This is a genomic window from Haladaptatus marinus (genome assembly GCF_051194195.1).
Genome location: NZ_JBLZNK010000006.1, coordinates 1 through 115,343, shown reverse-complemented (window position 1 = coordinate 115,343; position 115,343 = coordinate 1). Strand labels below are relative to the sequence as shown.

Genomic DNA, 115,343 nt, shown 5'->3' with positions numbered 1-115,343 from the left:
ACAACCGGTGGCCTCACAGTCGGCTTGACGATGATTGGAACGGCAACCGCAAATCCCGATCGAGAGAAATACCGTCCCGGTGGGCCAAAACTTGGTAGCCCGAAATCGATCAACCTCAATGCGTTCCATACCAACGCTGAGCTTACAAAAGAGCTCACAAAGATCGAGCAAAAAAGCGACCGCGTCTCACTGCGCGAGATCGGCCGCTCCGCGGGACGAAACGACCCAATTTGGGAAGTGAAAGTCGGTGATGGCGATACAAATGTTCACTTAATAACGCAAATCCATGGCGACGAAGCAACTGGAACGGAAGTCGCGCTCAAAGTGATCAAATCGCTTGGGAAGAGTAACTCCCAGCAGGTCGATCACATTCTCGAGAATCTGTCGTTCACCATTATACCCCGAGTCAACCCAGACGGTGCGATGTACCACTACGACTATGATGGCGACGGTGATGCTGAATGGGTTGGCCGACGGCAAAACACGCAAGCGTGGAATGGGGAGTCGCGGTATAAGCCATATTACCATTCCACCTATCCAGCCGGTGATCCGGGCTATGACATGAACCGTGACTTCAACATCCGACCGCCATCAGAATTCAATCCCCGGACAGACGACCAGGAGGAGTGGTGGTACGACCAACGGTACCTCGATATGCCCTATCAGGACTACACGCTGTTTGCAAGCGGGCTTCGGCTTACACCCGAAGTCCGAGCGGTGACTAAGTCGTTCAACGAGGCGAACCCCGACTATGCGATCACACATCATCATAAAGGCGGGAACCTCTATCCGGACTCCGGTACCGGAAACAAGTCACAGAAACAGACATTGATGAGCGTGATGGCGCCATACGGTGAGGACTACCTCGATCGCTCACCGTTCTATCCGGACGACCACACACCGATTACGGAGGCCGTCAACCCCTTCCTCGATTACGAAACGAGCACGCGCTCTATCAAGCTGAACTCGCTCGTGATCGAGGCATTGGCCGAACGTGGCAACAGCATCTTCGACAGCATCACTCGCTATGGGTACTACCCACTATGGGGTTCGTACCTTGACGCGCTGTGTCCGAACATTGCGAACGGAGGTGACAGTGCTGCAGGAATGCTGTATGAAGTTTCCTACCAGACAGACGACCTAGGTCAGAAAGGCTTTGGTCGAATGCTGGAACTCACAAAAGTCGGATTCCTCGAATCGTTCACCGCACTCGCTGACAACCCCGAACTCGGTGAGTACGACGTTGAAACTTACTTCGATACTCCGCTCTACGGCGGGAATATTCAACAACGATGACACATTACAACCGTCGACAATTCCTCGAAACAACTGGAACCACCCTCGGTGCGCTCGCGCTCACATCATCACTCGTCGGAGCCGACTCGACCCAGCGGTTCATCGTCGACCGACAGAGCTTGGGCAGCGAACGAAACATCGAAGTAATCCACGACCTTGCCCCGGTGGATCTCCTTGTCGTGAACGCAACCGAAGACGCACTCGGCGGCGCACAATACGCCCGCGACAAACAGTACTCACCGAGACTACCTGACGCGGTTTCCAGACAGTCAGCACGTGTCGTGTATCCGCCAGAAGGAGAAGACCTCTACAAGTATCAGTGGGACAAGCAAGATCAACAAATTCCGGCGACCCACAAAATCACTCGCGGAGAAGGCACTCGCGTCGCCGTTATCGATTCTGGCATTGGCGCAGGCCACCCGGACTTACAGGGCACTGTCAACGCAGATCTTTCGAAGAACTTCACGCCAGACTCCCTCGGCGCACCCGGCCCATATGGTGGCGCCCACGGCACACACGTCGCCGGGAGTATCGCAGCTAGCGATCAGAACGATACGGGCGTCATCGGCTCCGCGCCAGCGACTGAACTCGTTGACCTGCGTGTGTTCTCCGAAGTCAATTCAGCCAGCTTCTCCGCATGGATGGGTGACGTCTTAGCGGCCATCGTTTATAGTGCCGAAATTGGCGCTGACGCCGCGAATCTCAGCCTCGGGTGGACCTTCCGTTTCCGCGAGGACGGCTGGGGCAAATTCTGGGGCAAATCGATGCAGCGAACGACCACCTACGCGAATCGGCAGGGGACGGTCCTTACCCATGCGTGTGGTAACTGGGGTGGAACTCTCCAGTTCGACAAAGACCAGCGTGACTCCTCGGAGACCGCCGGTGGCCTAACTGTAAGCGCAACTGGCCCAATCGGATTCATGTGGGGTGACGAAGGGCTTGAAGAACCGCCATATGCGCCCGCATACTACACGAATTACGGAACGAACGCTGTGGATCTCGCGGCACCTGGTGGCAATGCAGATGAAGACGCAGTCGACACTGGGGTCAACTGGAAGTATGATCTCGTGTTAAACACCGTCGCCATACCGGAATACAATGAGGCTGGTGAATACCTTGGAGCCACCTACGGCTATGACTGGTATGCAGGTACCTCAATGGCTGCACCACAGGTTGCTGGCGCCGTCTCACTACTGAAGAGTGCAAACCCACAAATGAATGCGAACCAACTCAAAAATACCCTGAAACGAGTTGCCGAGGTGCCCGAGGAATATGACAAAAAATACTACGGATCGGGATATCTTGATACGTACGCAGCAGTATTACAGTGAGTTTCCTCGGGGCTTAACTGTGTAAATGTAGACGTAACTCCAATAAGGGTCTTGAGGTCATCATTCATATCTCCAATGACCAAACCCAGGTATATGATGACAATTGATTTATTTGAAGTTAGATATTGAACTGTTATCCACTAGCAGGAACTGTCGAACGAACCACCGCTTCAGCCCTTTTTTTTATCCATGTCACGCCAATTGACGTTCCCGGAGATTACCGACCAGCGAACGCTCATAGGACGCACAAATTAGGAATGAGATTATTAGAGTTTGGACTATAATAGCTTCACCACTATCTACCAACCACATACATACCCCGTGTATCTACAGTACGTATGGAAAGCTCGTCAATCGCAGCAAGGAACTCAAGCGGCCCAACACGCTGTACGATAACAAGCAAGCGGAACTCGCGATCATCTACGGGTGTCAATCCGTCATGTGAATACGCGTTATTCAGCCGGCCAGGATTCAAATCATCCGTAGAAGAAGCTACTGACGATCGTACTGATCTTCGCCTTTTCGACCTCAATGATGGTGTTGGCGCACTTGAGACAGACAAAATACCCTGAACACCACTATCTCATCTCCATTGATGACGTGACTGTCGGACTGATGGCCTGCACCTTTTCAACACTGTTGGACACAGAACAAATAAATACGCGGAATATAGACTGTATCTATGGATGAAAAAGACATTCGAATTTTAAAGACAATCGCGACACTCAAATCTGGAAGTCCTGACAAAATTAGTGAGGAAATCGACATCCCAAAATCGACCGTCCATTATCGGTTAGAAAAACTTCAGGAACAAGAAATTATCAACGATATATTTGAGATTGATCTTAAAAAAGCGGGGCTAAACCTAACCCTTATCACCGAAGTCTGGGCAGAGTACAAATCGGAATATCATAAACAAGTTGGCGAGAAACTAGCTAGTATCCAAGGTGTTAATCAGGTTTATTTCACGCTTGGCGACACCGACTTCGTGCTTATCTCTCACCTTCCTTCGCGTAAAATGGTTGAGGAATTGATTAGTAATTTCGAAGAGGTAAGAGAAGTTAATCGTACTAGTTCGAAGTTCGTAATAACGACTATCAAGAATGAGGCAAATCCAGTCAACGACTACGAATATACTGAACTTGCTGCAGCCCTTTCTCAGAATCTCTAGAACTCAATAATACAAGCTATTCAGAGGAATTATTCAACTTTAATTGAGCAGCACTAGTCAGAGGTGGACGTAGTTTTGTTACCAATGCTTTCCTGCTGAGGTGAATTGTTTCCTAAGATCTCACATGAAGAAGCCGAGAAACCAACCGCTACTTCGTCTCCTTCTTTGAATGGATTAGCGTTTTTATCTAATTGCCGTTCAATTTGGAGTTCTTCAGTACCGACGGTCACAACATATTTTTGAATCGAACCTTTATATACTGATTCTATAACGGTTCCTGTCCAGGTATTCTCCACATTGAGAGATTCCTCCGTAGAACTAATTTCAACATATTCTGGACGCACTGTTACGGCAACTGTTTCTCCGAGTCGACCACCGTGCTCGTCTACAATTACTTCGAATGAATCAGTCTCAACAGTCGGACGTGAATCCATCGATCGTAGCGTTCCTTCGAAAAGATTTGTCTCTCCTAAAAAGGTTGCTACAAATTTCGTTTCTGGGTGATTATATAGGTCAGCAGTTTCACCGACTTGTTCAATTTTCCCGTCATTCATGACTGCAATCCGATCGCTCATAGTTAGCGCCTCCTCTTGATCATGTGTGACATAGATGAAAGTGATACCAAGTTCTTCTTGAATTGTCTTCAACTCGACCTGCATATGTTGGCGAAGCTTTCGATCAAGACTTGCTAATGGTTCATCCAGAAGGAGGACATCTGGTTCTCGAACAATTGCACGAGCCATTGCGACGCGTTGTTTTTGTCCTCCCGATAGTTCTGTTGCGTTTCGATCGTGGTATCCAGGTAACTGAACTAACTCTAACGCTTCTGTCACACGTTTTTGCCGCTCGTCTTTTGAGACACCATCCATCTCGAGTCCAAACGAAATATTTTCTTCAACAGTCATATGTGGGAAAAGAGCCCACTCTTGAAAGACCATACTTGTATTTCGTTTGTTTGCTGCTTGGGCGGTCACTTTGTCTCCACTAATGTAGACTTGTCCCTGCGTCGGTGTTTCTAGTCCACTAATCATTCGCAAGGTGGTAGATTTTCCGCATCCAGACGGGCCAAGAAGTGTAAGAAATTCTCCAGAGTGTATCTCTAGGTCTATTGTATCAACGGCTATTACATCGTCATACTCTTTTCTAATCCCTTCGATCTGAACAGATCCACTATCTGTCATTTTGAGCTGCTGTGACGTCATTTTAGACTCCTGCTCGTGCTTTTGCTTCCGTCCACAGGTCCGTCCATTTATCCGTGATTGGTGAGAATTCGTATGGGGTTGTCTTTTCTGATATTTTATCGGCTGCTTTGAACCCTTCTTTATCGAACATCAATACCTCTTGTTGCTTTTCGTCGAATTTGCCGAATGATGCAGTATTTACTGGTGGACTTTTCGCTGACGGTTTCCACGCTACGTTGAATTGTCCTTCATTCGATATTATCTTGTTTTGGAATTCTACAGCAAGCTTTCGGTTATTCGGGTTTTTAACGATACAGAGACCTTCCGTCCACTGCATTCCGCCTTGCTTTGGAATCACTACGTCTACCCATTTGTTACCGTCTGCACGAAGTTGGCTCATCGCAAAGTTACCAACTGGTGCCATTACAATATCCTCTTGAAGAATTGCTTGTCGAATTGCACTTGTGCCAGAATATACCGCCTTCATATTCGAAAACATTTCAACAAGCTTTTTCTTTATATCTTTTAGTTGCTTTTCATTTTGTTTGAATGGGGGATAGCCAAGTGTGAGTGCAACTTTTGGGATATTCCATGTTGGCCAATCCATAATCCCAATCTTATTCTTGTACTTTCCATTTGGCCCTCCGGTCCAGAGTACTTCATATGACGAATAGTCTTCTTTTGGCACTTTCTTTGTATTTACTGTGAGTGTATCCCATCCCCAGCGCGTTGGTAACGCATACATTTCATTATCATGTTTGAATGAATTGAATGGCCATTGATATTGCTCAAGGAATTCACTCATATTTTTGTAGTCATCTGGTTTGAGGGGCTCAATTGTTCCTGCTTGGGCGTGTCGTTGAGCCCATGTGTTGTTTAGAGTCAAAAGATCAAACTTGTCCACACCTCCACTTTTCAAAATATTGAATGCTTCAGCATCGCTAGAAACGAGTTTGATATTTACCTTTGCATCATGTTCCTTTTCGAATTGGTTAACAATGTCTTTTGTTCCGTATCCTTCCCAGGTGAGAATATTGACGACGTTTTTTCCGCCCTGCATTTTATCGCCAGATTTACTGTCAGAATTTCCCCCCGAGTTTCCGACGCTCATTTTCCCAAGACAGCCAGCTGTTGCAGCGACCCCGGCTCCTACAGTAGCTGTCAAAAATGATCGTCGCGAGTTGTTTCTTTTGTTGACCTTGTTCTGTCCATTTCCACGGTTGCTATTCTCTCTCATGGGACTATATACTGATATTGGGTCAAGTCATCACTTATATTTACCCCTTTCGTTCATATTGGATTCATATAATTGGATCTAGTCCAATAAACTTCTCTATTACAAATTAACCAACCCCATAAATAGTGTCACTAACATCCAAATAATCATAAGCAAATTTACAAGAACCAAAAATATATTGAACCCAGTCTGGATATGGTACACCATGCCATCCGAAACGGCGAAGAACAGTGGTAGAATTCAAACCGTGTTCAATCGGGCAGGGATTAGTAAAAGTCTATTAATCTCGGCTGGTCCCGTCCTTTTGCTTGAATTGCTATTTTTAGTAGGCCCACTTGCCATAATGTTTATGATTGCTACTATGGATATGGAAAATCTCACTTTGATTCCAAACTACTCCGCGAATAATTTCATTGCTGTTTTTACTGACTTCGTGAATAGAACTGCGTTCCTCAATACTACAACGATCTCCCTATTGACCACATTTACTGCAGCAATTGTGGCGTATCCGATTGCCTATTATATCGGTCAATACGGCGGTCGGTATAAGAATCAACTAGCAATTCTTATTATGATTCCATTTTGGACAAATTTCATTGTCCGTATTTATGGTTGGAAGATAATTCTTGGCTCAAAGGGAGTACTCAACTCGACACTGATAACCATTGGCGTCATTAATCAACCTATTGGTTGGTTGCTTAATACAAAATTCTCGATCTGGTTAGGGCTAACCTATCTATGGCTTCCATTTATGATTTTACCATTGTATTCAAGTCTAGAAAAAATTGATCGATCTATTATCGAAGCAGCATATGATCTAGGCGCTTCTCGATTTGCTGTGTTCCGGCGGATCATTCTTCCCCTGTCAATCCCCGGTCTGGTTGGTGGGACTATTTTTGTATTTATTTTCAGTATGGGTGCATACATTGTCCCAGCAATGCTAGGCGGTGGTGAACTATTCGTCGGAACCCGAATCGCCTACGAGTTTGGAATTGGTGGTGATTGGCCTATCGGTGCAGCGATTGGGAGCATTTTGATGCTCATTGTTGGTGGTGTACTTTGGTCGCTGATCGGCTACGTCAACGTGGAGGAGATGTTCTAATGAGTCTAAAATCCGAACGACAGATCGAATCGGAGTGGTCATTAGCTTCGTTGTGGGCACCTGTTGAAAAGCATTGGATTCGGGCATGGACACTTCTTGTATTCCTATTTCTGTATGCACCAATCATTGTGTTATTCGCGTTCTCATTTGAGAAAGGGACGTTTTCCACGCTTCCCTGGAGTGGATTTACTCTCGAATGGTATAACCAACTCATAGGGAACCAAGTAATTCTACAATCTGCTATAAATAGCCTCTATGTTGGAAGTGTGGTAACAACTGTAGCAACCGTCCTAGGAACACTTGGAGCAATTGCACTTGTCCGGCACCAATTCCGATTGAAAAAAGCCTATCGAGTTTTAGTCATTGTTCCAATGACGATTCCAGGTCTCGTTCTTGGTATTGCTCTGTTAATGTGGTTCAAATTTATTGGCTTCAATACTTCTCTCATGACGGTAATGATTGGTCAGCTGGTATTCGTAACTCCCTTTGTGCTAATAACTGTCAGCTCACGCTTGCAAGGGTACGATCCAAAGTTAGAGGAAGCTGCTCGCGATCTAGGGGCTAGTAAATGGCAAACCTATCGCCGAGTGACTCTCCCGTTACTTCTTCCCGGAATCATTAGTGGAGCTCTATTTGCATTTACTCTCTCATTTGATGACTTCCTTATCGCCTTCTTTACGAGTGGAGTTGAGAATACGCTCCCAATATTCATTTGGTCAAAAATCCAACATGGGACCAGTCCTGTAATTAACGCAATAAGCACCGTCGTTCTAATTGTCAGTATCACGCTTGTAATATTGAGTGAAAAGCTGACACAATAATAGATTCTGTCCTATTCTATCTCCGCATCTTTATTTGAACCTTAGACAATCTATACTTGTTGGATTGTTCTATTACCTAATTGGAGAATAATATTTGAATTGAGTGCGAACATTTATTGTATATTATTCTGTAGGTGTTGTATGGAGATTTGGGAAGATCTTGAGTCTGATTATCGAGAACAGACTGGACAAAGTAAGAACGCGTACGATGAACTTTATCAACACATACCGGCAGGCGTCGCTAGTACGTTTAGAGCATGGTCGCCGTACCCTTTCATCGTTGACAAGGCCTCGGGAGTACATCTCCACGATCTAGATGGGAATTCATATCTAGATTTCGATATGAACAATGGAGCCGGCATGGTTGGTCATACTCACCCCGAAGTAACATCTGCCGTGTCAAACCAACTTGAGGAAGGAACGCTTTATACTCATCCACATGAACTGCTGGGTGAAGCAGCTAAGGAACTGAAAAAACGGTGGGATGCCGTTGACCTCGTTCGCTTTACCAATAGTGGTACTGAAAGCACGATGCACGCAATTCGTGTTGCGCGTGCGTACACAGGGAAAGATAAACTGCTCAAAATTGAAGGATCATACCATGGTGTCCATGATTACTGTTTAATTAGTAAATCAACTCCCAAGGGACAACTGGGCCATCCAAAGCAGCCATCAAAGGTAATCGAGAGTGATGGTGTCCCCGATGAAATAGCCGAAACAGTCGAAATTGCACCGTTTAACGATCTTGAAGCGATTGAAGCAATTCTTCAAGACAATGTGAACGAAATCGGGGGCATCATTGTGGAACCAATTGTGATGAACGTCGGCGTTACACAACCGTATCGGAAGTTCCTCACGGGACTTAGGGAAATCTGTGACGAGTACGGAATCGTCTACATCTTTGACGAAGTAAAGACCGGAGTAAAAGTTGCACCAGGTGGTGCTGCGGAGTACTATGATGTCGAACCGGATCTTGTGACCATGGCGAAAAGCATTGGTGGTAACTTCCCAGTTGGTGCCTTCGGTGGACGTGAAGAAATCATGCGCATCATAGAAGACAACACAGCCCACTATGGAACCTATAACGGTAATCCACTCGTCCTTCGTGCTGTGACGACAGTTCTTCGTGATGTTCTTACCTCTGATGCATATGATCATGTGAACGACCTTGGTGAGAGACTCGCCACTGGTTATGAAGATATCATGGAAGACACTGGAATTGTAGGACACGTGTCAAATGTGAACTCACAGGGGACAATCCACTTCACTGATAATGAAATCAGTGATTATCGTGACTTCTTGGAGCATATTGACACAGAGTTCCACGAAAACTACTGGTTCGCTATGCTCAATCAAGGTGTACTTCCACATCCACATGACGCCTCTCAGCAGTGGACAATCAGCGTTCAACACGAACAGGAAGATATTGATGAACATCTTGAAGCGTTCAAAAATATCGCACCACGTCTCGCTGATGAACAACAATCCGTCTAGAAGGACGTATTAAAGCGTCTCGACGTATTGATCACGTTCCCAGTGACTCACGTGGTTTCGAAATTGCCTCAGTTCTTCTTTTTTTGTTGCTGTATATCCCCGAATTAGGTCCGCTCCAAGAATTTCTTTGAGAGCGGTATCCGACTTTAAAGCATCCAATGCCAGTTCAGGAGAGCGTGGCAGCTCAGGACGGCAGCCAGTTGGATCGCCGACTACTGGGTCACTTGGTTCCAGCTGTCGCCTCATGCCGTCAATTCCCGCTGCTAGTGTACTTGCAATCACGAGGTAGGGGTTTGCGTCTGCACTCCCAATTCGGTTTTCGATTCGTGGTGTCCCATGCGGAATTCGCAGTGCAGTCATCCGATTGTCCCATCCCCACGAAGCTGTGTATGGTGCAAACCCTCCCGGTTTGTATCGTTTGAACGAATTTAAGGTGGGTGTTTGAAGTGCAGCTAATGCTCCTGCATGTTCTAACAGTCCCCCGATGAAATAGCGACCAAGATCTGATAGCTTCTCTTTTCCATCCGTAAAGACGTTTGTCGTATCATCAAATGCGCTGACGTGGAGATGGTATCCACTTCCTGCACGGTTCGAATATGGCTTCGCCATAAATGTTGCTTCTTGGCCACAGACACGAGCAGCCTGTTTCACCAATTGTTTGAAATCAAATGTAGTATCTGCTTGCTCCAATGACGAACCATATTTGAAAAGAATCTCCAATTGGCCTGCTCCGTGTTCGTGCTGTAGTGAATTAAGAGATACATTGTAGTTTCTTGCCCATTCAACAAGCGTATCATAGAATGTTGAAACTTCCTCTGTGGCTAAGGTCATACATTCGTGCTTTGACGAGGTTGCTGGTTGGTAGCCTTCTTGTGTTTCATCTAACAAATAGAACTCAAGCTCACTCCCGACAAAAAAGTCGAAGTCAAACGAACAGTCAGCAAGAACTCGTTTCAAGGCAGTTCGCGGTGCGGCAGTCACTGGTTCAGCGTTATGCTCAAAGTCACAGATCACACGTGCGGCGTTATCTCGCCATGGGATCAAGCTGAACGTTGATGGATCAGGTTTGACGGTTCCATCGCCGAAATCAATTTCTTTCCCGTAACCTGTATTTTCGGGGACGTCACTTTGCGGAGTCTGAAAAAGAAGTAAGAGATTCATGGGGAAACCATCTTCCCAGTTGTCAAGGAAATAGTCTGCTGTCAACTGCTTGGATCGAGAGATCCCATTTATATCTGAGAATTCAATATTCACATGTTCTATTCCTTTGTTACGAATGACTGTCTCCATCTCGGAGGCTGATTGTTCGGTCATAATTTGTGTGGATTGCTGGCGTGAGCCGAGGTAGCATCTATACACATGTAGACATTGTATTTGTATCCTGCTTTTGTTGGTAGAAGAGATGAAACTAGCTTGGTATAATTTTGCTCAAATTAGAACGTCAATCAAAAACACTATGATTTATTGTCTCTCATCCACAAAAAACGTGTATGATACTGGTTCTCGACGACGAAGTCCGACCGGATTATCGATATCTTGGCCCAGAAATTGATCACCATCTCCCAGATGCTGACTATCAGGTCTATGCAGACGAACCATTTGAACCATCACTCGAAAAATATACTGGCGTTGTTATTAGCGGAAGCACGGCGAGCGTATATGATCAGAAACATGTAGATTGGGTTGGTCAACAATCTGAATTGGTTAAGAAGTGTATCGACCAAAAAATTCCTTTACTCGGTATCTGCTTCGGGCATCAACTCATTAACGCGGCCCTCGGTGGAACCGTCGAAAAAGACCATCGACGCTCAACTTTTGTCGAAATGACCTGGCAAACAGACGACCCTATTCTCGAAGGTGTTTCCGATGTCGTTCCTGTTCTCCACGCTGATCTGGTAACCGAAGCGGGTTCACAAATGGAGTCTATCGCAGCAACTGAATACAGTGATTGTTTCTGCAGCCGGCATACTCAAGCACCTGTCTGGACTGTACAGTTTCATCCCGAGTTCACTAAGCGAGTTCGTGATCGACCAAGTGACTGGTCTGATGGTGAGCATTCATTTATAGATTCAAATGCGACACGGGTTCTCGATAACTTCGCTCGATATTGTCAAGAGAATTAAACTGGGTCAAAATTGTATCTCTGAACTCTTTCCTCAAACTCAACTATGTGTTGCGAATTGCGGTCACTCCATTAGGTACCGTCCCGTCCTTTTTCCATCCACGGCGCGAATAGTAATCATCAAGTGCTGAATCCAATCCTTCTATTTCGTACGGCAATGTATCGTCTGTCCTATCAAAACCTCGTTGATTGTTGAAATGGCGCTCGAGATCAACTATTTGACTTCCAATCTCTAAGAGATCTTCATAATCAGCGTCGAGAAGATTTTCATAGCGTTCACGATTCAAATAGCTCCCTGAAAATTTACAAATTATTCCGCTATCATTGATCGCATTTTCGTTTTCAGCATCGATAAGCAGGGAGGCTTTCCCAGCAACGCCAGTTGGATCGATTGCATCTTCTTTACTCACTAACGGATATTCATATGAATACATCTCTGCATACATATGATCTGCTCCGCGATTTGCTGTCGCAAAACTAAGTCCCTGGCCATTCAACCGGCGTCCATCGTGAGCAGGGAATTCCATTCCCTTCGAAGTCCAATCTTTCACCCCGAGCTCGTCGGCAAATCGATTGATTCCTTCTGCAAGAAGATCTCCTTCTTCTTCGCGATATGCGATCTTATGTAGTAGTTCATGGACGAGTTCGACATTACCAAATTCATCTTCTGCTTTTAGATATGCGGCGACCACATCACCAGCACTGATGGTGTCAAGTCCAAAATTGTCACAGAGATCATTCGATTTCATGATCGCTACGATATCATCTACCATGGCGTTTCCTCCAAACGCCATAACCGTCTCATATTCCGGCCCTTCTGTTTCCAATCCCGTTTTCTCATCCTTTGTAGGGAGCTTACAAGCAAAAGCGCAATTTGAACATGTTCCCCGCGTATGCTTTTTTTGCTCTACTGCTTCGCCTCCGATTTTGTCGGCGCCTTCAAACGATTGCTTTTCAAAATAACGAGTAGGGAAGGCATCCATTTCATTCGCAAGTGCGGTAACGCTGGTTGTTCCCTGCCGTTTCATAATATTGTCATCGGTTGCTGCCTCTCGATGGACGTCCATCTGAGTTGATGAGATATCTATCTCTGGTGGAGACTGCCCTGCAAAACTAACTGCTTTCACATTCTTTGAACCGAGTACAGCACCAAGCCCGCCTCGACCAAATGCTCGATGACTCGTCGTCATCACCGCAGCGAAACGGACACGGTTTTCACCTGCAGGGCCGATTGCGACTAATTGATCTTCACCAAGGTCACGCGTTTTTTCGAAATAGTCTCCTGTTTCATCAATTGTCGCCTCATGAAGTTCAGGAACTGTTTCGAATTCTACATTCTCATCCGTGATATGTATTGCAAGTAAATCATCAGCACTTCCTGTGATTTCTACTGCACTATAACCGGTGTCTGTAAAATTACGAGAAAGGTAACCACCAGCATTCGACGATAGCAACCCATCGGTTAATGGTGAAATGCTAGTGCAATTCATTCGGCCGGTAAAACTCATGTTGGATATTTGCATCGGGCCTGTGGTAAAGAACAAACTATTCTCTGATCCGAATGGGTCTGCATCAAATGGTATCCGCTTATGAGCTAATTTAGTGCCAACACCGCGACCTCCAATAAAGGACTGCAAAATATCATCAATTGGTTCTATGGTTGCCGTTTGCTCTCCAACGTCGATCGTTAATAGCGACCCTCTTGCGTGTAGCATTTGATAATCAATTAATTATTGGATGCTATAAAACCCCATGCTAAATAGGATCTAGTTTAAAATTAAATCGAAAAATTAAATCACGGTCAGACTATACCGACTATTCTGAACTGCTTCTTATAGATGTCGAATTCTGTGGCTGAATTTCCTCCTTGATAACCGTTCATTCAAATGCCGTGGAAATCGCGGCCTCGAGAGTATCTAAGGCTTGTTCAAGTTCAAATTGGTCTGCAATTAGTGGTGGCGAAATAATAATCTGAAAGCCTGGCCGACCACCGCCGAACAGAACTCCTCGCTCGCGAGCTTCTTCTAGGACATCAGTAACAGGATTTGAGCCATCATCGACACGTGGATCATTAAAGGCCTCTCCAGTTTCTGGATCTGCAAATTCAATACCCCATAGATAGCCACGACCGCGAATATCACTCACAACATCATAGGTCGCTTCGAGATCTTGTAGGCCTGTACGGAGCGTTGCTTCTTGAGTAGCAACGTTCTCGATAACGCCGTCAGCATAAACATTCAATGCAGCTGAACCAGCTGCACAGCCAACAGGATGACCACCAAAGGTTTGCCCGATATCGAAACCATTTGATTGTACAAATGATGCTAGCTCAGGAGTAACAATAACGCCGGCAAGTGGTGCATATGCACTTGTAATTCCTTTCGCGAAGGTAATCATGTCAGGTTGGACATCCTCGGTTTGTATTCCAAACCAATCCCCACAGCGACCGAAGCCGGTAATCACTTCATCAGAGATCAAGAGGATATCATACTCATCGCAGAGATCTCGAACATGTTCAAAATAGCCTGGCGGAGCGGGGAAGGCACCACTCGTCCCGGCAATTGGTTCTGTTAATATTGCGGCAATTGAATCAGGGCCTTCATTTCTGATAACGAACTCTAGATGCTCACCCGCCTGCCTTGCAAGCTCCTCGGGATCATTTGTATCAAACGCTTTTGGAATTGGCGGTAAGAATTTCGCCGCACCTGAAGTTGCCGCATGGCGTTCAATCGTCGCACGCGTCTCTGGATCACCTGTTAAGGCACCGGCACCATATGTCCCACCGTGATACGATCGCCAGCGTGTGAGGACAGTGGGGGCATCTTGATATTCTCGAGCAATTTGGACGGCAGTTTCATTAGCTTCACTTCCAGAGACTGAGAAGAATGTATTTGAGAGATTACCTGGTGCGACCTGAGCGAGTTTGTTAGCCAGCCTTTCGCGAGGGGGTGTGCGTTTTGCAGATGAAACATATGGAATTTGTCGAGCCTGCTCATCCATCGCATTAATTACTTCTTCATTGCTATGGCCTAAGTTCACACAATACAACTGAGAGCAAAAATCGAGATATTCGTTCTCCTTGTCATCCCAGACAGAGACTTCATTCCCTTCTACAATATTCAGTGGTTTGCTATTCGGATCATACCAATGGTGGATCGACTTCATATCGTCCTTGGTTGGTTCCTGTTGGAACATGGTGGCTAACTCTATTCCAGCATAATAAACCTTTATTCGAATATGATACGACAATAGAGTTAGAAAGTAGACCAAGTCCGAAGTTGCTGTTTTCTACTGGTCGTCTCTCCTGATCTGATGGTAATCAAAAATTTCAAATGCCCTATCCCGGTCTGATTCGTTAATCGGCGCTACTGGGAACCGAGATATTTAAGTAGCAATCTGAAACATACTATCGTATGTTTTCTCGCGTGAACGATTACGCGAAGCGTGTACGATAATGTTGCTTTCCATTGAGTTACCACTGCAATTAGAGACTGGTGCACAGCTTCTGAAACAACTACAACTTCTGATTTCTTCCATGGGGCCAGCGCTACTTATGCCGATAATTATCTTTTCACTCGGCGTAGTTGTTCGGTTACCGATATCCACCTCGATACGATCTGCCCTCCTCGTCGGCGTTGCATTCGTCGGTATTTTTGCAGTCTTAGAGTTCGTATTAGGCCCGATTGGGGAAACCGTCCAAGCGCTTGCAGCGGTTTGGGAGCTGAACCTTATCGGGCTGGATATCGGATGGGCTGCCGTTGCAGGATTCACGTGGACAATGGGGGTGACTGTCCTTGTAATCCCGCTTGCGTTCGGAGTAAACCTTCTTCTACTCGTATTCGGATGGACTCGTACCCTTGATGCTGATATCTGGAACTATTGGCAATGGGCGTTCAATGCAGCTGTTGTTTATTTGATTACTGGAAGCTGGGTACTAGGGCTTGCTGCTGCGATCATCACCGAGATTATCGTCCTGAGACTTGCTGATTGGACATCTGAACTCGCTCAGGAGTATTTCGACATCCCGGGGGCGAGTCTTCCACACGCACAGAGCGTTCTTCAAGCACCTTTTGCATTCGCCATAGACCGGTTCCTTCGGTCACTTCCGATCATTGGCACAATGAACGCGAGTCCTGATGCTCTCGAACAACGTATCGGCAGTCTCGGGAACCCGATTGTTTTGGGATTTCTCGTTGGACTGTTCATCGGCGTGCTTGCGCAACAGTCAGTGCTTGAAACGTTTCGAACAGCAATGTACGTCGCTGGACTGTTAACGTTACTTCCCCGAATGGTTGAACTCCTCGTTGAGGGACTTGATCCGCTAGTTGAACAAGCATCCGCTCGTGTGAACGGAAGCGAGCGGTTCAGAGGAGAAGAGATTGTAATTGGTATTGATGCAGGAGCGATTGTGTTCGCGGACACGACGGCTGTTGTTGCTGGACTCCTGCTTATCCCGTACGCACTCGGGCTCGCGTTTATCCCTGGTGTTGTCGTCATGCCATTAGCGGATCTCGTCACGCTACCAATGTTCTGTATGTGGGCCGCAGCAATTAGTCACGGGAATCTCGTTCGAACAGTCATCAGCGGTGGAATCATGACGACGATCGTCACTCTTGCAAGCACGCTCCTCGCACCCTACATCACTGAAATGGGCCACATAACTGGAGGACTCCAGTCTATCGATACGAACGGGTCTCAACTCGTCTCGGCACTGAGTGTGGGCGGAAACTGGTGGTCTCTCGGCCTCTTTGCCCCGTTAGGGATTCCGGATGACGTTAGCGGAATGGTGGCTATTGGAGGGATTATAGCCGCGTGTTTTACGTACATCTGTTACCGGTGGACAAGAGAGATGCCTGCTATCGTGGCTGCTAACAGCGATGGTAAGACAGGAGATGACTCCGAGAGCTCGACAGCGAACCAGCCAACGAAGACGAATATATGACCGACTACGCGACATCAATAGTGTATCTTTTGACATAAATGGTGTATTCAGCCTCCGAGTGAATATCTGTGGAATTCACTCCGTCTATAGTCGATTTAATCAATTCTGAGTATCAAATTCTCTCCCAACGATCGCAGTTGCGAAGTTCACGATTTAACTAAAGGCTGTTTATTCGCGTCAGTAGCAGGAGAAACGGGCTTTCTCCGCATCTAAACAATGCCCAGTGAATCTATTCAAATTGACTCACACGAAAGCCCGTCACTATCGGCATCAAGGCGGTGGGGATCGTTCGGATTTTGGTCGAGAACGGTCTGTGTTCTCGCGATGGAGGAGGAAATCGATTGCGAAACACCCATTCTACTATATTTATTGAATCACAGAGCGTAGTATCCGCATACACCTGACGGAGGTGTCCCGACATGGCTCACGGGGAACGATCGTCGACACCAGAACCCAAAGCACCAATTACAGACCAACCGACCTCCGACCGAACAGTCGGTGATTATATCCCACTTCTGTTCCCTGTAGGGGCTGTCCTTGCAGGAATTTCCCAAATTCTCCTCTGGAATACACCAGCCGTAGAAGCGTTCTTACTTGCATTCTTGGTAATTGTTGTTGGCCTCCAGGGGATTTGGGCCTTCCTAGGCCATTACTTCAGGCCCGATGAGATAGCAGCGTTCATCGGCTGGCCGTCAGGAAATCCATTCCAGAGAGAAGTCGCGTTTGCAAATCTCGCGTTTGGAACACTGGGTCTTCTCTGTGTCTGGTTCCGTGGTGGTTTCTGGATCGCAACGGCGCTCGGGATTTCAGTGTTCATGCTCGGGGCTGCCTTTGTCCATGTGAAAGAAATACGTGAAACAGGAAATCGAAGTCCTGGAAACGCAGGCCCGATTCTGTGGACGGATATTCTGACGTCGCTCGTCTTACTCGTATTGTTGACGCTCTATGTTCTATAACTTGGGCGGTTCCATCTTTTGATAAAAGCCCGTCAGTCCTCTCCTCAAGCCATTTGGGTAAACGCAGTTTTTCACGTGGAGACCAACTCAGAGATCTCATCGGACTACCGAGTGATCACCGCCAGAAACCCCGACTAAATGCCGATGTACTTTTGACGACCATCCAATTAGTGCACAACTCGACACTCCAAACACGAGGAGATCTGACTCGGTTCATCGAGACTTGCCTCCTTCTCGAGTACTTCTTTGGTCTTTTCATAAACCGGGTTGAAGCGTTCGGTTTGATCGATCATTAGGTGCGCCGCACTGGCGTCTGCCGCGTCGATCATCGCATCGGCTTCTGCCAATGATGTGCTGATCGGCTTCTCACAGAGAATCCACCAAGCACAATAATCGCGAATGCAATCAGCGTATATTGCTCACCGGCGGTGGCCGAGAACGCTGGGAAAATCAGCGTCAATAGATATCCAGTAATCCCGTCGATTGCAATCGCAATCCCGAAGGACAACGCCGATACCCGATGCGTATTGATGCTTAAGAACTTCGTTGCATCCCGATTCTGTATCATAGCTCGCATTGCCTTTCGGTGTCCATCTGATGCGCTCTCAACCCTACCCCAGTTCTCGTAGATGATCATCTCATATATACATAAATAAAAAATCATTGATCAACAATGTGGGCAGAAGTATAATTAATAATCGTGGTGCTAACTAGCTATGGTCAATGCGACCATCGATGTAATCGATCGTGGCGAATTGCAATGCGATCTGAACTACCTCATCGAGGGAAACACGCTTGGATCGCATTCGGATCCGAATCCAGACACTGACTATGTCGCAATTCCAGTGTTCAATCTCGTTATCGACCATCCAGAGGGGACTATTCTCTGGGACACCGGCAACCATGAGGACGCACTCGACGGCCATTGGCCCGACGGGTTGAAAGAGGCGTTCTATCCACACGACGTTGACGAACATACCCTTGAGGGTGACCTCGAAAACGCGGGATGGAGCCTCAACGACATCGACTACGTATTCCAGAGCCACCTTCACCTTGACCATGCGGGTGGTCTTCATCACTTCGACGGAACTGATACACCCGTATTCGTCCACGAAGAAGAAGTGAAATTTGCCTACTACTCGGCAAAAACTGAGGAGGGAAGTGCAGCATACGTCCTCGAAGATTTCGATCACGACCTGAACTGGCGAGTTCTCCATCAGGATCGTGAGACACATTTCGAGGACGTAGAGTTCGTTCGCCTACCGGGACATACACCCGGGTTGACTGGAACAGTCGTTCACCTCGACGACGAGGGCACCATCGCGTTCGCGGGCGACGAAATCTACCAAACAGAGAACTATGAAGACGAGACGCCGCTTGGGGCAGGTTTGCTGTGGAGTCATCGCCACTGGTTCCGAAGCCTTCAGACACTGAAGGAAATCGAGCGTGAACACGACGCGGAAATCGTCTATGGTCACGATCCTGATCAATACGAAGAAATTCAGTCGGGGTGGGGATAGATGGGATACGAACGTTCTGTGTCCGCACCGTCCCACGAACTCTCGCCGGAGACGGTCTGGCACATCCAAATGCCACAGATACGGTTTGGACGGGATGCGACCGAAGAGCTCGCATTCCAGCTCCGCGATCTCGGTGTCGATGAAGATGCCAACGGGCTCATCATTACAGACGAAGGACTCGTCGATGCCGGACACGTTGAGCGTGTTTCGTCCCACCTGATTGACGCGGGTCTAAAAGTCGATACCTACGATGACTCGGAGCGTGAACCCTCAGTCGAGGCCATTGAAGATTGTGTGTCGTTCGTTCGGGATCAAAAAGGCGATTCCGGTTACGATTATTACGTTGGACTTGGCGGTGGGAGTTGTATGGACACCGCGAAGGCCGTACGAACCGTCGTTGCCAACGGAGGGAGTCCACTCGACTATGTCGCCGAACCGACCGGCCAAGGAAATTCCATCACCGAATCCGGCCCGCCGCTTGTCCTCATGCCGACGACCGCAGGAACAGGTGCGGAGATCTCGCCGGTGGCTATCCTCTCCGTCGAAGAAAAAGACATTAAGGAGGGTATTTCAAGCAACCACATCCGGGCTGACGCAGCCGTTCTTGATCCAACGTTGACGACGACACTCCCGCCAGATTTGACAGCTAACACTGCGATGGATGCACTCGGACACGCGATCGAGGGATACACCACTCACGAATACGATTCCCTATTGCGACCATCCGACCCCGAAATGCGCCCGGTATATGCTGGCCGAACACCACTCACCGAGATGTTCTCAGAGAAGGCCATCGACCTGTTGTCGAGCAACGTCCGCACAGCTGTTCACAACGGTGATGATCTCGAAGCTCGTTCGAACATGCTTCAAGGGGCATTGTTTGGTGCCATTGCTGGGCTCACGGCCGGAGCGTCACTTTGTCACGCGATGGCCTATCCTGTAGGGAACCGTTATCACAGTTTCCACGGAGAAACAATTGCTGTCCTCACACCAGCGAGTAGCATCGATTACAACTCGGCAAGTAACCCCGAGCGGTTCGCACGCCTCGCGGAATTATTTGACGTGGAGACAACCGGGAAAACCAATCACGAAGCGGCAAAAGCACTGAAGACGCAGTATATTCAGCTCCAGCAAGATCTAAACGTCCTTCCGAGTGGGCTCACCGAACTAGCAGGTATAACGGAGGACGACGTGGACTGGCTGGCCGAGCAGACCGTCCAAACCCAAGAACGGCTTTTGCGGTGTAATCCGCGGCCGGTAACCGAGGAGAATGTCCATGACATTTTCATGGACGCACTTTATAACTGGAACGAATAGCGACTAGAATTGATACTCACGGATCTGATTCCATCACAGGAGAAACCAGAACCGCCATGCCAACTCCCATCTCCACTAAATCTATGACACAAACAGTCAACGAACTTCACAACGAAATTCGACAGGCTGTCGGGAGACACGAACGGATTGAATCGACAGCGTTCACGAAAGAAGTTCTTGCAGCACTCCGTACGAGATCGACACGAACAATCTACCATCTAAACCACAAATGCGGGCTGGAATCCTCTGGAAAATCGGCGAACTGGACGACGATAACCCAGAACACACGTCAAACCCGTTCCGAAAGGCAGAACTCAAAAAGATTGCAGCTGCACTGCAAGACAACGAGTAACCACGAACTTCCTCACCCACCAATAACAATGGTGTAGCCATTCAAACCCACCAGATCGGCTACATCTAACTCGTACTCACCGCTGGTAGTGTCTTATTGCATTCTCTTAGATGGATATTCCGACCCGAGAGGTCTACTCCGCCAGCATGACAGCGGGATCATGCCCTGTGTGGGCCGGAATTCGTGATGTTGTGGGTTGGATGGTAAGAGGGTAGCCGGTGTGACCTTGAGTTCATAGCTACCCTGTCGAGGGAGGTTTTGCTCCTGACTTCACTTCGACAGGTGGTGTGGTGGCCGAGGTTCCTCGAGCCAACTCAATCAATGGACGTACCGGAAAAAGATATTCTGACCAGTCTCTCAAAACCAAACTATAACCGTGATTCTCTACGGTGCCAATCGATTCTTCTGTCCCTTCAGCCTCTCCTCATAGTCCGCAAATGTGAGCGAACACCAGTCACTAGCTTCCCCAAGAACTTCCTCGGTCAGCTCTCGAATTCCCCATTGACTATTGGCTCCTGCCCACATATCGGTAACATTGATATCCGCCCATTCAACGTCAATTGTTTCTGACATCCGCGAAGGATTAGTTGACCGAAAACGGTTCCTAAACTGGCCTTTCGATTATTTTTGATTCGAGTTGGTCGATCGGTACGATTGGGAGCTTCACACGTGGTGGATATTCATCATTGTGATGGATCGTTTGCTCGGCAGTAACCATTTCACTCCCGCTAAGTCCTTCACCAGTGTTGAGATTCCGACTTTATTGTGGGAAATTACTACTCGACACTTCGAGTCGGTGACCTGCTTCGAAAACACGAGCTGTCGGCCACACTGCAATCTTCCAAGCATACACCTCTTCGGGGATAAGTGGCGAGATTTCAAATTGATATGCTCCTGCGCCTAAAGACGCGGGAATCCACGAAGTGGATATTACGCTTGCGCGTTTCCTCGGCTACCCACGAGGAGGGATAGGGTCTACAGAGAAAATGTTTGTGACCGGAAATCCAAATTATCTTGCTTAACGTCACTCTGTCTATTCTCTCGAAAGGGGAGTCGTCATACAATGAATACCGCCCCCACCGTTCGTCAACGCGTCTCGAGGAATTCCTGCCCCGTCTGGCAGGATCTCTACACCGAGTTCCTTCAGTTTCTCTATTGTCGGATTATTTTCGGGGTGATACTCACCGTCAGCGTCCGGTTCATAGAGCGGTAGAATCGTTTCGCTCTCAATGGTGAGGAAGTTTGTGGGCCATCGTTCGGACCACGAGACATCGACAATGTCGAAGCCTTTCTCTTCGGTCAGATAGTCGTAGAGGTTACTCGAATGGTCCTTTGCGTATTCGTCCCCATGTCTCTCATAGACATCCACGTTGGCTGTGCGTGCAAGATCTGCATCTAGAACTATCAAATCTTCAGAGACAATGTTCACCCACCCTAAGAGGTGCATTATCCGGGAGCCAGTATCATGTTCTTTTTGGAACTCTCGATCGGCTTGCAGGGGTGCACGGACAAGCACAAATTCATCGTACCCAACTGCACCACTATTCATTAGCTCTTGGCCGGCTGCGTAGCTTGTTCGGATTACGTGTTCTTTCCCGTCAAGATCTGCGGAAACTCCGAGGAGTGCAAACTCACCGGCTGGAAGGAATTCCCCGCCTTCTACGTGTTCATCCATTTCGTAGACGATATCGGCTTCAATTCCCTCCCACGCATCGCGGACGATCGGGACTTCCCGTTGCCGTACTGGCTCAAACATGTTACACAGAATGGGCCCTTTGTCCCCTAGAATCGTTGTATCCCGCTGAAAATACATATTCGAAAGAGGCTGATCGATTGCCACTGATGTTGAACCTACTTGCTCCTTCGGTTGTTGCATCGACACCTGCGCTAAGGCAAGGTTAAGTTTCTCTCTGGAGTTGAATGTCTCAATAATTGTCTCTACATCTGCTGACGAGTTGTCGTCCATTTCCGAGATAGATTCACGGATCAGATCATCAAGAGCACCCGCCGTTTCGAGATCGTCTGCCAGCTGGTGTACTTCCACACCTGCATCCTTGAGACATGTAGTAATTTTTTTATGTTCTGCACGGGCCCGCTCTGGAGGAATCATTTGTTCGAAGAGGTTAGTTTCATAGTCGAGCGTTCCAGCCCATACCTCGATCCCAGGAGTATGAACCCGAACAGCCGAGAGACGATCCCATTCTGCATATGCGGTATGTTCTCCCATACATCTCTATCGTCACACTATGCAAGTAAAAACCCATACTTCGTCGGTTTCTCTCGACAATGTGATTATCGAATTAATGGCCTGCACGTGCCCGAACCACGTCCACCGCAACGCCTACTGCAAGCACATGGCCGCTGTCGAGAACGGGATTTTGAGGCCTTCCCTTCAGACATAGACGAGAACGATGCTGAGCTTGATCGCGCGACTGTGACGACCTCTGTTGGTATACTCCCCAAAATATAATACAACAACACATCTACTATCAGACTAATACTGGCCGAAGCGGTTTTACGCGTGTTCTACCTGACATCGACACATGGCAGATTTAAATGCACACCATTTTGGTGTGACTGTGACGGAACTCGACCGGGCTGTGGAGTTCTATCGTGATATCCTCGATTTGACCGTTATAGACCAGTTTACCGTCTCCGGAACGTCGTTCTCGACAGCCGTTAGTGTCGAGGGCGCAACTGGAAGATTTGCGCATTTAAGCGCTGGGGGTGCGCGGGTCGAACTAATCGAATACGATCCAGCCGGAGAAAAACGGCCAGAAAATGCAATCAATGAGCCAGGAGCGAAGCATCTTGGACTTGAAGTCGATGACATCGACACATTTTTCGAGACTCTCCCGAAGAATGTCGAAACGCTAAGCAAACCACAGACAACAGAGAGCGGATCCCGGATCCTGTTCTTCCGGGATCCCGATGGAAACCTCATCGAACTCATCGAGAGATAACCATCCCCATCGGGTTTGCCACGGATTTTAGATTATCTGTATCGCAGGCGGGTAAGACCCCTTCCTCGACGAACGACCGAAGGGAGTGAGTAGGGAGGGGATACGCCCGCCGTCTTTGGTCACTTTCACAGTACGCCATAGCCTTACTCCCTTCGCGTTCGAAAGCGGGAGTACGATACTCACTACAATGCGTCTGGTGTTTGAATGCAAGAACACGCATGCGCCGAACGTGGTAGTCGAGTGTCCATCCGGTAGGAGCGGGACACTCCAAACCACTCGTAGAGGGAAGTCGCCTGCGGAGTCTGGAACCGCTGTGCCTTCGGGTGCACGTTCCGACACAGAAACAGGAAGCTCCGTCCTCAACAAGTGAGGGGCGGGTAGCCCCGAACGCGGTAGGGCGGAGTAGTTCACTGAGACGACTCATTCCTCTCAATTACTTAGTGATCATATCTACGACCTGTCCTGTATTCACTCCAAACTCTCTTGTTTCTTCGTTCCACCTAATTGTTATAAAAAGTAAACAGTAGGCCTCAATTCTTTTTAGAATTAGAGGCGTAGCCCTACGTGTATCGTGCGATAGACTACCGCGGTTACCATCAAAAGTGATCATGTCCACACAGCGCCATTCCCCGAATGGTGAAGCAAGTCCGTGTTTGGACGATAAACGCTATGCGATCGCTGTCACCACGAAAGCCGAAGGGATGGATATCGTCCTGCACGGGTTACAACGACAACGTGCAAAACGAATCGCAGCTCGGGAAAACCGAACCCGAGACGTAAACACGAACGTCCAACTCGTGCCAGAGAAAGATCTGGAACAACGTTAAGTTCAACTGAAACACCCCGCTAACGATTAATCGCAGCGATGCACCGTTTGACCGAGTGTTCGGCTGAGCACTCTCACGATATTTTAGTTGATTCACGCTTGGCAATGTCACGAATACGATGAGGCCGATCATAGCCCAACGTTCAACCGCTAAACGGACACTCTTGACACTTCGTAGCACTGTGAGCGATTCACTGCGCCAAAGTGGTGGCTTGTGTGCGAGGACTGCGGCGGTCGAATTGCCTGGTATCAGATGATGTCAATACTGCTCCCGGCACAACGCCATCTCTTAGCGTCTTCCCACAATTAGCAAACCACTTATCCATGTTCGACTGACACGCGAGGGTTGCCAAGCTAGGCCAACGGCGGTGGGCTTAAGACCCGCTCGCGTAGGCGTCCATGGGTTCGAATCCCATCCCTCGCACTTTTCTTCACATTGAACCCGAACGATATCGCGAGAGCAGTTTCAATTCGACAGACGTCTCTGCCATATGAATGGTGTCTTGACCTGCTAGACACATTTGGCGACCAATGCAACAACGTGCCCCAACGCCAGAAGATACAGCCGATCCACAGACAAACCCGCCGACTGACGTACTGTCCGAACTCCCACCAAGTGCAAAACTGGTCGTAAAGACTCTCGAATATAACGACAATGCGCTCACACCGGCTGAACTCGCCGATAGGACTCGACTCCCAGCCCGGACGGTTCGCTACGCGCTCACTCGACTCGAAGACCACGATCTCGTCAACTCACGCTTCTCGTTTGCTGATGCACGAAAACGCTGCTATTCTCTTGCCTTCGACTGATTACATACAACAGACATGTAGTGACACTACTGCTTTGTTGAGAATCTTGATCTTCTTTACATCGATGCCTCCAGACTCGTTGACATCGCCAGCGAGAGCCACGACAAGCCCGCAGATCACCACACTACGTGGTCTCCATCGACCCAGTCACCGGCGAACTGATGGCCTGCACCTGTCCGCATCACTCCTGTGACACCTCGGACAGAGGTGGTAGACTGCAAACCCTAATATTCCAACTCAGCGGTGCGATGTCGTGAGATTCCTCTGTCTTCAGGGTGAGGAGGATGTCAACCTCGCGAATGCAACGAGTAGGCGATTAGCAGAACTCCGAGGAACTGAAACAGCCGCGTGATGAGGGTAAGCGGTTGCTGATACTGTAAACTGAGGTAGCCCTGGCGAAGGAGCAATGAGCCGACAAAGGCGAAGCTGAACGCGACGGCCGTGAGAAAAAACAGGCCCATGGAGAGCGCTTGCATCGTTCGGCTGTCGTGGCGGCGATACCCACGGTAGGCTTGATATCCCACGTACCCTCCGATGAGCGTTGACCCGAAGGCGAGCGCGATGATAACCCAGTTAACAACAGCGGCCATAGGTGCCATTTCAGAGATCCTCCCACATCTTCTTGAAGCGGTCTGCGGTGTCGCTCTCCCCTTCTCCGGGGAATGATTCGTCAGTGCGCGTCACAGTTGCCTCGAAAGATCCGGTGTCCAACTCAATAGAGACCTCCGATAACGTGGCTGTATAGACGCTATAGTGGTTGTTGCTGGTTCGAATTTTGGTCTGTTCTTCGAGGAGCCCATGCGCTTGTAATCGGTCTACCCGGCGGTAGACTGTGGGTTTGGACATTTCACATTCGTCGGCAAGCTGTTGTGCGGACATTGGTTTGATACTCGTTGCTGCGAGGATTTCCCGGGCGTACTCGTCGCTGAGGACGTCGAGAAGCTCGCCCAGCGCAGGATCCTCACTCACGTTTCGGTCAAAAGACTGCCTGTCGGATTAATAGGTTCATGGGGTTTTGAACGGCGACAGTCGCGGCAACCGATTTCGCGAGTACGACAGGGCGGCACCGTGCTACTGTGGAGAGGCTGGTGCGTCAGCGGTGACTGCGATAGGAGGCATTGTGCTGTCAGAGGCCACATCACCATCCTACTGGTGTGGGTGCACATTGTTTGATTACCAGAGCCCATCGCATTTCGACGGACGAACCGTTGAATAATATAAAACCGGGGCGAGTTTCTGACCCAGAGAATCGCGCGGTTTTAGGCTGAACAGCCTACCGATCGCCCAACTTCGATCAAGCGGTCTATTTTGACTCCAGTTCCCCGGACAGTGTGGCCGTAGCCGTTGCAATTCCACGAGAGTGAGTTAGTTGGTCCGTAGTCGAGGGTCGCCGGCTGGCCGTCGAGCTTCAGATCCTGCTCGTCGGAATCGATGTCAAGGGTGTAGTTGAACTTCGCAACCGAGAGTTCGCGCCCGTCAGCGTTATAGCGGAGTCCAACCCCGTCGATGCGGCCGGTCGTTCGTGTAGCGTAGAGCAGTTCAAACGCGGGCGGCACAGTTGGATCCGGTACCGAGATCGAACTCTGGGCCTTTAAATCGGCTCTGCTTTGGTACCACTCCGTCTCAGGGGTGTCCGGCCGCCGTACTGTCGTATTGCTATCTATCTCGGGACGAAACGTGTCCGCCGCCGGCTGCACGTCGAACGTCATGTTCGTATACGTCGTTGATACCGACCGTCGGGTGCCGTTGGCGGTCCATGCCGTCTGCTTGTGCAGCGGGTAGAACCATTCTGTGTCGACCCATAGCCGTTGTCTATAGCGAGCCTCACTTTGGTTGGTCGCGGGGGTGATGTCGAGTACGTATGCATCTCGACCGCCTACAGTATCGGTCTTGACAAACTCGACGCTGTAACTACGGTTCGCGTCCACTTGGGCGGCGGCGCCAGTGTGCCGCGGCAAGACGGGTAACGGTGACACGCCTATGGATCGCGGTTTGCCTGCGTCGTCAGTCAGCCCAGCGGCCGTGACGAGCTGTTGGAGTTGGACAGCCTTTTGCGAATCGGTCGGTGGTCCCGTCAACTCGATCGCAGTGACGTTGTTTTTGTCGATATCGTGGAGCCAAAGCGTCGATCCGTTCGAAACCTGTAGATCGTATCGCCGGTTCGACGCGTTCTGGAAACGGATTCGTTTCCGGTCGGTTCCCGGGACGAGCGTGACGGTGGCGACGTTTCGAGATGTGATGGTGCCGTTCGTCCGCATCGTGACCGTCTGTGTTCCAGTAAATGCGTCGATGGAGCGGTAGCGCTCGGTTACATTGGCGTCGACCGAGGGGTTTGCGTTTCCTATTGTACCTCCTGTGGCCCAGAGGACTGCGGGAACTACGACGCTGAGGAGCAATAGTGCGACGAGTGTGTGCCGCTTGAATCGGGATAACGACCGGATCATACTAATAACACGCTGAATGAAGGTTTAATTGCGTATCGAATAATTGGCGGCGAAATAACTCTCTAGCGAGCAGGCTGCACGGGATAACTTTATTAAAAAGCACGGTTCATTGTATCCACTGGATAAGAACGTCTGAAAAACTGTCCGCAACCATTTAAACACTCATAGGTATGGGGCAAAACAAGTATAGATCAACTACATGTACTATCTATACCGAAATCGGAATTTGGACACAGTAACGGCCATGCATTCACGAAGAACACAGGAAATGAAACTACAACAATGACACACCGACTAACCGAATGGAACGTACCGAACAGGGTGTTGTTCGGTCGTGGAGCAGCCGAAGAAATTGGCTCGTACTTCGACCAGTTTGATGCCGAACGAGCGCTCATCGTGACCGACGAGGGTGTTCGCAATGCGGGCGTCCTCAAACCTATATTTGATTCGATCGAATCAGCTGGGAAGGATTACGCGATTTTCGACGGCGTTCAACCCGATCCGACAGATACAGTCGTTCACGAAGCAGCAGATGCCTACGACGACGCCGACGCGGATCTTGTCCTTGGAATCGGCGGCGGGTCGTCGCTTGATACTGCGAAGGCTGCATCGATCGTCGCGACGAATGGCGGTCATATCCTTGACTACAAGGGGAGCGGAACTGTTCCCCACGCAACCCCACCGAGTATCTACATTCCAACCACATCTGGAACAGGCAGTGAAGTCGGTCACTGGTGCATTGTGAAGGACTCCGAGACCAATGTCAAAGAAGAGATCGGGGACGTGAAACTCCTCGCTGATCTTGCGCTCATTGATCCAGATTTAACTGCGAGTGTCCCACCTGCGGTGAAATCGGCGACCGGAATGGACGTTCTGACACACGCAGTTGAGGCATACGTTTCAATTAAAGCACAAAGTCAAACCTCTGCAATTGCCCTTGACTCGATCGAGAAAGTCGGCAATAACCTTACCCGCGCTGTCGAGTATCGTAACGGTGATGTTACCGCGCTCACAGCGATGGCCAGAGCGAGCATGCAAGCTGGTATGGCATTCAACGGCGCCGGATTAGGTGCGGTACATGCGCTCTCTCACCAGATTGGTGGCCAGTTCGGCGTCCCACACGGATTGGCCAATGCAATCCTTCTCCCGTACGTAATGGAGTACAATTTGCCGCAAGTACCCCAGAAATTCTGCGAAATAGCCGAAGCTCTGGGCGAGCCTATCGACCGCAACAGCCGGGTTCAATTAGAGGCATTCAAGGCAATTCGTGCAGTCCGCGAACTCGGTGACTCGGTTCACATCCCTAATACGTTGGCTGCTACTGCTGCGGAACGCAATGCAATCCCGGAGTTGGCAGAGCAAGCACTCGAAGACGGAAGTCTCACCGGTAATCCACGGATTACGGATCAAGACGACATGGAGCAAATCTTAGAACGTGCATTCGATGGGGTGTTAGAGTACAAATCGAGATTGTAATACAAACGACAGTATACGAGTTTGGCGTCGTTTGGGTAAAGTTCGATCCAACTGCTGTGTTCTCTTTCTTTGTTGTCACTGTTGGCCGATAGGTTACTCACATGGAGGACTTTTGCTTTGCTTGGCTGTGCTCCCGGTCAGTCGCTACATAGACAATCCGTGGTTCGGGTGAGATTGACGACTTCCTCATGGAGTTTCGTCGCAAGTTGACAGATCGTTTGGACACGGTACTCACCAGCGATACCCACGAACGATGCTTCAATGATCACTGTATAGTGACCATTGCGATCGATGAGGAATTGTGCAGCATCAAGCAATCGACAGGCCTTCCGCAGTTGAAGGATGGTCGGGTCGGTCACGAATTCCAATCCCGTTTCTGGATTGTCGGGTGAGCGTTGAAATGCGTCTTCAGCATTAGCGAGTGCGTTCTCGATCTCTTTCGATGTCATTCATTCCCTCCGAAGATTTCTTGCTTGATGTCCTGGAGCATGTCTGTTGTGTAGAGTTCGACCCCTTCTTGGAAAACCGGTCGAAGATCTGCGCCTCGGCGGCGGGCACTGGCAGGTGATTCAACGAAGGTTTCAAACTCGTATCGCTGCCCGTCGATTACCTGTGCTTCGAGATCTGATTTGATTTTCGAGATTGTTCGTCGTGTGGCCACGAGTTCGTCGTCGTCAGCCAGCACGAACAGATCGATATCGCTGACGCGATCCGCCTCGCCTCGTGCGACGCTACCAAAGCAAACGATGCCAGCAATCGAGGAGAGTTCCTCGGTGACGCGGTCTCTGAATCGTTCGAGTGGTTGTCGGAAGGTCGACTGGGGAATTTCCAGTAGTGGGTCGTCGGCTTCATGCAGTTGATTGTCGTTGATTTGGTAGAGCGATTTCCGCCCGACGTCGCGACGCGTGATCAACCCAAGTGCGGAAAGCAGTGTGAGTGCCTTTGAGACGCTTGGGCCGCCGAATCCGGTGAGTGTCTGTAACTCACGATTTGAGAATTCTTGTGTCGGGTTTTGAGCTGTAATTTCGAGGATATCGTCCATCGCTTCATACCTGAAAATCTGTTCGTCTGGCAATGGGAGGCGTAACTCTACACGCATACTGTTATATGTGGCATAAACGTTTACATCTCATATATCGGTTGTGCCTGTGGTATCGAGTAGCTCTGTGGGCAAGTCAGAGAGCAACCAGTCAGCACGTGCCCCCTGCACCGCCAGCCGCTCCAGCACCAGCACAGCTTGCTGCACTCGCGCTTGCACTCGCCGCTGCCGTTGTCCCGGCAACGATGATGGCTGCATTGTTCGTCTGACTATAGTTTGTACACTCGCCCCACGCAACTGGGGCGATCTCATCGTCAATATCGTCTGCAGCAAATACAGCGTCACGCAGATTCGCGAGCGTAAAGCCGGCGTCAGTTGCGTACCGGTCAACGAGTTCGTCCGTCAGAAGAACGCGCCGACACTCCTCTGCCTCGAAGAGCTTGTCGCCATCAAACGTGAATTGGATATCATAGTGGCGGACGAAGACATCGTCGAAAGGGGCTTGCATCGCGAGTGCAGCCTCGCCGACGAGATTCCACACGAGATCTTGGTCAGGATTTTCGACATCCTCTCCGAGAGAAAATCGAGCGATTGGCACGACGATTGGTTCTCCATCAGGTCCTTCGTTCACAACCGCAACGCCCGTTATACCACAGTCGTCGACGGCGTAGCCACCACGCTCGACTGCCTCGTGGAGCGCTTCATCTGCATTGTTTTGTCGCGATTCTAAATCGACTTGTTCGTCTGGCGTGCCACTGCCGAGGAGTCGTTCGAGTAATGAAGGCATTGTATCGGAATTATTCGTGTGTAGTATCTTTGCTATTTGGGTGGTGGAACGGCTGTTGACGAAAGTGAGTATGTTCCTCGAATTCATCAGCTCGACGACGCGCTTTTGACTCACAAGAGTAAATTTTTCTATCATCAAGTCGAAGTAAAAATCGATTTTCACGGGAGGTCGTCAATGACCTCTCTGTACTCTTCTTCAGGAAATGCTTTGAGAGTCTCCGTCGTCACATTCCCTAAACTGCCGAGTCGAAGGAGCAGTTGTGCCGCTGTTTGATCGTCGGGAAGCTCAAGGACGGCCACCAAGTCGTGTCGTCCCATCGTGAGGTAAAATCCCCTAAGTTCGCCACCCTGTTCGTCGATGACCTCTTTAAACGAGTCGAGTCGTGCCGGACTCTGCTCAATGTTCTGGATTCCTTGCTGTGTATAGTTGAACAAGCAGATGTATGTTGCCATCGTTCCATCCCTTCCCCCTCAGTTGACTGAGGCACACGAGGTACGATTGGCAGATAGTTAATTATTGTTTTGAGGACACCGACAGTTCTTCTTGATTTACTATCATCTGGTGAACTTTCACTCAAACACACAACCAAGGTTGGCAGAGTGACTTGACTACTAATATGACTACATTAGCCTCGATTCGACTGCCGGTGGGCGAACTCTTTTGGCGTCTTCTGTGAATGGTAACACATGACAGAACAAGAATCCGAGTCCCTAAAACAGACACTGTTCGATACCATCGAGGCCGAACGTGATCGACTGAAGACGATCGCACGAGATATCTGGGAGAACCCCGAGGTGGCGCTACAAGAGTCCAAATCAAGCGAACGGCTCCAGTCTGTCCTACACGAGGAAGAATTCGAAATAACGACTGGTGTTGGCGGTATTGAAACCGCCTTTGTTGCCCGATACGGAGACGAAAGCCCCGTCGTCGGCACTATGGGCGAATTCGACGCTCTGCCAGGGATGAGCCAGCAAGCGAAAGCTGAACGCGAACCGGTGGAGGCTGGTGCACCTGGCCACGGATGTGGGCACAACCTTTTCGGCGTTGGCAGCCTCGCCGCAGCTATCGCCATCAAGCGTTCGATAGATCGCAATGACCTGTCTGGGTCGGTTGTCTTCTTCGGCACGCCAGCTGAGGAGGCCGGTGGCGGTAAGGTGTATATGGTTCGCGACGGCGCCTTCGATAATGTAGACGCGGTCGTCTCATGGCATCCCGGCTGGTATAACGCACCTGGAAAGGGGTCTTGTCTTGCTGTCGATGCGTTCGATTTCACTTTTCAAGGAGAGACTTCTCACGCCGCGGCCTCACCTGAATCTGGACGATCGGCGCTTGATGCGGTACAGCTTCTGAACATGGGCGTCGAATTCATGCGCGAACACATACCCGATGCCGCCCGCATCCACTACGTCATCCAAAATGGCGGCTCAGCAGCCAACGTCGTCCCGGGCGAGGCAAGTGTAGAGTACCTCGTGCGCGCCCCCGAGCGTGTGGAGGTTGAGCGCATCTCCGAATGGGTCTGCGACATCGCTGCGGCAGCCGCCCAGATGAGTCGAACTGACCTTGCCACGACGAAAACTTCCGGAATGTATGGTGTCTTGCCCAATCATATCCTCGCCGACGCAATCCGTAAAAATATGGAATATGCTGATTTTCCCCTCGACGACGAGCAGGCGAAATTCGCTGCAGAGCTCCGTGAAACCCTTGGTGATGTAGAGGATTCGCTTCAGTATATCCCTGAGTCTGAGCGCGAAGCCGCTCGTGAGGTAGCGATGTTCCCCCGGCCCATCAACGCGCCTGATGAGGGGCAGACTGGCTCCTATTCGACGGACTCAGGTGATGTCTCGTGGAATGTCCCGCTCGGCCGGTTCAGGGCTGCGACATGGCCTGTCGGGACGCCTGCTCACTCTTGGCAAGCCGTTGCGGCTGGAAGGGATTTGGGAACAGTAGGGATGGAGTTCGCTGCAAAAACAATCGCGGCAACACTCGCAGATCTGCTCGCAGATTCCCAACTCCGCCAGCAGGCACGCGCGGAATTCGAAGAACGATCAGCCACTCATGAATACGAGAGCCCGCTTCCCGAAGGGGCAGACCCGTACAAACTCGTGAACCGCTAACTTGGAGGTCTAATACTTCTTTGTGACAAACAGGATCGCAATTGCTGTTCAGATTGAGGTGACATTTGACTAATTCAAAATCCACAGTATAGCAGAAACAATTATTATGATTGATGATCTATTTTAGATTTGGGCAAAACCCATGCCCGTTCCACACTACCCATCCGACGAACCTGAGAAGGTGCCTACCCCCGATATCGATGGCATCATCCAGAGTATCCTTCATCCGAAGGATCGATCATCACCGCGATCGGTTTGAACTTGACGACGTTCGATCTACCTATTTTTTAGCAGTGGGATATTCGAGTATTCTCACAAACGCCCCTTAGTGGTAAGTGGTGGCTCGTCTGTGACGGATCTTTTCCGGCTGGACAATTCTGACTGAGACAGGTCAATTCTAGCACACCGACCACCATCGGTCACCAGATACGGCCTGGATAGTATCGTTACTTCGATGCTGATCTAATGTATTTCATCTATCATCTAACTCTATTTGTACTCAATATCCCTCAGACTATACTATACTACCGGTATGCAAAAATTAATCACTATCTAGTCTCCTTCTCCTGTTCATGGCAGAAATTGACAAACATGATCCGTTCTCTCGACGTACTTATTTAAAAACAATCGGGATCGGCGGTGTAGGTGTTGCACTCGCTGGATGTACTGACAGTAAATCTTCTAATGAGGACGGATCCGGCGGGAAAACCAAAAACAAAGACACGTTCGTTGTTGGGATGAGTAGTAAAGCCTCCACGTTGGACGTGCAAAAGGCTACTCGGCGTCCCGAATCGACGATTCTGTCCGCGATCCATGAAACACTTTTTAGACTCGATAAAAACAAGAAACCAGTGCCGCATCTGGCAAAAGAGTTTAGCAAAAACAAAGACGCGACAGAATTCACGTTCCAATTGGAAGACGGCGTTACATTCCATAACGGGGAGAAATTCACGGCAGACGTGGCGAAATGGAGTTACGAACGGTTTCTTGAAAATTCACCGAACTCATATCTTATTGGCCCAGTGGACTCGATTGAGGCACCGAAGAAAACCGAACTCACGATTAACTTCAAAGAGCCGTTTCCACTGCTTCCGAGAAACCTCACGAATTGGTCGACCGCTTTCACCTCAAAAAAAGCAGTGAATGAAGCCGGTGACAGTTATGGTCAGTCAACAGCGGTCGGAACTGGCCCATATGAATTCAATAAATGGGAGCGAGGGACGGCCGTCACGGTCTCTCAATTCGATGATTATAATTGGGGTCCCGATTTCGCGGAAAACACCGGCCCCGGGAAGGTAAACAAATTCCGGTTCGAACTATTGCCGGAATCTACGACACTACTCCAAGAACTCACGTCAGGAAAGGTAGATGGTTCGTCTTATGTCGCACTGAGTGACACGGGGAAAGTCGAAGATTCGTCAAACACCAACCTTGAGCGAAAGCGATACACTCGTCCCGGATTCCTCGCGCTCAATACACAGAAGGCACCGATGGACGACGTACGTATTCGGCGGGCAATCAATCATGCAGTAAAGAAAGAACCGGTCATTGAAGCTGCACTCGGCGGAGAGGGGTACCCGATCTGGAGCATCGTCCCACCGATTGCCGTCAATTCGCTAGAAGAATCCGAAGCGAAGAAAATGGGCGAACAGTACGACCCAAAGAAGGCACGCTCACTTCTCGAAGAAGCAGGCTGGACGAATTCGAAGGAGGGTGAAACGCGCACAAAAGATGGGAAAAAGCTCAAGCTCACCTTCTATGCGTTTACCATCCCTCGATATGCGAAAATCGGGAAGACAGTGGCACCAATGCTTGGACAAGTTGGTATCGATACCGATCTCAAAGTGCTCGAGGCCGGGACGCTGTACAACAATCTCGAAGCAGGAAAACACCACCTGACGACGATGGCATACGGTGGTAATTGGGCGGTCAACGCACTCGAACCAATTCTGAAAGGGGAGAACGCGGCAACAGAAGGCGGGACAAACTACTCTCTCTGGCAGAACAAGAAGTTCGATTCACTCCTCAACAAAGCGAAAGCCGACCCAGACAAAAATGCGCGAAAGAATGCGATCATGGAGGCACAAAAACTGGTAATCAAAGAGGCACCAGTCACGCCGATTTGTGCGTTCAATAAAATTTACGGGTATAAAAAATCCGTCACGGGGATGGATGCCTGGACGCAGCATGCATGGTGGCCAGACCAAGAGTGGTTAAACCGTCTTGAAATGGGATTCTAGCCGTGTTTCAGTATATCGTTCGACGATTACTGGTAATGATACCCGTTCTGTTGGGGGTGACGATAGTCATCTCGTCGATTATCTACCTTGCTCCAGGGAATCCTGCCCAAATTGCGCTTGGTCAAAACGCCAGGCCGGAAGCGGTTCATCAACTCGAACAAGATATGGGGTTGAACAATCCTCCCCATATTCGGTATGTCGATTGGTTGTCTGGAGCGGTGACCGGAGACCTCGGAACGTCGGTTCGCTCGGGCCGCCCAGTGACCACGCTCATCGCAGAGCGTCTCCCAGCAACACTGGAGTTAGCGTTGAGTTCGATGCTTCTCACGCTTATCATCGCCCTTCCACTTGGGGTTCTTAGTGCGGTACAACAGTACTCCTGGGTGGATACTCTGTCCATGCTGTTCGCGATATTTTGGATATCGATGCCGTCGTTTTGGTTGGCATTGATACTGATCCTCGTTTTCTCGGTTCATTTCGGGATGTTCCCGATTTCCGGCCGCGAAGGCGCTGTGCTTTCAGTCACATGGATCTCATCGCTTATCTTGCCCGCCGTTGCCACCGGAACGCGCCGCGCTGGACTCCTTACTCGCATGACACGGTCGTCCATGCTTGAGATATTGAACGAAGATTACATCCGGACAGCTCGAGGCAAGGGTATCGGAGAGCGAGCAGTCATCTACACCCATGCGATGAAAAACGCGATGATTCCGATCATCACCCTCATCGGACTCCAAATCCCGCTTATTTTTTCGGGTGCTGTGATCATCGAAACGGTATTTGCATGGCCAGGGATGGGACGACTACTGGTCAACGCTGTGTTAAACCGGGACTATCCCGTCGTCCAAGGAACCGTTCTCGTGTACGCGATTATTGTCATCATTGCAAACTTGTTTGTTGACCTTGCGTACACGTACTTCGATCCACGAATCCAATATGAGTGACACAACACCAAACACGACCGACAAATCAGCTCGGCAACGCCAGCCAGACGACCAACGGTTTGACACCGGCCGATATGCACGATGGACAACCGTGTTTCGACGAACCATTCGGAACCGATTTGCACTATTTGGGTTAGTCGTCGTGGTCGCCCTAGTCGTGGTTGCCATCGCTGCACCCATTATCGCTCCCTATGACCCTGCTGAACCGGATTATACCGCACTAAAACAACCCCCGAGTGTCGACCACCCCTTTGGAACCGATACATACGGACGTGATGTGTTCTCTCGTGTCGTCTTCGGCTCACGCTATGCGGTTTTCCTTGGAGTCGTTATCGTGGGTATCGAAATGCTGATTGGAGTTACCCTTGGACTCGTTGCAGGCTACTACGGTGGTCTTACCGAGAGCGCGATCATGCGGCTCGTCGATATCAGCCTATCAATCCCCGCGATTGTTCTTGCACTCGCCATTGCCGGCATGCTTGGCGGTGGTCTCTTTCCGCTTATTATCGCAGTCAGCCTCGTCGGTTGGCGTGGGTTCGCTCGCCTCGTTCGTGGCGACGTCAAGAGCGTCATGGAAGAGGAGTACATCGGGTCTGCACGCGCCGCGGGAGTGAGCGATCTGCGGATTATCGCGCGGTACGTCCTTCCGAATACGGCATCGAGTATCATCGTCTACACCACGCTAACGGTTCCAACGGTCATCCTCTGGAGCGCTGGACTGTCATTCCTCGGAATGGGCGTCCAACCGCCGAAACCAGAGTGGGGTGCTATTTTAGCCGCTGGACGTGGCGATATCGATTCAGCGTGGTGGATAGCGACGTTCCCCGGCCTCGCCATCATGCTCACCGTTATTGGGTTCAATGGACTGGGAGACGGATTGCGTGACGCACTCGACCCACGGCAGGTGCGATAAGATGAATGAGTATTTGCTCGAAATCGAGGACTTGCATGTACACTTTCACACCGAAGAAGGAACCGTCCAAGCGTTAGATGGCGTTTCATTAGAAGTCGGCTACGATGAGGTTCTGGGGATTATCGGAGAAAGTGGCTGTGGCAAGAGCGTGACGATACTGTCGGTGATGCGGCTGCTACAATCACCACCGGCTGAAATCGTGAGTGGATCGATTCGGTACGAAGGTCAAGAGCTATTGAACCTTTCCGAGCGAGAAATGAACGAGATCCGGGGTGATGATGTGACGATGGTATATCAAGACCCGATGTCGTCACTTAATCCAGTACTCACGATTGGTCGCCAATTGACCGAACCGCTGCGGGCACATACAGATTGTTCGAAAGCAGCAGCACGTCAAAAGGCGATTCATATGCTCGAAAAGTGTGGTCTCGCCGATGCCGAGCGACTCATGGGCCAATATCCGAATGCTCTTAGCGGCGGAATGCGCCAGCGTGTCGTTATTGCGATGGCGCTCGTCACAGAGCCAAAATTACTGATTGCAGACGAGCCAACAACGGCACTGGACGTGACGATCCAGGCTCAAATCCTCGATTTACTCCGTGATCTACAGAAGCAATATGAGATGAGTATTATTTTCATCAGTCACGATCTTGCGGTCATTAGTGAAATCGCTGACCGAGTTGGTGTCATGTACGCTGGAAACGTGGTCGAGACGTGTTCGATGCGAGAGCTGTTTGACACGCCACTTCATCCATACACTCGCCGACTCACCAAGAGTATCCCTCGATTAGATACCGCTGTCGACCGATTACCGACGATCGATGGCGTCGTTCCAGAACTCATCGATCCACCCGAAGGGTGCCGGTTTGCATCGCGTTGTCCAGAGTATATTGGCGATGTGTGTGATGCTAATAATCCACCACTCAACCCGCCTGAAGAGTATGTCGATCATTCGGTAGCATGCCATCTGTACGATGAGCAAACCGAGGCAGAGCCGCCATGGATGAACTCACCCACCAAGTAACAATGAGTCAATCACAACAATTCCGTGAGAGCGTATCGACCGAGAAACTTCTCGTTGCAGAAGCTGTGAAAAAACATTTCCCGGTTCGGAGCGGCTTACTTCGCCGACAAACGGGGGCTGTAAAGGCGGTCGATGGTGTGAGCTTCGCACTCGAACGTGGTGAGACGCTTGGACTCGTTGGTGAATCTGGCTGTGGGAAATCGACACTCGGGAAAACGTTAGTTCGATTACTCGACCCAACGGATGGGCGGATCTACTTCGACGGAACGGACATCTCCTCAGTCTCGCAGCGCCAAATGCGTGACCTTCGACGAGATATTCAAATCATCTTCCAAGATCCTGGCTCAAGCCTGAATCCTCGAATGACGGTGGCAGATTTGATTACTGAGCCAATGGAGGCACTCACTGATTGGAGCCGTAAGAAACGAGAAGAACGGTTGTACGAACTCATCGATGAAGTTGGATTGCAGGATCACCATGTCGGCCGTGCTCCTCATGAGTTTTCCGGAGGGCAACGCCAGCGTGTTGCTATTGCCCGTGCACTTAGTGTGAATCCCACCTTGGTCGTAGCCGATGAACCGACATCAGCACTCGATGTGAGTGTGCAAGCGAAAATTTTGAATTTGATGGACGATTTGCAGGACACGTATGATCTCACCTATTTGTTTATCAGTCATGATTTGAGTGTCGTTCGCCACATCTGTGACCGGATCGCTGTGATGTATTTGGGTGAGTTGGCCGAAGTCGCTCCCGTTGATAGTCTCTTTACCGAGCCAAAACACCCCTATACGAAAGCACTACTCTCTGGTGTTCCACGGCCATCACCTGAACCGATGACGGATCGAACCGTTCTCACAGGCGATGTCCCAAGCCCTGAAAATCCCCCGAGTGGATGCCGATTCCATACTCGTTGCCCAGCTTATATTGGAGAAATCTGTGAGCAAACGAACCCGGACATGCGTGATATCGAACTGGGGCACACCTGTGCGTGTCACCACTACGAGTGATAGATGTCCCGTTTGCTGATTGCCGTACGCTTATACCTTTTTCTTGCTATCTATTACCATGGCATTAACCCACGTACCGACTGAGGAATTCGAATCTCGAGTTGAAACCGTACGAAACGAAATCGCAAACGAAGAGTACGATGCGCTCTGTCTCTTTTCTGCAACGAGTATCGAATGGCTGACTGGGTTTCATCACCTCCAGACAGAACGTCCAGTTTGTCTTGCGGTAACATCCGATCATGTCGACGTCACTGTCCCTCGATTGGAAGCCGATCGAGCGATGAGTGAGGAATTCCCTGTTATTGAGGGCGTTCACGTGTATTATGACTATCCAGGTGACGGTGACGGAGAGTATTACGAGCATCAGAGTCGAACGCCAGAACAGACGATCATGTCGATGTTAGGAAATTTAGACGTCCAATCGATCGCAGCGGATTCAAACGGCGCGCCTGGCTATTGGGGATACGCAGGACCAACATTGGATACCTTTGCCGACATCACCGTTGAGACCGTTGACTGGATTACTGAGTTCCGAAAAATGAAATCCAGTGTTGAGTTTGAACTGATGCGACGGTCATCTGAATGGGGTAATCTCGCACACCAATATCTCGAAGACTACGCAGAACCAGGCAAGCACGAGCTATGGGTTGCGAAACGAGCGAGTCTCGATGCATCGATGGCTATGCTCGATACGCTTGGTTCCCGCTACGATTCGCATCTTCGAGGCGGATACCCAGCCAGTTGTGGCTTCCTCTCTGGTTCTAATACTTCACTCCCACACGGACTAACCGAAAACCGCCGTCTTCAGGAAGGAGATGTCCTTGTTACAGGCGCAAGCGCCAACGTAGGAGGGTACAAAAGCGAACTCGAACGGACAATGTTTATGGGAGAACCAACAGATGAGCAGCGAGATTACTTTGAGATGATGCTCGAAGCGCAAACGATCGGAATCGAGGAAAGCGGCCCTGGTGTCGCCTGTTCTCACGTTGACCAAGCCGTGCATGACTATCTGAAAGAACAGGGGGTACTCCAGTTCACCCAGCACCATACGGGTCACAATCTCGGTCTGGAAGGACACGAACGAGAGTTCATCGACCGTGGAAGCGATGAGATAATGCAACCCGGCCATGCATACTCGATCGAACCTGGAATCTATATCCCGGATAGTGCTGGCTATCGACACTCCGATACCATCCTGATTACCGAAGATGGTGTCGAACAGATCACCTACTACCCAAGAGATCTCGAAAGCAATATTATTCGATGGTAAGCATGGTCTCTCGGTACGAGTCACTGCAAATGGCGTTCGAGAAAGAGCTTTTCTATACTTGATCACCGTATCCTGATATCGATCCTTTCGAAGATTGAGTCACGACGAAATTCAGGAACCTGTCCAACGGATTCTTGATGGCGAAGCCAAGAAATCCCGTTTGCAGGTCTATCGGCGTGGCGACGACTGGTTCTGCTCGTTCACCGTCGAATACGACACTGTTCCCGAAGGGGAAACGCCGATAGGCGTTGACATCGGCGAGAGACATATTCTCGCCGTTCACGCCCTTGGGACGGACGAATCAATGCTGGTTTCGGGGAAAGAGGCACGATACGTGAGACGGAAATATCGTTCTCTTCGTGATTCGCTTACAGAAGCGGTAGCACTTCGTGCTCGCAACCACGTTGGTAACAAAGAACACCGCCGTATCTGCGACCTCAATCATACCCTCTCACGTCGGCTCATCGACTTTGCCGACCAATTCGAGAATCCAATGATTCGAATTGAAACGCTCGAAGGTATCCGCGACCGTACCGAGTGGTCGGGTATCCATTCGTGGCACTTCCACCAACTACAGACGTTCATCACCTACAAGGCTGAACAGGCAGGTATCCGTGTGGAAACTGTTGACCCGGCCTACACCAGTCAAAACTGTTCTTCGTGTGGTGAACGTGGCTCACGGAACCATGACCATTTCAGATGTTCGTCGTGTGGCTATGAACGCCATGCTGATTTGAACGCGGCGGCGAACATCGGCAAACGAGAGGGGGAACCATGCACGGCGTAACAGTTTGGCTGACGCGAACCGTGCTTCCTTGTTGGTTGAACAGCCAGCCGTCTTTGACGCCCATAGTTGATGGGGAGGAAGGCCGCTTTGACACGGCTCCACGCGCTGTAACGCACACCGTCGGTTATAATTCGGTGGCTACCGCTGACGTTCCACGCGAAAGCGTCCTTGAGAACCCGATGATCGTCCCAATCCCGATCGCGATACCTGCTTGAACAAGATTCAAATTCCCGTGGGGATAGACGGCGAAAAACGCGACAGCAAATGCTTGGACGATAATCAGCGATGACCACCAGACGGGAATATAATGAGAGAGGCCCATCGTCCGTTCTTCCCGCGGAATCGGACTCAACCCCTCGAGCTTCGTCGTATTGCTGATTTTGTTTTGTGAGTCTTTGGTCATGGATTTTCTACCTGATCTTGAGATACCTTACTCCATGTCATCACATACACTTATTTAAACATTTGGGGGTAAATAGGACGTTGTAAAGTATACTGAGCAAATGTTGGTATAATTGGCTCAATTACTGGGAAAAGACTTAATAGTGTTTACATCGCCATCGTTGATATGCTCATCGAGATAAATCGGAAACGATTTGTGGATACGATGAAAAAACAAGCCGAAATAGGTGCTACCAAAAACGGTGGACTGCACCGTTTGGCCCTTTCGGACGACGACCGAAAAATTCGAGACTGGTTTTACGAGCAAATGGACGATGAGGGACTAGACATCCGCATCGATGAGTTTGGAAACATGTTCGGTCGAAGGGAGGGTCGTAACCCCGAACAGGGAACGATTCTGCTCGGTTCACACCTCGACTCACAACCATACGGGGGAATATACGATGGTGCGCTTGGCGTCATTGCTGCACTCGAGTTCATTCGCACCCTCAACGACGAGGAAATAGAGACCGAACATCCAGTCGAGATCGTCAACTGGACGAACGAGGAAGGGTCACGATATCAACCTGCGATGCAAGGAAGTGGCGTGTGGGCCAGTAATCATGATCTCGAGGAGGAGTACGACAAAACGGACGAGGATGGAAATCGCTTCGAAGACGAATTGGAGCGAATCGGATACAAGGGAGATGTACCTGCAACTCCGACGGAAGACTACGACGGCTACTTCGAACTCCACATCGAACAGGGGCCGTATCTAGAAGAAAACGACGTAGACGTGGGAATCGTTACGGGAATCGTCGGATTTACCTGGGGTGCGATTACCTATTACGGTGAAGCCGATCACACCGGTCCTACGCCCATGCATTATCGCAGCGATGCACTCATCGGGGCGGCAGACGTAATCACACAAATTCGGCGAATAGCGAACTCGCTCGGGGAGCGAACCGTCGGTTCGACCGGTTTCATGGACGTTCAACCGAACTCAATCAACATCATCCCCGGTGAGGTAACGTTCACCTGGGGCTTTCGTGATCCAAGTGATGAGATCGTCGAAGACGCCTTCGACCGCGTTCTCGCTGAGGCGGAGATGGCAGCGGAACGGGAAGGACTCGATTGGGAGTGGGAAGAACGAATGCGTGCACCGTCCGTTGACTTTGCCGAGAGGAATATCGCGGCGGTCGAAAGCGCCACGGAGAACTTAGGATACGACGCGATGCGGATTTTCAGCGGAGCCGGTCACGATGCCACACACGTCGCCGATGTCATGGATACGTCGATGGTGTTTGCCGTCAGTGAGAATGGAAAAAGCCACTCCGAGGAGGAGTATACGAGCTGGGACGACTGTTACATGGCAGCAAACACGTTCGCGAACGCCGCACTCGAACTCGCAATGGAGGACTAATCATGGGAGATCCACAATTCGATCGCGTCGGCATCTGGAACTGGGAACGCAAAGATATCACCGATGAAGTACGATATGCTCAGTATGCAGAATCCAAAGGACTGGACTCCGTTTGGCAGGGTGAGTCGCGTCTCGTTCGAGATGCGATGACTGTCATGGGGGCATACACGCAGGTCACCGACGAGATCGATATCGCACCCGGTGTGACGAATTGCTATACGCGGAACGTGGCATTAATGGCCCAGACGTTTTCCACACTCGATGAGCTTTCCGGGGGGCGGATGAAGCTCGGCATCGGTGCTTGGTGGGATCCCCTCGCGACGAAGGTCGGCATCGACCGTCAGAAGCCGCTACGAAGGATGTGGGAATACTGTACTGTTGTCCGGAAATTGTTCGACCTCGATAACGTGACCTACGAGGGTCAAACGCTCGACGTTGAAGATATCGAACTTGATCTCGTCCGTTCGGACGCTTCACCACGAGATGTCCCGATATACATCGGTGCAACGGGTCCGACAATGCACAAGCTCACTGGCGAACTCGTGGGTAACGGAATCGCGGGCGGTGTGTTTATGAATTATCTCATTCCACCCGAACACAACGAACTCGGCATGCAGAAGCTCAAAGAGGGAGTCGAAAAACAGGGTGGATCAATCGAAGATGTCGATCGACCACAGCTGATCGCCGTCTCGATGGACAAGGATCGCCAACAAGCGATCGACCAAGCCCGTGGACTAGTAACACAATACATCGGACAACAGCCTCACATTAAGAAGGGATCGGGAATCGACCCCGACCTTGGTGAACAGGTCGAGGCGGAATTGGGAAGTTGGCCCGCGACGGCCGAGGACATCGAACGTGCAAGCGCCCTCGTGGATGACGAGATAGTGACGAACGTCGTGGCTGCAGGAACCCCAGAGGACGTCGTCAGTCGTGTACAGGATTATTGTGATACAGGGTGTACGGAGCCTGTTCTCTACTCGCTGGGCGATAACGTAGAGGAAGTTATCAACGTCTTCGCCGAGTTCAATTCCGAATAGCGACTGCAGCGATTTTCGGGTGCTTAGTTTGTATCCCAGTCGGGAACCTCACGCTCGATGAATTTCCCATATCCTGGTTCTCCGACAACTTCCCCATCTTCTGCGACAACTTCACCGCGGACGAGGGTCTTCTTCACACGACCAGTGACCGTTCGTCCTTCGTAAATCGAGAACTCCGCTTTGCTTACGTTGTCTTCGGCAGTGATGGTATACGTTTCATCCGGATCCATGAGAACGATATCCGCGTCCGTCCCCGTTTCCAACGTTCCCTTTTGGGAGAGTCCAAACGTGTCGGCGGGGTTCGTGGCCATCACGTGTACCACAAACGACGGTGTGAATTCCCTGCGATTCACCGCTTCATCGTAGAACACCGGCAAACTGACTTGGAGGGCGTTCGCTCCAAACGCACTGTCCCACCAGTTTTCGACTTGTTTTTGATCGAGTCGATATCCACAGTGGTCGGTCGAGACAACGCTCAGACAGCCGTTGTGAAGGTGTTCGAACATCGCCTCGATGTCATCTGGTTTTCGAATCGGCGGTGCAATCATCGGTAGATTACCCATCTCTTCGAAGATTGAATCGTCGAGTGTACAGTAATGGGTGCAGGTTTCGGCACGAATCATACTGCCGTCGTCTTGGAAGTACTCGAGAATATCGGCTGCTTTCCGGCACGTGGTGTGTATTCCATAATACTTCATTCCCGCTTCGAGAGCCATCCGAACGGCATCTTCTGCAGCCATGGCTTCCGCATAATCCGGCCGTGATTTCGGATACCACTCGGGGTCTCCTTTGCCTTCCTCTTTGAATTGCTCGGTCAGTGAATCACAAATTGACGGATCCTCCGTGTGAAACACACCGACGGCATCCTCTTCGGCGATGTGCTGTATGGCTCTATTCATGAATCCGTTCGAAAGGCCGTGCTCATATGCGGTGAACATCTTGAACGACGTCACACCAGCATCGATTACGTCGGGGATTTCATCGAAAACAGCAGGATCCTCTCGTGTGATTGCGCCGTGAAGGCTGTAATCGACCAATGCATTTTCGCCTTTCTCTTGCTTTCGCCTGACACCTTCCAATAGCGTCCCATCTTCGTCCCAAATACTCAGCTCACCGTCCCATGCCTGCCATGCAAAGTCGATATAGGACGTCGTCCCACCGACAGCAGCAGCACCGGTCGCGGATTCGTAGCTGTCGATGGAAAACATATCGTCGATGTGAACATGTGGGTCGATCACGCCGGGCATCACGAGCAAGCCGGATGCATCGATCGTTTCGGATGCATCCGGTAACGTTTCGGCCGTTCCGATACCCACGATTTTCCCATCGTCGATCGCGATACTAGCGTCGGTTTCCCCTGTAGCAGTCACCACGGTTCCACCGCTAATGATGGTTTCAACTACCATGATAGGAAATAACACTCATTACTAAAAAGTATTATGTTTAAAACAGTATAAATAAATTATATTTTCGCACATTGTAAACTAAATGAGGTAGATAATTGCCTGAATGTCAGAGACGCCATCGATTTCTACACCACAAAAAATTCTGATGGTGCCTATCAACCACTGAAGTGGGACTCACTCCTCCATCGCATTGTCCGATACCTCGAGGGCGCTGTCGAGTGCACCGATCGCATCATCGATCTCAGCGTCCGTAATCGTGAGCGGTGGGGCAATGATGAGAGTGTTGATCATGTTCGCGACGTAGACACCGTTTTCGTAGGCTTTGCTTGCCACCTCATCTACTACCGTACTTCCCATACTGACCTTGTCCTCGCGAGTTCCGAACGGGACGCGCTTATCCGGGTTCTTCGTCAGTTCGATTCCACGGAAGAGCCCAACACCTCGTGTGTCGCCCACACTGGGATGATCTTTTGCGAGGTCATCGAGACGAGTACCCAGATACTCTCCTGCCTCTCGAGCCTGATCGACGAGGTTTTCCGATTGGTAGGTTTCGACGGCCGCAAGTCCTGCAGCTACTGCGGCTGGATGACCGGAATAGGTGTGCCCGTGGCAAAACATGTTGTCTTCGAAATACTCGGCGATTTTACTGTTGACGATAGTGGCACCGAGTGGTTGATACGCCCCGGTCAGCCCCTTCGCCATCGTCATAATGTCGGGTTCGACGTCGAAAACGTCACAGCCAAACCACTCGCCGGTTCGCCCAAATCCAGACATCACTTCATCACAAATCAAGAGAGCGCCATGCTCGTGTGCGATTTCCTTGAGTCTGGGGAGATACTCATCAGGTGGCACGAGAATACCGTTCGAACCAACGATCGGTTCGACGAGTACTGCTGCGACTGTGTCACCCTCTAATTTCAGCATCTCTTCGATATATTCGAGACTCTGCATCGGATCCAATGTCGACCCGTAGGCGTACGGATCGGGAGCTTTGATCGTCCCCGGTATCCCGGGCTCTGCTGCAAGCCGACGGGGATCTCCTGTAACGCTAATGGATCCATAGGTTGCTCCGTGATAGGATCGGTATCGAGAGATGATTTTTTGTTTTCCGGTATAAAATCTCGCCATTTTAATTGCGGCTTCGACAGCCTCCGTACCGCTTGTCGAGAAAAACGTCTTTGAAAGGTCACCGGGTGTCACCTCTGCCAATTTCTTCCCGAGTTTTGCACGTGCCTCCGTGGTGAATCCTGGTGCGACATAGGCCGTTTCGTTGATCTGCTTGGTAACAGCGTCCGTAACTCGTTCGGCAGAATGACCGAGATTTGAACACATGAGCTGTCCTGAGAAGTCGATGTATTCGTCTCCGTTAGCATCAGTGAAGGTGACACCGTCGGTGTGTACTACCTGTGTTGGGCTCACTTCACTTTGAAACGACCATGTGCCAAAGACGTACTCTTTGTCGATCCGTTCGATTTCGTTTTGTGAGGTATCGGGTTCACTTTCTTGACCGGACATAGTTGTATTCACTCTACTCTGCAGGCGTTGATTAATCTTTGGTGAATTCACGCTATAGTAGGATAATGTTCTTTCGAGTACCTTGATTCAGAACAACGTCCGCATATTTATCTACACGCTGGATTTAGTGAGAAAGCGTTATGAGGCGGGGAGACAAATGCGCACATGACTCATGACGATGGAAGTTCCGATCGACATCGATTCCGTACAGAATTACATCGATGGAGAATGGCAAGCCCCGAGCGGTACCGACGGTCAAGATATAGTAAATCCTGCGACGGAAGAGACGATAGCGCACACGAACTTCAGTGCTACTTCCGATGTCGACGAGGCAGTGCAGGCGGGATATGAAGCGTTCGAGGAGTGGCGGGAGGTTCCGGTCGAAGAGCGTATCCAACCCCTGTTTCGATTGAAGCAATTGCTCGAAGATCATCAAGACGAAATCGCGGAGCTGCTAGTCACAGAGCACGGAAAAACGTTTCAGGAAGCGAAAGGAGAGCTTCGCCGAGGTATCGAAAACGTGGAGGTCGCCTGCGGAATTCCGTCGCTCATGCAAGCGGGTCACCTTCCAAACGCTGCCCCTGAGATCGACGAAACCGCCGTCCGGAAACCACTCGGGGTGTTTACTGCAATCACACCGTTCAATTTCCCGGGAATGATTCCGCTCTGGTTCCTTCCCTACGCGGTCGCCACCGGTAACGCGTTTATTCTCAAACCCAGCGAGCGCGACCCGCTGACCGCCCAGTACTTGTTCGCACTCGTCGAAAAAGCTGGATTCCCTGACGGGATTTTACAACTTGTGAACGGGGGCAAGGAGACAGTCAATACGCTGGTGAAACACGACGATATTGAAGGGGTATCTTTCGTCGGAAGTACTCCGGTAGCGAAGCACGTCTATGAAACGGCTGCCGCTAATGGAAAACGGGTTCAAGCGCAGGGTGGTGCCAAAAACCACATCGTTGTCGCCGAATCGGCAAATCTCGATTTCGCTGCCGAGCAGACCATCGGATCCGCTTTCGCGAACACCGGCCAACGGTGTCTTGCCAACCCTGTCGCTGTAGTCGTTGACGAGGTATACGACGACTTCGCGGATCGAGTGGTCGAAAACGCAGCGAACATGACTGTCGCAGACGGGTTAGCTGACGACTCTGAAATGGGGCCACTCATTACGCCGGAACAGCAAGAGCGGGTCGAGGGATACATTCGAGAAGGCATTGAGGACGGCGCAGATCTCCTCTTGGATGGCCGAGAACTCGAAACACCCGATACCGGGAATTTCCTTCGACCGACGATCTTTGGCGATGTCGATCCGGAGATGAGCATTGCCCGTGAGGAGATCTTTGGACCGGTCCTCGCGCTTATCCGCGCTGACGATTTCGAGGATGCCCTCGGTATCGTGAATCGAAGTCGGTTCGGTAATGCTGCTAGTCTCTTTACCGACCGAGGAAGTGATGCCCGAAAATTCCGCCATACGGTCGACGCTGGCAACCTCGGTGTGAACACCGGGACGGCCGCTCCGATGGCATTCTTCCACTTTGGCGGCTGGAAGGATTCCTTCTTCGGTGACCTCCATGCCCAAGGTGAAGATATGATTCATTTCTACACCGATAAAGCGATCTACATCGAGCGATGGCCTGACGCATAGCACCGCGTTCTTCGCTGTCCTCCTTCCATTCTCAGAAAAATCCCATCGACCGGAACGACACTTCAGTTGAAAACCGCTACGATAGATTCATCCAGTGCCTGGTCGATCTTGGATAGCGTTGCGACCAACGGCGGGGAGATGATAATCCGGAAGTCAGAACGACCACCACCTAGCAAAACACCTCGCTCACGACATTCGTGGAGGACCCACCCTGCAATTTTCAACTATTCACCAAGCCGATAGGTTCGATAATCTTCGTCACATGGTGGTCCGTACGTGGCATGCAGGGTGCGTTCGTCGAGATCAAGGATTACGCTCGTGTCCGTTTGACTGCGCTCTTCCGCGGGAGAATTCGGATCTTCATGCCGACAGATACTCGCAGGACGACCGAAGTGGTCGCAAAGTGCGGACTTTATTATTTGAGTATCTATCTCGTCATCCTGTTGTTCGAATATTCGATGAAGTCGATTTGCTCGATAGAGTGTGTCCGGGAGCTGTCGTTCCATTCGGCTCTCGAAACCCGGTGTCATGAAGTGATTGGCGTGTGTAATGATTCCATCCCGTGGATAGATGTAATCAGTCCGGTTGGGCGACGTTTCGATGTCTATCACCTCTCCGTCGCCATGACCGACGACATAATTGGCCGAACAGGCGTGTGGCGTCGCGATAATTGATTCGAGCGCACTATCGTAGCGTGTCGCATCGAGGATCTCCCGACAGCGAAGGTGGAAGGGTTTTCGGAACGGGTGTTCACCATCGTCCGGAGAAACGAGGCCGTTGATCACGAGCCCGATACCCTGTTCGTTGACACCCATTTTCCCGCCGACGATACCTGCCTCCGTAATCGCTATGTGATCGCTTCCGTCGCTCTGGTGAATCTCGGTCACGAGGAGCGTATCTGCGATGGGGGGTGCCCAGTCCCAATTCTGTCCAATATACGTTCTCCCGTCGGCTGTTGCCATCGGAAGAAGACCAAAACTAGTACAGCCGTCCGTTCCGGCCGTTTGGTCGGAATAGGACGCATAGAGTATCTCATATCGGACATTGAGAAGCATTACCTCCTCGATTGGGATACCACTTCCGTCGGCGATGCCACGCAGTTCTGAGGCATAGTCAGGGTTCCATTCCTCAACGAGGGGAACATACTCGCTTGCTTGGCGCCGAACGGCTTCCTCCGTGGCACCATGTTGTGCAAATCGTGTCAGGTACGTTCCGACATTCGCACGAATCTCTTCTGCGAAGCGTTCCCCGTGTGTAAGTCCGCGTTCATACGGAGACCCGGTCAAAACGAGATACGGTAATGACGTCATCGTTCTTTTTTCAGGGCGCTAATCATCCGAAGTGGCGTACTCCTGCCGTGGCCCACTCCCCTGATTTGGAAGGGCATAATAGCCGACCAGCAACACCAATGCGGCCGACCCTACGCCGATGAACGTCGCGGGGATTCCAACTCCTCCGCCGAAGAAATTTGCGGCGAGACCCAAGACGGTTCCAACAACGATCGAGGCAAGTACAGCCCCCCCGTTGATACCCGAAAGATAGAGGGCTGTATAAACCGGGATGAGGAAGGCACTCGTCAGAAGGATCGCACGAAGGTTGTAAAGGCCGATGATGGTGTCTGGAGGATTGACGGCCGCCGCCGTCGCGGTTAATCCGAAGATAATGGTTGCTATCCGTGAAATGCGGAGCTGTGATTCATCCGATGCGTTCGGTCGAAAGTAGCTGTAGATATCACGTGCTGTTGTGATTCCCGTCGAGTGAAGCCGTGTGTCGGTCGTCGACAGAATCGCACTCATTACGGCGAGGATGATAACGACGCCTATCGAGGTAGGAACGTAATTGGTTATCAGCGTCGGGAACGCGTTATCTACATTGTTGAGCGACAATCCGGCGTTCTCCAATGCGACGGTCGTCGCACCACCGAGGATCACGAGAGCACTGTAGAACACCGAAAGAATGACACCGGACGCTGCGAGATGGATTTTCGCTGTCCGGACGTCTTTCGTTGCAGCGATACGCACGATCATGTTTTGCTCCGTGAATATCGTGCCGAAAAACGCGACGACGGATGCGACGACTCCGATCACCGTGTAGGCACCCGCTCCGAGGGGGGCGACGTTTGCTGAATTCATCGCGGCGAATTCAGTATTGATGGTGGTGAACCCACCCAAATCAAGTACCATGTACCCGAGCGCGAACAGAACGGCCGCGACCATGATCGTTCCTTGAAGAAGGTCTGTCCACGCCACGCTCACAAGGCCTCCGAGGACGGTGTAGGTGATAAAAACGACGCCGATGACCCACACCATGTACTCGTACGGAACGCCGGTGATAGTCGTGACGAGGAGACTGGCACCGACGAGTTGCATAATGAGGTATAGCCAGCCATTTGCGAGCAACACTGCTCCTGCGATCGGTCGTGCCGCTTGTCGCCCGGTCAGATCCGCAATGATGTCCGGCAACGTCAGGTGATTCAACTGTCGAACACGGCCTACGACGAAGTAGAGACCACTCACACCAAGCATCAATCCCAAAATAGTACCAGTCATGAGCGAGTAGCCGCCGCCGTAAACGGCTCCAATAAACCCGATTACACTAACCGCGCTCACGAAGTTGGCAACAAGTGACCACGTCGCTAGAGTCGGTCCCATGCTCTGGCCCATCACCCAGAAATCCATGACATCGGTGGTCTTCCTGTATCCCCAGATACCGATCGCGAGAACGATGAGCAGATACACCACAAACGCACCGAGATAATACGGATTGACGTCAGCCATCGTTGTGGCCTCCATCAGTTGCACGTGGTTCTGTCGTTGTCTTTTCGACGTTTTCGTTAACTGGTCTTCCCAACAGCACGTGGACGACCGTGTAATGAATTGCTCCAAGGCTCCCGGCTAAAATTGTCGCAACGAAAACCAGGAACATTGTTGTTGGCATGCCATACATTGTCATGTCTGACTCTACCACATATGATACTATTTCCAGATGTAAATCTATCGGTTATCATTGTACAATATATTATAGAAATATATGATTATCGTATATTGTCCACAAACACGCCAAAATATAGATATAATCTTCCTGGAGAAGCCTCCTACATCTTCAAAAATTATTGTCCGTCAGGTTCGGTTTTTATTCCGATACGTGACTTTCCGAGAGGATTTCTTCAGTTGCGCCGAGAAGTGCAGCAAGCCCATCTGCTGCGGATGAAAGTTCTACATGTTCGTCGTACGTATGTGCCTGTGCCAAATCACCTGGACCCCAAGTGATCGCTTCAGTATCAGCATCATTGATAAAGTTACGAACGTCGGTAGACGCGTTTACCCCCCACGGTTCTGGAGACACGTCTGCAACCCGTGCGGAGTGTTTACGGAATACATCTGCAAGGACGCAATCTTCGTCTATTGCAGCTGATTCGTATGTCCGTGTCCGGTTCCAAGAGATTGTAATACCGTGTTCGTCTTCGACATTCTCCACCAGTGCATCAATTTCCGAATCGATTTGCTCGATGCTTTCATCTGGGAGAAAGCGACGATCGATGGTGATTGTTGCTTCTTCAGGAACGACGTTCTCTTTCGTTCCTGCCTCGAACATCGTTACTGTCGAATATGCTTGCCCAACCAGTCGATCACTTCGTTCTCTAATCTCAGTGTCGTACTCATCGAGTGCGTCCAACACGGGTCTTGCATACTGAATCGCGTTCGTTCCCTGATCGGGTCGACTTGCGTGTGATGGGTCGCCAGTAATGACGATTTCGTACCATGCCAGACCCTTTTCGCTCGTTGCAGTGTGCAACCCAGTTGGCTCGAGAACGACACCATAATCCCCGTCGTACCCGTTTTCGAGTAGAGTCTTCGTCCCCGGTTCGGCTGTTTCTTCACCGATCGCAGCGTGAAAAACGAGCGAGCCTGGAAGTTTTCCGGCTTTGATATCGTCTGCAAAGTGAGCTACCGTCAACATCCCTATCGCAACGCCGGTCTTCATGTCGACGCTACCACGACCGTAGAGACATCCGTCTACTTCATCACCGGCATACGGATCGTGCGTCCACTGATCTCGGTCCCCTGCTGGTACGACGTCGATATGACCATTTAACACGAGTGTTGGTTCTCCGTTCCCAACCTTGACACCAACTTGGGGTCGGTCAGGATATGGTTCATCGATAACGTCCGCTTCGATACCACGTTCTTCGAACCAGTTGGCGATATACTCCGTACACGCTTTTTCGTTCCCAGGCGGATTTTCCGTCTCAATACGGACGAGGTCTCCAATTAAGGTAGTCAGCTCTTCTACTTGTTCCGTGTTGCCCATGCACAAACTCACTCACCATTCTTCAAAACATTTGTGATTAGCTGTATTATGTCTGTATATGGATCTGTCTTCGGAATTATTTTCTAAAATAAATATCAAGACAGGATATTATTCTGTATGACGTGAGCGTACTTTCCGAGATTTCGATCTGGATTAAGCCCCTGGAAGCGTTCCGCTCCCATCTGCACTGATGTCGATCGCCACGTTCTTCGTTTGAAGATACGAATCTAGTGCTTCTAAGCCCTTTTCGCGACCAATACCGCTGTATTTGTAACCACCGAACGGCGTCTGTGTCGTATCTCCGAACCACTTATTCACGTAGACGTTGCCCGCCTCAAGGTATCGTGCGAGACGGTGTGCCCGAGTAATATCGTTCGTGAATATGCCTGCTGTCAGTCCATACTTCGTATCGTTAGCTATCGATAGTGCCTCTTCTTCATCACGAAAGGAGATCACCGAGAGTACTGGGCCAAATATCTCCTCCTGAGCGACCCGCATCTCGTTTTGGACATCGGTGAAGATCGTCGGTTCGACAAAGTAGCCCGGTCTGTCGGGTACATTCCCGCCGGTTATCGGTGTTGCACCCTCTTTTTTCCCAACTTCGATATACTCCAGTACCCGATCTTTGTGTTCAGCAGACGCAAGTGGACCCATATCGGGGTCGTCTATTCCTGAGCCGATTTTATACTCATCAACAATCGATACGATTCGGTCGACCAACTGATCGTGGATATCTTCGTGAACGAGGAGACGATCGGCTGCTGAACAGACCTGCCCAGCGTTCGTGAAAATGGCAGTAGCGATGCTTTCGGCGGTTCTATCGAGGGGTGCATCAGGGAATACTACTGCTGGATTTTTCCCGCCAAGTTCGAGTGTTACCGGTGTGACGGTGTCTGCTGCATGCTGCATGATCGATTGACCTGTCGCGACGCTTCCTGTGAAGGTGATCGTATCGACATCGGTGTGGGACACGAGCGGTTGTCCAGTCGATTCACCAGTTCCAGTTACGACGTTGACGGCACCATCTGGTAGGCCGGCTTCAGAACAGAGTTCGGCAAGCTTGAGAGTCGATAGTGCCGTCTGTGGGGCCGGTTTGACGACAACCGTGTTGCCGGCAACCAACGCCGGTGCGATACCCCGAGCAAACAAGTTCCCGGGGAAATTCCATGGTGTAACTTGTGCACTCACTCCGTACGGTTCGCGGAGCGTGAAATCGACTTGGTCTGACCCAACTGGTACGCTTCGGCCCTCGAGCTTATCAGCAACGCCGGAATAGTATTCGAAATATCGCCACGCACCGCGCATATCGCTTTTTGCCTGGGACATCGGTTTCCCCTGATCTTTGCATTCGATTGCCGCTAGCTCGTCAGCAGAATCACGGATCTGGCTTCCGATGCGATGGACGATCCGACCACGTTTCTCCGGTGAGACATCACGCCACGATTCGAATGCAGCACGAGCAGTTGTGACTGCCTGATCGACATCTCGTGAGTCGGCTACCGCGATTTCTGCGAACGAATTCCCCGTCGCAGGGTCGTATGTCGGGATATAGTCGTCCGTGGACGGGGGCACTTGTTCCCCACCGATGAAGAGGGAATATCGTTCTTTGAAAGATATATCTGGTTGAACCATACTCTCTTTGTGTTCGCCATAACGATAGTACTTTGGCAATAATACAAGAATACGTCATTTAGAAGAACAATATCCGCATATTGGGTACCAATTAGGATGACAGACTAATTCTAAGGTAGATAAACCGAAGTTTGATAGTAAATGCCACGAGACACCTTCACATGAGCTTTTCCGAGAAGACGGTGATAGTAACGGGGTCGGGTTCCGGGATGGGCCAAGCCATCGCAGAGAGATTCGCGTCCAAAGGGGCAGCAGTCGTGTGTGCGGATATCGATGTCGATGCTGCTACCCAAACTGCTGAGACAATCGAACTCGACGACGGTACTGCACTAGCACTTGAAGTCGATGTCTCGTCCGAAAACGCCGTGAAAACGATGATCGAGCGAACAGTGGCGGAGTTCGGTTCGCTCGATGTGTTGCACAACAATGCAGGCATCCCTCAGCAGGCGACCCCGGTCGAGGACGTTTCTGAGATGGAATGGGATCGAATTCTTTCTGTCAATTTAAAAAGCGCCTTTCTCGGGGCGAAACACGCTGTCCCACATCTTCGCGACGGCGGTGGTGTCGTCCTTAACACTGCATCTACGGCAGCGATTCGGCCACGAACCGGACTTTCGGCATACGTTGCATCGAAAGGCGGGATGGTCGCTCTAACAAAGCAACTTGCCTATGAACTCGCACCATCCATCCGGGTAAATGCCATCTGCCCCGTAGCGACGGAGACACCGATGTTGTCGAAGTTTGCGGGTGAAGACCTCAGCGTAGCCGATATGCAACAGACGATTCCACTCGAACGCCTCGCCGAACCGATGGATATTGCCGCGGCGGCTACCTTCCTCGCCAGCGATGACGCCGAAATGATAACTGGAACCGCCCTCGAGGTCGACGGCGGGAGGGATATCTGATGGCAACGAAGCGGGCTATTTATGACGAGGTCGATAATCGACGTGATGAGATCGTTTGCCTCCTCTCTTCGCTTCTCGAAATTCGAACAGAAAATCCCCCGGGTAGAAATTATCGAGACGGTGCTGCCTTTCTCGATAGGGTGCTTTCGGAACGAGGATACGACGTCGAATTAGTCGACGTTCCCGAAGATGTCGTAGAACGTCACTATCCAGAGCGATCCCACTTGGAGCGGGTCAATGTGCTCGGCCAGAAAGCGTTCGGGGATGGGCCGAACATCCACTACACCGGACACTACGATGTTGTTCCTGCAGGAGAAGATTGGACCCGAGATCCGTTCGACCCGACGATAGAAGACGACCGGATTTATGCACGCGGTGCCAGCGATATGAAATCCGGTATCGTCGCTAGTCTGGTTGCGATCGACGTATTGGAAGCCGTCAATGCTGAATTGAAAGGATCAGTCACACAAAGCATGACGGTCGACGAGGAAACGGGTGGGTTTACTGGCCTCGGATATCTCGCACAGGAAGGTCACCTCGATGACACCGATTATTGTGTTTACACCGAATGTTTCGACTCCTCTCGGATTTGTCTTGGTCATCGTGGGGTTCTGAAGTTCAAGGTCGTGACACGGGGACGAAAGGCTCACGGCTGTATGGCCCACGATGGAACCAACGCTATTTCGACGATGAATGACTTCGTAACACGCATCGAGGAGTATCGGACTAGACTTCATCAACGGACAACCGATCTCCCGGTCACACCGAGTGAATCTCGACGAGCGGATATCTCGGTGACGATGATGGACGCGGGCTACTCCGAGAATGTGGTTCCAGATCGCTGTACGGCGACGTTCTATCGGGTACTCGTTCCAACCGAATCGGTCGCGGATGTGCGAAACGAGATTCGGGAATTGATATGGGAAACAGAGGGCAACATGGATGCCTCTCTTGAGTATGAGGAGATCATGTTTGCGGAACCAACGAGCGTCTCCCAAGACTGTCAAGTAAGCCAAACGTTTGCACGAAATATCGAGTCGTTTTACGGGAATTCCGAATTCGTCATCTCCCCTGGTTCAGACGATCAACGCTTTGTCGTCAACGACGCAGGCATCGATCAATGCATCGTGTATGGCCCTGGGCGTCTAGAACAGGCTCACGTCGAGGATGAATTCGTATCGATCGAAGACATACTTACTGCGATAAAAGTGATGGCAGTTTCGACTGCACAGCTCATCGGCGATTTGGACGAATAGTTCGTCAGTCCCTCTCCATCAGAAATCTCTCTAAGAATCGCTTCGAAGATAACCGAAACGATCGAATAGATATAGTATTTTCAAGATTTGGTCGGTCTCCAATATCCATTGTGAAGTACCACGGGGGAAAGCCCCGAGACACTCTCGCTATAGTATTGTAGACGAATAAACAGAAATTAACTTGAAGAATTGGATGACAGTATTAAGTAATTTGAGTGCTTCTCGACACAGTTGAACAATATTCTGCAGACGCCAATTAAATTAGAAGTATTTACCAAAAAGCGTGCTATACATATATCTTCGGGCGTGAAACTAGCATAATGGCAAAGGGATATTCAGCGAGTGATGATTTCGATGAGGTCGACCTGAAATTGCTTACTTTTATCGAAAATGATTTCGACGTAAGCTTGGATAAGTTATCCGATGAATTAGATCTTTCGAAATCAGCAGTCCATTATCGGCTTAACAAAATGAAAGAAAGTGGCGTGATCAAAGGTATCACCGCCGACTTGAATCCAGAGCCTTTCGAACTGGATATGGTGGCAATCACCGAGGTATCCGTTACCCATGAGAAAGGATACTCGACCGATATTGGGAACAAACTCGCAGATATTCAGGGTGTAGAACAAGTATACTATACGATGGGTGATGTGGACTTCATGGTTCTCACCCGTGTCCAGGATCGAAATCGGATGAACGAAGTCATCGATCAGATGGTTGCTATTGATGCTGTTAACGAAACGTCCTCACGATTCGTCATGGATGAAGTGAAAAACAATCCGAAATTCATGGATAATTTCTCTCAAGAGTGATTTATCGAAGCTAATCGTTGTTTACGTAGCCAAAACGAGTTACTCCTCGAAACATACGCTTTTACAGACAGCTCGTCTGCAAAGTCGAACTCGAAACCGATGAGTCAGCAGGTGACGGGGCTGCGGGAATCGACCTCGGCATCAAGAACATTGCCACGGTCGCGTTCCCCGACGAATACGTCCTGTTCCCCAGTAACTCGCTCAAACAAGACAAACACTACTTCACCCAAGCGGAGTACGACACCGAAGGAGAGAACGGCCCGTCTGAGAAGTCGATGTGGGCACGCCGGAAGCTCGCTGACCGCGAAACGCATTTCTACCACGTTCTCACGGACACCATCCTCACCGAGTGTGTCGAACGCGGTGTTGGCACACTCGCGGTGAGTTGGCCTGAGAACGTGCGTGAGTCGGACTGGGGGAAGACGGGAAACAAGAAGTTGCACTCGTGGGCGTTCGACCGCGTCTACCAGTACCTCAACTTCAAAGGCGAGATACGTGGCGTCGAGGTGCTTAAAAGAGAACGAGTGGGACACTTCGAAGACCTGCTCACGGGGTGGCGACGACACGAAGTCGAACCATGTCGAACGTGGCCTGTACGTCTGCTCGTCGTGTGAGTTAGTCGGGAACGCGAATTGCAACGCGACGGAGAACATGCGGCAGAAGATAACTTCGAGTCCTCACAGCGAGGATAGGAGTAACGGCTGTGTGGCACAGCCATCGGTACACCTGTTCGACCGCGAGAGCGGGACGTTTCGGACGAGAGAACAGGTCGTGTCGTAGACCGGCAAATATCCCAACTGCGGTACGGGAAGCCCCGCCGTTTACGGCGGGGAGGATGTCACGTCCGCAAGTCAAAAACGGCCCCCTCACTGTCAAGTTTCAGGTCAAGCGAATCGTCGGCAACGATAACTGTGATCTCGATTTCCAGTGGGTCTTGGGACACGACGGTCTGTTCGGCGATCGTTTCCGTCTCAATACGGAGCCACTGGTGACCCCACGTTTCGTAATCGTGGTCGTGATCGAATGCTGCTACCGTTGGATGACAAATAATGTGTCGTCCGGTGGGGATAGTCCATGAATTTTTACAGACGCTACAGACGCGCCGGAACTGAATTTCAAAGATACTGCCGCAATGAGTGCAGACTTGGCCGTCGCTGACCGTGTGTGTCTCACAAATAAACGGTGTCGCGATGACCGTCCCAGAACATTCTGGACAAACACCTTCGATCATCGACTTGATGTGGAATTTCAACCACGTGAATTGCGCCCGGTACATTTCGGTCAGCGACCGACTGCGAACACCAACTGGTAGCAGCAGAGGCACCACACTCAGCACACCCGATGGAAGACCAGGAAGTTTCCATCCTCCTTCACAGGTAGTACATCGAATAAGTAAATGATCGGGTGACTGTTCTGTCCCGTGATCGAGGACGACTCCCCCGCCACAGAGAGGGCATGGATCGTCGATCGGTTCGGCATCGAAGACCACCTCCTCAGTGAGTGACCCCGCCAGAATTGTACTAATGATTTGCTCGCCCGGACGGCGGAGTTTATACCCATCATCTGTTTGGTGGATGAACCTCCCGATGAGTTGTTTGAGATGATAATTGAACTGCGATCCATCGCGCATGCCAACACGCTTTCGCAACTCCGCAAACGACAGAGCCTCGCGCTCATGGTATTCATCTGGGTCTTTTGCTTGTGTGTCCCAGAGGGTGTGCAAGATAGCCAGCCGGGTTTCGTGGCCGAGGATCCTAAACGCCTCTTCTGGTGAGAATCCTTCCTGACCCTTGATGTCGTCGTGCATGATCCTATCCTACACTAATGCGCTAGGAACAATGTTAACTATTAGCAACCGTTCAGAGCGCATTGTGCTATCCGATACCATAATACGCGAACATGTTAGTTTTTTATGTATGTGCATTTCAGTCCGAGTGCTTATAGAAATGTTTTCCAGCGAACAGCTATCGAGGTGAGAGACGTCATACGAACTGGAAAAAAGCAGTGAAGGTGACCCAAAATGACCCACGCAACGAACCTCCTTGTTGTTGTCGACCCGACAGACACCGAGGGACACCCAGTCCAGGAAGCAGCAGCGCACGCGGCAGGTACCGGCACAGGACTCGTCGTCCTGTCTGTGATGACGTATGACGACTATCGGGCACGCGCCCGAGCTGTTAATGGAATCCGACAACTCAACTTCGAGTACACGTACGACCATGCAGTAGAAGCGAGCCGTCACGTTGCCCTTCGCATTACCGATGCAGTGCTCGCGGACAGCGACATTCCGTTCGAAGTGATTGGGTTCGTCGGAACCCCCGTGGAGGCCGTTCACACAGTAGCAGAGGAGTATGACTGTGATCACGTGGTCGTGACCGGACATCGCCGTAGTATTTGGGACATCATCCGAGGTGTTCCAGATCTCGCAACGACCATCGAGAAGACGTTTCCCGGCAATGTCACGGTGTTCTTCGATCATCTTCGAGATGAACCCCTGGCACCGCCTACCATAGTCGGGCCGAACGTTCCCCACAAACCCGCATAGATTCAATCTTGATATTGGCAACAGGCGGCTCGGCATACTCACCAGATAATGACACCACAAACCAAAGAATCGGTCGACAACAGATGTGCCAGAAGTGACCGACGAGCGTTTTTAGAAGGCATTGGGACAGTGGGAACCACTGCATTTCTGGGGGCGCACTCTGTCGCAGCTTTCACATCGAAGGAGAGCCCTCTAAAGACGTTAGAGAACGATAAATGGCGGATGGCCAACGCTAATTCCACACAAACCGGTGCAGTCCCTCGTTCAACGGGGCCGACGGATCCGGTCGACGTTCGTTGGCGGTTCGAAACGGCTGCTGGCCACCGCACGTTCGTTGGCGCGGCAACCACGGACACCGTATTTGTCGGAAGTAGCGATACCGCAGTATACGCGCTCGACGCTGCAACCGGTAGCGAACGCTGGCGATTTGAAACACCAACTGGAGAAACACGCCCGACAGCACTGACCAACGATACTCTCTATGTCGGGAGCGACGATACAAATGTCTATGCTGTGGATCTGGCAACCGGTACTGAACGCTGGCGTTTCACGGAGGCTACTGATAGAACGGAAGCACCAGCAGTGGGCACGGTTACTCGATCCAGTTCACCGCAATATGAAAATGCACCGTGGACTACTCCACGGAGCACAGACGCTAGTGACATCGTCATCGTCAGCAGTGGCGACGGCTCCGTCTACGCACTCGATGCAGTGACTGGTGAGGAGCACTGGCGGTTTGACAAGCCTGCGGATGCGACGTCGACGCCGACAGTAGTGAACGGAACAGCCTTCGTCGGTAGTGCAGACACGAAACTGTATGCGGTGTCGATGGCGACGGGGGAAGATCGATGGCAGTTCGATGATGCGACTAATCCCACGTCCCTGCCAGCGGTAGCGGGGCGCACCGTTTATATCACGAGTCTGAATAATATTCTATACGCAGTAAATGCGGTGACTGGCAAGAAACGATGGCGATTCAAGCAAGGTACTGACTGGATGAGTGACCCCATGATTGCGGATGGGAATGTCTACGTTGGGCGAGGGCCGGTGGATACCAGTGTTCACGCCCTTAATGCGATGACTGGCGAGGAACGGTGGCGATTTGAGAAGCCAAGAAGCGGAACAGTATTCATGTCAGCCGCGGCTGGCACAGTATATATCGGAAACGCCGATACCACGATGTATGCGGTGGACGCAGCAACAGGAGTGGAACGCTGGCGGTTCGAAGCGAGTACCGATATGTCGATTCCGAGTGCCGTGGTGGGCGAGACTCTCTACGTCGGGAGCGACATCCCGGACGGAACCGTCTACGCTCTGGTATAAGCTGACATTTTTTCTACTCATCAACCGGTCGGTGGCTCACTAATTACTGGGGAACGTTTTTGCCTCTGTAGGTACAACGTACCTACACGATGAGCACCCGAAAAGTCAACTTTCGTCTGCCGGTAGAACTCGTGACTCATGCAGATATCGCTGCTGAAGTTACGCACAAAAACCGAACCGAACTCCTCATCGAAGCACTTCGAGAGTACCTCAAGGAAATCGAATCAGAAGAGAGCTTTCAAGAAGCAGTCATTGAACTCTATCTCGCAGACGAACTTGAATTCGAAACCCTCATCGATATTATCGGTCGACAGGACGCAGAAGCAGTCCGTACCTCAAAGCAACTTCTTGATGAGGGAGACGACCTCGCCGACAAACTTGCAGATTTGTAAATGCTGGTTATCGATACAAGCGCGTTCATTTCTCTCGCGGTCGGTAATGTCCTCGATGACGTGCTACCCGAATACGACGTCGTAACTACGAGATTCGTCATCGAGGAACTTGAATCGACTGCAGAATATGATGATGTCCATGGTCACGGGGCAACAGCCGTCCTCGAACGTTCCGCCCGTTTCGAGGTTCTGGATACCTCTGCCCCAGAACTTTCTTCGAGTCGAATCGATGCTGGCGAGGCGAGCTGTGTCGCGGCTGTTGAAGAGACCGATGCAGCGTTTCTCATCACGGACGATTTTCGAGCACTTCCCGAACTCACTACTCTTGTCTCGGCTGATGTTGCTCTTTCACCAATTCTTTTCCGCGCACTCGTCAAACGGGGTGTCCTTACTGATTCCGAAGCTCGATCTGCACTCGATACTATTGCACGTGATCGGGACTGGCTTGATGCGCCAATCTATCACTATGCACAGCGTCTCTTTGAAGAAGAGTCGGGAACGTAATCACCCGAGAGTGGTTACTGAATACGGGTCACAAAAGAAATTGGGAGGAAGAACGGTGCCCCCGGACTCGTTGACGTCACCAACGAGAGCCACGAGAACCCTGCAGCCCACCAGTACACAGTCTCTATCGACGACGTGACGCACGAACTGATGGCCTGTACGTGCCCGCATCACGTCCACCGCAACGCCATCTGCAAACACATGGCCGCCGTCGAAAACGCAACTGACGATGGGACGCTTGACGTCTTCTTGTCCAAGGACGAAGACGATGCCGAACCCGAAGACTGCGACGGTCTCGGTGGCATCCTGTGCTGGCCGTGCGTGCAAACGGGACGGAAGGAACTGCCGAACGAACCACCGCTTCAGTCTTTTTTATCTATGGCACGCCAAGTGACGGTCTCGGATAGCACCGACCAGCGAACGCTGACAGAAAGCGCTAACGCTGCGACCGACGATACTTCCGAGACACCGACGGCCCTCCTCGACCGAGCACGACAGCACGCAACGAACGTCGCCACCGAGCATTTCCAGGACCTACCGGTCGAAACGATCAACTGGGAGGTCTCACACCGAACCCAACGACAAGCAGGCGTCACGAAGTACGACCCTCTGTTCGGTACGATACAGTCCTTGCCAATTATCGATGAAATCTCACGAAACCGAATGAACTCGAGAGGTGGTCGTCAATCTGGAAATAGTGCCACCTTCCCGAGCGCCGAGCTTTTGATGCCGATCATCCCCGTTCGAAGTACTACTCGGCAGTTCGGGTACGCTACTTCCATAGTTAGTTATACTGGCAGCGATCTATTCGTAGCTTCTGCCTGAAAAGGATATCTTGCCAGTGATCCACCACTGAACTCTGGGCACGCTATTAAGATGATCCACATTTGGCAGTACCACGAGTTCGGCGACACGGATCACGGCGCAACGTTCACCCGCTGGACTCATACCCTCGACACAACCCAACACCGCGAGCGATTCACCGCGCCAAATTGGCGGCTCGTGTTCCAGGACTGCGGCGGTCGGATTCCGCGCTATCGCCGCTCGAAAACCGTCCGCAACCCTAAATAGTACTGCTGTAGTGAGTGTAGTGGGTCGTCCCGCGTCGAGGAGGTCGATAATCACTGACCGAAAATGACTGGTCGTTTTCTGGGAGTTGCCATAGAATGTCACCAGTGTTCGGATCATCACAGATAGCGACACCAACAGGAGGTCCAGTTGGACGGGGGCTGTGGCCCTCCGAGCGGCCAGGGACAAAGACCTCCACAAAGCGAGAAGTATGGCTTCGGTAGAAGGAACGGTTCGTTTTGGTGAAACTGGTGCGTCTTCTCCGCAGAACTACCCAAATGGTCGAGTAAATACTGAATTCCGTCTTTTCTGGATGTTTGTCTAAATATTCTCCGGATTTAAAAAATGAATGCGGAAGTCTTAACCGTGTGTTGGGTCTCTGTTTAGTTGTAATGGCAAACGGTAAGGTTGATTTCTTCAACGACACTGGCGGCTACGGTTTCATCACGACGGACGACTCTGACGACGACGTATTCTTCCACATGGAGGACGTTGGCGGCGCTGACCTCGAAGAGGGGCAGGAGATTGACTTCGATATCGAACAGGCCCCCAAGGGCCCGCGCGCGATGAACGTCGTTCGCGCATAATACACGGTTCACGTAGTCGCCATCAGGCGACGCTGTGAGACTTTATTCCATTTTCAGATGAAGGTTCACCCAGAGCAGTAGCCTTCGCACTGTCCCATCCAGAGGTCAATTTATCAAACAGATCCCAATTACGGAGTCACATACCGATATTTATTCCTGTATAGGTTATGAATAATTTTATAATATGTAAAATGAAAACATATATGGCTGAGTTGCTGGTATCTCATACCAGACTATGGAACTACTTCATCGGTTACGTGACGCCTTCAGTCCGGAAGAGGTCAGTCAGCAAACGGAAAAGCAAGTCCGAGCAACCGGTGACATTTTTGAATGTGAAGACTGTGGTACAACGTTCATTTCAAAGCCAACCCAGTGTTCAAAGTGCGATCACAACGAGTTCCGGAATCACGGCAGCTGTTAATACTCTGTTCGTCCCAGACTTCCTAGGCCGAATTCGCTGGAACCCATCACATAGTAACAAACGCTGTTTCTTCCTCATACCGACGAGATATACCCCCCCCCATCGACCAAATTACTAAGATGCTATAAATAGTCTCTCCCTATATGGCGGTCATTGTTGAGCTGTCTCTTCCTCCGGAGAGCTTCCCATTAGGGACAATGCTCACCGCCGGAACAGACCTCCACATCGAGTTCGAACGCATCGTCCCCGTCGGTGCAGACGTGGTTCCCATCTTTTGGGCGTGGGATGGCGATTTAGATGCCTTCGAAGAGCGTGTCGGGGACGACACCAACGTCCAGCAATTAGTTGCAATCGACCAAGTGGAAGACCGTCGCTTGTATCTCCTCAATTGGGATATCCCAGCCGGTGCCTTCCTTGAAGGGCTCACCACCACAGAGGGGATTATTCGAAATGCACACGGGTATGGCGACGAAGATTGGGAGTTCGAATTGCTGTTCCCCTCCCAGGATCAGTTGACGAAGTTTCACAATGTGAGCCGTGAGAACGAGATTGAGTATACACTCGGTAAAATGCATTCGTTGAGTGAGGCTGGAGCATCTGAACTCGCAAACATCGTCACGGATAAGCAACGTGAAGCAATCGTGCTTGCGTTCCAACGTGGCTATTTCATGACGCCTCGGAAGGTGACGCTATCGGAATTGGCGACCGAACTCGATATCACCCAACAGTCGTTATCCAATCGGATCCGAAACGGCATCGAAGCAATCGTGGAGCATATGCTGTTTGGTGCATCCGAACACTGACTTTCAGACTCGCGTTCATTTCCCTCAGGAGTTTTAAACCAGTTTGTTATAACAGACCGAATTCTTATACAACACACTCCAGTAGTCTCTACAAAGATGGACTCTCCGCCGGATGATGACGACCAGCGATGTTCACTCGATGAGCTATTGAAGCTTGTAGCTGATCCACAACGTCGACAGATTCTCCGCTATCTCATTGCAAATGCTGATCAGCCTGTCCCACTCGAAGCACTCGTCGAGCATCTCGGTACACACATACCCGGCGATGCGCCAACTGATACACCGGACGCCACTGACCGAGAACGTCTGTTGATTCAACTCCACCATCTTCAGCTTCCAAAACTGGCAGACTACGGCATAATTGAGTATAATTCCTCGTTCCAACTCGTCTCGTACACTGAACAGCCACGTATTGAGGCACTGTTACAGTCAGAGCAGTTCGCTGGTGGTGAAAAAGAAGATACCAACGAGGACGATCTCGATTCGTAACTCTCCCGAACTGGCTTATTTCACTCCCTGCTTTGGTTTGAAACTCACCCGGTGCTACCTTTAAAAATTTACTTGTTTACATAATACTCTCGATAAGGAGTAGATACAAGGGAGATTTTCCACACCCCACCGCATTGTGTTTGGATTCTCTGTGGTGTCCCGGATTCAGTCATTGACGGCGATGTGTCGGCCCGGCCTATCGTTCGACCCGCGCCTGACGACGCGGGTATGCACTAAAAACTCCTATCACCCGAATTTCCACGTTTCAATAGATCTACCTTTCCCACTCAATCTGTTCGCGACCGAATGGTCTCCCCCAAATGCGGCAGCCAGGTAGCGAACAGTAGCATCCCTTACGACGACAGAGAGATCTGCAATCAGCTGATGCCGTTCAAATCATCGACTGAGGTAATCGAAATCGAAGGCAGCAAAATAATCGTTCAGTCCTCGAATGCTTCGTTGTGTTGATCGTAGTGGATAGTCAGCGTTCCTGGGGTAGGATGTCTGGCTGCGTTGCGGATGGCCTCGAACCTTTCGAGCATCTCGCTCGAACTAGCTTCGTCTCCATCTATTTCTCGTGTTTCTTCCCGTAACGCGTCATAAACCCGTTCCACAAGGAGTCTGATTGCTTCTGCGTCGGATGTTGAATCGATTTCGAAGACGGTCTCGTAATGGGACATGTAACTAGTTGGTGCTCCAATGGGGAAACCCAGACCCTACAATCATTGACAAGGAAGCTCTCCCTGAGTACCGCCTTCTCGTAGAATTGAAACATCGGAAATGCTGTACAAACGTTGATTGGTGTCCCACTCCTCTAGTTCGTATGGCCGAATTCCCAGACGAGAGACAGCTCGTAATGAGAGCACGCTCCCAATTGGAACAGTGGACGAACAATGCCCGGACACAAGCATACGGTGAATTGTTCGAAGGTGATGCTCCACTCCTTACTCCCGAGGAGTTGCAATGGCTCGATGCGCTCGACTCTGTGATGGAACGGCACGGTGGCGATGGCGTGTGGGGCACAGATCAGTACGGAATCCACACAGCGGGGATCACAGGTTCGGACAGTTCGATCGGAATTGTCTGTGTATACCATCCCCAAATTACCAAAGATTCCGTGCTTCAGGGTGACGATGGTATCGATGACGAGACCGAGGAGAAATTCAATGCAGCGCTCTGGCAATATAGCGAACGCGTTGCGACACTCATTGAAGAACGACTTGATAAGTTCATTCGCCAAACGCAAAGCTAACCCTGTTGTTAATTCCGTTTCCTGAACTTGTACAATCCCTATATGGATGTTACTCGAATCCGGGTTGTATTCACTAACGCTTGGTGCGTTCGTGTTCTGGCATGAGGTTGAGAAACACGTCGTCCTCCGCGCTACACTCTGGACAAGTATGCACGAAGTGGAGGCCATCCTCATCGCGCTTTTCGATTCGCCACTCCGATCGCGATCGGGCTTTGTTCCCACATATCTGACATCTTTTGGGATGATCCTGGAGGTAAGTTTGCATGAAGTCGATGAACGATTGCGTCCCATGACGATGTGTCCGCATCGTTCGTTGGCTACGGCGTCCCCACGTATTAGCTTAGTAGCTGCCGTTCGTCCGTTAGCCTCGATTTTATCGTACTGGTCGACAGGCTGAACCGTCTAGCCAGAGTATCTTGAACTAGGGAGTACATGATCGAAATCGATAACGACATCAATGGGTGCAACCCTGACGGAGATCGTCTATCGGTCGAACTCACAACAGAAGCGTATGTACTGCGGTACCACTCTTAGAGCCCGCTTCATAATAACTGATAACAATGAGCAACGAAAATTCCAAGCGAACGGTAGAAGTTCGAACGATCGATGGAGTCGACGCGTTAGTCAACACGGATCCAGGAGAGATTTTCATTGACCTTCCAGCATCGAACCCTCGGTACATTCGTGTACAGGAAGGCGACCGTATTCAAGAAGGCGATGTTAGCACACGGACGACCGCGGAAATGGCTGGGCCACTACTTACAAACTGGCAAATTGAATCAATTACGGCGGAGACTATCACGGGAACAGATACCGATACCGGTGAAACGCGGGAATGGGATCGAGAACAGTTGACACATCGTCTCGGTGCTCGTGAATTCAGTGCAGAATTAACGACATTCGACCGAGTAAGCGTGACGAAAGTCGAGGAGTGGCCTGGGAGACAGCCAGTTGAGGACATCGAAGAGGTGAAACCGTATGTGATCGCAATTGCGTACGGGAACAACGGAGAGAAGTTCACGCAATTGTACGCTGCAACTGAGTCAGGTGACTGGGACTCATTAGAAGTGGTACAACAAGATACAACCATTAAGGACTTCAGTGATGAGTTACGAAACCGCTTCGACGACGCTGTGCAGAAGACTATCGAGGTCGAACAGCAGTATCACTAAGTCAACATCTGTTTCGTTCCTTCGTCCATAGGGTGTCAAAATCGACATACTACTCATCTTACTGTTGATTGGATCCAAATCACCAGTGAAAGAACGCACGGATCTTAGCCGCCGAGCCACCAACCGTAGAGTTGCTCTTGCTCTTCAGCGTCGGGATGCTTCTTCGATTGGCCGTAGGTCTTGCCTTTGAGGAGTTGGCGTTCGACTGCATTTGCCGCGAGACGAAGTGCGTGGGTGGCCCCGTAGCCCTCTCCGTCAGCCGTGAAGTAACCACGGTCGGTGACGAGCCGAATACGTGCCAGCACCAGTGGCACTCCTCGGCTCTTTTCTTTGTGCTCGTGCAGTTCGATACTGGCCTTGATCACACTCATCTCACCATACTTCGAGGTCACGCTGTCGATCAACGCGGAAACGTCATCGTAGTCCATTTCATCGAGCAACTCGAGACCGAACACCTGCACGGGACGCCGTTCTTCTTGTTCCCAGGTGAGCGCCTCGATGACGTCCGTCTTTGTGATGATTCCGACCGGTTCGTCCGTCTCGGTATCCGTGACGACAAGTGAGGAAACCTCCCGTTCGAACATCGTTTCGACTACTGCATCGAGCGGTGTGCCTCGCTGAACCGTTGTAACTGCATCGGACATTAAGTTCCGCACCGGCAGATCGAGCATCCGATCGGAAGCACCGTCACGTTCACCGAAGCCGCCGCGACCACTAAACTCGTCTGACGAGCCACCCTGGCTCTTGTTCCCGCCACGTGTCGTGAATTCGATAACATCGTACAGACTCAATATGCCGACGAGTTCGCCATTGTCAATGACTGGGAGGTGTGCGATACGTCCTTCTCGGAGCGTGTTGAGGGCTTTCCCCATCGTGGTCGTTGGGGAGACACTGATGAGCTTTGTCGTGTACGCATCATCGACGCTCACCGCGTCGAGAAACGGACTCACAGCCTCCAGGACTGCATCTGCAGTCACCACACCAACGACGCGGTCTTTGTCCAGCACTGGGAGCGTCTTGGCGTTACTCCCGATCATGAGTCGTGCAACCTCACGGACATCCTCGGTTCGGTCGACGGTTGGGACGTGTTGCACCCGTGAGCCAGCCTTCGCCGAGGGTTGATTGGACGACGAGGCCAGTTGTCGGCGGCTGACGACGCCGCGATACTCATCACCGTCGGTAACGACGACGGCGTCGAGTTCCTGATTCTCGAACGCACCGGCGACCTTCGAAAGGGGTGCCCCGATGTCGAACTCGGTGAACTGTGTTGAAACTATCTCTGAGATATCCATTGTGTACTCTCTATCAAAAGGGGACGTGGACGGTTATGCTTGCCTCACCTTTTGGTGACACGAGAGAATTGATTTTGAGAGGTGATTTAGGGTCACAGATTGTGCCCTCGATATTACTTTGACCGCACCGTCCGTGCTTGTCGTCACTATCGGTGGTCGATTACACCGTTGTAATAGAGGGGGTCGCAAACGCGATCCCCTCACTTTCGCAGAAAATGACGCACTCCACCGCACCCAACCAACTAGTACCACCATGTTTCACCGGCAATGCGGTGTGACTCTCGTGTGGTGGTGCCGAAGAGGGGTTCGTCGACCCCCCCGTGATTACAACGCTATAATTACCATCCTCCGTTTCCTCCCGCGTTGGCTTCGTGGGCTCGCATCCACCCGGCTACGTCGGGATGGGCGAACGTGATCTCAATGTGGTGGCCACCGACACCCATCGCGTCGTCGATCGACAACGTTCGTGATTACTTGTAGGTCACGCCGGGTACACGCTCGGCCATCTCCTCCATCACTCGATAGCCGTCGTTTTTGTAGGTACAGCCGTAGTGTGTCACGACCTCTCGATAGCCCAGCCGTGCGACCATCACGTCATTTGTCTTTGCGACGTTCTTCGCATGCTCGAGGACGTCGAGATACTTGTCCTCGACTTGCTGACTCTCGGCGCGTTTCTCGCGGAAGTTCACGAGTTCGGTGTTCTGTTCCGAGCGCTGAACCGTCTCAAATACTCTTGAAGCGCCATCGTGATCCCGTGAAGATCAGTATTGGTTCGGATCTATGTTGAAGATCAAATCTCCATTTTTGAAACCCCGGACACGACTATCTCCCTCGCTCAAAACAATCGTGACCGCCTCTGTTTCATCTGTAATCGCGGCTGCTGCGTTGTGCCGTGTCCCAAGTCCTTTTGGAATCTCGAGGTTATCAATCGATGGTTCAAGATACTGATACGCACTCACAATTTTCCCTGCATCAGAAATAACAAAAGCACCATCGAGGCGTGAGAATTCTTTTAACATCACGCTGACAATTCTGTCGCCAGCATGAACATGAGACTGATCGAAAGGATTGTAGGAAAGTGAGCGAGACGAATTCATCACAGTGCCTGCATCACCGATCGCAAATAGGGCTCCGACCGGTTTTCCTTTCTGTCCGCTTTTCCCTAATCCAATCGCTAACTCAAGTATGGCCTTGATCTCCGATTGTTCTGCCCGCGAGTGATAAAAGAAATCATAGAGTTTGCTTGTCTTGCTTCGATCACCGTCAATCCGTGTAAATACATCAATGCTCTCGCTAAAGAGCTGCGCAGCACAAATTACGGTTTCACTGTCACCAATAAAATCATGATCTAGTGCCCCAGCCAATCCAAAACGAAAGAGCTTGGCTGTGTCGTGAAATTCTATGGGTAGTTCAATAAACTGTTCTTCGTCAAAGCTATTCTCTATACCCACAACGACAATATTGACGTCGGTTTTCCATTTGTTATATTGAGAATTACTTGGATTAAACAAAAGAGTTGTCTCAACATCTGTTATGATTTCCTTGCACAAGTCTTGTAACTGGTCCATTGTGTGACGGTGTGTCTCTATGTTCAGTTAGTGTTCATTCCCTTAGACTCCTCCGACTGTTAAATTACTGTCTTTTCATCAGTGTTGACCTCATATTTCATCTGGGTCTCACCTATGATATCTCCCAAGCAGAAGACGTGACCACTATCGTTAGAACTAAATTGCGCTCTCCAGACGGTGACTTCTCGGTTGATTCAACCACGCGTTCCGACCACAAACGCGGTGGCCGGTACAACCTCTCCCCCTCCCGCTCGTCTGTAGCCGATAGCCGCCGATACAACTGCCGTACTCACAAGTAACCGTACCACGTCTGCCCCGAACTGTGTCAATCCTTGTGGCACCCCCACTATAGCACCCGTGTTGGCACCCAGATCTGCGTGAAGTCTGGGGCACCCCAACCAATGCATCCACTGGCACCCCACATTCGTCGCTCATCGGATTTTTCGCCCTATCCCAGCAGTGGGGACTGTCAGACCTCGTCGCTCTAGATGAAGACGATGTCGAACCCGAAGCTGTGACTGTGACGGCCTCGATGGTTTCCCGCGCTGGGAGTGCGTGAGGACTGGGCGAAAGGAACTGCCGAACTAACCACCGCTTCAGTTTTTTCTCTTTGGTATGCCAAGTTACGGTCTCGGATAGCACCGACCAGCGAACGCTCATACAACGCGCGGATGCAGCGACCGACGACGGGACGCATGACGACTTCTCCTACAAAAAAGATGAAAACGACGCGACGGCAACCGATGGCATTATTGTGCTAATCGCATGTCTCCCATACACATTGACCGACCACTTGTCATCTGTGGTACGACTGACATCGTCTACTATACCAAAAACTGATTGACCGTTCCGAACTGGACGACGAATGGGTATTTTGTCTCTGGTAATCTATGACACACCATGGATGGATCGCAGCGCATTACAGCGAAGGATGTTCTCAGGGTCTTCAATCAGATAGATGATCCTTGTGAATCATTATCAACGAGCGAGGTAGCAGACGCTTTAGATTGCGCACACCGAACTGCCTACAGCAAACTAAACGCACTGGTCGACAGTGGTTCTCTCAAGACCAAGAAAGTCGGTGCCCAGGTCCGAATCTGGTGGCGACCGCAAAATGGATCGACTGTAGCAACTCATTCAGAGACAATTGATCAACTCACCGCGGAGCAAGTGCTTGAACTTGAATTACGATCGGAACAAATTGCACGTCCGTTTGTCGAGGCTGGTGGTTCTGATTTCACAGTGTCGACAGATGGAACCGTGCTCCTCGAAGACGGAATGCAAATTCAATATTATACCGCAACGGGTATTCCAACATCTACGTATCTCGAATTAACGAAACAGTATCCTGCCGTTCATGACGTTCGTCTCATCAGCAGCGTCGAGAATACCACTCGCCTCGAGGTTCTCTCTGGTCGCGATTCATTAACTAGAGTGTTCTCGGATTACAGCGGCCAGTTCAAATCTGCTGAGATAGAGGGGAGCACTGCTATACTACTCGGGGAAGTCCCTCAGACGGTTGATCTTGACGAGCTGCTCACTGATCTTCGAGAACTATATCCGGACATCGAACTCGTTTCGCAGCGCCTTGTGTATACTCCACAGATTTTTCGAAAGATTATGGAAAACACGCTGACAGAGCGTCAGTGGACTACGCTCCAATTGGCCCATTTTGCTGGCTACTTCGAATGGCCGCGTGTAAGTACAGGCGAAGACCTCGGAGGACAACTTGGGATCACAAAACAAACATTCTATCACCATCTCCGCCATGCAGAACAGGCTGTATTTCAGTACCTCTTTGAGGGAGTTACTAGCCATCGTCTGTGATCCTCCCTCATGGTGACGGCCTGAAAAATCGAACCAGTTAGAACTATAGTTTAGAACTATCGGCCAACAACTGTGTGTATGAGTAACACAGCGGGAGACACACAAAGTACATGGGATCTTCCTACCGCCATCATCAGGCAGGTCGCAGTCCAGACCGATACTGAGACAACAGCGCTTGAGCCGCTCTACAATACGATTGACCCAGATGCGCTTGAGACATTATTCGCCACAAAAGCAGACGGCTCGCTTCGATCCCAAGGACGTATTGTATTCGAATATAGTGGCTGCGAAGTCACCATCACAAGTAGGGGTGATGTCCGAGCAATACCGCTAGACGACCACTGAGAAGTTCTACGGGCGAAATCCGACCAGCGAACACTCACAATGAGTATCGGTGCCCCCGGACTCGTTGACGTCACCAACGAGAACCACGACAATCCCGCAGACTACCAGTACACCGTCTCCATCGACAACGTGACCAACGACCTGATGGCCTGTACGTGCCCGCATCACGTCCATCGTAACGCCTACTGCAAGCACATGACTGCCGTCGAAAACGTAACCGACGACGGGACGTTCAACGCCTTCCCCTCCGAGGACGACGACGATACCGAACCAGAAGACTGCGACTGCGACGGTCTCGGTGGTTTCCCGTGCTGGCCGTGCGTACGAACGGGACGGAAGGACCTGCCGAACTAACCACCGTTTCCGTTTTCACCTACTTTACATCAATCTCTTTCTCGAAAAGGGAGCGGACAGGTAACGTGACGAGTGATCCATAAGCCGCCCTACGACGCAAGGTGTAACGCGTTTCGATTGCCGAACTACGTAGCTAACCAACCACCGATTGCGCCTCCGATGAAACCCAATACGGCTCCGATAGCCAAGATAGCCAGTACAACCAATGGGACGACGATCACCGTGAAGACGATTGCGCCGGACCCAAGCCATTTGGTGGCGATGTCAGACTCACCTTTACTGTCCAAAAAGCGACCTTTGTTCGTCGCACGCTACTCCGAGAGTTCGATCGACCCTTCAAGCGTTCGAACCGGATAGGGCATGTCGATTGCCTCGGCATCAAGTCGCTCTTTCACCGCTTGTACTAACTCTGATCGAATACGCGTAAAGTTCCCTCGCCCAGGCTCACCGATCCAAAAGCGAGTTTGCCATCCAACATACGAGTCAGCGAGTTCAGTCACCCGAATATCGGGTGATGGATCTGCGAGAATTTCATCATGCTGTCGTGCCTCGTCGAGAATCACGTCCTTTGCATGGTCGATGTCGTCATCGTAGCCGATTCCGAAGACGAATTTCTGCCGAAGTTTATCATAGGCAACTGGATTCTTCACCGCATCATTCGCTAAGTCACCGTTCGGAACCGTAATTCGCTCGTTATCGAACGTCCGCACTCGTGTCACACGCAAATCGATGTCCTCAACTTGCCCCTCTCCACCACTCCATTCAATCCAATCACCGACCGTGAACGGCCGGTCTTTGAGAATAAAGATCCCAGCAACAAAGTTGCCAAGGAGTTCCTGTGCGGCGAACCCAATCGCGAGGACAATCGCACCGGCAAACACACCGAACGCGGCGATAACGCCGCCAAAGTCAGCAACCGTGAATGCGAGGGCAATGGCAAGTATCCAGACGAGAACGCCAGCCACATTCTCAGCCAGACTTCGAACAGCTGGATCGTGCCCTTGTTCTTTCAGTACTCGTGTGAGCAGTGGAATGAGGACACTCCGTCCGATCAGATATACCACGACGAGTGTTACAAGGAACCCGCGGGAATCACGTAATTGCTGACGATGGACGAGGTCGTGAGCGTGTTATTCGCTTGCAATGGGACCATCGAACTTCTGTCCAGTCCAAAATTCAGTACCATAATTCAAATCGAAAATCGAAGAGGCGTCTAATGAGCGTTTTGCCCACACTATTCTGCTTTTTCATCGCTGTTTTCGGTCCACTGCACTCGAATTTCGTATTGCGTACCATCGTCCGTTTTCGATATCTCCTCGATCAGTTCAACTGTGGCAGGTCGATCTGTAATTGACTTCAAGAACGATTCATCGGTTGGCACTTCTACCGTTTCCATTCGCTCATATCGCCCGAATACTCGTTCGCGAACGAAGCGAACATAGCGAGCAGCTTCATCGTAGGTGAGTGACCGTTGTCGTGTTTCTGTCTGTTCATCTGTTGTTTCCGTTTGGTGTGCGAGGACGGCATTCAGCACTGCCCCAGTGAGCAATACTAGTCCACTGAAATAGAGCCACGTGACCAAGAGAAGCACCGCGCCCAGCACACCCGAGGCGCTTGAGCCAACCACCTGGACATAGATTTGAAACAAGCCCTGCAGAGCTGTCCATCCCACTGCCGCAAATACTGTCCCAGTCAAGACCTCACGTGGGGTAGTTTCGACTCCGGGGAAGAGATAATACATCGGGAAAAATGCGATGACGAGTGCCACGATCAACACGATCGGATTGAGCAATTCGATGAATGGAACGGCAGGAAAGAGGGCAAGCAGTGTGCCTGCAACAATCGTTGCGATCACTGCAAATCCGATCGCGAACAGAACAATGAGCCCGTCACGTATCTGGTCGAGGATGGATTCATCTGATTCAGCTGCATAGATTTCCGAGAAGGCAGTATCCAATCCACGGAAGAGCTTCAACGCACCCCATGTGAGCGTTAATATCCCCACGATCGAAGCGCTCGCTCGTCCTTGTTCACTTTCGAGAGTGGTTTCAGCAAGCTCACCAATCTCAGGAGAAAGAGAGTGGGCGAAACTGATTACTTGGGTTTGTAAGTTGACGCTTCCAATCGCTGCAAATACTAGAAACGCAAGAAGCAAGAGCGGCAGAAGGGAGATGAAGGCATGGTATGCGATACTCCCCGCAAGAAACGTTACCTGCTTTTCCTGTATCTCGGTTCGAACTGACTGAGCGACTGCGATACCATTCCGAACTGATGGAGACATGATTGATAAATTTGGGTTGATCTCAAGATTCTACCAACGAAACACGATTCCCATCCTATTCGGGTTTCCAGTCCAGCTTGATGGTCACCGATTCGCGACTTCCGCGGAGGACGGATGACGATTCTCGAGTGCCGATTTCATACCCGACAGAGTCTGTTGGTGAGAGCGTCACCGTTTTATTGCCGACATCGATGTTGGCGTTTCCACCTTCTCGAAGCTCATGTACAATTGCTTGCAATCGATCAGCGACTTCTTCTCGTGAGAGCTTCTCCTCGTTGAGTATTTTTTCAGACATCAGTGATAGCTATCTCAAACATGTCGGATAGGTGTTTTGGGCAATGGGTTCGGTTGCTCATTGTCGTTTTAGAAGTGATCGCTCCTCCCTCCAGTTGCTCCGTGAGAAGGGGATTTAGCGCCTAAAAAAGCCAAACAAAGGTGGTACGAGCATCCAATGACTATTCTGCCTCAGACCTCCTTTTTTCGGGTTCTGATCGCTTACTGCGATGCTCAATCTCTGCATATCGATCTCTCATACGCGCAGTAACGCTTGGAGGGACTTCGACGAACGCATTCTCGAAGTGCTCTTTCGTAATCCTGACTGTCCCGATCATCTCTTCAAGCTCTTCGGGTGAACTACTGGTAATGAGCTTCCGTGCGGCTGTCATCGTTGCCTCACGCACGACTGCCTCAATATCAGCACCGACATACCCGTCCGATTCTGCAGCAAGCCACTCTAAGTCGACATCGCCAGCTAGTGGCTTGTCGCGGGTGTGCACCGAGAAGATTGCCTCTCGCCCTTCCTCGTCCGGAACTGGCACATGAATGTGCCGATCAAGCCGTCCTGGTCGGACGAGTGCATCGTCAATGAGATCTGGACGATTGGTTGTCGCAATAACGACGACATCCTCAAGAGTCTCAAGGCCATCGAGCTCGGTCAACAGCTGAGAGACAACGCGTTCAGAGACGCCTGAATCACCCGTCTGCTGACCACGTTCCCCGGCAATGGAGTCGAGTTCGTCGAAGAACACGATAGTTGGCGCATTCGCACGTGCTTTACTGAAGACTTCGCGTACACCTTTCTCAGATTCACCAACCCATTTGCTCAGGAGTTCCGGGCCTTTGACCGAGATGAAATTGCTCTCTGACTCGTTGGCAACTGCCTTTGCTAACAGCGTTTTCCCGGTTCCCGGTGGCCCATAGAGAAGGATTCCTTTTGGCGTGGTTAGATCGAGTTCGTCGAACACCTCGGGATAGGCAAGCGGCCACTGAATCGTCTCGCGGAGGCGCTCTTTCGTGTCATCAAGACCGCCCACGTCTTGCCACGTAATATCGGGGACTTCCACGAATACTTCCCGAAGTGCAGAGGGCTCTATCCCGTGGAAGGCCTGCCGGAAATCATGTTCACTGACCTCGAGAGTCTCGAGGAACTCAGCAGCAATTTCATCAGCGGCCAGATCGATCTGCGGACGGACGCGCCGAAGGGCGGTCATTGCTGCTTCCTTTGTGAATGAAGCGATATCTGCGCCGACAAACCCGTGTGTTTTTTCAGCGTACTCATCGAGGTCAATCTCTTCAGCTAATGGCATGCCACGGGTGTGGACCTGGAGGATCTCTGTGCGCCCTTCCGTATCGGGAACACCAATCTCGATTTCACGATCGAACCGGCCACCCCGACGGAGTGCTGAATCGATTGCATCGACGCGGTTCGTTGCACCAATTACAGTCACTTGACCACGGGTTTCGAGGCCATCCATCAGCGAGAGGAGTTGTGCGACAACGCGTCGCTCAACATCACCGCTCGTCTCCCCACGTTTTGGCGCAATCGAGTCTAATTCATCGAGAAAGACGATCGCAGGAGTATTCTCCTCGGCCTCTTCGAACACGTCGCGAAGTTGCTCTTCACTCTCGCCGTAATATTTCGACATGATCTCTGGGCCGGAGATCGTTTGGAAATGGGCATCGATTTCGTTGGCGACCGCCTTTGCGATGAGTGTTTTCCCTGTCCCGGGTGGGCCATGAAGAAGTACTCCCTTCGGTGGATCGATGCCAAGTTGTTGGAATAACTCTGGATGACGCATTGGGAGCTCGATCATCTCTCGGACTTGTTCGAGTTCGTCTTCGAGACCACCAATGTCCTCGTATGTCACCATCGGTGCGCTGGATTCTACCGCCTCTTCCGCCTCTATCGATACTTGTTCTGTTCTGTGATTGCTTACCTCAATGGTTGTTGCATCGCTGACAACAACTGTTCCAGCCGGGTCAGTAGTGGCAATCTGCAGTGGAATCGTTTGGTTCGAGCTAGCAAATATTGACCCGATACCCAACGAAATACGGACTGTTTGACCTTCCTGAACGGCTTGTCCGGAAAGCCGATCCTGAATGAGGCCACTCACATTCCCCCGGATACGAAGGGATTGAGGAAGTACAACCGTAACAGTGTCTGCCGACTTGATGTTTACTCGTTCGACTGCTACCTGGCCATCAATACCGACGTTCACCGCATTGCGGGACTCCCCATCAATGCGGATCACAGTCTGATCCGGCGATTCCGCATAGCCCGGCCAAACCCGGGCAACGATACTGGTGTCGTGCGGACCGGCGATACGGACGTAGTCACCACTCTCTACCCCCAACTCGTCCATGATTGTTCGATCGAGTACGGCAAGCCCGCGACCTGCGTCTTTCTTGTGTACTGGTTTTACGGTGAGTTTCATTTGTGCTGTGAAAGTGTGGTTATTGTATCTCTATCCGGGAGCTGTCATCGTCCGAATCGTCATAGAACGGAAGACGCACTTCGAGGACGCCATTTCGATAGATCGCGGAAATGGCATCTTTATCGATCGTCACCGGAATGCGGACTTGCTCGTAGGCGTGGCGCTGTTGACCGTGCGCAAAGGCTCCTACACCGTCGTTTGGTTCCTCTGAATAGTCCTGGACACCCTGCATCGTGAGAATATTATCCTCGAAACGGAGGTCGATTTCATCTTTTTCGAAGCCAGGTAGATCAGCAGTAACGATGTATTCACCATCCACTGGCTCAGCAGTGAGATTCACCGAGGACTTACGTACGGATGAAGGGTCTCTCCCGGATCTACGTCTCTGCATGGTGCCTACTCCAAATGCGTCGCTCCCAATCATCGAGCGGTGCATCTGTTCGATTATTTCTTCTAGTTGAGTGAACTCATTTAAGCGATACATTTTTCAACATATTATGATTGTTTGAACTTCTATAAAAATATATCGTGAGTTATGATGGCACTTCACATACTAATACCGACAGAAGAGACTCTGAGACAAGATTTGTGAGAAATAGGTGATATTCAGGAAATCACTCTGACCGGATTCTATTAAAAAGATTGTTATTCTGTTCTATGGTGCAACTTCAACTAGCCTATAGATTCATGCTTGAGTAGTCGAAGTATTCTTGTTGTGACTCGTGCACAGAAGGTAGTCGACCATCTTCAGAATCAGGAATCCTTGCTCATCGTTTGCCACAACAACCCGGATCCTGACTGCCTTGCGAGTGCACTTGCTCTCAAACGGATTGGAGAGTACGCTGGAGTAGAACGAATCACTATTACTTACGGAGAGTCAAGGAGAAAGCCTCACCCTTCAGGGCGGGGATGAATCCGACAATACCCTTCACAGTCAACCGTCCGATGGCACGGCTGGATATTCCACGCTAATCCGAATAATTAAGTAATCTTATCGATATAGGTTACGTATGCCGAAACAGGTCGTCACCCGCACCTACACTGCTTCCATTCAGAATCGGCAACGGGTGTCTGACGACCTCGATTCGCTCGGGTTCTCAGCCTCGAAACTCTGGAACGTCGGACGGTGGGTCTGCGACCGTGTGTGGACGGAAATCAGCCACATTCCCGGTCACAACGAACTCACCACGTACCTAAAGTCGCACGAACGCTACGATGACCTGCATTCTCAGTCAACAGCGAGTCCTTCAAGAACTCGCTGAGGCGTTCAACGGCTGGTACGGCAAACAACGCAACGGGGACACACGGGCGAATCCGCCGAAGTACCGCAAACACAACGACAACCACCCGCGTTCGACGGTCACGTTTAAAGCCGCTGGCTTCAAACTCGACACCAAATACAACCGAGTCCGTCTCTCGAAGGGATCGAATCTCAAGGAGTATTGGTCGGACTTCATCCTCTGTGAATACCAGACTCGCCCTGATGTAGACCTCTCTACCGTGGAGAACGTCCAACAAGTGCGAGCGGTCTGGACGGGTGATGAGTGGGAACTGCACTTCGTTTGCAAGGTTGAAATCGACGTTGCTGAAGTCCCCGGTGAGAAGACTGTAGGTGTTGACCTCGGCATCAACAACTTTGCCGCTCTCTCATACGAAGACGGCCACAGCGAACTGTATCCGCTGAACTGTCTGAAACAGGACGACTACTACTTCAGTAAGCGAATCGCTCGCTGTGAGGATTCAAAGTCCGAGAAGGCCACTCGGTTGAACCAGAAGAAGTCGGCTCGCCGTACCCACTATTTCCATACGCTCTCGAAGCGCATCGTCCAACGGTGTGTGGACGAGGGAGTCGGGAAGATTGTGGTGGGCGACCTCTCTGACATCCGCGAGGACGAGGAGACTGGCGATTCGAAGAACTGGGGCAACCACGGCAACCTTGACTTGCACTCGTGGGCGTTCGACCGCTTCACCTCGGTACTCGACTACAAAGCCAAGATAGAAGGAATTGAGGTTGAGCAAGTATCGGAGCGTGATACATCAAAGTCGTGTTCGTGTTGTGGTCGCAAACGTAAGGCGAACCGTGTTGAACGCGGCTTGTACGTGTGTGATGACTGTGGTACGGTGGCGAATGCTGATGTTAACGGTGCTGAGAATATCCGACAGAAAGTATCTCCGAGTTCACCGAGTCTGTCGGTGAATAGGAGTAACGGCTGGTTGGCACAGCCATCGACGTTCTTGTTTGACAAGGAAACTGGTTCGTTCGCACCTCAAGAACTCGTAACGTCGTAAACCACAATATCCCAACGGCGGTCGGGAATCCTCGCGCTTCAGCGCGGGGAGGATGTCAAAATGGTGGCATTTCTCACCAACAAAATCGAGCTCTCGTTGATTGTCTTGACATCCAATTAGTGAACTTTGAAAACGAACTGTTAGAGAAACACGATAGTGTGGCATTCGTCGATCATTCGGTTCCTGGCGAGAACAATGATGTCCCATCGACTGCTGGCATCGATATCGTTCTTGATCATCATCCAGCAACGCATGTAACAGCCGATGTTATTGACCGTCGTGAGAATGTAGGTTCGACCGCGACAATTTTGGTTGAATATCTACACGATCTTCAGATCATCCCCGAAAGTGATCTTGCAACCGCACTGCTGATCGGAATTCGCTCCGATACACTTGGATTCACACGTAAAGTATCGGCCCAAGAATATGCTGCAGCAGAGTATCTCCATCCATTTATTGATCAAGGCCTTTTTGCAAACCTGTTGAATGTCCCGTATACGCCAGAGACAATCGATGCACTGAGCGAGGCAATTGAAAATCGTAAAATCCAGCAGTCGTCCTTGGTCTCTTTTGCTGGAGAGACCACCGAGCGAGACGCTCTTCCTCAGGCAGCTGATTTTCTGTTAAACCTACAAGGAATTCATATCGCGGTTGTCTTTGCTGTTATCAACGATGAGGTTCAGTTTAGTGCACGATCGACCGATCGAACCACACATGTCGGGGAATTGCTGGATCAAACATTTGGCTCAAGGGAAGTTTCGGAGGGCATCGCCAAATGGCTGGTGGGTGTGTTCCTCTACTCAAAGACGATGAAGACCATGATGAGATAATTGAGATTGCAACATCACTTGTCACGAATCGGCTATTCCGCGAACTCACAGATCCTGAATGATTACAGATAAAACCCGCTCAACGGCACTGTCTAGATAAGGAAAAACACGCGACAGCGGTACGATCGGCAAAATTTCATGCGCTATTCGAAGCGACTGATTCTTGATCGTGAGAATGGCTCCACTGTGAGAAGACGAAATTCGGCTTCCTCACCAGAAATATAATCATTATGAGTAAAAGTGATTCGTAAGCCACTCATGATAGAGACGTTGAAACGCTACTCTACAACAGAATCGCGTAACTAGACAGTTCCCGCTCAACGAACCTGATACGGGAGGTACTCGAAGGCTACCGTGCCCTTGGGACAATGAAGAATTGAACCATAGGCCAGTGAATAACTGCGGGCTAGACAGTACCAGCGCGGAGCTGGCTTCAGGGGTTTTATATAGGTGTCAGCAACGTTGATTTAGAGAGAAACCAATGGTATCAGTGCTAACTGTCGCCGGTGTTGTCGTCGCCGTATTCGTTGGGTTCAATATTGGTGGCTCATCGACGGGTGTGGCGTTCGGTCCGGCCGTCGGCTCACGTCTCCTTCGGAAGGCGACCGCAGCAGCCCTGTTCGTTGGCTTTGGCTTTCTCGGAGCATGGACCGTCGGTCGGAACGTCATCGCGACGATGAGCAGCAGTATCGTACCGGCAACCCAATTCACGCCTGCCGCGAGCGTCGCCGTCTTGTTCTTCACCGGCGCGTCACTCCTTATTTCGAATCTCTACGGTGTTCCAGCCTCAACTTCAATGACGGCTGTTGGCGCCATCGTTGGACTGGGTCTCGCGTCGAACACACTCAATCAGGCACTGATGTTTACTATCGTCTCAGCATGGATCGTCGCGCCGCTGATCAGCCTCAGCATCGGAATAGTGGTCGGGCGTTACGTCTACCCGTATCTGGATCGCTATGTCGCGTTCACAAAGTTTGATCTCCACTTCATCCAACTCGACCGCTCTGGGACTATTCCTCGACTCTACCTGAATCCTAACGCGACACGGCAGGACATCCTTGGATCACTCTCGGTGGTTGTCATTGCGTGTTACATGGCGTTTTCGGCGGGGGCGTCAAACGCGGCGAACGCTGTGGCCCCTCTCGTCGGCGAAGGAGGATCACTCACCGTCAATCAGGGCGTCTTGCTCGCGGTGGTGGCCTTCGGTTTAGGCAGTTTCACCATCGCCCGACGCACGTTGGAGACGGTCGGAGACGATATTACGGAGCTACCAATTCTTGCTTCACTGATCGTCTCCATAGTCGGTGGCACAGTCATCACGATTCTGTCCTACTTCGGAATCCCGGCGAGTCTCGCAGTAAGTACGACATCGACGATTATTGGGCTCGGCTGGGGTCGGGCAAGTCGAGCAGCGACCCTCGTGGAGTTTGCGACGCCGGAACGTGAACATCCGGATTTAGAGGTCGCGACAGGAGCGCTGGTCACCTCCCGCGCTGAGGATATGCCTGCAAGTCCAACGATCGGCGATATTGCCCGTCACGAGGAACCGGCAGAAAAGCCGGAGGAGCTGCCAGACGTGCCTGAGGTTGGTGCGGAGGGGCCGGCGGATCTCGATCAGCGGAGCCTGTTCGACTCAGCGGCGGCCAAGCGTATCGTTACAATGTGGGTGTTGACGCCCTCGCTAGCGGTTGTTGCCTCCTATCCGGTATTTGAATTTTTGCTGTGAACGTCGCTTGACTGATCTCACGTAAACAATATCGACGACGTGACCGAAGACGCGATGGCATGCACCTGCCCGCATCACGTCCACCGCAACGCCATCTGCAAACACATGGCCGCCGTCGAAACCGCAACCGACGACGGGACGCTCGAAGCCTTCTTGTCCAAGGATGAAGACGATGCCGAACCGGAAGACTACGATTGTGACTGTGGCGGTCTCAACGGTTTCCCGTGCTCGCCGTGCGTGCGAACGGGACGAAATCTATCTCCTTGTTATCAGTCGTTATAGCTACTAACTTTCCCATGGACTAAGAGGTGACTTCAGAACTAATGAAGGTTTCCAGCATGCAGTACTTGTCTACACGATGGTTCATGTTCAGTTTCAATAGTTGGACAACTGTGAATGTTGCCGTGTTCTATCCACCCTTTTTCCATCGTAAAACACCACATAACAATACTCGAAGCACCCATCAGAAAAACTGCGAGCGTCGCACTACACCAGTCAGGTCGCCATGTCCTGCGACGCTCAAGCACCGTCAACGAACAAACCGCCGCGTCTGATGCCTACTGTCTGGTGTGTGGTTTTGCTGGCACGACCACGCACCGTTTCACGAGAACGGGTTGCTTGTTGGCAGAAGCACCATCGACAACTCGTCGATGTCGGCCATTTCATGGCCCCGGTGGTTCGACTCCATCCCCATTCGCCGAATATAGTGTGTTTTGCCCTGCTATTGTTCACCGCTTCGTGAGTTCAGTTCGATAGTAACATCCATTCTCACCTCAACAGATCGCAATTAGTTCCATCCGGTCCCATATTACACCTGCATACGGTCGATCCGGTCAGCACGAAGTCCCGCAAATAAGTGACCTCAGGTGCGCTGGATGGTGTTTTCCCTCCGCCGTTCCACCGGTCGTCAGTACTAGTCACTCCATCGAGGGCATATTCGTTACTTGTCCGTGAACTCATCACCGTCCACACGTTTATGTAGATTCGATGCAGTGTATTAATAACAGATCAATTCTTAGTATAAAATGAACCAGAAAATAGTTCGGTTTCTGTTCGTAGTCTTCGGGCTCTGCCTTCTCGGGTATTTTGTCGGTGGAAGCCAAATCCGTGCAGAACTTGCCAGCGCTAATCCAGTGTTTATCGTCCTCGGCTTCACAATCGTCTTGGTCGCGCTTTTCTGTTGGAGTGAAGCTGTTCGTTGTCTCCTCGACCGTCCGGAAACCCCTATCGGAGGATGGCGATTTCGAGGCGCATACCTTGCAAGCTTCTTCGCCAAACAAATCATTCCGATCGGTCGCGCGAGCAGCCCGTTTGTACTCGCCCACATCGTCTCGTCCGAAATGAACACAGATCGAGACCAAACGCTGGGGGCGGCACTCGTAATAGAGGTATTGAACCTCACTGCATCACTGGGCCTCGGTATTATCGGATTGGGTTTCCTTGCCTTTCGAGGTCAATCTGTTCCGGCATTTATTCCCGTTCCTTCCCTCCAAATCGCGATCTTCTTCACAGGTGGACTTCTGGCCGCAACGATCTCGCTATATCGATACAAGTACTTGGTTTTACGGTCAATAACGATAGCGGGTGTCCGATTGCTCTCGCTACTACGTGCATTGAGTGGGAATCGGACACAGCGTTTCCATCTTCGAATCCGTCCAGTACAGGCCCGAACGCGATTCATTCGCGAATATCTTCAATTACGAGTGCGCTCGTATTCGACCGAAGTTAGCCTCGTGCTGGAGAACCGCCGACAAATTGGACTCGCACTCGGATGGTCAGTCGTCGGGTAGATCTGTTTCTGCCTTCCACTCTATGTGAGTTTTCTTGCACTTGACCGGCATATCTCGATACTACTCCCGCTCTTTCTGATTCCTGCAAGTGGGGTTGCACGAGTCATTCCACTTCCAGGTGGTCTTGGTGGTGTTGAAGTTGTGCTAGGCGGGATGATTATTGGGTTGACTGGCTTGGATGCGGGAACCGCTGGCGGGGTTGTTCTCTTGTATCGATTACTTAGCTATTGGGGGATTCTTGTGCTTGGTGGACTGTATTCAATGTATTTCCTGGATATAGGTCAACTCGTCCAATTTCGACGAAAGAAAACGTCGTAACGAACGACACCGCTTTGCTGATCGGCCTAGTGTGATCGATTCTTGTCACTTTACACTCTGCAATACGATGTAAGATTATGTCTTGACACACCGACGGCACCGATACCGCAATCAACGGTCTCGTTGGCTTAGCTCTCCTTATTTGGTAACTACCTTGTTTGCAATTTACGTTGTCGACTCAGCTCGAAACCACGCTGAAAACAGAGACGTGAAAATCCGATAACCACTAACTCAGGCACCTATTGTACCTATTCTTTTGGAATCCCCCAGATAACCACCCGTGAACCCAATTTCCCGCGCTCTACCTTCACATCCTTATGCAACTCCTCAAGCCGTCGATGAGCGGTCACAGCTGGAAACGCCGGCTTCGTATCGCCGTGAGAATATCCTCGTCAGTCGTTTCCTCTGCAAATTGACCACTAGTATCGTGTTCTCTCTCGTCTGTCATTGGAGTGCGGACATGTCATCCCGCGCGACTACCGTGAGTGCAGTACCAATTAACCGGTTGCCCTCCACGACAGCAAAGCGAGGTTGATTAGTCTTCGGTCTCGCGGCCGTTCGATTTGCGTTCCTGGTCGGGATGATTAGAGACGTACACCGTGGTGTTCGCAGGGATGTCCTCGGCAATCCAGTAATTTGCGCCGATACTGACGTGATTGCCGACAGTGATGGCGCCGAGGACGTTCGTCCCGGCACCGATGACGACGTGGTCGACAATGTCGGGGTGGCGCTTATACCCTTTCTTGAGTGCGTGGTCGGTGTCCTCCTCTTCTTCGAAGTGGAGAGCGCCGAGGGTGACGTTTTGATAGAGCCGGCACCAGTCACCGATAGTGTCGGTCTCGCCGATGACGACGCCGTCGCTCGGGGAGTGACGAGCCGCCGACCGGTGCGAATCCGCCCCCCACCGATGGATTCAAGAGCCCGGTCGGCTGGGAGCAACGTGTCGTCGGAGGCGAGCGTCGAACGAGCCCGAAGAACCGGGCGCGGAAGGAATCAGGCGACGGCCTCGCGTTCGCCGGCCTCGGCCTCGATGGCGTCCGTGATGATATCCATCCCGGCCTCCGCCTGCGCGTCGGTGAGGACGAGCGGCGGCAAGAGACGGAGCACGTTTCCGTACTGCCCGGCCTTCCAGACGAGGACGCCATTCTCGTAACACCGCTGCTGGACGCCGGCCACGAAGTCGCCCGCGTTCCGGACGTCGCCGTCCTCGCCGACGAACTCTGCCCCGATAAAGAGCCCCTTCCCGCGCACGTCGGCGAGGAACGAGTTGTCCGCGCCGACCTCACGGAGGCGGCTGCGGATGTACTCGCCGAGGTCGCGAGCGTGGGTGAGGAGGTCGTGGGACTCGATGTACTCAATGGAGCGGAGGCCGGCCTCCATCGCTGGGACGTGACCGCGGTAGGTGCCTGCGTGGTCACCAGGGCCCCACGTATCGAGATCTTCGTGGTAGATGGTCGCAGAGAGCGGCAGACCGATACCGCCGAGCGCCTTGGCTGTGGTGATGACGTCAGGGGTGACGTCGAAGTGGTCGCTCCCCCACCACTCGCCGGTACGGCCGAGACCGGCCTGTATTTCGTCGACGACCAGAGGTATCTCCGCTTCGTCGGCGATGTCTCGGAGTCCGGAGAGGAATCCCTGCGGCGGAACAACGATGCCGCCCTCACCCTGAATGGGTTCGACGAAGATGCCCGCCGGGTTAGCGAGGCCGCCGTAGGGATCTAATACGGTGGCACGAACTTCGGCGAGCGCGTCTTCGACGGCTTCTTCGGGGCATTTCTCTTGTTGGAACGGATACGGATACGGTGCATGGACAACGTCCGGGAGGAGCGGTGTGTAGGGCGCTTTGAACTTCTTATTGGCTGTGAGACTCATCGCGCCGCTTGTCGCGCCGTGGTAGGCGTTCCGGAACGCGACCAAACCGTTGCCTCCCGTATTGTACTTCGCGAGTTTGATGGAGGCCTCGATAGCGTCGCTGCCTGTCGGGCCGCCGAAGACGACTTTGCTATTGCCAGCAAGATTTCCTGGCGCGATGGCATCGAGTTTCTCGATGAGGTCGAGACGGGCTTCGGTGGGGAAGTCGACGGTGTGGACGAGCTTGTCCGCTTGTTTATGCATCGCCTCCATCACGTAGGGGTTCGCGTGACCAACGTTGAGGACGCCGATGCCCGCGAAGAAGTCCAGATAGGTATTGCCGTCGACGTCACGGATGGTTGCACCTTTCGCCTCCTCGAAGGCGATGGGGATGTTCTCTGGATAGGAAACGGCCGCGCTATCGATTTCGCGCTGCTTCTGTAACAATCGTGTTGTCTTTGGTCCGGGGACGCTCCCGACGTCTGGAGCGCCGTCGAAATGGAGTTCGTGAATACTCGGTTCGATCATACGTAGCCGAAGGAAACCGGACAATAAATAACTTGACCTCGAATAAATGAAATGCAGTACATATTTTCTATAGAATGCTGAATTTTATCCAATAAATTAAAAATTATTCGAATAGATATTAATGAAGTTTTATTACGCCAGGTTCACATCTATTCCTGCATGCTCCACACGACTGGCCCACTGCTCTCCATCGATCTGGATGCCCAAACGACAGAGGTAGAAGAGATAGACGACGTATTGGCGGCGTTCATCGGTGGCCGAGGGGTCGCTACCCGACTCGTCTCCGAACGCGTTCCGTTCGACGCAGACCCGCTGGGCCCGGAGAACCGTGTCGTGTTCACGACCGGTCCAATGCAGGTGTCGAACATGAGTTTCACAGGGCGGATGAACGCGACGGCCGTTTCGCCACTCACCGATGGGTTGCTGTCGTCGAACGCTGGCGGATTCATGTCCCGAAACTTTGCGGACACGGGGTACAGTGCCGTCGAGTTCGCTGGCGTGAGCGACAACCTTATCATCGTTCACGTCACCGACGAGGGCGTCGAGTTCGAAGCGGTGCCAGACCTCGAAGGTGCAACTGTCTCAGAAACGTGTGCGTATATCGATGACGAGCACGGTCTCAGTGCTGAACACGTCGCATGTATCGGACCGGCTGGCGAGAACCTCGTCCGCTTTGCGTCTATCATGACGACGGAGGAGCGGGCGTTCGGCCGCGGGGGACTCGGTGCAGTCCTCGGATCGAAGAACGTCAAGGCAGTCACGTTCACCGGCGACTCCCGTCCGGATATCGAAATTCCCGCCAGTCAGATGGAGATCCACCGCGAGGCCGCGACTGACGACCACATCATGAAACGGCAAGGGACGGTCGCCGTCATGGATCTGGCCAACGAGGTGAACGGGTTACCGTCGTACTATTTCTCCGAGCAGTCGTTCGAGGGGGTCGAGGGAATCAACGGTGATGCGGTTGAGGCGAAAAAGTACAAGAAAGGCACCTGTTCGGCCTGCGCGTTTGCTTGCAAACTCCCGACACGGGACGAAGAGCGCGGCGTCGAGACGGAGGGCCCCGAGTTCGAGGTGGCGATGGCGTTCGGTTCAAACTCTGGCGTGGACGACATCGTCGACGTGATGAAGTCCAACGAGCTGTGTGACGAACTCGGCCTCGATGCGATATCCGCGGGGAATACCGTTGCCGCGTACCTTGCGGCGGAAGACGAGTTCGGCAACCGAGATCTCATCTGGGACGTCGTCGAACAAATCGCCTATCGCGAGGGCGTCGGCGATGATCTCGCCGAGGGTATCGATCGGGTCGCCGCCGATCTCGGCGTCGAGAACTGGACGGTGAAGGGACTCGACTTCGCCGCCCATGAGGGGCGTGTCCTCCATGGTCAGGGGCTCTCGTACGCGGTGGCGAACCGTGGTGCCGACCACATGTATGCAACGTTCTATTCGGTCGAATATCCGCTCGTCGACAAAGATGAGGCGATGCCCCCGGACGGCTTCGACGGAAAGCCGGAACGCCTCGTTGAACGCGAAAATCTGATGGCCCTGAACGATGCTGGTGTCGTCTGCAAGTTCTCACGGGATTATTTGAACCCCGAGCGATACGAGATGCTGTTCGACGCGGAGTTCGAGACGCTCTTGGCGGTCGGCGGCCGCATCGTCGAACTCGAACGATATTTCAACAATCAACGCGGATTCGATCGGGACGACGATCGGCTCCCCTACGACCTCGACGGCTTTGAGGACGCGCTAGACGCGTATTACGATGTCCGCGGTTGGAACCATGACGGAACCGCCCCCGACGAAGCGGTGCCAGAAAAATAGCGGGATGAACAAACGGACGGTTCGTCGAGGTTTTCGTGTTGGACTCAGAGAAGTATGCGGATGCGTTCGACGGCGAAAACAGAAGTATGGAATCAGTCGACTTCGAGTTCCACGAGCTCATCACCGGCATCGACTTCTGCTTCGTTCTCTGCTAAGAATTTGAGTACCGTCCCGGCTTCGTCTGCTTTGATATCGTGGAAGTTCTTCATCACGCCCACGAGGCCGACAACGTCACCCGCTTCGACTGAATCACCTTCCTCTGCATACGGTGGTTCTTCTGGGTCGGATTTTCGGTAGAAGACGCCGGGCATCGGGGACGTGATGATAGTTTTCTCTGCCATTTGCTTGAAGATTGGTAGCAACGCCCACCTCATATAGTTTTCCCCATGATACTATACCAGAGACAAATCAGCAGGGGATTCTATAATACGTATCCGACATTGCAGTTCAATTTTGACTGCTGTTCGGAAATGGAGAAACGTCCGTGCCGAAAAAGTGGGATCGGAGTAGCCGATTCACTCGGAGAGTGACGCCCGAATCGCTTCGAGATGTTCGTCGTTCTCCGCGCGAGCCTCGACTGCCTCATCGACGTTGACCGCTTCGAAGGTGATGGTTCGGTGGGTTCGTGCTTGTGCCAACTTCCTACGGTCGATGCTGATGACCGTCCCCACGGTCGCGTAACCGCCGCCCGTGACAGCGTCGCGCATCAGCACGATGGGTTGGCCGGCCATCTGGATCGAGCCGATGGGATAGCCGAGGTCGACCACGTTCGTCGGGTCGGGACCTGCCCCGAACGGCTGTTCGCGCTCCTCGAACATCGATTCGATGTCTTCACCATCGAGGCGGTAGCCGACGCGGTTCGCTTCGTCGCTGACTTTCCACTCCGTTCCGAGGAATCGATCTTTCCCCTCGTCGGTCAGTCGATAGTCACATAGGCCCATCACGACACGAATCGTGTTGTCGTTGGCGTAGTCGGGAACGTACTCGTCGTCGATTTGCGAGCCGACGAGGGTTGTTCCGTCGTCGGTGTCGCCGATGGGAAGTTCGTCACCCTCTTCGAGTTCGCGACCCTCGTGCCCGCCGATACCGATGAGGGTGTACGTCGAACGGCTCCCCATTATTTTCGACACGTCGATGCCGCCGGCTACCGCGAGGTACGACCGGACGCCCTCAGTGGCGAACTCACACGAGAGCACGGTTCCGGCCTCGACCTGGACAGCCGTCCACTGGGGCATGGAGTCGCCATCCAACTTGGGAGACATTGCTGCGCCAGTGATGGCAACGACGGTATCCTCGGTGAACTCCATATCCGCCCCCGCGTACGTCATCTCCAGCGTGGCAGCATCCTCATCGTTGCCGACCAAGTAGTTGGCCACCTTGTGTGCGTACTGGTCCATCGCGCCGGACGGCGGCATCCCGATGTGATAATTACCGTACCGGCCGCTGTCCTGAACCGTGGTCGAGAGCCCCGGTTCGAGTATCTGAATCATCAGTGTAGTTCCTCCAGAATCTCTTCATTGTACTGTTGTGGATGTTCGAAGAATTCCTCCGGCCGGAAGTCAATGTGGCCGATATTGTACTCGTGCGTTCCGTCTTCGACCTCGTTCCGAATCTTATCGTACTCAGGTCGGTCGATTTTGCGGAAGTTGATGATGTCGCCGGGGTTCGGCAGCACCATCGATTCCTCGAAGTCCGCAAGCTCCTGTTCGACATCGAGCACTTCGACGGGCGTTCGGCCGAACAGTTGGTACCCTCCTGCCCCTTTCACGGGGTAGATGGCGGTGAACGCGCCGCCGTATCCGATCGCTCGACTCGGGGTGGCGGTTCGAGGTTGGACGTACTTGGGTACTTCTATCTGTTCGTCCCGGGGAACCATCTGGAACGTCCACGGCAGGCCGGGGACGAACCCGACCATCGTGACCATGTGAGGGGATCCGGCGTGAGCGTCGATGAATTCCTCAGTGGTGTCGAAGCCGTTGATGCGTGCGGAGTACTCCAGATCCGTCGCGTCGGGATCCTGATGCCGGTCGCGGAACTGCATCAAGGTCTCGTGGGTCCACGGGTCGTCGTAGAGGACGGGCACGTCGATGACACGTGCTTTCCAAGTGTACTCGGTGAGGTCGATCTCGTCTTCGAGTTGTTTGAGGTCGTCGATAAGCTCGTCGGGGTGCAGTTCGGCCGGATCAAACTGGAGCATGTAGGATGCGTTCGCCGGTGCGATTTCGATAATTCCGGCTGGATCACGCTTCCGGAGTTCCTGGGTGATGGCCTGGGCTTTGAAATTCGCGTCGAAGCTCATTTCTTCGGAGAGTTCGACGAACACATAGTCGTCTCCTCCGTATCCGTACCGGGGCGAGGATAACTGCTGCCGTTCTATGCTAGTCTCAGGCATGGTGTGTGTTCACGGTTTCGCATTCAGTGATTTATAGATGCCGGTGGCTCACTAGGTTCATTCCCTGGATATAGGAGAAGATACAATTTTGTAATCTATCCTAAGACCTAATTCACACTGGCTCACTCGGGTCGTATGATGTTCAACGAACCACTTCGGTTGTCCATCAGACGACATCCCGTTCAGGGTCGGGTCGGAGTTCGAAGTCGGTGATCTCGTCGTCGTCGGCCGTGGCTGGAATGACGTCGTCCACGCGAACGAGGTGAACGAGTACGTCTGTCGCGGTGTCGACGGTCGTTCTGACGATCGGTTCCAAGCCCAGCGGACCTTTCGCGTGCGTAGAACCCACGACTCCCGCGTCGGTGTCGAAGCCTGCGTTCTCGCCGCTCGCACGCAGCCATGTCACGACGTCGATGGCGTCTGCGCCGCCGTTTCGAGCGAGCACCCGCGGAATCGTTTCGAGTGCGTCAGCATATGCTTCCATAACGAGTGCCGTTCGGTCACCGACGCTCCGCGAATCCTCACGGACGTCGGTCGCAAGTCGTGTCTCGATACCTCCACCACCCGGAACGACGCGCCCTCCATTGAGGACGTCGAGTGCCACGACGATAGCCGTCATCAGATCCCGTTCGAACGTGGCGGCGCCTTGTTCAACGGCCCCCGCATACAGCAGCGTTCCAACCTGTCCGTGGTCACACCCCTCGACGCGGACGAACGGATCGTCGTCGTGTGTGGTCACCTGCAACTGTCCAGCTGTGCCTACGTTTTCTGCTGAGAGGTCGGCGAGATCCATCACGACGTCTGCACCGGTCGCCCGTGACAGTCGGCGTGCATGCTCACTGGTTAGCGTCCGAAACGCGACGATGCCAGCCTCGTCGAGGGCGGAGATGGCAACGTCGCTGATGCCCATCGTCGTAAAGACCGCATTCACACCGGCGTCCTCCAACGTCTGAACTTGCCTCCGAACGTCGGCGTGCTCGTGCTGGCGGACTGCCTCAATGTTCGACGGCGTCTTGCCGCCCAAGACGACGTCCGTTCGTCCCTTCCCCGTGCTTCCACCGGCACGCCTCAACTCCCGCTCCTCGATACCCGACCCTGCCTTCTTACCACCGCCGACGACCACGATCCGCGGGGATTCGATCTCATGCTGGATGTTCGGCGTTACGGGCTCCCGTTCGAGGACGACGCCGCGGAGGAGCTCTACGTCTGCCGCGTCGGAAGTCGGGCCACGACGGAACTCGATATCGTCGACGCGGAGGCCGCCGGTGTGAGTACGGCGAGCACGGTCGACGAGGCGCGCTGCCTCCACGACCGCGCCCGTTGCGGCTTCCGTGCGTGGTGCCCCCCCGAGTGCGGTTTGCACAGCGATTCGACCTCGCGGGTCGTCGAGCCCATCGACTGGCGTGGCGAACGCCGGAAGCGCACCGAGCGCGGTGAGTCGGGCGCGGTTGACCCCGTCTATCACGGTCACTCGGTGGAAGCCGCGATCGAGCAAGCCGATAGCTCGTCGAGCGAGGTCGGCGGTGAGCAGTACTACAGACAGCGACCCGTCACCGACCGTTTCCTTTTGTTGGACAGCTCCCTCCGCCACGAGTCTGGCACCGGGATGTTCGACGATCAGTTCATCGAACAGTCGGTTGACGTCCCCGGCGACGACCGGGCCGTCTGCGGTCTGAACCAGTTTGTAGCGGCCATCGGGTCCGTATAGTCCGGCGACGAGGTCGCCCAGCAGTGCAGCACCGTGGAGCACGTCGGTACCGTCGAGAATCTCTGTCGAACTCGTTCGGCTCCCACTCATCTACTAGAATTGGAGTGCTTCTGATATCTAAACCTTTCCTCGAATTTTGTTCGAATTCTCATCATGATTTAAAACCTGGTTGGAAATTTACTGATGGATTTATATGGGTGCACATTCGTATATGGGGTGTCAACAATGAGCACGGAAACGCAAACCGAACTACACGACGCGCAAACTTCATCTGCCAACGTCATCCAAATCCGCAGCCTGCGAAAGGTCTACGACGACGTCATCGTCGCCGTCGACGACGTGGATCTCGATGTTCGAGAGGGCGAATTTTTCACGATCCTCGGCCCATCCGGCAGCGGGAAGTCCACCCTGTTACAGATGATTACGGGTATCGAAACGCCAACGGCTGGTGAAATCCGCCTGGACGGAGCCCTCGTTAACGATGTCAAACCCTACAATCGCAACACGAGTCTGGTCTTCCAGGAGTACGCACTATTTCCTCATATGAGCGCACGGGAAAACGTCGAGTACGGTCTGATGCTTCGGGGCATCCCCGAAGGAGAGCGCCACGAACGCGCCGACGCGATGTTCGAACTGATGAACCTCGTTGGGAAGGAAGACCGTCCGATTCAGGACCTTTCCGGTGGTGAACGCCAACGCGTCGCCACCGCGCGGAGTCTGGTCGTCGAACCCGACGTCCTCCTGCTCGACGAGGTGCTCGGCGCACTCGACGAAAAACTCGCCAGGGAGATGCAAGTCGAACTCAAACGCATCCAGGAGGAAGTCGACAAAACGTTTATTTTCGTCACTCACAGCCAAGAGGAGGCGTTCTCGATGAGCGACCGTATCGCCATCATGAACGACGGAAACGTCGAGCAGGTAGGCGAACCGTTCGAAATCTACCAGAATCCCGCGTCGGAGTTCGTCGCCGATTTTCTCCAGATGCCGAACGTCATTACCGGCGACGTAGTCGCCGCCGAGAGCGGGGTGCTTACCGTCCGAAGCGACGGCCTCGACTATGTGGTGGCAGTCGACGATGACGACGATGATTCGGTAATCGACGATACGGCCACGTTCCTCGTCCCGAACGAACAGGTAATGTTCAGCGGTGACTACAAGAACGCATTCGAAGCTGTCGTCACGGACACCATCTTCAAGGGTTCGCACACGGAGTACGCACTCGAACTCCCGAACGGTCGCGAACTCCGCGCTCACGAGACGACCGGTGAATCCCTTCTCGAAGAAGGGACCGACGTCACGGTTGGGTTCGATCCCGCCGCCGCGAAATTGTTCTCCTGACGCAGCGCGAACCCACGTGCGTCGCGTTCCGCGTTCGTGAACAGATACGGCATAATTTTGTTTTATATCCTAGTTCTAATTCTCAAGTAGAACTGCGTTCAACATTATCCAAACCACAAGAGTATTATCCTAAATGGTGCGATACCACGAGTGTGTTTGACAGAGTACTCATTGCTAATCGGGGTGAGATCGCCGTTCGTGTCATCCAGGCGTGTCGAGAACTCGATGTCGACGCCGTCGCCATCTACAGTGACACGGACGAGAACGCGAAACACGTCCGCCTCGCGGACGAAGCCTACCACGTCGGAGCGTCGGTCGCACGCAAGAGCTACCTGAACCAGGAAGCCATCATCGACGTCGCGCGTGAGGCCGGCGTCGACGCCATCCATCCAGGTTATGGCTTCCTCGCAGAGAGCACGGAGTTCGCTGCGAACGTCGCGGCGAACGACTTCATTTGGGTCGGTCCGCCGAGCGACGTAATGAACGACTTCGGCGAGAAGACCCGGGCCCGTAAAATAATGCGACGAGCAGACGTCCCTATCGTGCCCGGTACGACCGACCCGGTCGAGAGCGCCGACGAAATACGCGAGTTCGCGGCTGAACACGGCTACCCGGTGGCCATCAAGGCTGACGGCGGTGGTGGGGGACGTGGACTCAAAGTCGTTCGGAGTGACAACGAGGTCGAAGAGCAATTCCAGAACGCCCAACGCGAGGGCGAAGCATACTTCGACAATTCGAACGTCTATGTCGAGCGATTTCTCGAGAATCCACGCCACATCGAAGTCCAGGTACTCGCCGACCATCACGGCAACGTCAGGCACCTCACCGAACGCGACTGCTCGACACAGCGCCGACAGCAAAAACTCATCGAGGAGACGCCGAGTCCAGTCCTCGACGAGGACACGCGGGCCGAGGTATGGGATGCGGCTCGACGCGGCGTTGCCGAGGCGGGTTATATCAACGCAGGGACGGTAGAGTTCCTCTACGAAGACGGGTCGTTCTACTTCCTCGAAGTGAACGCCCGTATCCAGGTGGAACACACGATCACCGAGGTTGTCACCGGTATTGACCTCGTGAAGTGGCAACTCCGTATCGCTGCGGGTGAGGAACTATCGTTTGCACAGAATGACGTCGAACCTAGAGGAGCGGCTATCGAGTTCCGTATCAACGCCGAAGAGCCGAGCGAGGAGTTCGCACCGATGCCGGGCAAGCTTGAGACGTATCGACCACCGCACGGAATTGGCACGCGCATCGACGACGGTGTGGACGAGGGTGACAGCATCGCTCCGTTCTACGACTCGATGTTCGCAAAGTTCGTCGTACACGGCGAGAACCGCGACGAAGCGATTCGTCGCGGCTTACGCGCGCTCCATGAAGCCGACATTCACGGTGTTCCCACCACGATTCCGTTCCACGTACAGGTACTCACCGACGAGACGTTCGTCGAGGCTGAACACACCACCAAGTACGTCGACGAGGAACTGACTATCGAGTAGGTGAACTGCAGTCCGGACTGCCGACGCGGAGGACGCGTCCGCGAGGGCTGTTTACTCCCCGTTCTCGGTGCCGAGGTCGATGAGCGTCTCGAGTTCGAAGTCCCGTAACGGTGCGAACTGATTTTTGATTGTGGAGATGACGAAGCGGGAACTCGTTCGTTCGACCTCTTCTATGCGCTCGTAGGCTCCAATCAGATCTTCGACCATCTCGCGCTCTGCCACGTGTGCGATGACAATGAAGTCCGTATCCCCCATCGTGAAATACACCTGATTCACGCCCTCGATGTTGCTCAGTTTCTCGCCGACTATCTCCTGATAACCTTCGTCGTATCGGGCCGTTACCTCTGAGATGACTGTGAGGTTCAGGCTCAACGCACCGAGATCGATGTTGTACAGGTTGTCTTCGATGACTCCCTGCTCCCGTAGCTTCTCTACTCGATAGTGAACGGTCGATTTCGGGATCCCTGTCTCTTCTTCGATAACCTTTGGACTCGGTTCCCCAAAATCCGAGATCGCTTTTAAAATCTCGATATCTCGTGCGTCCATCGTTGGACTGTATTCAACTAGGTATTATAAAAGGGCAATGGTACCCCTCGGTCAAGGGAATCACCATCTTGTTGAACATAATCCTAGTTCGTGTCCCAATTTGGAACGCTGATTAAATTTCACTACTATAATAAGGTATTATTTAATATCGACTATATTTCTCGTCTAAGAATGTGTAATTATAGCAACATTAATAACCCCCTGCCACACAGGAGAGGGCATGCACAGCAGGAATGATGCGTGTGAACAAACACCAGGAACCCGTCGAGACTTCTTGAAGCTCTCCGGTGGCGTCGCCAGCGCCGCGACCGTGGGTGGTCTCGCCGGTTGTCTCGGTAGTGACGATGGCGGTGGCGGAGACGGCGGGGACGACTCGAACTCCGACGGCGGCAACAAACAAGTCGGCCAACTTTCCTACTGGGGTGTCGGAACGACGAATCCGGAAAAATGGGCGGACTTCACCGACCAAACCGGCACGGAGGTGAAGTACACGGCTGCGCCGTGGCGTCCCGGCCAGATCGTCACCAAGATGGTACAGGGGACGGCATCGACCGACTTCGACCTCGCTGGCAATGATACCACGCTCACGCAGGTGCTCCACGAACAGGACGCCATCAAGAAGACCAACCTCGCCGACCTCCCGAACTGGGAGCACGTCTACGACGAGATCAAAAACAGCAAACCGACGACGGTCGACGGAGAACAACACTCTTTATCGAGTGTGCAGAACGGCGACTCGGTCGCGTTTCTCCCGCAACACGTCGGCGACGCTTCTTCCGTCAACTCCTACGGCATCCTCTTCGACGACGAGTTCAAGGGGAAAACCGCACTCGAGTCCGGCTGGGCGACAGCGTTCCACAAGGTCGCCAACTATCTCAAATTCAACAACATGGCCGACATCGAGAGCGTCACAAATCCGACCGAAAGTGACATCGACGCGGTTGTCAGCTTCCTGCTCGAACAGAAGAAAGCTGGGCAGTTCCGGACGTTCTGGAGCGGTTGGCAGTCCGCGGTCAATCTCCTCGCCAAAGAGGAGGTTCACGCCATGGACACCTGGGAACCGGTCGTATTCGCGCTGCGCGATAAGGACATGGACGCCGAGTACCTCGAACCCAAAGAGGGCTATTCGCTATGGGGTATCGGACCGTGGGTGACCAAGAAAGGGGCGAAAAACCGCCGGGCGAGCGAAGAACTCATCAATTGGATGATGGACGGCTGGTACAATGCCCAGATCACGACTATCCGCGGCTATCTCTCTGCGAGCGAGCTCGGAATCGAGCACGCAAAGAACGACGAAGGCTTCGACGCCGAGTTCATCGAGAAGCGCCACCAAGAGGTTCGGAGTCGGTTCCGTGACGACCGCAGTGTCTTCGGAAATCGCTACCCAGAAACGTTCAGTCATCTGAACGAACAGTGGAACCGGCTAACGGCCTGACCCCTCCTCAGATTCTCTATGTCTTACGACAACACCGAAACGACGTCGGTGGAGCACAGTGAGAGTAGGGGCGTCGACTACGCTCCGCAGGAGCGGCTCCCGTCACCCCTCCGGCCACTCATCAACAATGACCGCCTTCGATTCGGACTAGAGGTGGTGCCGTGGCTCGCGTTGTTCACGTTCTTCGTCTTCTTGCCGCTGGCAGCAATCTTCATTTGGAGTGTCGCAATAGAGGAGCCGTTCGGTATGGAGTTAGGATTCACCCTCGACAACTACCGGAATTTCGTTGATTCCTACCGACTGTCGGTGTTCTGGACGACGGTGAAGGAGGGACTCCTGCAGGTAGCGTTGGCGCTCCTGTTCGGGTTTCCCATCGCCTACTATGCTGGCATCCGCAAGCGTCACTCACCGTACACCTTCCCGTTGTTGCTCCTGTTCGCGATTCCGTTCCTCACGAGCTACATCCTTCGAACGCTCTCGTGGATCGCGTTCCTCGGCAGTGACGGTGTAATCAACACAGTGTTGATGATGGTCGGTCTCACCAGCGAACCACTGGGGTGGCTACTGTACTCCACGTTTGCGGTTCGCCTCAGCCTGATGGCGAGCTACCTTCCGTTCATGATATTTCCGGCGTGGCTCGCCATGAGTCGCATTGACGACGAGATTCTGCAGGCGAGTGCCGACATCGGGGGATCGCCCCTCGCGACCGTCCGATATATCGTACTCCCGCTCTCGCTACCCGGGCTAGTCATCGGGTCGGTGTTCGTGTTCGTTGGCGTCCTCGGTGAGAGTGTCGTTCCCGTCGTCCTCGGCGGTGGCAACATTTCGCTCGTCGCGACCGTCATCGACAACGCAGTAAATTCGCTTCGGCTGCCGCTCGCGAGCGCCATCAGTGCCATCGTGTTGCTGTTCGCCATTGGGTTGGTGCTGGTCTGGGACTACGTGTTCGGCCTCGACAAAGTGGGTGAGATCTGATGTCCACCCAACCCGTTTCCAGGTCGGTCAGTCGCGTAGCCCGGATGGATCCTTCGGACTGGCTCTCGACTTCGTGGAAAGAGCGTCTTTGGAAGGCCTTCATCGCCTTCTGGGTGCTGTACATCCTCGCACCGCCGGTGATGCTCGTGTTCATTTCGTTGGATACGGCGTCGTACGTCCGGGTTCCACAGGGGTTCACCTTCGAGAAGTACGAAATGATGCTCCAGAGCGAACCGCTCATCGCCGCGATGAAACGGTCGCTCGTGCTTGGCGTCGCGACGATGGGTATCGCGCCGTTCCTCGCGCTGCTTGCCGTCCTCTCCTACCGAAAGACGGCGTACAAATCGCTGTTCGTCGGCGCGATGATCGTCCCGCTGTTCGTCCCGGGTGTCGTCCAGGGGTTCAGCCTGCTCGTGTTGTTCAAGCAACTCGGGTTCGACAATCCCTTCGTCGCCGAACTCATCGGACACGTCATCTGGGCGTTTCCGTTCGCGTTCCTCGTTCTTCTAACGAGCATGTCGTCGGTTCGCGAGGACGTCCTTCTCGCGAGTTCCGATCTGGGCGCGAACGAGTTAGAGACGTTTCGATACGTCATCTTTCCTCTCGTCAAACCTGGCATTATTAGCGCAGTCATCTTCAGCTTCGTGTTGTCGTTCAACGAGTTCTCCCGAACGATCTATCTCCAGGGCGGTGACAATACCGTCCCGACCTACGTGTACGCAAAACTGCAGGTTGAACTCTCACCCGAGGTGTTCGCACTCGCGGGCATGACCGTTTTCGTGTCGCTGTCGCTCATCGCCGTGGCGACCGTCTTCCTCTATCGTGCGGGCGGTGCCTCCGCGGACGACGGATGACGGCCTCGGCGCCGCATTCACTGTCGCCGGAAACGGTATCGAAGTTCGAATCTGGGACTGCCGCAAGGGGTTGTTCGACCCCGAAACGAAATACGGCGTGAGAATCAGGCAATGTCGTCGAGCGGCACGAGTTCGATGTCGTGTTCTTCGACGCGGTTGTGGATGGCCTCAAGCAGTTCGACGGCATTTGGACTGTCCCCGTGGATGCAGATGCTGTCTGCCGGGACGTCTATCATCTCACCGGTTGCCGCCTCGACTTCGCCCTCAGTCGCGATGCTGACGAACCGGTCGGCGACCAGTTCGGGGTCGGGCGCTTCTTTCTCCTGCTCGACGATGAGGCTGCGGTCGGAGCGATAGTCGAGGTCGACATAGCCCTCGAAGACAGCGCGCAAGTCGTCGTATTCCTCGGTGACCTCGTAGATGTTCATATCTGTCGCGAGGTAGATGAGGTTGTCGTCGACGTCAAGGATTCCCTCCATCACCGCCCGGGCGTGCTCATTGCTCTCAGAGAGCATCGAATACATCGCCCCATGGGGTTTCACGTGCTGGAACGTAACATCGTGCTGGTCTGCAAACGCCCTGAGCGCCCCGAGTTGGTAGACCACGTAGTCTCTGACCTCCTCGGGCGAGGCGGCCATCGTTCGCCGCCCGAATCCCATCTTGTCCGGCAGGCCAGGATGGATGCCGACACCGACGTCGTGTTCTGCCGCGAGCGCGACCGTTTCGCGCATCACGTGGGGGTCACCCGCATGATATCCGCCAGCGATGTTGGCGGAGGTGACGTAGGGCATCACCGCTTCGTCATTCCCCATGCTCCAATTGCCGAAACTCTCCCCCATGTCGCAGTTGATGTCAATCGATACCATACGTTCCGAGGATTGGTGGGAGCCGAATTATAGGTTGTGGAGTGAACGGGCGGCCACGCCGCCGATTTTGAGCGTCGGTGTGGACCAGAGAATGGGGGAGGTCGTTCGCGAGCGACGTGGACGGGTCACGATTCTCCGTCGCTCTTCGGGTTCGCGTCTCGCTTTGCACCCCGGGTAGCGGAACCGTAGTTCGGGGTCACCGGAATACCTCGTCGACCGGTCTTCCGAACGCTTCACTGCACCACAGTGGTTGTTCGTTTGTGAGGACTGCGGCGGTCGGATTGTCCGGTATCGCCGCTCGAAAACCGTCCGCAATCCCGGACAGTACAGCTGCAGTGAGTGTGGTAGGTCGCTTCGTGTTTGGAGAGATGGTAACTACTGACCGACTCTCGCTTAAGTTGATCATCAGTCGTTATTCTTTTATCATAGAGGGATCAGAACCAGACGTATGGTTGACGACAATACCGATACGAGTGACGAACAAACACAAGAAGCTACAGATTCCCAAGACAATTCCGAGGAACAATCATTCCGAGAGCATGTCGAAGAAATGCGTGAACAACGCACTGAACAAGGGGAAGGCGAGCGACCTGAGAGTCCCTTCGGTGGTAGTGGTGCCCCTGGCATGGGCGGCGGCGGTAATCCAATGGCACAGATGATGGGTGGAATGATGGGCGGCGGCGCCCCCGGCGGTCGACCTGGTGAGAGCGAAAGTGGCGGTAATGAGGAACTCGTCAAGGAAGTTCGCCAACTCCGCGACGAGGTACGTGACGTCACTCGCCAACTCCAGCGTATCGCCGATGCAGTCGAAGATAGTTAGAACGAGACTAGATTCAACCGAGGCGAAAAACAGTAGGACGCAGGGCTGACTATGAATCGACACCCCCGGTGGTTCCCAGTGTTGGAGTTCCGCTGTCCCGGTGGACGTTTTCTGTGATGATTTCAGGGTTAAAAACGCGAAACCGGTGCTAGCTCCACTCGCCCAAAACTTTTATTTGGAATTGCATTCAGTCACCAAAACGCATCTATGAGTGATCGAATGCAAGGGCAGCCGATGATCGTCATGTCTGAGGATTCCCAGCGCGTCAAAGACAAAGACGCTCAAGAGCATAACATTAGTGCGGCCCGTGCGGTCGCTGACGCAGTCCGTTCAACCCTCGGTCCAAAGGGGATGGACAAGATGCTTGTCTCGGACACGGGCGATGTCACCATCACAAATGATGGTGTGACCATCCTCAAAGAGATGGATATTGACAACCCGACAGCTGAGATGATCATCGAAGTCGCCGAAACCCAAGAGAATGAAGCCGGTGATGGCACCACAACAGCAGTTGCCACTGCAGGAGAACTCCTCAACAACGCTGAGGATCTTCTGGGCCAGGATGTTCATCCTACCGCCATTACCAAGGGCTTTCAGCTCGCCAGCGAGATGGCCAGAGAGGAAATTGACAATGTTGCCGAGAGCGTCGACCCGGGTGACGAAACCCTTCTGCGGCATGTGGCCGAAACATCGATGACTGGCAAGGGTGCCGAACTTGATAAGGAAGCACTCGCTAAACTCGTTGTTAACGCAGTCCAACAAGTCGCTGTCGACAACACGGTCGACCTCGAATACGTTAAAATCGAGACACAGACCGGGCGAACGGCCAGCGAATCCGAGCTACTGACAGGGGGGGCCATTGACAAAGACCCCGTCCACAACTCAATGCCGACAAGCGTCGAAGATGCGCAAATTCTCCTGCTCAACGATGCCATCGAAATCAAGGAGGCTGAGGCTGACACGAAGGTCTCCGTTACTGATCCCGACCAACTCCAGAGTTTCCTCGACCAAGAAGAACAACAACTCAAAGAGAAAGTCCAGCAGATCAAAGAGACCGGTGCAAACGTTGTGCTCTGCCAGGACGGTATCGATGACATGGCTCAGCACTATCTCGCCAAGGAAGGCATCCTAGCAGTGCAGCAGGCGAAACAGAGCGATCTGGGCTTCCTCAAAGAGGTGCTAAGCGCGACCATCGTTACCGACCTTGCGAATGCAACTGCGACCGATCTCGGCGCTGGTAGCATTACACGGAATACAAGTGATGACTTGTTCTATATTGAAGGCGATGACGCTCATGGTGTGACTCTGTTATTGCGTGGCTCTACCGATCACGTGGTTGACGAACTCGAGCGGGGCATCACAGACGCTCTGGATGTGGTGGCTCAAACCGTCTCCGACGGTCGAGCCGTTGCAGGTGGCAGTGCCATCGAGATCGAAGTTGCACGACGCCTTCGTAACTCTGCCGAGAGTGTCTCGGGGCGCGAACAATTGGCAGTCGAAAAGTTTGCCGACGCGCTCGAACTCATCCCGCGTGTGCTTGCGGGGAATGCAGGCCTCGATAGTATCGATACGCTGGTTGAGCTTCGAAGTGCGCATGAGGATGGCGAAATATATACGGGCCTCGATGTCGAGAGTGGCGAGGTTACTAATACGTACGAAACAGGGGTTGTCGAACCTGCGCATGTGAAAGAGCAAGCCATTTCGAGTGCGACAGAAGCTGCCAACCTTATCCTCCAAATTGACGACATCATCTCCGCTGGTGATTTATCAACCGACAAGGGTGGCGATGGAGCTGGCGGTCCTGGAGCTGGTGGTATGGGTGGCATGGGCGGTATGGGCGGCGCAATGTAGGCTATATGCTAAACTCGCCATATATGACAAAAGTAATATTTTTTCTGGAAACTATCTCTATCGGTTGAAAACGGAACATGATTGTCAATTGGTCAATCAAGCATCAGATCAATTCTATTTCTGAGAAAGTTTGTCGTTCTTCGAAAAGGACGCCCATGTGTTGAACCGAAGATGGACCCACATTTGATTGACATATGTATCGAGATTCTAGCCGGGTGAACCAACTAACACTAGTGTGACTCCTTCCCGCCCGTTAGGGGCGGGGCTTCCGGCCGAACGCGAGGACACACCGACGACTGAGCGCGCTCTGCTCGACCGAGCACAGGCGCACGCGGCGGACGTACGCTGCTGAGCATTTCGCAGACCAGGCAGTTGAAACAATTAAATCGAAAAACTCGATCGTCTCATTAAACTCGAAATGGAAGGCAGTCTTAGCTCCTCTTTTCGAGAGGAGTGTTAGAGCGGATCGTTGTATTGGTCGGCCGGATCCTGTTGCTCATCGACAGCTTGCGTAAACAGATCTTCATCCAATTCCTCTTCGGATTCATCGCCGGTTTCCTGGGCCGATAACCCCAGTGAGAGAAGCTCTTCAATTGCTTGTTCTCGATTCAGAAAATCACCTTGTTCGACAAGGCGATCAATATCACTCTCGATACGGTCAGGTAATGCGACCTCAAGCGAGACCATAGACACAATCTGTTCTAGAGATAGATTAACCCTTGGGATACTTTCTCGATGCGTAGTAGTGCTACTCCTCGGTTCTTGCTGTTCTCTATTCTTTCTTAGGGACAACCCCTGAAATCCATGAGTACAAACCCATCCGCAGCCCGTGACGCTGCCGGGGCGGCACAGAACCGTGCAGAGGGAGAACAATTTACCTTCGACGTCGTTGCCCCCGGACTCATCGACGTCACCAGTGAAAGCCACGAGACCCCCGCAGACCACCAATACGTTGTCTCCATCGACGACATGACCGACGAACTGGTGGCCTGCACCTGTTCGCATCACGTCCACCGCAATGCCTTCTGCAAGCACATGGCCGCCGTCGAAACCGCAACCAATGACGGGACGCTTGAGGCCTTCCCCTCGGAGACCATCGACGATGCTGAACCTGAAAACTGTGACTGTGATGGCCTCGGTGGTTTCCCGTGCTGGGAGTGCGTGCGAACGGGACGAAAAGTCCTTCCGAACTAACCCACGCTTCAGCCCTTTTTTATTCACGGCACGGTAATTGACGGTCTCGGATATCACCGACCAGCGAACGCTCACGGAAAGATTGGATTGAGTGGAGCGGTGCGAGGGGCAAGTCGAGGAAATCGAGAATGCGAACAGAGCGTAGGCGACGAGGTCGTACTAGGGGAACGAGAGTGAGGTTCCCCAGCGAGATAGCCGACAGATGGAAGCATCGTTAGCCTCAACTGTTGGAGGAGTAAATCTCGATGAATTTCGAATATCTTATCGCTGGTATCTTCCTGATTACCATCGTTGCTGTCGATTTTCTCTGGACGACACTCTGGATAGAGAAAGGTGCGGGACCACTCACAAGTCGAATGATGACTGCGGTATGGAACGTCTTCCGGCAAATCGGAGTCAGACACTCGTGGGGTCGGACACTCGCAGGCCCGCTAATGGTCTTGGTCGGGCTCATGATGTGGATTGTGTTACTCTGGATTGGGTGGACGTTCGTCTTCGCGACTGCCGAGAACGCCGTAAGAGACACCATCGACGGCGGTTCGATATCGTGGATCGAGCGCCTCTATTTCGTCGGATATTCGTTGTTTACTCTCGGGAATGGTGAGCTCGTTCCGAGAGACGGCATCTGGCAAATTGCAACCGTGTTTACCACGGCGAGTGGGATGCTGTTGATCACCCTGAGTATCAGCTACGTCATCGCAATCCTCAACGCAGTCACGCAAAAACGATCGTTTGCCACCAGTGTGAGTGGCCTCGGATCGCGGGGCGAAGCCGTGGTAACAGAGAGCTGGAACGGAGAATCAGAGCTGGAACGGAGAATCATTCGACGGGGTCGACCTTCTCCTCAATACGTTCTCTTCCGAACTGAGCAAGCTCACGACGAATCACGGTGCCTATCCAGTGCTACACTACTTCTACTCCGAACAACGGGAGGCCACTGCCGTCGTCAGTATCGTGATTCTCGACGAAGCGTTGACACTCTGGCAATTCGGAATCCCCGAAGAACACCAGCCCAGTCGAGTCGTTCTTGTTAACGCTCGCGCTGCTCTCCAGAACCACCTCGAGACCCTTAGAGAGTCGTTCGTGACCAAATCGAAAACAATCCCCCCATCCCCCGATCTCGATGCCCTTCGTGAATCCGGCGTTCCAACGGTTTCTGATGAAGCGTTCAGTAACTCGCTGGACGACTTGAACACACGTCGACGAACGTTACTCGGGTTAGTTGAGGCTGATGGACGTCAGTGGCAACGTACGCAAGAGATCGAGTAGCCGGTCAACTACCCCGGCGTTAACGCCGGGGCTTGTCGGTGAACTCCCGTTCAAGCCGAAACTTCGGCGGACGTAAACTCGTCGCTCACGCTCAACGTTCCCGACTTTAGGGCCAGTTGACGGTTGGCCCGTCCACGCGGAGACTTTTGCCCTGCGTGGACATGCTTTATCCCGATGTTCTTCGCCGCGTTGTAGTCCGCATGAACCTCGTAGCCGCACTTTCGACAACAGAACCGCTTCCGTTTCGGGCGGTTCCCGCGTTCGGTGTGACCGCACTTCGAACAACGTTGGGACGTATACGCCGGGTCTACCTGTTTGGTCGAGATACCGAACTCTGTGGCTTTGTACTCGACGTACTCGTAGAGCCGCCGGAACGCCCATGCGTGGAACGCTTTCGCGCCCGGCCTAAAGGCCCCGGGATTCCCTCGCTGTTTAAAGATGGGTGATTCGGAAGTTGAGCAAGTAGATCTCGCAAAGCCTAGAGATGGTGTCCACTCACTATCGAATACGTGACTGTGACGGTCGTATTTACCGGAAAAGAGTACACGACCGATATTCCCGTGGTCGTAGGAAAGCGCCAAGAAGTTGCCCAAGGATAGGCGGTCTCCATCGTGACGATGATCAGGCGAGCAATCAGAAATAGTGTGGCTCTGAGTTAGTATATAATACTAACTTAGTACCGACTCGGGATCAAGCTACTAGTCCGAGCATTTAATCACGTATCACCGACAGCGATAGGTATGGGATACCATCTCATCGACCCGAATGACCTTGACCAGTGGGACGACCGTCCAACCGATGTCCGGTCGCTCAGTGTTGCAGCAGGATACGACTATCAGAACTCGAAGCTCGGTCTTCGAGTCTACGAACTCGCTCCCGGTGAACAGTCCGGGCTGAGCTACCACACCCACGATGAGCAAGTCGAGGCATTCTACGTTCTCGATGGAACGCTTCACGTCGAAACCCCCGACGAGACGTTTGTTGTAGAATCCGACCAAGTCCTGTTCGTCGATCCCGGGAGCCCGCAGCGAGCGTTCAATCCCGAAACCGCCGAAACGGCCACACGTATCCTCGCGATCGGGGCACCGTCGGTCGACGATGCACACCCGTACGATCCAACTGACGCCACGTGAACCGTCTCTCCAGTATCCGGGCGAGAAACTCCATCACATAACGATTAGGTTGGGAGACAGTCGAATCCCGGGTACACGACGAACAGGGACGATTTGTGGAGCAAACGAGTGATGACGATATACTTCGGATAATATGCAGAAAACTCATCATTCAACATCATGAGAATCCCCATGCCCTCTCAACTTTAGGTCAGGGATACATGCAGTGGCTAGTCGTCAGTGAAGATAGACGCGATGGAAGTCGCCAGTCACACTATCGACAATGTACGTAAGAGACGTTTTATCCGACGTTTTACAGTCAACGAGATGGAATGGGCGATAGATTCGGCGGTCCTCAATGAGGTGGAGGTCAGGGGGAGAGCCAACGCGTAATTCCTTCCGTACGAGCTCGAGGAGATAGTATCGTGCAATTTGTTGTGCGTCTTCAATCTCGTCTGCAACCGGAACGACCATGTCTGCATCGACAACTTGGTCAGTTGTCTGTGGAGCCTCTTCGATGAACACCTCCTTGCCATTGCATAGATCGACACCACAGTAGACTCGGTCGGTGAAGTCATCAAAGAACGCCTCAGCGTGAAGATCGAATCCAAAGACGCGATATGGATAATAGACGAGCCTGTCAGCGGTTGTTTCGGCCATGTCTATATCAGTTTCTATCAGCGTCTGCTCTGCCTCTTCTGCGGAGACGGTTGTGTCAAAGACGGTAACTGACTGTTGGGTGTGCATGCTAGCCATGGTTTCGATCAACTGTCTGTTGGGTGAACATCAATCGTCGAGGTGTCTGACGGTTGTGATGTGGAAGCATCAGCAGCGAGATGCTCACCGATAGCACGAGCTTCAGGAGCAAGTGAGCGCGCTGACTGTTGGACGGTACCTGATGGTGCGGTGCCGGATCGGCGAACACGCTGCACGATGGCAACTGCGTCTCCTGCTGGTGGTTTCGTGAGCAGCGAGACAGTGACGAGCAGGAATGCCGAGACGATGAGTCCTGCGAAGAACGGATGGATAGCGGTAGTGGTTTGTAGATTTTGGGATGTCCAGACGATGTTCGTGGATGCACCACCGACCATCCCGGCAAGTGCACCCTTCCAATTCGCCCGATCCCAATACACACCAGCGACGTTCGGAATGAGAAATGCAGTTCCCAAGCCACCGAAGGCGAAAATAACGAGCTCGAAGATACCAGGTGGCTGAACGGCAGCGACGATGATTCCGATGATTCCGATTACGAGGACAAGCAATCGCGACCAGATGAACATCTGATCGTCAGTGAGGTTGTCGTTGCCGAATCGCTGAATGACGTCTCGAGCGAGAATTGAACCTGCCATGATGAGAAGTGAATCAGCAGTGCTCATGACTGCAGCCATGAGTGCAGCGAGAATCACCGCGGCAACAATTCCCGGAAGGAGTGAGAGTGCAAGGCGAGGAATTGCCATCTCGGGATCATTGAGATTGGGAAGGAGGACAATGGCAATGAGTCCAAGAATGTATGGCTGGTAGACGAAGAAAGTGTTATAGAAGACGTTCCAGATTGTGGCGTTCTTTGCGGTGTCTGGATTATCCATACTGAGGTGGCGGACGACTGCATGCGGAAGACCCATGTACCCGATTGCGTAGATGAGTACAGCGCCAGCAACAACGCCCCACTCACCGACGTGTTCAAGCCCTTTCCCCCAGATCGAAAGGTAAGTTGGATCCTTTGTGGCGATTTCACTGAAGAGAGCACTGATCCCGCCTACTTCGAGTATCGCTGCTACGAGGATGATGTTGATACCGACGGCCATGACGATTGCTTGGAATGCGTCTGTCCAGGCGACAGCGAGGTAACCACCGACGAAAGTGTATAGGATAATGATTCCCGCGCCAATGAGGAGACCGTAGAGGAATGGGAGTCCGCTAATGGATTCGATTGCTTTTCCCGCGGCGATGAATTGGGCAAAGACGTATGCGGCGAGAAAAACGATTGAGATTGTTGCGCCAGCGATTCTGATACTGGGGTGGGGGTAGCGGTCTTCGAGCCATTCAATTGGAGTGAGTGAGCCGAGAGCTTCAGTAATTCGCCGGAGATTTCGGCCGAGAACGGCGAGATTGACAAGGCCGCCACCGAAGTCGCCGGCAGCATACCAGAGTGCCCAAAGTCCTTGTTTGAATGCGAGTGCAGGGCCACCCATGAACATGAAACCGCTCATGGAAGTTGCTTGGAGTGTGAGTGCTGTGACCCCGCTTCCGATCGTGCGACCGCCGAGTAAATAGTCGCTCAGGTCGTCTAGTTTTTTACTGGCGAGATAGCCGAAGATGAGGAGTCCGAGGAGGTAGACGACAAAGGGGATGATGAGCACCCAATTCATAGGGCATCGGCCTCATTTTGTCGTGCGGTTTGTTTGTCGTTCCGTTTCATGCGGTAGAGTGAAATGAGTGCAACACACCACCAGAAGGGTATCCAGCCAAAGAGGAGGATAGTTGGTTTGAGGCCAAGTCCGGGAATCATTTGATTCCTCCCTGTTCTGAATTGTTTCCCCATTTACTCTGCCACTGGAGCACATTATTTAAATATAACGCGCAATTGGTGTACATTTTCCCTATTGTGCCAAGTAGTAGCATATCACATAAATCTTTGCATCCCAAGAAATTTAGGATGAAACAATGAAATATTTGAGAACAAGTATGCGACCCTCATACTCGAGAGAGGCGATTGTGGGATACTGACCACCGTCATGCGTGTGCCACTTGGTTCGTTCCCCCGCTCGAAACGTCATCGATGACAGTCCCTGTCACGCCAGTTTCCTCGTGGCTGGAAAACTCATGCGTGTATTCTCGCATTCGCTCGTAGCCATGAGATTCATAGAACGGAACTGCATTCTGTGTCGCTGAAAGACCGAGAGTTTGAGCACCCTTCGCTCGTGCTCTCTGCTCTAATTCAGTGTAGATCTCCGTTCCGACTCTTTGACCCCTTGGCGAGCCGATCAACGACTGTAAGAGTAATGATGGTATGGTTGATATATCACATATGGTTGGGGTTCAAGAGCAACTGATCGTCATTCTCTATCTCTTCGCGATTGCGGGCGTCGTCGGCATCGTCGCCGCGAAATACACCCGAATCCAGTACACGACAGCTCTTCTCGTCGCAGGATTAGTTATCTCTATCCTCGGTTCACCAGTCGAAGTCGACCCGTCGTCCGAGTTCATCTTGCTCGCCTTGCTTCCGGCGCTGATTTTCAACGACGCGGTTAACATCAACGTCGAGGCGTTTCGCCAGAATCTGATCCCTATCCTCGTCCTCGCCATCCTGGGCATGCTTCTCTCCATCGCCATCATCGCCGTCGTCGGACAGTTCGTGTTCGGCTTCTCGCTGGCAGTCGCGATCCTTTTCGGTGCCATCATCATGCCGACCGATCCCGTCTCAGTCCTCGCCGTCTTCGAAGACCTCGGTGTCCCCGACCGTCTCAACATCCTCATCGAGGGTGAGAGCCTCCTGAACGACGGCGTCTCAATCGTTGTCTACTCGTCGATTCTGGCGGTCATTATCGAGGCAGAACCGCAGGACTTGGCGGCCCAAGGGTTCGTCATTCCAAGCGCGTTTCTCGTTGACGTCGGTATCGGCATCCTCGTCGCATTCGTCGGTGGCGCACTCGTCGGTGCCGCGGTCGGGTACATCTCGTACGAACTCATCGCCTTCGTGGACGACAGCCAGACAGCGGTAGTCGTCACACTGGTCGCCGCATACGGAGTCTACCTGTTTCTCGATATTCTCGGAACCAGCGGTGTCATCGGAACGCTCACCGCCGGTATCTTCCTCGCATCCCGTGCCGACCGAACGGACATCTCCCCGGAGACGCATTTCAGCGTCGAAGTTATCTGGGGGTACGCGGATTTCATCGCGAACACGCTGATTTTCGTGGTCGTCGGCATCATCACTCCATTCGACCTCCTCGTCGAGTACGGCGTCCAGATCGTCATCGCCATCGCCGTCGTCTTTATCGCACGTGCCGTCGTTATTTACCCGCTTGTCGGTCTCCTCAATCGGTGGCAGGCTAGGCCGATTCCACTTTCCTACCAACACGTCTTGACCTGGAGCGGTATCCATGCGTCGGTCTCGATTGCGCTCGCACTGAGTATCGCCGAAACGTTTCCTAACCGAGCAGAACAGCTTTCCGCGCTCGTTTTCGGCGTCGCTGCGTTCACCCTCCTCGTCAATGGTTCGACGATGGGGCGACTCATTGCCCGAGTCGGAATCCGACAGCAGACGCCGGCACAGCAACTCTACGAGGCACTCATCGGACGTCTCAACGGTGTTTCTGCTGCTCTTACCTCCGCAGAACGCCTCCTGGACCGTGACGAGATACCAACGAGCGCCTATGAGGACCTGACCACGGTTTCCAAACGGGAACGTGCTAAACTCGAGGCCGCGATCAAGTCGTTACTCGATCAACATCCCGATATCGAACGCTACGAGGAACGACTCGGACAGCACCGGATCCTCGTTACGGAACACGACGCCATCGAGGACGCGATGCAGCGGGGCGAGATAAGCAGGGACGTGGGTGAACGCCTACTGGCGGACGTCGAAGTCGAACTCGACCGCGTTCAGGCCGACAAGTGGACCGTAGAGGAACCGACACCGCCGGGCTTTACGCCGTACTGGCGCAAGCAACTCGCGAAGGTAGATCTCGGCGACGGCGCGGCCACCCAGACGGATACGTCTCAGTCAGAAGATCGCTCACGAGGGGGCGGTCGCTCCGAGCGATGAGTGGATCGTCACTGCCGTCCCGTCTTTCACCGTGTCGGGTTTATCATGTCGATGATCTACGCCACCGTCTCTTCCTCGTGAATATCACCGTGTGTCCCGTCTAAGGATGAAGTCTCAAATATTTCCAGCACTTGCTCGTTCACCCCCGCCAAACGGAGGTCAATTTCACGCTGCTTGAGGGTACGATGCAGGTCTTCGAACATATCCACGGACGCAAGATCCACCATGGTTATTGAGTTGAGTCACCAAGCGTTAGTAGTTAATATTAACTCAGATGCAGTTACTGGGTCAGAAAACCGAGCAAATTAGAAGATCGGGGGAAGCAAAGCTCAGCACGACATGCAAATACGGGTTGCCGAAAAAGCAATAGCTGACGGTTTTTGGGTAAATTCGTGATTCTGAATTATTCGAGATCCGTGTCTACACGAACGGTGATTTCAACATCACGTACCGGGAGGAAAGAGGTGGAACGGCGTGGATGTGTCGATGGGATCGGCACGAAAATCCGCATAATACCCAGGACCACTTTCATCAACCACCAAAAGCACGTACCGAAGACGCTGTTGATCGAGACTTTCTAGCCGATTTTGTCGTCGTAATGAACGATGTTCTTCAGCGAGGAGAAGAGGGCGAGTTCGTCCAGGAACAGAAGCCAGCGGATATACTCGAAATCATGGAACCGCTCGAACCCGCTATGACGAGTGAAATTGCAGAAGAGCTTGGGTGGCCACGTCGGACGGCGTATGAAGTTTTGAATGGGCTTGCGGACGATGGTAAGAATCGCAAGAAGAAACCACTGGTCTACTGCCGTAAGGCGAGACGAATGTCTCCCTGAATATTATGCCTCTTCTCTGTGTACTAGGCGGTAATGACTCTCGTTCCTTATCATCTCGAAATCGATGGGGACTACTATTCGCTCTCGTATGTTCACCCGTCTGAATCAGAAGCACGAGAGGATTTACAGAGCCGTGACGAACCCGCTGTTATTCGACTCCTCGAACTTGACGATGACGTATATGGAGTCTATACACTTGCAGAAGCGCAAGAAGAGACGATTGAAGGTGACGATCTCTCTGACTATAGTGCTGACACACGCGATATCGTCGATACTGTCATCAGTCTTTTCGACGAAATCAGTGACGAACAAGAGATGGCGTGGTATAAGCCACTCGAACCGACCCAGATTGCGGACGCTATTGAGGCAGTGACTTGGAAACAACTGATTGCAACTGTCGGTGGGAGTCTTATCTCAGAACTCATTCGATCTCACGGCGTTCCGAATGCGAACCATCGAACGTCAATCGCATTTTTCGAATTGTACGCTCGGACGTTTCACACGTTTTCAGATGCTCCACAGACGAACCAAGGGGACGACTGGGCGACATGGGCAAACGAGTATATTCGTGAATCGAAGCGAATCCTCACGGTTCGACGGAAAGCAGCTCTCTTTTCGTTTCTTCAATCTTTGGGGGTGACTGGCGTCCGCAGAAAGAATGATGTTGTCATCCCATTCGAGACGTATCCACCCAGTGTTGACGATCCATGGGCGTACTACGCTGTTGAGCATGACCACGTCTGGGAGGAGTTTGCAACGGATTATCTCCAGCGAGCAGGAGCATCTGAGTTGCTTACGCAGAGAGATGATGGGAAACGCGTCTTCGCAAGTCGATTGTGACCCAATCGTTATGGTTCCTTAGTCCCGAGTTAGTAGTATGAGCAAGAACGAATCCGCACACGTCGACGCTCGGGAGTACATCCGGAGCGCCCGTGAGCGGGTTGAAGCGCGAGAAAATGGTGTTGCAGCCGAGAGCCTCACCGCCGTTGCAGCGCACGTTGCCAACCTCGAAGACTAGCGTTTTTCGATAGCTCGACTTCCTCGGGTTTATTATGGCGTTTGTGACCATATGGTGATTCAGAAGGATTCGAGCAATTAGGACGAGCTATGATGCGTTTGCGAAGTATCGCGGGAGAGTGAGCGCGACGAGCAGAGACGATTTGCGGAGCAAACGAGTGATGACGATATTCTTCGCGTAATTCGTGAGTCTGAGTTTCCGGCGGTGACCGCTCGATGGGTTGCAGATACGGTCGGGATGGAACGTTGTCGATCGAAATCCCAATGATCTCGATGAGCTTGCAATCACGTTCTCTGCGATTCTTGACAACCTTGACATCCACCATGTCTTCATCGATTGTCAAGTCGGACGTCGAGCTTCCCGGTGAAGTGACGAGCAACGACACGGACGACAGTCCGACCACAGACGGGGTTGCCGGAGAGTAGCGTGGTCGGGACCAAATCACACCCGAGAGGGACACGAATCTAACACGAGACCCCACGCAACCGCGGAATTGGATGCCCCGAATTGACACAGTTCGGGACTGACGCCGTACGACTACTTGTGAGTATGGCAGTTGTATCGGCGGCTATCGGCTAGAAGCCAGCGGGAGGGGGAGAGCTGGTACCGGCCACCGCGTCTGTGGTCGGAGCGACGTAGTCGACTCACTGGCAGCAAAGTCAACTGTCCACGTTCGTGTCTGAGACGCTGCCGAGCCGTGAAAAAGTCTACTCTGTTACTCAGGCTGATACGGATCTGTGGCAGTATCGAGTCGATAGACATCGTGCGCTGCATCGAAATCGTTATCGAATGCATAGAGGTAGCCGAGTCCTTCGGTCTGCATGTAGGCGACGATGCAGGCATCAACGAACGAGAATCGCTCGTATTGCCGAAAGAGCGCTTTCGCGGTGGCGAAGGCGTCGGTGGTCAAGAACTCGATGTGAAAGCGCGCGTTCTCCTCTAGCCGGTCGAGAAAGTCCGT

The 115,343-nt window shown here is 52.1% G+C and carries 108 protein-coding genes, 1 tRNA gene and 9 pseudogenes (1 of these 118 running past the window's edge); 69 read left to right on the top strand and 49 right to left on the bottom strand.

The window, feature by feature from the left end; genetic code table 11:
* The 3 genes from ACN2TU_RS20555 to ACN2TU_RS20545 form a co-directional block, all read left to right on the top strand.
* Window positions 1–1,296, top strand: the 3' portion of a protein-coding gene (locus ACN2TU_RS20555; protein WP_435158018.1) for a M14 family zinc carboxypeptidase. Its footprint begins 27 nt before the window's first position; only the last 1,296 of its 1,323 coding nucleotides appear in the window; its start codon lies beyond the left edge, outside the window; its stop codon occupies window positions 1,294–1,296.
* The gene (locus tag ACN2TU_RS20550) at window positions 1,293–2,627 is read left to right on the top strand and encodes a S8 family peptidase (RefSeq protein WP_435158017.1); all 1,335 of its coding nucleotides are present in this window, start codon (window positions 1,293–1,295) and stop codon (window positions 2,625–2,627) included. Before ACN2TU_RS20555 ends, ACN2TU_RS20550 begins: the two co-directional genes overlap by 4 nt.
* Window positions 2,628–3,309: 682 nt before the next feature.
* A complete protein-coding gene (locus ACN2TU_RS20545; protein ID WP_435158016.1) occupies window positions 3,310–3,798 on the top strand; it encodes an Lrp/AsnC family transcriptional regulator in 489 nt (162 codons plus the stop codon).
* Between the two features lie 53 nt (window positions 3,799–3,851).
* Here the strand turns inward: ACN2TU_RS20545 and ACN2TU_RS20540 are convergent, their stop codons facing one another.
* On the bottom strand, window positions 3,852–5,000 hold the full coding sequence (locus ACN2TU_RS20540) for an ABC transporter ATP-binding protein (protein ID WP_435158014.1): 1,149 nt from the start codon (window positions 4,998–5,000) through the stop codon (window positions 3,852–3,854).
* Window position 5,001: 1 nt separating this feature from the next.
* Window positions 5,002–6,216 carry an ABC transporter substrate-binding protein gene (locus ACN2TU_RS20535; RefSeq protein ID WP_435158013.1) on the bottom strand — a complete coding sequence of 405 codons (1,215 nt, stop codon included), beginning with the start codon at window positions 6,214–6,216 and terminating at the stop codon, window positions 5,002–5,004.
* 205 nt (window positions 6,217–6,421) lie between these two features.
* On the opposite strand from ACN2TU_RS20535, the gene ACN2TU_RS20530 reads away from it, so the two are divergent.
* The 3 genes from ACN2TU_RS20530 (at window position 6,422) to ACN2TU_RS20520 (ending at window position 9,633) form a co-directional block, all read left to right on the top strand.
* Window positions 6,422–7,318, top strand: a complete 897-nt coding sequence (locus ACN2TU_RS20530) for an ABC transporter permease (protein WP_435158011.1) — start codon at window positions 6,422–6,424, stop codon at window positions 7,316–7,318.
* Window positions 7,318–8,139 (top strand): ABC transporter permease, encoded by an 822-nt coding sequence (locus ACN2TU_RS20525; protein ID WP_435158009.1) that lies wholly within the window; start codon window positions 7,318–7,320, stop codon window positions 8,137–8,139. Before ACN2TU_RS20530 ends, ACN2TU_RS20525 begins: the two co-directional genes overlap by 1 nt.
* 141 nt (window positions 8,140–8,280) lie before the next feature.
* The gene (locus tag ACN2TU_RS20520; RefSeq protein WP_435158007.1) at window positions 8,281–9,633 is read left to right on the top strand and encodes an aspartate aminotransferase family protein; all 1,353 of its coding nucleotides are present in this window, start codon (window positions 8,281–8,283) and stop codon (window positions 9,631–9,633) included.
* A 9-nt stretch (window positions 9,634–9,642) separates the two neighbouring features.
* On the opposite strand, the gene ACN2TU_RS20515 is transcribed toward ACN2TU_RS20520, so the two are convergent.
* Window positions 9,643–10,947 (bottom strand): glutamine synthetase family protein, encoded by a 1,305-nt coding sequence (locus ACN2TU_RS20515; RefSeq protein WP_435158006.1) that lies wholly within the window; start codon window positions 10,945–10,947, stop codon window positions 9,643–9,645.
* 176 nt (window positions 10,948–11,123) lie between these two features.
* Between ACN2TU_RS20515 and ACN2TU_RS20510 the strand changes: the two genes are divergently transcribed.
* Entirely contained in the window at window positions 11,124–11,756 is a 633-nt protein-coding gene (locus tag ACN2TU_RS20510) for a type 1 glutamine amidotransferase (RefSeq protein WP_435158004.1), read from the top strand.
* 43 nt (window positions 11,757–11,799) lie between these two features.
* Here the strand turns inward: ACN2TU_RS20510 and ACN2TU_RS20505 are convergent, their stop codons facing one another.
* Both ACN2TU_RS20505 and ACN2TU_RS20500 read right to left on the bottom strand, forming a co-directional pair.
* On the bottom strand, window positions 11,800–13,470 hold the full coding sequence (locus tag ACN2TU_RS20505) for an aldehyde ferredoxin oxidoreductase family protein (protein ID WP_435158002.1): 1,671 nt from the start codon (window positions 13,468–13,470) through the stop codon (window positions 11,800–11,802).
* Window positions 13,471–13,633: 163 nt separating this feature from the next.
* Window positions 13,634–14,950 (bottom strand): aminotransferase family protein, encoded by a 1,317-nt coding sequence (locus tag ACN2TU_RS20500; protein WP_435158000.1) that lies wholly within the window; start codon window positions 14,948–14,950, stop codon window positions 13,634–13,636.
* Window positions 14,951–15,209: 259 nt separating this feature from the next.
* Here ACN2TU_RS20500 and ACN2TU_RS20495 point away from each other — a divergent pair, with 259 nt between their 5' ends.
* Window positions 15,210–16,697 (top strand): PTS transporter subunit IIC, encoded by a 1,488-nt coding sequence (locus ACN2TU_RS20495; RefSeq protein WP_435157998.1) that lies wholly within the window; start codon window positions 15,210–15,212, stop codon window positions 16,695–16,697.
* A 419-nt stretch (window positions 16,698–17,116) separates the two neighbouring features.
* Window positions 17,117–17,653 (top strand): DUF6790 family protein, encoded by a 537-nt coding sequence (locus ACN2TU_RS20490; protein WP_435157996.1) that lies wholly within the window; start codon window positions 17,117–17,119, stop codon window positions 17,651–17,653.
* A 325-nt stretch (window positions 17,654–17,978) separates the two neighbouring features.
* Here the strand turns inward: ACN2TU_RS20490 and ACN2TU_RS20485 are convergent, their stop codons facing one another.
* Window positions 17,979–18,221, bottom strand: a complete 243-nt coding sequence (locus tag ACN2TU_RS20485) for an ABC transporter permease subunit (protein ID WP_435157994.1) — start codon at window positions 18,219–18,221, stop codon at window positions 17,979–17,981.
* A gap of 148 nt (window positions 18,222–18,369) precedes the next feature.
* Here ACN2TU_RS20485 and ACN2TU_RS20480 point away from each other — a divergent pair, with 148 nt between their 5' ends.
* The 3 genes and pseudogenes from ACN2TU_RS20480 (at window position 18,370) to ACN2TU_RS20470 (ending at window position 20,842) form a co-directional block, all read left to right on the top strand.
* On the top strand, window positions 18,370–19,173 hold the full coding sequence (locus ACN2TU_RS20480; RefSeq protein WP_435157992.1) for an N-acyl homoserine lactonase family protein: 804 nt from the start codon (window positions 18,370–18,372) through the stop codon (window positions 19,171–19,173).
* The gene (locus tag ACN2TU_RS20475; RefSeq protein ID WP_435157990.1) at window positions 19,174–20,490 is read left to right on the top strand and encodes a hydroxyacid-oxoacid transhydrogenase; all 1,317 of its coding nucleotides are present in this window, start codon (window positions 19,174–19,176) and stop codon (window positions 20,488–20,490) included. It abuts the gene before it with no gap.
* A gap of 83 nt (window positions 20,491–20,573) precedes the next feature.
* Window positions 20,574–20,842: pseudogene (locus ACN2TU_RS20470) on the top strand (hypothetical protein).
* 760 nt (window positions 20,843–21,602) lie between these two features.
* Here the strand turns inward: ACN2TU_RS20470 and ACN2TU_RS20465 are convergent.
* Together ACN2TU_RS20465 and ACN2TU_RS20460 are read right to left on the bottom strand one after the other, a co-directional pair.
* Window positions 21,603–21,773: a CocE/NonD family hydrolase C-terminal non-catalytic domain-containing protein gene (locus tag ACN2TU_RS20465; RefSeq protein ID WP_435158419.1), complete on the bottom strand. Its 171-nt coding sequence runs from the start codon at window positions 21,771–21,773 to the stop codon at window positions 21,603–21,605.
* 102 nt (window positions 21,774–21,875) lie between these two features.
* Complete coding sequence (locus ACN2TU_RS20460) at window positions 21,876–23,069, bottom strand: arginine deiminase family protein (RefSeq protein ID WP_435157989.1); 1,194 nt, start codon at window positions 23,067–23,069, stop codon at window positions 21,876–21,878.
* Window positions 23,070–23,088: 19 nt separating this feature from the next.
* On the opposite strand from ACN2TU_RS20460, the gene ACN2TU_RS20455 reads away from it, so the two are divergent.
* The 5 genes from ACN2TU_RS20455 (at window position 23,089) to ACN2TU_RS20435 (ending at window position 25,441) form a co-directional block, all read left to right on the top strand.
* Window positions 23,089–23,244 (top strand): SWIM zinc finger family protein, encoded by a 156-nt coding sequence (locus ACN2TU_RS20455; RefSeq protein ID WP_435157987.1) that lies wholly within the window; start codon window positions 23,089–23,091, stop codon window positions 23,242–23,244.
* 141 nt (window positions 23,245–23,385) lie between these two features.
* Window positions 23,386–23,805, top strand: coding sequence for a VOC family protein (locus ACN2TU_RS20450; RefSeq protein ID WP_435157985.1), 420 nt, complete (start codon window positions 23,386–23,388; stop codon window positions 23,803–23,805).
* A gap of 653 nt (window positions 23,806–24,458) precedes the next feature.
* On the top strand, window positions 24,459–24,632 hold the full coding sequence (locus tag ACN2TU_RS20445) for a hypothetical protein (protein ID WP_435157984.1): 174 nt from the start codon (window positions 24,459–24,461) through the stop codon (window positions 24,630–24,632).
* Between the two features lie 338 nt (window positions 24,633–24,970).
* Window positions 24,971–25,055, top strand: a tRNA-Leu gene (locus ACN2TU_RS20440).
* 107 nt (window positions 25,056–25,162) lie between these two features.
* Window positions 25,163–25,441, top strand: coding sequence for a winged helix-turn-helix domain-containing protein (locus ACN2TU_RS20435; RefSeq protein ID WP_435157983.1), 279 nt, complete (start codon window positions 25,163–25,165; stop codon window positions 25,439–25,441).
* A 287-nt stretch (window positions 25,442–25,728) separates the two neighbouring features.
* On the opposite strand, the gene ACN2TU_RS20430 is transcribed toward ACN2TU_RS20435, so the two are convergent.
* The 3 genes from ACN2TU_RS20430 to ACN2TU_RS20420 form a co-directional block, all read right to left on the bottom strand.
* On the bottom strand, window positions 25,729–26,040 hold the full coding sequence (locus ACN2TU_RS20430; protein ID WP_435157981.1) for a DUF7521 family protein: 312 nt from the start codon (window positions 26,038–26,040) through the stop codon (window positions 25,729–25,731).
* A 1-nt stretch (window position 26,041) separates the two neighbouring features.
* Complete coding sequence (locus ACN2TU_RS20425; protein WP_435157979.1) at window positions 26,042–26,410, bottom strand: ArsR/SmtB family transcription factor; 369 nt, start codon at window positions 26,408–26,410, stop codon at window positions 26,042–26,044.
* A 290-nt stretch (window positions 26,411–26,700) separates the two neighbouring features.
* Window positions 26,701–27,885: a LolA family protein gene (locus ACN2TU_RS20420; RefSeq protein ID WP_435157977.1), complete on the bottom strand. Its 1,185-nt coding sequence runs from the start codon at window positions 27,883–27,885 to the stop codon at window positions 26,701–26,703.
* 282 nt (window positions 27,886–28,167) lie between these two features.
* Between ACN2TU_RS20420 and ACN2TU_RS20415 the strand changes: the two genes are divergently transcribed.
* Window positions 28,168–29,361: an iron-containing alcohol dehydrogenase family protein gene (locus tag ACN2TU_RS20415; RefSeq protein ID WP_435157975.1), complete on the top strand. Its 1,194-nt coding sequence runs from the start codon at window positions 28,168–28,170 to the stop codon at window positions 29,359–29,361.
* Window positions 29,362–29,498: 137 nt separating this feature from the next.
* Here the strand turns inward: ACN2TU_RS20415 and ACN2TU_RS20410 are convergent, their stop codons facing one another.
* The 4 genes from ACN2TU_RS20410 to ACN2TU_RS20395 all read right to left on the bottom strand — a co-directional run bounded on the left by ACN2TU_RS20410 (window position 29,499) and on the right by ACN2TU_RS20395 (window position 31,639).
* A complete protein-coding gene (locus ACN2TU_RS20410; RefSeq protein WP_435157974.1) occupies window positions 29,499–29,810 on the bottom strand; it encodes a DUF8154 family protein in 312 nt (103 codons plus the stop codon).
* Window positions 29,807–30,460 carry a nucleotidyltransferase domain-containing protein gene (locus ACN2TU_RS20405; protein ID WP_435157972.1) on the bottom strand — a complete coding sequence of 218 codons (654 nt, stop codon included), beginning with the start codon at window positions 30,458–30,460 and terminating at the stop codon, window positions 29,807–29,809. The genes ACN2TU_RS20410 and ACN2TU_RS20405 overlap by 4 nt, the downstream gene beginning before the upstream one ends.
* A gap of 91 nt (window positions 30,461–30,551) precedes the next feature.
* Window positions 30,552–31,187, bottom strand: coding sequence for a hypothetical protein (locus ACN2TU_RS20400; RefSeq protein WP_435157971.1), 636 nt, complete (start codon window positions 31,185–31,187; stop codon window positions 30,552–30,554).
* Window positions 31,188–31,345: 158 nt separating this feature from the next.
* Window positions 31,346–31,639 carry a GYD domain-containing protein gene (locus ACN2TU_RS20395; protein ID WP_435157970.1) on the bottom strand — a complete coding sequence of 98 codons (294 nt, stop codon included), beginning with the start codon at window positions 31,637–31,639 and terminating at the stop codon, window positions 31,346–31,348.
* Between the two features lie 234 nt (window positions 31,640–31,873).
* On the opposite strand from ACN2TU_RS20395, the gene ACN2TU_RS20390 reads away from it, so the two are divergent.
* The 8 genes and pseudogenes from ACN2TU_RS20390 to ACN2TU_RS20355 all read left to right on the top strand — a co-directional run.
* Window positions 31,874–33,301, top strand: a complete 1,428-nt coding sequence (locus ACN2TU_RS20390) for an amidohydrolase (protein ID WP_435157968.1) — start codon at window positions 31,874–31,876, stop codon at window positions 33,299–33,301.
* A gap of 572 nt (window positions 33,302–33,873) precedes the next feature.
* On the top strand, window positions 33,874–35,541 hold the full coding sequence (locus ACN2TU_RS20385) for an ABC transporter substrate-binding protein (protein WP_435157967.1): 1,668 nt from the start codon (window positions 33,874–33,876) through the stop codon (window positions 35,539–35,541).
* Between the two features lie 2 nt (window positions 35,542–35,543).
* Complete coding sequence (locus tag ACN2TU_RS20380) at window positions 35,544–36,485, top strand: ABC transporter permease (protein WP_435157965.1); 942 nt, start codon at window positions 35,544–35,546, stop codon at window positions 36,483–36,485.
* Window positions 36,478–37,398 (top strand): ABC transporter permease, encoded by a 921-nt coding sequence (locus tag ACN2TU_RS20375; RefSeq protein ID WP_435157964.1) that lies wholly within the window; start codon window positions 36,478–36,480, stop codon window positions 37,396–37,398. The genes ACN2TU_RS20380 and ACN2TU_RS20375 overlap by 8 nt, the downstream gene beginning before the upstream one ends.
* Window positions 37,399–37,411: 13 nt before the next feature.
* The gene (locus ACN2TU_RS20370; protein WP_435157962.1) at window positions 37,412–38,422 is read left to right on the top strand and encodes an ABC transporter ATP-binding protein; all 1,011 of its coding nucleotides are present in this window, start codon (window positions 37,412–37,414) and stop codon (window positions 38,420–38,422) included.
* Window positions 38,398–39,429, top strand: a complete 1,032-nt coding sequence (locus tag ACN2TU_RS20365) for an ABC transporter ATP-binding protein (protein WP_435157960.1) — start codon at window positions 38,398–38,400, stop codon at window positions 39,427–39,429. The genes ACN2TU_RS20370 and ACN2TU_RS20365 overlap by 25 nt, the downstream gene beginning before the upstream one ends.
* A gap of 58 nt (window positions 39,430–39,487) precedes the next feature.
* Window positions 39,488–40,699 carry a M24 family metallopeptidase gene (locus tag ACN2TU_RS20360; RefSeq protein ID WP_435157958.1) on the top strand — a complete coding sequence of 404 codons (1,212 nt, stop codon included), beginning with the start codon at window positions 39,488–39,490 and terminating at the stop codon, window positions 40,697–40,699.
* A 100-nt stretch (window positions 40,700–40,799) separates the two neighbouring features.
* Window positions 40,800–41,486, top strand: a pseudogene (locus ACN2TU_RS20355) (RNA-guided endonuclease InsQ/TnpB family protein); the annotation flags it as partial.
* 124 nt (window positions 41,487–41,610) lie between these two features.
* On the opposite strand, the gene ACN2TU_RS20350 reads toward ACN2TU_RS20355, so the two are convergent.
* On the bottom strand, window positions 41,611–41,889 hold the full coding sequence (locus ACN2TU_RS20350; protein WP_435157956.1) for a cytosine permease: 279 nt from the start codon (window positions 41,887–41,889) through the stop codon (window positions 41,611–41,613).
* 165 nt (window positions 41,890–42,054) lie between these two features.
* Here ACN2TU_RS20350 and ACN2TU_RS20345 point away from each other — a divergent pair, with 165 nt between their 5' ends.
* Together ACN2TU_RS20345 and ACN2TU_RS20340 are read left to right on the top strand one after the other, a co-directional pair.
* Entirely contained in the window at window positions 42,055–43,290 is a 1,236-nt protein-coding gene (locus tag ACN2TU_RS20345; RefSeq protein WP_435157955.1) for a Zn-dependent hydrolase, read from the top strand.
* Window positions 43,291–43,292: 2 nt separating this feature from the next.
* On the top strand, window positions 43,293–44,330 hold the full coding sequence (locus ACN2TU_RS20340) for an LLM class flavin-dependent oxidoreductase (protein WP_435157954.1): 1,038 nt from the start codon (window positions 43,293–43,295) through the stop codon (window positions 44,328–44,330).
* 23 nt (window positions 44,331–44,353) lie between these two features.
* Here the strand turns inward: ACN2TU_RS20340 and ACN2TU_RS20335 are convergent, their stop codons facing one another.
* Together ACN2TU_RS20335 and ACN2TU_RS20330 are read right to left on the bottom strand one after the other, a co-directional pair.
* Window positions 44,354–45,736: a dihydroorotase gene (locus tag ACN2TU_RS20335; protein ID WP_435157953.1), complete on the bottom strand. Its 1,383-nt coding sequence runs from the start codon at window positions 45,734–45,736 to the stop codon at window positions 44,354–44,356.
* 174 nt (window positions 45,737–45,910) lie between these two features.
* Window positions 45,911–47,251 (bottom strand): aminotransferase family protein, encoded by a 1,341-nt coding sequence (locus ACN2TU_RS20330; protein WP_435157951.1) that lies wholly within the window; start codon window positions 47,249–47,251, stop codon window positions 45,911–45,913.
* A gap of 172 nt (window positions 47,252–47,423) precedes the next feature.
* Here ACN2TU_RS20330 and ACN2TU_RS20325 point away from each other — a divergent pair, with 172 nt between their 5' ends.
* The gene (locus ACN2TU_RS20325) at window positions 47,424–48,896 is read left to right on the top strand and encodes a CoA-acylating methylmalonate-semialdehyde dehydrogenase (RefSeq protein ID WP_435157950.1); all 1,473 of its coding nucleotides are present in this window, start codon (window positions 47,424–47,426) and stop codon (window positions 48,894–48,896) included.
* 224 nt (window positions 48,897–49,120) lie between these two features.
* On the opposite strand, the gene ACN2TU_RS20320 is transcribed toward ACN2TU_RS20325, so the two are convergent.
* The 4 genes from ACN2TU_RS20320 to ACN2TU_RS20305 form a co-directional block, all read right to left on the bottom strand.
* A complete protein-coding gene (locus ACN2TU_RS20320; protein ID WP_435157948.1) occupies window positions 49,121–50,206 on the bottom strand; it encodes a C45 family autoproteolytic acyltransferase/hydolase in 1,086 nt (361 codons plus the stop codon).
* 18 nt (window positions 50,207–50,224) lie between these two features.
* A complete protein-coding gene (locus ACN2TU_RS20315) occupies window positions 50,225–51,673 on the bottom strand; it encodes a sodium:solute symporter family protein (protein WP_435157946.1) in 1,449 nt (482 codons plus the stop codon).
* A 355-nt stretch (window positions 51,674–52,028) separates the two neighbouring features.
* Window positions 52,029–53,207 (bottom strand): M20 family metallopeptidase, encoded by a 1,179-nt coding sequence (locus ACN2TU_RS20310; RefSeq protein ID WP_435157944.1) that lies wholly within the window; start codon window positions 53,205–53,207, stop codon window positions 52,029–52,031.
* 153 nt (window positions 53,208–53,360) lie between these two features.
* Window positions 53,361–54,839 (bottom strand): aldehyde dehydrogenase family protein, encoded by a 1,479-nt coding sequence (locus ACN2TU_RS20305; RefSeq protein WP_435157943.1) that lies wholly within the window; start codon window positions 54,837–54,839, stop codon window positions 53,361–53,363.
* Between the two features lie 161 nt (window positions 54,840–55,000).
* Here ACN2TU_RS20305 and ACN2TU_RS20300 point away from each other — a divergent pair, with 161 nt between their 5' ends.
* The 4 genes and pseudogenes from ACN2TU_RS20300 to ACN2TU_RS20285 all read left to right on the top strand — a co-directional run.
* Window positions 55,001–55,744 carry an SDR family oxidoreductase gene (locus tag ACN2TU_RS20300; RefSeq protein WP_435157941.1) on the top strand — a complete coding sequence of 248 codons (744 nt, stop codon included), beginning with the start codon at window positions 55,001–55,003 and terminating at the stop codon, window positions 55,742–55,744.
* The gene (locus ACN2TU_RS20295) at window positions 55,744–57,000 is read left to right on the top strand and encodes an ArgE/DapE family deacylase (protein WP_435157940.1); all 1,257 of its coding nucleotides are present in this window, start codon (window positions 55,744–55,746) and stop codon (window positions 56,998–57,000) included. Before ACN2TU_RS20300 ends, ACN2TU_RS20295 begins: the two co-directional genes overlap by 1 nt.
* Window positions 57,001–57,320: 320 nt before the next feature.
* Window positions 57,321–57,812: an Lrp/AsnC family transcriptional regulator gene (locus tag ACN2TU_RS20290; RefSeq protein WP_435157938.1), complete on the top strand. Its 492-nt coding sequence runs from the start codon at window positions 57,321–57,323 to the stop codon at window positions 57,810–57,812.
* Window positions 57,813–57,886: 74 nt separating this feature from the next.
* Window positions 57,887–58,592 (top strand): annotated as a pseudogene (locus ACN2TU_RS20285) (transposase); the annotation flags it as partial.
* A gap of 58 nt (window positions 58,593–58,650) precedes the next feature.
* Here ACN2TU_RS20285 and ACN2TU_RS20280 read toward each other — a convergent pair.
* Window positions 58,651–59,619, bottom strand: a complete 969-nt coding sequence (locus tag ACN2TU_RS20280) for a DUF7351 domain-containing protein (protein ID WP_435157937.1) — start codon at window positions 59,617–59,619, stop codon at window positions 58,651–58,653.
* 213 nt (window positions 59,620–59,832) lie between these two features.
* Between ACN2TU_RS20280 and ACN2TU_RS20275 the strand changes: the two genes are divergently transcribed.
* The 9 genes from ACN2TU_RS20275 (at window position 59,833) to ACN2TU_RS20235 (ending at window position 65,944) form a co-directional block, all read left to right on the top strand.
* Window positions 59,833–60,357, top strand: a complete 525-nt coding sequence (locus ACN2TU_RS20275) for a universal stress protein (protein WP_435157935.1) — start codon at window positions 59,833–59,835, stop codon at window positions 60,355–60,357.
* Window positions 60,358–60,579: 222 nt separating this feature from the next.
* Window positions 60,580–61,680, top strand: a complete 1,101-nt coding sequence (locus tag ACN2TU_RS20270) for an outer membrane protein assembly factor BamB family protein (protein WP_435157933.1) — start codon at window positions 60,580–60,582, stop codon at window positions 61,678–61,680.
* A gap of 89 nt (window positions 61,681–61,769) precedes the next feature.
* The gene (locus ACN2TU_RS20265) at window positions 61,770–62,072 is read left to right on the top strand and encodes a CopG family transcriptional regulator (RefSeq protein WP_435157931.1); all 303 of its coding nucleotides are present in this window, start codon (window positions 61,770–61,772) and stop codon (window positions 62,070–62,072) included.
* Window positions 62,073–62,576, top strand: a complete 504-nt coding sequence (locus ACN2TU_RS20260; RefSeq protein WP_435157929.1) for a PIN domain-containing protein — start codon at window positions 62,073–62,075, stop codon at window positions 62,574–62,576. It begins immediately after the preceding gene.
* A gap of 135 nt (window positions 62,577–62,711) precedes the next feature.
* Complete coding sequence (locus ACN2TU_RS20255; RefSeq protein WP_435157928.1) at window positions 62,712–63,401, top strand: hypothetical protein; 690 nt, start codon at window positions 62,712–62,714, stop codon at window positions 63,399–63,401.
* A 51-nt stretch (window positions 63,402–63,452) separates the two neighbouring features.
* Window positions 63,453–63,647: a hypothetical protein gene (locus tag ACN2TU_RS20250; RefSeq protein ID WP_435157926.1), complete on the top strand. Its 195-nt coding sequence runs from the start codon at window positions 63,453–63,455 to the stop codon at window positions 63,645–63,647.
* 389 nt (window positions 63,648–64,036) lie between these two features.
* Entirely contained in the window at window positions 64,037–64,231 is a 195-nt protein-coding gene (locus tag ACN2TU_RS20245; RefSeq protein ID WP_231187497.1) for a cold-shock protein, read from the top strand.
* Window positions 64,232–64,795: 564 nt separating this feature from the next.
* On the top strand, window positions 64,796–65,455 hold the full coding sequence (locus tag ACN2TU_RS20240) for a helix-turn-helix domain-containing protein (protein WP_435157924.1): 660 nt from the start codon (window positions 64,796–64,798) through the stop codon (window positions 65,453–65,455).
* 96 nt (window positions 65,456–65,551) lie between these two features.
* Window positions 65,552–65,944, top strand: a complete 393-nt coding sequence (locus ACN2TU_RS20235; RefSeq protein WP_435157922.1) for a DUF7344 domain-containing protein — start codon at window positions 65,552–65,554, stop codon at window positions 65,942–65,944.
* A 440-nt stretch (window positions 65,945–66,384) separates the two neighbouring features.
* Here ACN2TU_RS20235 and ACN2TU_RS20230 read toward each other — a convergent pair whose 3' ends face one another.
* Window positions 66,385–66,624: a hypothetical protein gene (locus tag ACN2TU_RS20230; protein ID WP_435157919.1), complete on the bottom strand. Its 240-nt coding sequence runs from the start codon at window positions 66,622–66,624 to the stop codon at window positions 66,385–66,387.
* 143 nt (window positions 66,625–66,767) lie between these two features.
* Between ACN2TU_RS20230 and ACN2TU_RS20225 the strand changes: the two genes are divergently transcribed.
* Window positions 66,768–67,196 carry a DUF7539 family protein gene (locus tag ACN2TU_RS20225; protein WP_435157917.1) on the top strand — a complete coding sequence of 143 codons (429 nt, stop codon included), beginning with the start codon at window positions 66,768–66,770 and terminating at the stop codon, window positions 67,194–67,196.
* A 560-nt stretch (window positions 67,197–67,756) separates the two neighbouring features.
* Window positions 67,757–68,368 carry a hypothetical protein gene (locus tag ACN2TU_RS20220; protein WP_435157915.1) on the top strand — a complete coding sequence of 204 codons (612 nt, stop codon included), beginning with the start codon at window positions 67,757–67,759 and terminating at the stop codon, window positions 68,366–68,368.
* A gap of 104 nt (window positions 68,369–68,472) precedes the next feature.
* On the opposite strand, the gene ACN2TU_RS20215 is transcribed toward ACN2TU_RS20220, so the two are convergent.
* The 4 genes from ACN2TU_RS20215 to ACN2TU_RS20200 form a co-directional block, all read right to left on the bottom strand.
* Window positions 68,473–69,660 carry a CBS domain-containing protein gene (locus ACN2TU_RS20215; protein WP_435157913.1) on the bottom strand — a complete coding sequence of 396 codons (1,188 nt, stop codon included), beginning with the start codon at window positions 69,658–69,660 and terminating at the stop codon, window positions 68,473–68,475.
* A 338-nt stretch (window positions 69,661–69,998) separates the two neighbouring features.
* Entirely contained in the window at window positions 69,999–70,121 is a 123-nt protein-coding gene (locus tag ACN2TU_RS20210; RefSeq protein WP_435157911.1) for a hypothetical protein, read from the bottom strand.
* 9 nt (window positions 70,122–70,130) lie between these two features.
* Complete coding sequence (locus ACN2TU_RS20205) at window positions 70,131–70,349, bottom strand: hypothetical protein (protein WP_435157909.1); 219 nt, start codon at window positions 70,347–70,349, stop codon at window positions 70,131–70,133.
* A gap of 72 nt (window positions 70,350–70,421) precedes the next feature.
* Window positions 70,422–71,228, bottom strand: coding sequence for a diadenylate cyclase domain-containing protein (locus tag ACN2TU_RS20200; RefSeq protein ID WP_435157908.1), 807 nt, complete (start codon window positions 71,226–71,228; stop codon window positions 70,422–70,424).
* A gap of 900 nt (window positions 71,229–72,128) precedes the next feature.
* On the opposite strand from ACN2TU_RS20200, the gene ACN2TU_RS20195 reads away from it, so the two are divergent.
* From ACN2TU_RS20195 to ACN2TU_RS20185, 3 genes are all read left to right on the top strand, one after another.
* Window positions 72,129–73,055, top strand: a complete 927-nt coding sequence (locus ACN2TU_RS20195; protein WP_435157906.1) for a bacterio-opsin activator domain-containing protein — start codon at window positions 72,129–72,131, stop codon at window positions 73,053–73,055.
* Between the two features lie 78 nt (window positions 73,056–73,133).
* Window positions 73,134–73,400, top strand: a complete 267-nt coding sequence (locus ACN2TU_RS20190) for a HalOD1 output domain-containing protein (protein ID WP_435157904.1) — start codon at window positions 73,134–73,136, stop codon at window positions 73,398–73,400.
* Window positions 73,401–73,439: 39 nt separating this feature from the next.
* A complete protein-coding gene (locus ACN2TU_RS20185; protein WP_435157902.1) occupies window positions 73,440–73,754 on the top strand; it encodes an SWIM zinc finger family protein in 315 nt (104 codons plus the stop codon).
* 311 nt (window positions 73,755–74,065) lie between these two features.
* Here ACN2TU_RS20185 and ACN2TU_RS20180 read toward each other — a convergent pair.
* The 5 genes and pseudogenes from ACN2TU_RS20180 to ACN2TU_RS20160 all read right to left on the bottom strand — a co-directional run.
* Window positions 74,066–74,836, bottom strand: a pseudogene (locus ACN2TU_RS20180) (mechanosensitive ion channel family protein); the annotation flags it as partial.
* A gap of 152 nt (window positions 74,837–74,988) precedes the next feature.
* Window positions 74,989–76,035, bottom strand: a complete 1,047-nt coding sequence (locus tag ACN2TU_RS20175; RefSeq protein ID WP_435157900.1) for a YihY/virulence factor BrkB family protein — start codon at window positions 76,033–76,035, stop codon at window positions 74,989–74,991.
* A 55-nt stretch (window positions 76,036–76,090) separates the two neighbouring features.
* Window positions 76,091–76,330 carry an amphi-Trp domain-containing protein gene (locus ACN2TU_RS20170; protein WP_435157899.1) on the bottom strand — a complete coding sequence of 80 codons (240 nt, stop codon included), beginning with the start codon at window positions 76,328–76,330 and terminating at the stop codon, window positions 76,091–76,093.
* 160 nt (window positions 76,331–76,490) lie between these two features.
* Window positions 76,491–78,749, bottom strand: coding sequence for a CDC48 family AAA ATPase (locus tag ACN2TU_RS20165; protein WP_435157897.1), 2,259 nt, complete (start codon window positions 78,747–78,749; stop codon window positions 76,491–76,493).
* Window positions 78,750–78,768: 19 nt separating this feature from the next.
* Window positions 78,769–79,140, bottom strand: a complete 372-nt coding sequence (locus ACN2TU_RS20160; RefSeq protein ID WP_435157896.1) for an Hsp20/alpha crystallin family protein — start codon at window positions 79,138–79,140, stop codon at window positions 78,769–78,771.
* Between the two features lie 619 nt (window positions 79,141–79,759).
* On the opposite strand from ACN2TU_RS20160, the pseudogene ACN2TU_RS20155 reads away from it, so the two are divergent.
* From ACN2TU_RS20155 to ACN2TU_RS20135, 5 genes and pseudogenes are all read left to right on the top strand, one after another.
* A pseudogene (locus tag ACN2TU_RS20155) lies at window positions 79,760–81,038 on the top strand (RNA-guided endonuclease InsQ/TnpB family protein).
* Window positions 81,039–81,196: 158 nt separating this feature from the next.
* A complete protein-coding gene (locus ACN2TU_RS20150) occupies window positions 81,197–81,868 on the top strand; it encodes a DHH family phosphoesterase (RefSeq protein WP_435157895.1) in 672 nt (223 codons plus the stop codon).
* Between the two features lie 481 nt (window positions 81,869–82,349).
* A complete protein-coding gene (locus ACN2TU_RS20145; RefSeq protein WP_435157893.1) occupies window positions 82,350–83,594 on the top strand; it encodes an inorganic phosphate transporter in 1,245 nt (414 codons plus the stop codon).
* A gap of 39 nt (window positions 83,595–83,633) precedes the next feature.
* The gene (locus tag ACN2TU_RS20140; protein WP_435157892.1) at window positions 83,634–83,876 is read left to right on the top strand and encodes an SWIM zinc finger family protein; all 243 of its coding nucleotides are present in this window, start codon (window positions 83,634–83,636) and stop codon (window positions 83,874–83,876) included.
* A 743-nt stretch (window positions 83,877–84,619) separates the two neighbouring features.
* Window positions 84,620–85,702 (top strand): annotated as a pseudogene (locus ACN2TU_RS20135) (lysylphosphatidylglycerol synthase transmembrane domain-containing protein).
* 535 nt (window positions 85,703–86,237) lie between these two features.
* Here the strand turns inward: ACN2TU_RS20135 and ACN2TU_RS20130 are convergent.
* Both ACN2TU_RS20130 and ACN2TU_RS20125 read right to left on the bottom strand, forming a co-directional pair.
* Window positions 86,238–86,558, bottom strand: a pseudogene (locus tag ACN2TU_RS20130) (serine O-acetyltransferase); the annotation flags it as partial.
* 137 nt (window positions 86,559–86,695) lie between these two features.
* Window positions 86,696–88,081: an aspartate aminotransferase family protein gene (locus ACN2TU_RS20125; RefSeq protein WP_435157890.1), complete on the bottom strand. Its 1,386-nt coding sequence runs from the start codon at window positions 88,079–88,081 to the stop codon at window positions 86,696–86,698.
* A gap of 159 nt (window positions 88,082–88,240) precedes the next feature.
* On the opposite strand from ACN2TU_RS20125, the gene ACN2TU_RS20120 reads away from it, so the two are divergent.
* The gene (locus tag ACN2TU_RS20120; protein ID WP_435157888.1) at window positions 88,241–89,905 is read left to right on the top strand and encodes an aldehyde ferredoxin oxidoreductase family protein; all 1,665 of its coding nucleotides are present in this window, start codon (window positions 88,241–88,243) and stop codon (window positions 89,903–89,905) included.
* A gap of 92 nt (window positions 89,906–89,997) precedes the next feature.
* On the opposite strand, the gene ACN2TU_RS20115 is transcribed toward ACN2TU_RS20120, so the two are convergent.
* From ACN2TU_RS20115 to ACN2TU_RS20100, 4 genes are all read right to left on the bottom strand, one after another.
* Window positions 89,998–90,246, bottom strand: coding sequence for an acetyl-CoA carboxylase (locus ACN2TU_RS20115; protein ID WP_435157886.1), 249 nt, complete (start codon window positions 90,244–90,246; stop codon window positions 89,998–90,000).
* A gap of 174 nt (window positions 90,247–90,420) precedes the next feature.
* On the bottom strand, window positions 90,421–91,395 hold the full coding sequence (locus ACN2TU_RS20110) for a 5-oxoprolinase subunit C family protein (RefSeq protein WP_435157884.1): 975 nt from the start codon (window positions 91,393–91,395) through the stop codon (window positions 90,421–90,423).
* Window positions 91,395–92,297 (bottom strand): 5-oxoprolinase subunit B family protein, encoded by a 903-nt coding sequence (locus tag ACN2TU_RS20105; RefSeq protein ID WP_435157882.1) that lies wholly within the window; start codon window positions 92,295–92,297, stop codon window positions 91,395–91,397. The genes ACN2TU_RS20110 and ACN2TU_RS20105 overlap by 1 nt, the downstream gene beginning before the upstream one ends.
* Before the next feature lie 166 nt (window positions 92,298–92,463).
* A complete protein-coding gene (locus ACN2TU_RS20100) occupies window positions 92,464–94,095 on the bottom strand; it encodes a TCP-1/cpn60 chaperonin family protein (protein WP_435157880.1) in 1,632 nt (543 codons plus the stop codon).
* A gap of 135 nt (window positions 94,096–94,230) precedes the next feature.
* Between ACN2TU_RS20100 and ACN2TU_RS20095 the strand changes: the two genes are divergently transcribed.
* Both ACN2TU_RS20095 and ACN2TU_RS20090 read left to right on the top strand, forming a co-directional pair.
* Complete coding sequence (locus ACN2TU_RS20095; RefSeq protein WP_435157879.1) at window positions 94,231–95,343, top strand: ABC transporter ATP-binding protein; 1,113 nt, start codon at window positions 94,231–94,233, stop codon at window positions 95,341–95,343.
* Between the two features lie 152 nt (window positions 95,344–95,495).
* Window positions 95,496–96,839: an acetyl-CoA carboxylase biotin carboxylase subunit gene (locus tag ACN2TU_RS20090; RefSeq protein WP_435157878.1), complete on the top strand. Its 1,344-nt coding sequence runs from the start codon at window positions 95,496–95,498 to the stop codon at window positions 96,837–96,839.
* 51 nt (window positions 96,840–96,890) lie between these two features.
* On the opposite strand, the gene ACN2TU_RS20085 is transcribed toward ACN2TU_RS20090, so the two are convergent.
* On the bottom strand, window positions 96,891–97,385 hold the full coding sequence (locus ACN2TU_RS20085) for an Lrp/AsnC family transcriptional regulator (protein WP_435157877.1): 495 nt from the start codon (window positions 97,383–97,385) through the stop codon (window positions 96,891–96,893).
* Window positions 97,386–97,605: 220 nt separating this feature from the next.
* Between ACN2TU_RS20085 and ACN2TU_RS20080 the strand changes: the two genes are divergently transcribed.
* From ACN2TU_RS20080 to ACN2TU_RS20070, 3 genes are read left to right on the top strand one after another with little or no spacing between them, the layout of a single operon-like run.
* Window positions 97,606–98,820 carry an ABC transporter substrate-binding protein gene (locus ACN2TU_RS20080; RefSeq protein ID WP_435157876.1) on the top strand — a complete coding sequence of 405 codons (1,215 nt, stop codon included), beginning with the start codon at window positions 97,606–97,608 and terminating at the stop codon, window positions 98,818–98,820.
* 18 nt (window positions 98,821–98,838) lie between these two features.
* The gene (locus ACN2TU_RS20075) at window positions 98,839–99,795 is read left to right on the top strand and encodes an ABC transporter permease (protein ID WP_435157875.1); all 957 of its coding nucleotides are present in this window, start codon (window positions 98,839–98,841) and stop codon (window positions 99,793–99,795) included.
* 44 nt (window positions 99,796–99,839) lie between these two features.
* On the top strand, window positions 99,840–100,649 hold the full coding sequence (locus ACN2TU_RS20070) for an ABC transporter permease (protein ID WP_435157873.1): 810 nt from the start codon (window positions 99,840–99,842) through the stop codon (window positions 100,647–100,649).
* A gap of 104 nt (window positions 100,650–100,753) precedes the next feature.
* Here ACN2TU_RS20070 and ACN2TU_RS20065 read toward each other — a convergent pair whose 3' ends face one another.
* Entirely contained in the window at window positions 100,754–101,515 is a 762-nt protein-coding gene (locus ACN2TU_RS20065) for a LamB/YcsF family protein (protein ID WP_435157872.1), read from the bottom strand.
* 448 nt (window positions 101,516–101,963) lie between these two features.
* Between ACN2TU_RS20065 and ACN2TU_RS20060 the strand changes: the two genes are divergently transcribed.
* Entirely contained in the window at window positions 101,964–102,335 is a 372-nt protein-coding gene (locus tag ACN2TU_RS20060) for a hypothetical protein (RefSeq protein WP_435157870.1), read from the top strand.
* Between the two features lie 207 nt (window positions 102,336–102,542).
* A complete protein-coding gene (gene thsB / locus ACN2TU_RS20055; RefSeq protein ID WP_435157869.1) occupies window positions 102,543–104,186 on the top strand; it encodes a thermosome subunit beta in 1,644 nt (547 codons plus the stop codon).
* 456 nt (window positions 104,187–104,642) lie between these two features.
* Here thsB and ACN2TU_RS20050 read toward each other — a convergent pair whose 3' ends face one another.
* Window positions 104,643–104,873 carry a ribbon-helix-helix domain-containing protein gene (locus ACN2TU_RS20050; RefSeq protein WP_435157867.1) on the bottom strand — a complete coding sequence of 77 codons (231 nt, stop codon included), beginning with the start codon at window positions 104,871–104,873 and terminating at the stop codon, window positions 104,643–104,645.
* Between the two features lie 117 nt (window positions 104,874–104,990).
* On the opposite strand from ACN2TU_RS20050, the gene ACN2TU_RS20045 reads away from it, so the two are divergent.
* From ACN2TU_RS20045 to ACN2TU_RS20035, 3 genes and pseudogenes are all read left to right on the top strand, one after another.
* On the top strand, window positions 104,991–105,380 hold the full coding sequence (locus ACN2TU_RS20045; RefSeq protein WP_435157865.1) for an SWIM zinc finger family protein: 390 nt from the start codon (window positions 104,991–104,993) through the stop codon (window positions 105,378–105,380).
* A gap of 245 nt (window positions 105,381–105,625) precedes the next feature.
* A pseudogene (locus ACN2TU_RS20040) lies at window positions 105,626–106,027 on the top strand (ion channel); the annotation flags it as partial.
* Between the two features lie 253 nt (window positions 106,028–106,280).
* A complete protein-coding gene (locus ACN2TU_RS20035) occupies window positions 106,281–106,649 on the top strand; it encodes a hypothetical protein (RefSeq protein WP_435158438.1) in 369 nt (122 codons plus the stop codon).
* Window positions 106,650–106,699: 50 nt separating this feature from the next.
* Here ACN2TU_RS20035 and ACN2TU_RS20030 read toward each other — a convergent pair whose 3' ends face one another.
* Complete coding sequence (locus ACN2TU_RS20030) at window positions 106,700–107,230, bottom strand: zinc ribbon domain-containing protein (protein ID WP_435158418.1); 531 nt, start codon at window positions 107,228–107,230, stop codon at window positions 106,700–106,702.
* Window positions 107,231–107,389: 159 nt separating this feature from the next.
* On the opposite strand from ACN2TU_RS20030, the gene ACN2TU_RS20025 reads away from it, so the two are divergent.
* Window positions 107,390–107,782, top strand: a complete 393-nt coding sequence (locus ACN2TU_RS20025; protein WP_435157864.1) for a cupin domain-containing protein — start codon at window positions 107,390–107,392, stop codon at window positions 107,780–107,782.
* A gap of 216 nt (window positions 107,783–107,998) precedes the next feature.
* Here ACN2TU_RS20025 and ACN2TU_RS20020 read toward each other — a convergent pair whose 3' ends face one another.
* The 4 genes from ACN2TU_RS20020 to ACN2TU_RS20005 all read right to left on the bottom strand — a co-directional run bounded on the left by ACN2TU_RS20020 (window position 107,999) and on the right by ACN2TU_RS20005 (window position 110,749).
* Window positions 107,999–108,517, bottom strand: coding sequence for a hypothetical protein (locus tag ACN2TU_RS20020; protein ID WP_435157862.1), 519 nt, complete (start codon window positions 108,515–108,517; stop codon window positions 107,999–108,001).
* A gap of 8 nt (window positions 108,518–108,525) precedes the next feature.
* Entirely contained in the window at window positions 108,526–110,130 is a 1,605-nt protein-coding gene (locus ACN2TU_RS20015; RefSeq protein WP_435157860.1) for a sodium/proline symporter, read from the bottom strand.
* Window positions 110,127–110,270, bottom strand: coding sequence for a hypothetical protein (locus tag ACN2TU_RS20010; RefSeq protein WP_435157858.1), 144 nt, complete (start codon window positions 110,268–110,270; stop codon window positions 110,127–110,129). Before ACN2TU_RS20010 ends, ACN2TU_RS20015 begins: the two co-directional genes overlap by 4 nt.
* A 224-nt stretch (window positions 110,271–110,494) precedes the next feature.
* The gene (locus ACN2TU_RS20005) at window positions 110,495–110,749 is read right to left on the bottom strand and encodes a GNAT family N-acetyltransferase (RefSeq protein ID WP_435157857.1); all 255 of its coding nucleotides are present in this window, start codon (window positions 110,747–110,749) and stop codon (window positions 110,495–110,497) included.
* A gap of 40 nt (window positions 110,750–110,789) precedes the next feature.
* Here ACN2TU_RS20005 and ACN2TU_RS20000 point away from each other — a divergent pair, with 40 nt between their 5' ends.
* Window positions 110,790–112,529 carry a cation:proton antiporter gene (locus ACN2TU_RS20000; RefSeq protein ID WP_435157855.1) on the top strand — a complete coding sequence of 580 codons (1,740 nt, stop codon included), beginning with the start codon at window positions 110,790–110,792 and terminating at the stop codon, window positions 112,527–112,529.
* 56 nt (window positions 112,530–112,585) lie between these two features.
* Here ACN2TU_RS20000 and ACN2TU_RS19995 read toward each other — a convergent pair whose 3' ends face one another.
* Complete coding sequence (locus ACN2TU_RS19995; protein ID WP_435157852.1) at window positions 112,586–112,756, bottom strand: STAS domain-containing protein; 171 nt, start codon at window positions 112,754–112,756, stop codon at window positions 112,586–112,588.
* Between the two features lie 161 nt (window positions 112,757–112,917).
* On the opposite strand from ACN2TU_RS19995, the pseudogene ACN2TU_RS26980 reads away from it, so the two are divergent.
* The 4 genes and pseudogenes from ACN2TU_RS26980 to ACN2TU_RS19980 all read left to right on the top strand — a co-directional run.
* Window positions 112,918–113,124, top strand: a pseudogene (locus ACN2TU_RS26980) (toxin-antitoxin system TumE family protein); the annotation flags it as partial.
* Between the two features lie 3 nt (window positions 113,125–113,127).
* Window positions 113,128–113,364, top strand: a complete 237-nt coding sequence (locus tag ACN2TU_RS19990; RefSeq protein ID WP_435157850.1) for a helix-turn-helix domain-containing protein — start codon at window positions 113,128–113,130, stop codon at window positions 113,362–113,364.
* Window positions 113,365–113,397: 33 nt separating this feature from the next.
* The gene (locus tag ACN2TU_RS19985; protein ID WP_435157848.1) at window positions 113,398–114,204 is read left to right on the top strand and encodes a DUF8172 family protein; all 807 of its coding nucleotides are present in this window, start codon (window positions 113,398–113,400) and stop codon (window positions 114,202–114,204) included.
* A gap of 37 nt (window positions 114,205–114,241) precedes the next feature.
* Entirely contained in the window at window positions 114,242–114,382 is a 141-nt protein-coding gene (locus tag ACN2TU_RS19980) for a hypothetical protein (RefSeq protein WP_435157847.1), read from the top strand.
* Between the two features lie 715 nt (window positions 114,383–115,097).
* Here the strand turns inward: ACN2TU_RS19980 and ACN2TU_RS19975 are convergent.
* A partial coding sequence (locus ACN2TU_RS19975; RefSeq protein WP_435157846.1) for a PIN domain-containing protein occupies window positions 115,098–115,343 on the bottom strand: 246 nt, incomplete at its 5' end.

Bases quoted from the DNA above. Each gene is read 5' to 3' on its own strand.
- ACN2TU_RS20455 (WP_435157987.1), top strand. From the start codon at position 23,089: ATGCAAGTAAAAACCCATACTTCGTCGGTTTCTCTCGACAATGTGATT.
- ACN2TU_RS20485 (WP_435157994.1), bottom strand. From the start codon at position 18,221: ATGATACAGAATCGGGATGCAACGAAGTTCTTAAGCATCAATACGCAT.
- ACN2TU_RS20125 (WP_435157890.1), bottom strand. From the start codon at position 88,081: ATGATCGAACCGAGTATTCACGAACTCCATTTCGACGGCGCTCCAGAC.
- ACN2TU_RS20145 (WP_435157893.1), top strand. From the start codon at position 82,350: ATGGTATCAGTGCTAACTGTCGCCGGTGTTGTCGTCGCCGTATTCGTT.
- ACN2TU_RS20065 (WP_435157872.1), bottom strand. From the start codon at position 101,515: ATGGTATCGATTGACATCAACTGCGACATGGGGGAGAGTTTCGGCAAT.
- ACN2TU_RS20500 (WP_435158000.1), bottom strand. From the start codon at position 14,950: ATGTTCCAACAGGAACCAACCAAGGACGATATGAAGTCGATCCACCAT.
- ACN2TU_RS19995 (WP_435157852.1), bottom strand. From the start codon at position 112,756: ATGGTGGATCTTGCGTCCGTGGATATGTTCGAAGACCTGCATCGTACC.
- ACN2TU_RS20025 (WP_435157864.1), top strand. From the start codon at position 107,390: ATGGGATACCATCTCATCGACCCGAATGACCTTGACCAGTGGGACGAC.
- ACN2TU_RS20320 (WP_435157948.1), bottom strand. From the start codon at position 50,206: ATGACGTCATTACCGTATCTCGTTTTGACCGGGTCTCCGTATGAACGC.
- ACN2TU_RS20400 (WP_435157971.1), bottom strand. From the start codon at position 31,187: ATGCCTTCATTACTCGAACGACTCCTCGGCAGTGGCACGCCAGACGAA.
- ACN2TU_RS20265 (WP_435157931.1), top strand. From the start codon at position 61,770: ATGAGCACCCGAAAAGTCAACTTTCGTCTGCCGGTAGAACTCGTGACT.
- ACN2TU_RS20225 (WP_435157917.1), top strand. From the start codon at position 66,768: ATGGCCGAATTCCCAGACGAGAGACAGCTCGTAATGAGAGCACGCTCC.
- ACN2TU_RS20190 (WP_435157904.1), top strand. From the start codon at position 73,134: ATGAGTAACACAGCGGGAGACACACAAAGTACATGGGATCTTCCTACC.
- ACN2TU_RS20080 (WP_435157876.1), top strand. From the start codon at position 97,606: ATGCACAGCAGGAATGATGCGTGTGAACAAACACCAGGAACCCGTCGA.
- ACN2TU_RS20375 (WP_435157964.1), top strand. From the start codon at position 36,478: ATGAGTGACACAACACCAAACACGACCGACAAATCAGCTCGGCAACGC.
- ACN2TU_RS20315 (WP_435157946.1), bottom strand. From the start codon at position 51,673: ATGGCTGACGTCAATCCGTATTATCTCGGTGCGTTTGTGGTGTATCTG.
- ACN2TU_RS20535 (WP_435158013.1), bottom strand. From the start codon at position 6,216: ATGAGAGAGAATAGCAACCGTGGAAATGGACAGAACAAGGTCAACAAA.
- ACN2TU_RS20260 (WP_435157929.1), top strand. From the start codon at position 62,073: ATGCTGGTTATCGATACAAGCGCGTTCATTTCTCTCGCGGTCGGTAAT.
- ACN2TU_RS20480 (WP_435157992.1), top strand. From the start codon at position 18,370: ATGGTCAATGCGACCATCGATGTAATCGATCGTGGCGAATTGCAATGC.
- ACN2TU_RS20510 (WP_435158004.1), top strand. From the start codon at position 11,124: ATGATACTGGTTCTCGACGACGAAGTCCGACCGGATTATCGATATCTT.
- ACN2TU_RS20405 (WP_435157972.1), bottom strand. From the start codon at position 30,460: ATGCGTGTAGAGTTACGCCTCCCATTGCCAGACGAACAGATTTTCAGG.
- ACN2TU_RS20495 (WP_435157998.1), top strand. From the start codon at position 15,210: ATGTTGCTTTCCATTGAGTTACCACTGCAATTAGAGACTGGTGCACAG.
- ACN2TU_RS20115 (WP_435157886.1), bottom strand. From the start codon at position 90,246: ATGGCAGAGAAAACTATCATCACGTCCCCGATGCCCGGCGTCTTCTAC.
- ACN2TU_RS20410 (WP_435157974.1), bottom strand. From the start codon at position 29,810: ATGACATCGAAAGAGATCGAGAACGCACTCGCTAATGCTGAAGACGCA.
- ACN2TU_RS20550 (WP_435158017.1), top strand. From the start codon at position 1,293: ATGACACATTACAACCGTCGACAATTCCTCGAAACAACTGGAACCACC.
- ACN2TU_RS20505 (WP_435158002.1), bottom strand. From the start codon at position 13,470: ATGCTACACGCAAGAGGGTCGCTATTAACGATCGACGTTGGAGAGCAA.
- ACN2TU_RS20060 (WP_435157870.1), top strand. From the start codon at position 101,964: ATGGTTGACGACAATACCGATACGAGTGACGAACAAACACAAGAAGCT.
- ACN2TU_RS20525 (WP_435158009.1), top strand. From the start codon at position 7,318: ATGAGTCTAAAATCCGAACGACAGATCGAATCGGAGTGGTCATTAGCT.
- ACN2TU_RS20230 (WP_435157919.1), bottom strand. From the start codon at position 66,624: ATGTCCCATTACGAGACCGTCTTCGAAATCGATTCAACATCCGACGCA.
- ACN2TU_RS20360 (WP_435157958.1), top strand. From the start codon at position 39,488: ATGGCATTAACCCACGTACCGACTGAGGAATTCGAATCTCGAGTTGAA.
- ACN2TU_RS20105 (WP_435157882.1), bottom strand. From the start codon at position 92,297: ATGCCTGAGACTAGCATAGAACGGCAGCAGTTATCCTCGCCCCGGTAC.
- ACN2TU_RS19985 (WP_435157848.1), top strand. From the start codon at position 113,398: ATGACTCTCGTTCCTTATCATCTCGAAATCGATGGGGACTACTATTCG.
- ACN2TU_RS20015 (WP_435157860.1), bottom strand. From the start codon at position 110,130: ATGAATTGGGTGCTCATCATCCCCTTTGTCGTCTACCTCCTCGGACTC.
- ACN2TU_RS20340 (WP_435157954.1), top strand. From the start codon at position 43,293: ATGGGAGATCCACAATTCGATCGCGTCGGCATCTGGAACTGGGAACGC.
- ACN2TU_RS20100 (WP_435157880.1), bottom strand. From the start codon at position 94,095: ATGAGTGGGAGCCGAACGAGTTCGACAGAGATTCTCGACGGTACCGAC.
- ACN2TU_RS20235 (WP_435157922.1), top strand. From the start codon at position 65,552: ATGGACTCTCCGCCGGATGATGACGACCAGCGATGTTCACTCGATGAG.
- ACN2TU_RS20045 (WP_435157865.1), top strand. From the start codon at position 104,991: ATGAGTACAAACCCATCCGCAGCCCGTGACGCTGCCGGGGCGGCACAG.
- thsB (WP_435157869.1), top strand. From the start codon at position 102,543: ATGAGTGATCGAATGCAAGGGCAGCCGATGATCGTCATGTCTGAGGAT.
- ACN2TU_RS19980 (WP_435157847.1), top strand. From the start codon at position 114,242: ATGAGCAAGAACGAATCCGCACACGTCGACGCTCGGGAGTACATCCGG.
- ACN2TU_RS20475 (WP_435157990.1), top strand. From the start codon at position 19,174: ATGGGATACGAACGTTCTGTGTCCGCACCGTCCCACGAACTCTCGCCG.
- ACN2TU_RS20280 (WP_435157937.1), bottom strand. From the start codon at position 59,619: ATGCACGACGACATCAAGGGTCAGGAAGGATTCTCACCAGAAGAGGCG.
- ACN2TU_RS20270 (WP_435157933.1), top strand. From the start codon at position 60,580: ATGGCCAACGCTAATTCCACACAAACCGGTGCAGTCCCTCGTTCAACG.
- ACN2TU_RS20195 (WP_435157906.1), top strand. From the start codon at position 72,129: ATGGATGGATCGCAGCGCATTACAGCGAAGGATGTTCTCAGGGTCTTC.
- ACN2TU_RS20185 (WP_435157902.1), top strand. From the start codon at position 73,440: ATGAGTATCGGTGCCCCCGGACTCGTTGACGTCACCAACGAGAACCAC.
- ACN2TU_RS20000 (WP_435157855.1), top strand. From the start codon at position 110,790: ATGGTTGGGGTTCAAGAGCAACTGATCGTCATTCTCTATCTCTTCGCG.
- ACN2TU_RS20430 (WP_435157981.1), bottom strand. From the start codon at position 26,040: ATGGCACCTATGGCCGCTGTTGTTAACTGGGTTATCATCGCGCTCGCC.
- ACN2TU_RS20220 (WP_435157915.1), top strand. From the start codon at position 67,757: ATGAGCAACGAAAATTCCAAGCGAACGGTAGAAGTTCGAACGATCGAT.
- ACN2TU_RS20435 (WP_435157983.1), top strand. From the start codon at position 25,163: ATGCAACAACGTGCCCCAACGCCAGAAGATACAGCCGATCCACAGACA.
- ACN2TU_RS20110 (WP_435157884.1), bottom strand. From the start codon at position 91,395: ATGATTCAGATACTCGAACCGGGGCTCTCGACCACGGTTCAGGACAGC.
- ACN2TU_RS20085 (WP_435157877.1), bottom strand. From the start codon at position 97,385: ATGGACGCACGAGATATCGAGATTTTAAAAGCGATCTCGGATTTTGGG.
- ACN2TU_RS20170 (WP_435157899.1), bottom strand. From the start codon at position 76,330: ATGTCTGAAAAAATACTCAACGAGGAGAAGCTCTCACGAGAAGAAGTC.
- ACN2TU_RS20365 (WP_435157960.1), top strand. From the start codon at position 38,398: ATGGATGAACTCACCCACCAAGTAACAATGAGTCAATCACAACAATTC.
- ACN2TU_RS20240 (WP_435157924.1), top strand. From the start codon at position 64,796: ATGGCGGTCATTGTTGAGCTGTCTCTTCCTCCGGAGAGCTTCCCATTA.
- ACN2TU_RS20350 (WP_435157956.1), bottom strand. From the start codon at position 41,889: ATGACCAAAGACTCACAAAACAAAATCAGCAATACGACGAAGCTCGAG.
- ACN2TU_RS20545 (WP_435158016.1), top strand. From the start codon at position 3,310: ATGGATGAAAAAGACATTCGAATTTTAAAGACAATCGCGACACTCAAA.
- ACN2TU_RS20245 (WP_231187497.1), top strand. From the start codon at position 64,037: ATGGCAAACGGTAAGGTTGATTTCTTCAACGACACTGGCGGCTACGGT.
- ACN2TU_RS20300 (WP_435157941.1), top strand. From the start codon at position 55,001: ATGAGCTTTTCCGAGAAGACGGTGATAGTAACGGGGTCGGGTTCCGGG.
- ACN2TU_RS19990 (WP_435157850.1), top strand. From the start codon at position 113,128: ATGAACGATGTTCTTCAGCGAGGAGAAGAGGGCGAGTTCGTCCAGGAA.
- ACN2TU_RS20095 (WP_435157879.1), top strand. From the start codon at position 94,231: ATGAGCACGGAAACGCAAACCGAACTACACGACGCGCAAACTTCATCT.
- ACN2TU_RS20250 (WP_435157926.1), top strand. From the start codon at position 63,453: ATGATCCACATTTGGCAGTACCACGAGTTCGGCGACACGGATCACGGC.
- ACN2TU_RS20200 (WP_435157908.1), bottom strand. From the start codon at position 71,228: ATGGACCAGTTACAAGACTTGTGCAAGGAAATCATAACAGATGTTGAG.
- ACN2TU_RS20490 (WP_435157996.1), top strand. From the start codon at position 17,117: ATGGCTCACGGGGAACGATCGTCGACACCAGAACCCAAAGCACCAATT.
- ACN2TU_RS20295 (WP_435157940.1), top strand. From the start codon at position 55,744: ATGGCAACGAAGCGGGCTATTTATGACGAGGTCGATAATCGACGTGAT.
- ACN2TU_RS20290 (WP_435157938.1), top strand. From the start codon at position 57,321: ATGGCAAAGGGATATTCAGCGAGTGATGATTTCGATGAGGTCGACCTG.
- ACN2TU_RS20120 (WP_435157888.1), top strand. From the start codon at position 88,241: ATGCTCCACACGACTGGCCCACTGCTCTCCATCGATCTGGATGCCCAA.
- ACN2TU_RS20305 (WP_435157943.1), bottom strand. From the start codon at position 54,839: ATGGTTCAACCAGATATATCTTTCAAAGAACGATATTCCCTCTTCATC.
- ACN2TU_RS20175 (WP_435157900.1), bottom strand. From the start codon at position 76,035: ATGTCTCCATCAGTTCGGAATGGTATCGCAGTCGCTCAGTCAGTTCGA.
- ACN2TU_RS20020 (WP_435157862.1), bottom strand. From the start codon at position 108,517: ATGGCTAGCATGCACACCCAACAGTCAGTTACCGTCTTTGACACAACC.
- ACN2TU_RS20515 (WP_435158006.1), bottom strand. From the start codon at position 10,947: ATGACCGAACAATCAGCCTCCGAGATGGAGACAGTCATTCGTAACAAA.
- ACN2TU_RS20070 (WP_435157873.1), top strand. From the start codon at position 99,840: ATGGATCCTTCGGACTGGCTCTCGACTTCGTGGAAAGAGCGTCTTTGG.
- ACN2TU_RS20215 (WP_435157913.1), bottom strand. From the start codon at position 69,660: ATGGATATCTCAGAGATAGTTTCAACACAGTTCACCGAGTTCGACATC.
- ACN2TU_RS20335 (WP_435157953.1), bottom strand. From the start codon at position 45,736: ATGGTAGTTGAAACCATCATTAGCGGTGGAACCGTGGTGACTGCTACA.
- ACN2TU_RS20075 (WP_435157875.1), top strand. From the start codon at position 98,839: ATGTCTTACGACAACACCGAAACGACGTCGGTGGAGCACAGTGAGAGT.
- ACN2TU_RS20520 (WP_435158007.1), top strand. From the start codon at position 8,281: ATGGAGATTTGGGAAGATCTTGAGTCTGATTATCGAGAACAGACTGGA.
- ACN2TU_RS20395 (WP_435157970.1), bottom strand. From the start codon at position 31,639: ATGGCAACATACATCTGCTTGTTCAACTATACACAGCAAGGAATCCAG.
- ACN2TU_RS20420 (WP_435157977.1), bottom strand. From the start codon at position 27,885: ATGATCCGGTCGTTATCCCGATTCAAGCGGCACACACTCGTCGCACTA.
- ACN2TU_RS20275 (WP_435157935.1), top strand. From the start codon at position 59,833: ATGACCCACGCAACGAACCTCCTTGTTGTTGTCGACCCGACAGACACC.
- ACN2TU_RS20460 (WP_435157989.1), bottom strand. From the start codon at position 23,069: ATGGGAGAACATACCGCATATGCAGAATGGGATCGTCTCTCGGCTGTT.
- ACN2TU_RS20325 (WP_435157950.1), top strand. From the start codon at position 47,424: ATGACGATGGAAGTTCCGATCGACATCGATTCCGTACAGAATTACATC.
- ACN2TU_RS20345 (WP_435157955.1), top strand. From the start codon at position 42,055: ATGCTCATCGAGATAAATCGGAAACGATTTGTGGATACGATGAAAAAA.
- ACN2TU_RS20050 (WP_435157867.1), bottom strand. From the start codon at position 104,873: ATGGTCTCGCTTGAGGTCGCATTACCTGACCGTATCGAGAGTGATATT.
- ACN2TU_RS20010 (WP_435157858.1), bottom strand. From the start codon at position 110,270: ATGATTCCCGGACTTGGCCTCAAACCAACTATCCTCCTCTTTGGCTGG.
- ACN2TU_RS20415 (WP_435157975.1), top strand. From the start codon at position 28,168: ATGACACACCGACTAACCGAATGGAACGTACCGAACAGGGTGTTGTTC.
- ACN2TU_RS20310 (WP_435157944.1), bottom strand. From the start codon at position 53,207: ATGGGCAACACGGAACAAGTAGAAGAGCTGACTACCTTAATTGGAGAC.
- ACN2TU_RS20160 (WP_435157896.1), bottom strand. From the start codon at position 79,140: ATGCAGAGACGTAGATCCGGGAGAGACCCTTCATCCGTACGTAAGTCC.
- ACN2TU_RS20390 (WP_435157968.1), top strand. From the start codon at position 31,874: ATGACAGAACAAGAATCCGAGTCCCTAAAACAGACACTGTTCGATACC.
- ACN2TU_RS20330 (WP_435157951.1), bottom strand. From the start codon at position 47,251: ATGTCCGGTCAAGAAAGTGAACCCGATACCTCACAAAACGAAATCGAA.
- ACN2TU_RS20530 (WP_435158011.1), top strand. From the start codon at position 6,422: ATGCCATCCGAAACGGCGAAGAACAGTGGTAGAATTCAAACCGTGTTC.
- ACN2TU_RS20165 (WP_435157897.1), bottom strand. From the start codon at position 78,749: ATGAAACTCACCGTAAAACCAGTACACAAGAAAGACGCAGGTCGCGGG.
- ACN2TU_RS20385 (WP_435157967.1), top strand. From the start codon at position 33,874: ATGGCAGAAATTGACAAACATGATCCGTTCTCTCGACGTACTTATTTA.
- ACN2TU_RS20540 (WP_435158014.1), bottom strand. From the start codon at position 5,000: ATGACGTCACAGCAGCTCAAAATGACAGATAGTGGATCTGTTCAGATC.
- ACN2TU_RS20450 (WP_435157985.1), top strand. From the start codon at position 23,386: ATGGCAGATTTAAATGCACACCATTTTGGTGTGACTGTGACGGAACTC.